Raw genomic sequence first — 115343 nt, forward strand, 5'->3', positions numbered from 1 at the left:
AACATATTTCAAATTCAAAATTAAAAATTCGAGGTGTTGTTTATGTCTTCAAGAGGTGAAAAAATTCTCTCATTACTAAAAGAAAGGATAAGTAGACAACAATGGGAAAGCTGGTTCATTGATTTCACAGTTAAATCGGTTATAGAAAACCATGTGATATTTGAAGTGGGAAATATGTTTATTAAAGGTTATATCGAGAAGAAGTTCGACAAGATAATAAGAAAGGTTCTATATGAAGTTTTGGGTCCGAATTCTACCTATGAAATAGTATACGCTCAGGTACAGAAAGATGAGGTCGCAAATAACGATAATGGTGCGCTTGTAAGAAAAAGGCCCGTTCTTATTACACCTGTGAGTTCCAGATATACTTTTAGCAATTTTGTTGTTGAAGAATTCAACCAGCTTGCTTACACTATCCTTCTTGAGTCAGCTAAGAAACTTGGAACCTTCAACCCTATATTTATTTACAGTAAAGCTGGTATGGGAAAAACACACTTGGTACAAGCTTTCGGAAATTATTTGCTTGAAAACGATCCAGATATTAGATTTGCTTATTTGACAAGTGAAGCCTTTATGAACGAATTAATCGCAAAGCTTAAAGCAGGTACAGTGGAAGAGTTTAGAGAGAAGTACAGAAAGAAAGTAGATGTATTGGTAATAGATGATATCCAATTTCTTGCTGGAAAGAAAGGTGTACAGATAGAACTTTTCCACACTTTCAATACTTTGTATGAAGCAGGAAAACAGATAATAGTTTGTTCTGACAGATCACCAAAAGAACTTAAAGATTTTCAAGATAGGGTAATTTCAAGGTTCCAGATGGGCGTCGTTGTTGAGATAAAAAACCCGTCGGTTGAAGCAATGTACCGTATAGCAAAGAAAATCGTCGAAGATGAAAAAGCCGATATTTCTGATGATATATTAAATTACGTAGCGAAACATTTTAAAGGAAGTATAAGAATTCTCAAAGGGGCTATAATTAAACTAATTGCATATAAGAGCATGTACAAGGATTTAGATGTTGCAACAGCAAGATTAATACTAAAAGATTTTTTAACTGAAGAGGAAGAAAATCATGAACAGAATGATATAATAAGTATCGTGGCTAGGTATTTTAAACTTTCTAAAGAAGATTTGCTGTCGAATAAGAAGAGTAAAAATATTGTAGTCGCAAGGCATCTAGCGATGTACATTTTAAGTACAAAATTTCAAATGTCATCAAGAAAAATCGCTACTTTACTTAAAAAAAGTCACCCTACAGTATTAAATGGTATAAAGGCTACAGAGAACAGGCTAGAAAACGATCCAGAAATTCGACAAATTTTAAAACTAATAGAAGATAATTTAGCACAAATGGTAGGTAAAGCATTATCTTAAGCCAGCATCCCATATTGTCTTATCTACAATATTATGGTATAATATCAAGGAACTTAAATGAGGAGGTGCTAAGAGATGAAAGTTAGAGTTGACGAAGCAACATGCATTGGTTGTGGAGTTTGTGAAAACCTTTGTCCAGATGTTTTCAAACTCGGCGATGATATGAAAGCAAAGGTACTTCAACCAGAGACAGATCTTGATTGCGCAAAAGATGCTGCAGATAGCTGCCCAACAGCAGCAATAACAGTTGAAGAGTAAGTTAGTATTAAGTTTAAACTTTTTCAAAATTAGATTAGGATAAAAGGGGGCAATGCCCCCTTTTTGTTTGAGTTTAGTTGAAATAGTAAGATTTATAATTTGTCATGTTTTGATGTTAATGATTAAATGTTTAAAATAGTAATATAGGTTGAATTACGCCTTAATTTAACCTATTGTGCCTATTTTCTCAGTATTTTTTTGATTTATTCTTGTGAAATGTTTATTTGATTTATTTTTGTGTGATATAATATAATTACAATGCTTCAGTTATTTTATTTAAAAAAATAGAGTCACAATACAAATCATAAAATCGATAAAATAGAAAAGGAAGGTGCAAAACGTGATAAAAGAAAAGAGCGTTACAAAGAGAACTCTTACTTTTATTTTTCTAATTCTGATGGTTTTATTTGTTTACGCTTTGGATCTTAAAAAGTCGGAAGATTATTACTTATCTTATTTTGAAACTTCTTCGAGTTTTGGCTCATATGTTAGAGAACTCATAAAAAACGATTTACCAATTTACAGGTTTTTAAAGATTCATATGGTTGGTTCATCTGAAAAAACTGAAACGACAAAAAAGACAGGTGACTATTTGTTAAGTATAAAACCATTTGATGGAACGAATTCTGATGAAGAAAGACTTGCAAGAGCTATTTACTTGGCCTACTGGGAAGCGAAGTTAAACCATAGAAAAATGGATGTTGAGATTGTTAAAAATTCACCTATTTTCAACGAATTTTTCTCCGAATACCAATTTAGAGTCTCAGATGCTTTCAGAAATTACGCTCAAGATTTAGTTGCATACCTTTTTGGTTTAGATGTTCCCGGTTTGCCTTCGGAACTTGTGCCTGAAGAAATTAAAAATTTAAAGAAAAATTTGATAAACAATTACAGTTATGAACCTGTCTACAATGGAGAGGAAAAAGAAGCAATTTCGATATTGCTTTCTAAATCGGAAGTTGTTAAAGGACTACAAGAAATTATAATCGATGCTCAAAAGAGTACAAATGACTTTGAACCTGAAACGTTGATTATGAGAACAAGCGCAACAGTGTTTAGAAGCGCTTTTTCGTATATAGCAGGATTGAAAAACGAGATAGCTCAAAAATTTGTTGATATAACACCTAAAGAAAGAAATTTTGCATGGATAAGATGGTTAGTCTATTTAGTATTGTTTGCTGTAGGTTATTTTGTTTTAAAGAATATGAGTTTGGTTTTTGCTTTGTTCTTAGCTTCAGAAACTGTTTATATAGGTTCATTCATGGATATTCAATCTTTAGTTGATGGAAAGATATACGGTATTGTTTTCGCTATTGCTGTAATCTTTTCAGTAATTTACTTCTTTACCAGAAAGAAATATTTATACTCTCTTATATCACTGTTAACTATAATTGCTCTTTTCTTACCATCATTCGGAACCCCAGATCTTGTTATGAAAAATTCATTCTCAAATTCTCCTTTCTATTCAGCCCTTGTTGATGATATTATAAACGATCAACTTGGTAAGCTTAAAATTAACGCAAAAGACTATAATACTTTGACAAACGAATCGATACAAGCTTTTTCGAATTTAATATCGGAATTAGAAGAAGATGGAAATGTATCAGAAGAATGTTTTGAACCTGAAAAATTTGACAAGAGAATTGAATATGTGAGTAACCTTTTAAGTAAGCACAAAGATAAGAAGAAGGAAATTGATGATTTCGTGTACTTTGAAAAGAGCAGAATGAAGAAAGTCGAAAAGATAAAATTATCAACGCAAAAACTATTGGTGAAGATGGCTTCTGTATCTTCCGAGAATTTCAAAAATGATTTGATTAGTTTTGTTAATTCTAATTTTAGTGAAAATACAGCGAAAGAATTTTCAGAGAAGATAAACTCAACAAAAGAAATTTCCGTTGTTCCATTACCTGGATACAAGATTCAAAACTATCTGGCTGCAACAATTTTGTTAGCTCTCTCTTTATTCTTAGTGGCTTTAAACTTTAAAGAGGCTTTTATACCTTTAATTGGAAGTATCGCGGTTTCTGTGCTAAGCTTATTAAAGAATCAAATACTGTTTGTTCAAGTTGGTGTACCATCGATAACAATTTACATTAGCTGGACAATTCCATATGTTTTAATTTTGTCGCTCGTTTTTGGATTTATTTGGTTTAACTCTACAAACACCTTTAGAAGGAGGGAGAAAGTATGAAAAGGTTTTTAGCAGTTGCGTTGTTAGCACTCTTGTTAACATTCGGTTTTTCGTTCAAGGCTATTATGGTTACCGACACAGGTGGTCTTGGCGATAAGTCATTTAACGATGGTACATGGGCTGGCGTTCAAAGAGCGGCAAAAGAACTTGGTGTTGAAGCAAAAGTTATCATGTCGCAAGAACAGTCAGACTACATACCAAACCTTACTAAAGCAGCAGAAGAAGTTTCAAAGGAAAAAGACGGCGGTATCGTTTTTGCAGTCGGCTTCATGATGCAAGATGCTCTTGAAAAAGTAGCGAAGCAATATCCTTCTGTCTATTTCGCAGGTATTGATATTGAATTTGGTAAGGAACTTCCAAACGTTATTAATTTCCTCTTTAAAGAACAAGAATCAGCATTCCTTGTTGGTTACGTTGCTGCAGCAATGACAAGGACAGGAAAAGTTGGATTTATAGGCGGTATTCCAATTCCACCAGTTGAAAGATTCAGATACGGTTATGAAGCAGGTATAAAGGCATATCAAGACCTCCATGGTAAAAAAATTACGGTTATTAAAGGCTACACAAACGAGTTTAGTGATCCAAAGAAAGGTAAAGACCTTGCTAATTCTCAATTTTCACAAGGTGCAGATATTATATTTGCTGCAGCTGGTGCTTGTGGTAACGGCGTTATAGAAGCAGCAAAGGAAAGAAGCGAAAAACTTGCCGGTAAAGGTTTAGATAATATTAAGAAATATGCCCTTTCTGGTAAGGCACTTTACTATGCGATAGGTGTCGATGTTGATCAAGATTACATGGCCCCCGGTGTAGTTCTCACAAGCGCTATGAAAGGTGTTGATACAGCGGGTTATTATGGAGTAACTTGGGCATTCAAAGGACAATTCAAAGGTGGATTGAAGACTCTTGGACTCAAAGAAAATGGTGTTAGAATGTCTGAAATGAAATACACAAAAGACATTATAGATAAACTTGCTCCAAATGTACTTAAAGAGCTTGAGTACCTTAAAGGTCTTATAATCGAAGGTAAGATTACAGTTCCAGACTCAGAAGACGCACTTAAGGCGTTTACAGTAAAAGGAGTAAAACTTCCAAAATAATTCTTGTTAAAGTTTTTCCATTATTTCATAAACTTTGCGGGGGCTCTCGCCCCCGGTTTTAATAAATTATTAATAAATTATTTTTGTTTAATTTGTTTAATCGGTAGTCAATGGCCTTTTAGAAATTTTCACTTACTTTCTATAGGTCATTGAGTGCTGATTAATTTATCTGATTTAACATATGATAATACTACGGAGGTGGACATTTAGTGAATTCAAAAGTTCATGACATGGTGAAAAGCGAAGAGTACGCTGTAGAGATGATCGATATTACAAAGAGGTTTCCGGGAGTTTTGGCAAACGATAAGGTTACCATACGTATAAAAAAAGGTGAGGTTCATGCTATTGTCGGTGAGAACGGTGCTGGAAAGAGTACATTGATGAATCAACTCTACGGTCTATACCATCCAGATAGTGGAGAAATAAGAATTTTTGGCGAAAAAAAGGTATTTGCTGGACCAAGAGATGCGATAAAAGCAGGTATAGGTATGGTCCACCAACACTTTATGCTTGTTGATACATTAACTGTTGCAGAGAACGTTGTTCTTGGAAGTGAGCCAAATAAAGGGCTGAATTTTGACCTTCAAAAGGCAAGGAAAGAAGTTAGAGAGTTATCGGAAAAATATGGGCTTTATGTTGATGTTGACGCAAAAATAGAGGATATACCAGTTGGTATGCAGCAGAGGGTTGAGATTATAAAAACATTGTACCGTGGTGCGAATATAATTATTTTGGACGAACCTACCGCTGTTTTGACACCGCAAGAAGTTGAGGAACTATTTGTTATTATGAGAAATCTTCAAAATGCTGGAAAGACTATTTTATTTATTTCACATAAATTAAATGAAGTTATGGAAATAAGCGATAGGATAACAGTCATGCGTGGTGGTAAGGTAACGGCTGAGTTAATTACTAAAGAAACAAACGAAAGGGAAATTGCAAGAGCGATGGTCGGAAGAGACGTTGTACTCAAACTTGATAAATCTCCTCACAGTCCAAAAGAAGTGATTTTTGAGGTTAAAGACCTTTGGGTTAAAGACAACAGACACTTAGATGCTGTTAAAGGTGTTACATTTAACGTAAGGCGTGGTGAGATTGTTGGAATTGCTGGTGTTGCTGGTAACGGTCAAACAGAACTTGTGGAAGCAATTACAGGTTTAAGGAGAGTAGAAAAGGGGCAATTAATCTTTGAAGGTAAAGATGTTACCAACGCTCATCCAAGGCAGTTAAGAGATATGGGCATGACACATATAGCCGAAGATAGGTTAAAACACGCTCTTATAAAACCTTTCCCTGCTTATTATAATGCAATATTAGGAAGACATATAAAGAAACCATTTGCTAGAGGTGTGTTTTTAAATCACAAAGAGATAAAAAGGTATACAATGGAACTTATGGAAGAATTTGATGTAAGGCCTAGAATAATAGAACATCTTGGAGGTAATTTTTCAGGAGGTAACCAACAGAAACTTGTTGTTGGCAGAGAGATAAAAGCTGGGCCAAAATTTATGGTCGTCGCCCAACCAACAAGGGGACTTGATGTTGGAGCGATTGAGTTCATTCATAGACAGATTTTAAAAATGAGAGAGCACGATGTTGGGATATTGTTAATTTCTATGGAGTTGGAAGAAATATTCTCATTGAGCGATAGAATTTTAGTGATGTACGAAGGACAGATAATGGGCGAGGTTAAACCTCAGGAAACGACTATAGAAGAAGTTGGTCTTATGATGGCCGGTAAAAGATTAGAAGAAATAAGAGGTGGTAAAAAATGAAGAAATTTATCGAAAATATTGCTGTACCTTTGATTTCTGTTTTGATTGCTTTAATTATCTCTGCTTTTATTATCCTTGCGATAGGTAAGAATCCTATACTTGCTTACGGTAAATTGCTTAACGGTGCTTTTGGAAGTAAGCAAGCGATAATTGATACACTTATAAAAACGACTCCTTTGATACTCACAGGTTTGGCGGTCGGGTTTGGATTTAGAGCAGGTGTTTTTAACATCGGTGCTGAAGGTCAAATGGCTATGGGTGCTCTTGTTGCTGCAAGTGTCGCAAGTAATTTTGGAGGTCTTCCACCAGCTGTTGCAATTCCACTTACTATGCTTATAGGTATGGCCGCTGGTGCCGGTTGGGCTGCGATAGCTGGTTTTCTTAAAGCCAAAACAGGAGCTCATGAGGTTGTTACAACTATTATGTTGAACTGGACAACCACTTATATTGCTTCATTTATGGTTACAGGTCCGCTTGCAACGGGTTCTGGAACGCCTAAGAGCCCTGAAATATCTACTTCAGCTCAATTGCCAATTTTGATGAAGGTTGGAGCTATGGAACTTAGTTCTGGAATAATAATATCAATTCTTGCAGCTATATTTATGTACGTTTTCCTTAATAAAACGACAGTTGGTTACGAAATAAAAGCTGTGGGATTCAATCCTTACGCTGCAGAATATGGTGGTATTAGTGTTGCAAAAAATGTTGTATTAGCGATGGCCATAAGTGGTGCGCTTGCTGGATTAGCAGGTGTTACTGAATTAATGGGAGTGCATCACAGGTTTTTAGGTGAGCTTTCTGGTGGTAAAGGTTTTGATGGTATCAGTATAGCGTTGATAGGTCAGAATAATCCAATTGGAATAATCTTTGCTGCGTTATTAATTGGTGCTCTTAGAACAGGTAGTAACGAGATGCAATTCATGGGAGTTTCAAAGTATATAGTTATAATTGTTCAAGCTATTGTTATTTTCCTTGTAGCAGCTGATAGAATTGTACGCACTATTTATCTTAGAAAGAAGGTGAAAGCATGAGAGTCTTAGAAGCTATTTTATCGATATTTATAAATCCACAATTTTATAAAATAGCACTAACAACTGCTACTCCTCTCATGTTTGCTTCTTTAGGTGGAGTATTTAGTGAAATTACCGGCGTTGTTAATATAGCACTTGAAGGAATAATTTTGATGGGAGCATTTACTTCTGTTGTCTTTACGTATTTAACTGGTAATGTTTGGTTTGGAGTTTTAATGGCGATTGTAAGCGGTATTTTGCTTGCTCTTCTCCATGCTTGGGGAAGTATAAAGTGGGCTGGTAACCAGGTTGTTTTAGGTACGGCTATTATACTTCTTTCACAAGGTTTAACAGGTTTTTTGATGGAACCCATTTTTGGTCAACCTGGTCAAACCGACTTTGTTGGAAAAATTGATGAGATAACGATTCCTGGTCTTGTAAATGTCCCATTTATTGGACAGATAATAGGTGAAATTAGTCCATTTGTTTACATCGCGTTTGGATGTGTTATTTTCGGTTGGTGGCTCATTTTTAAGACAAAACTTGGTCTGAGAATGAGGGCAGTTGGTGAAAATCCGGAAGCAGCTGATACTCTTGGTGTTAATGTTTTTGCAATCAGATATTTTGGTGTTATTATGAGTGGTGTCTTTGCTTCGCTTGCAGGTGTGTATCTAAGCGTTGGAGAAATTGGTCAATTTAAAGAATTGATGTCTGGTGGAAGAGGTTTTATAGGACTTGCTGCTATGATTATCGGTAAATGGAATCCAATAGGCGCGATGTTCGCCAGCTTATTCTTTGGATTTTTTGGAGCGTTTTCAAATCAACTCCAGAGTTTACAGCAGATAACAGTAGCCTCAAACGTCAAATCATTGTTTGATACTATACCATTCATACTTACAATTGTGGTTGTCGCTGGTTTTGTTGGAAAATCAAGAGCTCCAGCAGCAGATGGTGTACCTTACGAAAAGCACGATTAAAAATTATAAAAATTATAAAAATTATAGTTGTCAGGAAGTGGTTTCATGTTAAAGAAAATAGATGTTTCTACTTCAAAACGTGTAGAATTTCTAGACATTACTCCGATAGTTTCTAACATAGTTTCTGAATCTAATGTAAAGGAAGGCATATGTTTAGTCTATGTTCCACATACAACTTGTGGGTTGACTATAAATGAACATGCTGATCCTTCAGTCGTCAGTGATATAATTAACCATGTAAATAAACTTGTTCCATACAACTCAGATTACAAACACTTAGAAGGTAACTCCGATGCGCATATAAAAGCTTCGATTTTTGGAAGCAGTCTATCTATTATAATTTCAAATGGTAAATTGTTGCTTGGTACGTGGCAAGGGATATTTTTGTGTGAGTTTGATGGTCCAAGAAAGCGCAGTGTTTACATTAAAATCTTGGAGGGGTAAGACTGAATTTACTTATAGTATCTCTTCCTGGTAGTGACAAAGGGATAATTTTAAAAATATTAAAAGAAGATTTTGGATATGACGTTATTGATGTTGAAAAAATCCTCGAAGTTGAAACAAAAAAGGATTTGTGTTCCCTTGTTAAATATAACGGGATTGAAAAAATTGCAAAAATGGAACAAAAGATAATAGATAGATTTGGAAAGTTTTCTGGTAAAATAATATTTAGTTGTGGTATCATTGAAATGGTAGAACCAAAAAATTTTTTGATTGTGTATATAAAAACGCCTAAAGAAAAATTTATCAAAAAGTTTAGAAAATACATGGCAAGTAAGGGTATAGAAGAATACTACGCAAGGTTTCACAAATACTTTAGTTCACACTCTGATTTGGTTATATCTACTGAGCACAAGATGAAATTCGAAATATGTTCTATAATAAGTGATTTTTTCAAAAAAAGATTATCTTATAACCAAAATACTTGATTTTTCTATATGTTTTATGATATAATAACAAGGAAACCTGTATTCATCGTATTCTTGATTTTTATATATCAAAAGTGCTATTATATAAGTGGATTTTTACTACACTTTTTAAAAGGAGGGGGACTTTATGAACAAAAAACTACTTGTTAACGCGGTAGCAGAAAAGACACAACTTAAGAAAAAAGATGTAAAAGCCGTTGTTGATGCAGTTTTTGAAACTATTGCTGAAGCCCTTGAAAAAGGCGAAAAGGTTCAACTTGTTGATTTTGGTACGTTTGAAGTTAAGAAGATGGCAGGCAGAACAGGTGTCAATCCAAGAACGAAATCAAAGATTAAGATTCCTTCAAGAAAGGTTCCAAAATTCAGACCAGGGAAAGTTCTTAAGTCAAAAGTTAACAAGTAAGAATATTTAAAAAAATCAAGGCCGGGGTTTATCCCCGGCTTTTAATTAATTACAAAAATCAACAAATTTTAAAAGTATCAACCTTCCATATCATTGACAATTTCAACTAAATAATTATACAATTCTAAATCAAATTTTCCTTTTTCTACATCTTGTTTTATTATTTCAAAAACTTTTTCTTTTGTCCAAGCTTCTTTGTAAGATCTTTTTGTGGAAAGCGCATCGTAAACATCTACAATTCCTATGATTCTTCCAAAGAGAGATATCTCTCCATTCTTTTTTCCATAAGGATATCCACTGCCATCTAATCTTTCGTGATGTTCTAAAGCACCACTAAGTATTTCTTTATCAACATATTTAATTTGAGACAAGATTTCAGCACCGTAAATTGTGTGATTCTTGATTATTTGGTATTCTTCGTCCGTCAGTTTTCCTGGTTTTAATAGTATACTATCTGGTATTCCTATTTTTCCAACATCGTGTAATATAGCGGAAAATTCAAGTTTTTCAAGAAGTTCTTGGCTAATGCCTAATTTTCTGCCTATTTCAACCGAATACATTGACACATTTTGAGAATGTGTGTGTGTATAATTATCTCTTTTATCAATAGCGGTAGCTATTGCAAGCAATAATTTTTTGAAATTACTTGAGAATCTTTCATAATTCCATGTACTCAAGAGTTTTCTACCGATTATTTTTGCGAACAAATCGACAATTTTTGCGTCTTCTTCCATGAAGCCACCTTTCTTATTAAGAACTTCAATAACACCTATCTTTTGATTTTCTACCCATATTGGTGCACCAACGATGTTCTCTGTTTTAAATTTTGCAGCTTTATCTACTCCTTTAAAATGAACGGGATTTTTTTCAAGATCGTTAAATATCAATGCTTTACTTTCTTTAAAAATAGTTCCAGCTATTGATTCCATAGGAACTGGAATGCTTTCTATTTTTCCGCTAGCCTTGCCTACTGTCACAAGGAATTTCAAGTGATCTTCTTCATAAATCAATATCGAAGCTGCGTCGGCGTCAACAATAGTGCAAATTTCATTTTGAATATCTTTTAATAATTCATTTAGCCTTAAATTGCTATTCAGCTTTGCTGCAATATAAACAACTTGGTCTCGTACATTCGACGGATTTACAACAATTCCTTGTTTTAAAAGTTTATGTATTTTCGAAAGTAATTCATTAGAATATCCACCGAGTACATAAAAATCTATATCGCCTATTTTTACAAGTAATTTCGTTTTTCTTCCAAATAACCTATTATTAATAACATACCCACTTAGCCAAGTCGGTCCTTCAATTTTTTTGTGCATAGATACACCTCACAATTTTTACCAGCTTGTTTCACTCCCTATGTACACACTTTGGATCCATTGTTTAGCTATAGCATCCCAGTTGTATACAATTCCAGCTACAAGATTTTTTTCCATAATTGGATAAGTTATTCTAAGAAATGCTATTGTATCTGAATCGGCGAACTGACCTTCAGCAAACGGAGTCGAATCATAGTAATAACCATATATAAACAATCCAGCCATAGCTCCAACTTGTGGAATACTTATTCTCAGCTCTCCAAGCAAATCCATATCACCTAAGAAATCACCTAGTAAATAGAATCTTCCCATTGCGTATTGTGTATCAAAATTAAATCCAGCAAGATATCCAAATAATATTTCTTCATTTGAAAGTGTATTAAGTTGGTTCTTCAATTTTTGGAATGTGTATATTCTACCAAAATGGGAAGGTCTAAATCCATTCCATGTGCCGTATACTCCGGCGATAACGTCAAATATTGATAATCTTCCGGAAAGTCCTCCAAATAAACCGAGTCCAAATTTTGAGTAATCGCTTAAAAACTGTGATGCGGTTTCAACACCTAAATACAATCCACCTGAAAGTGGGTATCTCAAGTAAACAGACGCGGAAAGATTTATTGGCGTTGCTTCGTTTAAAACATTATTTGTTGCAACGGAAGTATCGTAAAGTACACCGACACCTAAATCCATACCACCTAAGATGGATTTCATTTCTAACTCACCAGCAAAAACACTATCTGATTGTACAAATTCAAATGGCCAGAGTTTGGTTAGTTCGAATGGAAGATGAGCCATTAAACCGAATGTTCCTAAAAAAGCTTTTGTATCAAATGATTTTGAATATGGTTTATAATAGTCTCTAACAGAAAATCCCATTCCAATCGATATTTGTGGCATGTTGCCATATCTCAAGTAAAAATTACCTAGATTAAGAGCTACTGAGTTGATAGTTATCATATTGATTATGTTCGTACTTGGCTCAGTTGATGGAATACCGTAATACAACGTGCCACCAACTTCTGTGGCATATGCTGTTAATCCTATACCTAATGTAACAGGCCCTATTGTAAATTCTGGTGAAATTGTATAAACGATGTATTTTTGTCCGTCTTTAGAAGCTGTTTCAACACCTAATTGTGGAATATACGCTTGCATAGGTTGTGTTGGTTGGGAAGGTTTTTCTATAGTTGGTTCTGGTAATTTTTGCTCAGGAATTTCTTTTGGTAATTCTGGAATACTTATTTCTTCTAATTCAGGTAGAGTTTCAAGCAATTCTTGAAATTCTGTATTTTCGAATAATTGATTTATGTCTTCAATAACCTGTCCAAATAATTCAAATGCTAATTGGCCTCCCTCGAATACTGGGATTACGAAGCTATCATCATAAAATGCAAGTACTTCGCCTTCCCACACTTTTAATTGTGCTTTATCTTCATAGTAATCAACTCCAAATTTTGTTCCCCTAACACCTGCTGTAACACTTCCAGCTCTAACTTCAAACGAAGATCCAGCAACCATCTTTTGAACTACGTTATATGTTCCACCTTTCTTAATAATTATTGAAACGAGAATTCTCCCATCTTTAGCTTTTCTCATCTTTTCGAAAAGAACTTGAGTATTTTCTGTTATCTTTGTCATAGAACCATCCGGGAATTTTACGATTACATATGCTTTGTCAAGGGTTAATATTTCATCTCCCTCTTGTAAGATGGTGTCTGACTTTATAGATTCCCAAACTTGTTTTCCCTCTTTTTTATACGCAACGCTACCCTTGAATGAGTCAATTGTTGCTTTCAATTTATCAGAAAATTCGCTTTCGTCTTTTTCAGTTACATTAATTGATATTTCTTGTGTGTATATTTTTTTATCTGCGGTTTCCGCTGAAAATGTTATTTTTACTTCTCCAGCTTTCTTTGGTGCTAAAAAGTTGAGCTCGGTTTTTCCATCGACTTTCAAACCTTTGGTAAGTATATCTGGCTTGTCGAAACCTCCTAAAGTTATCTTAGCTTTTAACGTGAATTGTTGCGGTTTTTCTGATTCATCGGTTAATGAAATTTTAAAAAGTATCTTTTCACCTTTGACAACACTATAAGAACTCGGCACAACTTCAAATGCTGCAATCGCAAGGATGGAAATTATCAACAACAAAAAAATTAATAAGCGCCTCATAACATCACCTCCAGTAAGATTATAGTTGAAACAATCGTTGTCAAATAATTTAAAATAATTGATTTTGATGGTTTTATGGTTACTAAGATTAGACATGCAAGAGCATATATAACAAATGCGTATATGTTTAAAATATAGAAAATAGGAGCTACCATTCTCATTAAATAACCCACGTAATCTCTTTTATATATACCATTTGACGTAATAAAGTGAACTAGTATGCTTAAAAAATATCCATTAAAAACCGCAACTGATAAGATCACGACGAAAAATCTCTCTAAAAACGGTTGAACGTCTTTACCAAGGTAAATAGCAGCTATTAGAAGAGTTGCGATATGAAATGATTGGTCGATAAGGTAATAATACCAAGTTTGACAAAAACGTTTTTTACATAAAAATTTTCCAATATCTATAAAAAAATGTGCTATTGAAAGTATTACAATAGCTCCAAATGATTTTAGTGTTAAATCTTCTCCAAAAATGAAAGAAAGTTGCGAAAGAAATACAATTACTATATGAAGCGTTAGTACACGTATATCTTTATTTTTTCTCATGGCGATGTAGCTATTTTGAAGTACGTAATCGCCTACAAGGTGACCTAGAAACAGATAAGGAAACAGGTATTTTATACTTTCCAGAGTTCTCACTCCTCATGTCTTAAAATATTTAGTGCTATATCGACATAATTTTCTGGATATTTATTTTTTAACAGTTCTTCTGTCCATTTTAGAAGGACTATACTTTCCGAAATTCCAATGATTAAAGCCAATGGTGGTATTTCATTTGGATTCAATTTTTTTGGACCAGTACCATCAATTACTTCGTGATGATAAAGACACACATCTATTAGTTCTTTTTGAACTTCAAGTTCTTTTAGAATTTCGTAACCATGGTCGACATGCCTTAGATAATCATTCCATTCATCGTTGCTGTAAATACCTAATCTTATCTTTTCAAATAATTCATCTCTTACACCAATAAGGCCCACATTTGCTGTTCTAAGTGCTATTAAACAAAATTCTTGATCTATATTTTCATATTTGGCTAATTCAACAGCAATTTTTTCCATCGTAGACAATTCTTCTTCAGATAGTCTGGATCTTTTATTTAAAGCTATAAAGAGTGTGTTTAAAGCACTTCGTAATAATAATTCTAATCTTTGACCAAGAATAAAGCCTTCTATAACTGAAACAAAAGAATCGTAAAAGGCAAGTAAACCTAAAACTTCATTTAAAGTGAATTCTCCGGTTATAGTTATTTGACCGAGATTTCCAGAGTTTTTGCTTAATATTGGTATTTCTAATTTGTTTTTAGTTAATTTGAAATTCTGGCCTTCTTCAGAGTAATTTAATTCAATATTTTTTCCATATCGTTTTTTAAAAAACTCTGCTATTTTATCTTTTGCTTGCTCAAAGTTGTATGTTTTGAGCAATTCATACAATAAATCAAAAATCTTTTCGTCAATTGCTATTCCAAACTCCATTGCAAATTCGTACACATCATCTTGTTTTGGTATTTGACCCGAAATTTCAAATTCATCATTTTCTAAATCAAAGAAATAGTAGGTATCATTTAGAATTTTTTCCAATTAAATACCCCCTCAAGTATTTAATTTTTCGCTTATAAGCTTGTACAGATTAAGTTGCATACTTTTACCTTTTACTAAGTAGCTACCAACATATTCAAAGATAAAATTATTTGTTCTGCTTACGATTTCTTCTGAAACGATTATCTCGGCATCTATTTCCCTAGTTAAATGTTCTATTCTTGATGCCGTATTCACTGTATCGCCAATGCATGTGTAATCCATCCTAAATGGTGCACCTATATTTCCAACGATAGCAGGACCATAGTGTATCCCTATACCACTATCAAGGTCTAATCCAAGTTCCTCGTCAAGTTTTTTTAGTTCTTTTCGCATATCAAGAGCACATTTCAAAGCTCGATCGATATCATCTTCATAAGAAATTGGAGCACCGAAAATAGCCATAATGGCATCTCCTATGAATTTATCAATTGTACCGTTATATTTGTAACGTATTATTTCACTCATCCTTGTTAGATAAACGTTCAGGAATGATACAACCTCCTCAGGTGATAATTTCTCCGACCTACTTGTAAAGCCTTTAATATCTGAGAAAAGTACAACAACGTTTCTTGTTTCTCCACCAAGTTTTAATTCACCCTGTTTTAATAAATTATCGGCAACGATATCCGGAACATAACGGTATAAAAATTCTTTCATCCTTCTTTTTTCTGCGTTTTCCTTAAGGAAATCGCCGAGAGTTTTCACACTGCCAACTAATAGTGTTGCAAAAAATGTATGAAATGTTGATATATATATCTTTTGTGAAAATATAATAAAAGATATTGAAATGAAAATAAATGGTATTAATAACAAAAAAGTATTGATTAACCTTTTATTGAATAAAGATAATAACGAAACTAAAAGCATTATAATGGCAAAAATAATCGAATTGTAAAAAGGTGAAATGGGTTTAATATATTCACCATTTATAATATTTTGAATAGCATTTGCATGTATAAAAACGCCTGCTTCGTCGTTTTGCAGTTGCTGTGTATCCAACAATAACAACTTTATCTTTAAAAGTCCCCTTTTCGAATTTTCCTCTAATTACGTCGTAGGATGGTATTTCTTTAAATATTTCCTTCCCTTTCCCGTAAAACCATATGTGCATGTATCCAGAATTATCAAATTTAATGTTCTTTTCTTTCATTATTACCTCTTTTTTGGAGAAATCTAAAATTAAATCAGTCGGATCTATTCCCAAATATAATGCAGCTGCTATTATATTCATATGTGGTAAAATTCCAGACGAAATTCCATTTTCCATAGACCATCCTTCAACAACAAGCAATGGCATTCTTCTGACTACACCATCAGCATCCAGACTACCAATCTCATATGTGGCACTGTAAGCAGCAACAGAAAATGGTTCATAAATTGGTCTTATCTTATATATTTTGAACGGGTTTAAAAGTGCAAACTCCTTGAAGTTTGTCATTTTATATGCGAAATCTAAATAATTTGTGTTCTCTTCTATTCTTTTTCTGAGTCTTTCATCGTATGACAAATATGTACCTTTCTCGTTGATTAAGTACGTGCCAAGTACAACATTTTGATACATTAATAAAGTGCTTGCAAAGTAACTGTCTGTTTCTTCTGCTCCCGGTTCTGTGAATGACACATCAAATGCCACAACTTTTGCCCCGTCTTCGAAAACTTTTTCTAAAAGTTTACCGTAAACTTCTCTATCCCACGGCCACGTGTCACCTTCGACTTCAAGAGCGCTGAGTGAATATTCATCTATACCAATAACAACTACATCTGGTTTTATGTTAATTCTGCCACGTAATTTATAGAATAAGTCCATTATTTTTAAATCGATAATTTCAACAAAATCTAATCTGAAGAAGATAGCCCAGATAAAAAACACTGTGATTACAATTATTAATAAATGTATTTTGCTCATAATACCCCCCTTGTTGATTCATTTGAATTTTAAAGAGTTTAAAATTCGATGTATAATAAAAAGGAGTTTCTAGTTATTTGACTATCCAAAATTGTATATCGTTCTATAAGAAAAATTTGTCAAAAATGTGTTATGGAGGTGTTTATTGTGAAATCGTACACAGAATATCTTTGGTTTAATACGCAAAAAAAGAAAGAGCTTGTTCATATTACACCAAAAATTGAGGGGATAGTTGAAAAAAGTGGTATAAAAGAGGGATTTTGTCTTGTTTCTGCTATGCACATTACTGCGGGAATAATTGTAAACGATAACGAGTCTGGACTCCATAAAGATATATGGAATTGGTTAGAAAAGCTTGCACCTGAAGGAGATTACTATCATCATATGACTGGTGAGACAAATGGGGACGCTCATCTGAAAAGAATACTCGTTCATCATCAAGTGATTATACCTATTACCAATGGGAAACTTGATTTAGGTCCTTGGGAAGAGGTATTCTATGCAGAATTCGATGGGCAGAGAAGAAAAAGGGTAGTTGTTAAAGTTATAGGAGAGTAATAAAATAATCATTTGGGGATGGAACTAATGGAAAGAATCTTAAAGTTTGTTCTGGATTCAGTTATTGAAGGGATTATTCTTGTTGACAAAGATGCAAAAGTAGTTTATGTAAATAACAACGCATGCAAGCTTTTAGGACTGAACCCGGATATAATCGGGCGACCTGTTGAAGAAGTTGTCAATAACACACGGTTACATATTGTTGTTCGTAACGGAATACCGGAAATAGATCAAGTCCAGTATACTGGTAATGCTATAATCATAACCTCGAGAATACCATTACGTGATGAGAATGGGAATATACTTGGTGCGGTTGCTGTGTTCAGAGATATAACAAGCATTAGAAAATTAGCAGAGGAAATTACAAACCTTAAAGAAATTGAAGCTCAGCTAAAGGCAATCATAGAATCAACAAATGATGCTATTAGTGTAGCTGATGAAAATGGAATTGTGCGCCTTGTTAATAAAGCTTATACAAGAATTACAGGTTTTTCTCCAGAGGAAGTAATTGGTAAACCAGCAACAGTAGATATAGCTGAAGGTGAAAGTATACACATGCTTATAGCTCGCACTAGGCAGCCTATATATAACGCAAGGTTGAAAGTCGGACCAGCGAAAAAAGAAGTTATAGTTAATGCCACTCCACTTTTCGTAAAAGGACAATTCAAAGGCAGTGTTGCAGTTGTGCATGATGTTTCTGAAATTCTACAACTGACAAATGAACTTGAAGAAGTAAAGAGATTAATTCGATATATGAAAGCTCAATATACTTTTGATGACATAATCGGTGATAGTAAATTAATTCAAATAGCTAAGGAACAAGCAAAGAAAGTTGCCCAAACACCTGCTACAGTTCTATTGAGAGGAGAAAGTGGAACGGGAAAAGAATTATTTGCCCACGCAATTCACAATTCGAGCCCAAGAAGATCAAAACCCTTTGTAAGTGTTAACTGTGCAACGATACCTGAATCGATACTTGAATCTGAACTTTTCGGATACGAAGAAGGAGCGTTTACCGGTGCACTGAGAGGTGGGAAAAAAGGACTAATTGAAGAAGCAGATGGTGGAACATTATTTCTTGATGAAGTTGGGAAATTGCCTCTACCTCTACAACCTAAATTGTTAAGATTTATAGAAACAAAAGAATTTGTACCAGTTGGAGGTAGAAATGTAAGAAAAGTAGATGTGAGAATAATCGCAGCTACAAATGTTGACTTAGAAAAAATGGTAAAGAACGGAGAATTTCTACCAGACCTTTATTTTAGATTAAATGTATTTCCTATATACCTTCCAGCTTTAAAAGATAGAAAAGAAGATATTCCGAAGCTTGCTTTACATATAGTCAAAAAACTTAATCAACAATACGGTCGCATGGTTGAAGGAATCAATCCAACAGTTCTTAAATACTTAGTAAATATGGACTGGCCTGGCAATGTTCGAGAACTTGAGAATTTCTTGGGAAGAGTTATGATAAATATGGGACCTGAGGAAAGAGTGATTGAACCAAAGCACTTGCCTGAAAATATTGAATTAAAGAGAACAAAGGCTAAAGAAGCAATTTCCATAGGTTCCCTGAAAGAGCTTATAGAAGATTATGAGAAAAAGATAATAGCAGAGGCACTTAAGAAGACAGGAGGTAACAAGGAAGAAACAGCAAAATTGTTGGATATAAGTATAAGAACATTGTATTATAAGATAGAAAAGTACGGTTTATAGAATTTGAAAAATCAAAAAAGGGGATGATGTACTTATGTGGATTTTCACGTTGATTGGAATTTTGTTTGTAGCTCTGCTTTTGGTTACATTCATTCCTATTTTAGCTCCAATATTTGTCTGGATACTTGGTATTTTAATTTTTGCTGTTATGTTGGCTCTAGCTTACGTTTTCTTTATAGCAATTGTCCCTGTAATAGCAATTGTTTTCCTTGTTTGGATTATCTATAGTGCTTTTAAAACTTGGCGAAGAAAGTAAAAAGTATATAATGTAAATTTTTTGTTAAAACCTTCCTTTCTGGTAGATATATCATTTTGCCTGCGCAGGTGAAAATTAGGTAAGATGGTATTCGATATTCCAGAAAGGAGGTTTTTTATTATGAAGAGATTATCAATAAGGTGGTTGATAGGTTATGATGAAAATAACAAACCGATTTACAGAAGACAAACAATCTCAGTAGACGATTTCTTCGACTTAGCTCATGCCCAAGCTTTTGTTAACATACTCGATAAGTACTCAAATTATACATGTGAAAGTGCACAACTTGTTACAACAGAGAATGTGGGTGATACATTATGAAAAGATTAACGCTTGTATACAGAAAATTAGAAAATGGGCAGATGAAGACTTACAGAATAAATATACCAGAACCTGTTGACAATATAAATGTGCAAGAACTTCAGCAAGATATGGAATATTTAAAAGCAATCAATGTTGTTCCTGATGGTTTTGAACCAGATGAAGCAAGAGTAACGGAAACAAATATCGAAGTTTTAATAAATCTAATAGAATAATACTCGGTTGGTGATTGGTTATGAAATGGCTTTGGGATATTTTAAAGCTTCTCATGATACTTGTTGAGCGACCTGGTGAAGGTGAGAAAAAGAAAAAAGAAGTTATTGAATTAATGGATGAACTTTACGATGAACTTAACATTCAAATACCAAGGGAAGTGTACCACTCTATAGTTAATGTTGCGATAGATTACCTTGCTTTGGTTTTATTTTAATCTGTTTTAAAATGAATTAAAAAATACCGGTAGCCTTTCTGGCTACCGGTATTTTTCTTTTTATTTCGATTTATTTTACTTCGAACCTCCAGACTGGTCCTTCCGTAACGCCACCATGTGGATCTTTTAGTGTTACATACCAATAATAAGTTCCTTTCTCATTTATGGTTATCGTTACGTTATTATTAGAAGAAATAATAGGTTCTACACTTTGGAGCAAACTTGTGGATGTGCTTACTCTAACTTCGTAAGTTAAATTATCACCATCCGGATCACTTGCATTCCAGCTAAGTGTCAGATTCCCGGTGCCTGTGATACTACCACCATCCTCAGGATTAGGATTACTTGGCCAATTTGGTGCTGTATTTTGCTTTGTGGTAAAACTCCAAGTATCGCTGTACGCGTAATTTCCGAATGAATCTTTTACCTCAACTCTCCAATAGTATGTTGTAACAGGCTTTAAACCTGATAAAGTATAAGTAAGTTCATCGGTTGTCTGGCCTGTAACTGTGGCAAAGAGAGTCATTTCATCTGCTCTTCCACAGTACACATAATAAACTAAATTCTCTTTAGGAGTTTCATTGTCTGAGCTTGCTTTCCAACGGAGTTGTATGTTGTTAAAGTTGATATTGGTCTGAGTGTTTGCTGGAGAAATAAGCAACGGGTTTGTCGGAGGCCTATCTTCGTTTGTTATTGTGAATTTCCAAATAGGACCTTCGACGGGATCGTTATATCCGTCTTTTACGATAACTTTCCAATAATATGTTGTTCCGAAATCAAACAACATAGTTGTAGAGTAAGTATTAACTTCCAAATCAGCCGCAACCAATTTCAAATCGCTTTCTGATTTTCCAATGTATAAATCGTATTTTAACTGGTCGCCATCTTCATCTGTTGCATTCCAAGAAAATCTTGGAATTCTATTGGGAAGATTGGTCGCGTTGTTCGCCGGATAGGGATTTGTTGGAGCTGTTGGCGGATTATTTTTATAAGTTTCAAATGAAAAAGTTTCACTTTTACTTGAACCGCCGTGTTTATCTAAGGCTTCTACATACCAAGTGTACCTTTGACCAATTTTAAAGAAACTTGCTAATTGGTTAAATTCCATTTCGTTATTATTATATGGGTACATCGTCCTATTTGTATTTCCGTCTGATATAACAAATCTATAGCTTACTACATCTTCATCAGGGTCAGTCGATGTAGTCCATTTGAATTTAAGAGAGTTGATTTTTGCAAGGTTAACTCTGTAATTATCTTTTGGTTCTATTAGTACTGGTTTTTGTGGAAGGGTGTTAACTTTTGTTCTAAAAGTAAATTGCTTTTCGAGCTTTTCACCATACGTATCTATAGCTTCTATGATAAGTGTGTAATCAGTAGATGGCACAAGGTCTGTTACCATATAATCAGTTACCGTTGAATTACTTAAAAGTGGTTGCCCTTTAGGTGTACCTGTTTTGAAAAGATACAGTGTATATCTTAAATCTTCGTAATCTTTATCAAACCCTTGCCAACTTAACATTAAATTGTTAAATTTAACATCTGTAGAATTTTCAAGGGGATTTTTTAGTTGAATGTTTTCTGGTGGCTCGTTTTGTTTCGTTTGAAAACTCGCCAGTGGTGATTCGACCGTACCTCCCCATTTATCTTTAGCTGTAACCTTCCAAGTGTATCTCATCTGTTGCTTTAGACTTTTAACAGTGCAAGCGTCTGTTGAAACATTTTGAGTAAAAACTGGTGTGTCTTTGCCCTCTTCATATACAGTAACTGTGAAAGTTAATTCATCATCGTTTGGATCGCTCGCTTTCCAAGTTAACGCAAGCGCACCAAACGGATGACCAGTTGTACCGTCTGGGCTTAGGGAAGAAATTGTTGGAGGAGAATTTTTTTCTGTTGTAAAGTTCCAGAGTGAGCTTGCCTTTGAGTCGTCACCACTTATTCTCACATACCACTTGTACTTTCTCTCTGGCTCTAAAAAACCTCTTGGAATTATTATTGTTACTTCCTCATTGACAGCTGTTGCAGTAGTTGTATAAACTTCTTTCCCACTCGAGTAATCTCTTATTATCAAATCATACTTTTGACCTGGAAGTGCTTTGAATTTAAATGACAAATTGTTGAAAGGCAGATTGATTGCACCATTTTGAGGTTCAAGCAAGGTTGGAGATATTTCTTTGGGTTTATTGATACACCCTTGAGTAGAAATCAATATTAAAAGAAATATGGCAAATAAATAAAAACTTTTAGCCCCCCTGAATTGCATATAATCACCTCTTTGACTATTTTTTGAATTATAATTTCGAGAATATTATAACACATAAATATTTCAATATGAAGAGATAAAAAATCGGTGGTAATTTTACCACCGATTATAATTTACCAAAATTTATTTATTAATAATCTTATAGGAGTATCACATTTTCATATTTACCTTTCGTTACGTTCTTTGTGTCAAAAATGAACGGCACATTTTTAGCTATATACTCGTAATCTATTCCTATAGTATGCCCAGACGTAATTACCGCACCGTCAATTGTCTTTAAGAATTCTTCTGTTAAATCAACTCTCTTGTAGTGTTTTCCATCGTGTGTAAATTCTGATACAAATGGGTCGTAGTAGAACACATTGGCTTTCTTCTTCTCAAGAATTTCTATAACTTTTAAGGCAGGGCTTTCTCTTAAATCGTCTATGTTGCCTTTGTAGGTGACACCTAATATAAGTATATTTGTCCCATTTAGGCATTTCTTTCGTTCATTCAATATATCTGAAAGTCTATCGACGACATAATATGGCATTCCATCAGAAATCTCGCCAGCCTGTTCTACCAACATCATGTGTAAATCATATTCTTTTGCCTTATAAACTAGGTAAAACGGGTCAATAGGAATACAATGCCCGCCTATACCAGGTCCAGGATAGAAAGGCATGTACCCAAAAGGTTTGGTAGCAGCGGCATCTATGACCTCCCAGATATTTATTCCCATTTTATTAGCTACCTTTGTCATTTCCTGAACAAGAGCTATATTTACAAGCCTGAACGTGTTTTCTAAAATTTTAGTCATCTCAGCGGCTTTTGGAGATGAAACAGGAAATACCCCAGCTTCAAGAACGCTTTCATACAATGCAACGGCATGTTTTGTACATTCAGGAGTCATACCACCAACAACTTTTGGCGTATTTCGTGTTTTGTACCTTGGATTACCAGGATCAACACGTTCAGGACTAAAAGCAAGATAAAAATCTTTACCTATTTTCAAACCGGTTTCTTCAAGTATTGGAAGTACAACTTCGTCCGTTGTTCCAGGATAAGTCGTACTTTCAAGTACAACAAGCTGCCCCTTTCTGAGCCTTTTTTTAATTTCATTTGCACTATTTATAATGTAACTTAAATCGGGTTGTTTGAATTTATCAAGTGGTGTTGGTACGCAGATACTTATGACATCGCAGTTTTTCAGTTCGTCAAAATCAGTTGTAGCTCTAAGTTTTCCTTCCGATACCAACTGTTTTAATTCGTTATCATCAACATCTCCTATGTAATTTTCACCACGATTTATCATATCAACCCTCTTTTGTTGGATGTCAAAACCAATAACCTTATAACCTGCTCTTGCTTTTTCAACCGCTAATGGCAAACCTACATATCCCATTCCAATAACACCAATTACAGCACTTTTACTTAAGATTTTTTCATACAAACTCATATAATTTTCACCTCCATTTGGTGTTAAGTTATTCATTCACTGAATGAATGATACCATATAATTTATCGGAAGTCAATTAAAAATCTTTAGTGGGGTAAAGTTAAAAAAAAATTAACAGAAAAAGTGAATTGGTATGGTATAATCATTCGATGATAATTGTAAAATTTAAATATTTTTGGGGAGGCTAAGAACTATGAAAAAAAGTTTACTTGCTTGTCTTGTGATACTTTTAGTTGTTAGTGTATTTGCGTACAAAGTGCGTGTTGGTGATACTATAGCCATTGAAGTTTTTAACCAACCATCGTTGAGTAGAACGGTTGAGGTTGCCAATGATGGTACAATCGCTTATCCATTTGCTGGGAATATTAAAGTAGAGGGTAAAACTGTTGATGAAATTAAAACCCTTATAGAACCTTATGTCAAGAATATTTTAAAAGATCCTATAATTACGGTTTATGTAGTGAGATACGCACCCATGAATATTTACATTCAAGGTGTTTTAAACAGGGTTTTTGATATTTCCCTTATACCAAATCTGACACTTTCAAAATTATTTTCATATCTTTCCATAGATAAAAATTCACCAATTGATTTTTCAAACATAACAGTTACGCGCGATGGAAAGTCTACAAAATTTGATATGATTCCGTATTTTTACGAAGGTAAGATTACGAACGATATTGTGCTGAGGGAAAGCGATATTATATACTTCCCCCCATTTAAGTATGATATGCCTATTCAAGTCACGGGAGCTTATACTCTATTAACACCTTACGAGCCAGGGATGACTTTAAAGTATCTTCTCATAAAGCTTGGAGTAATTGACAAAACAATAGCTAAAATAGAATCTTCAGTTCTTACAGTCGATGGCAAGTCACAGACGGTTAATCTTGAGGATGTAATTGCTGGAAAAGTTGATTATAAGCTTTCCGCTGGTGCTTCGTTGTATATACCTAAGAGGCAAGAGCGTTTTGTGTATGTCGTTGGGTTTGTTCCTTCAAGTGGGATTAAAACATTTTCTGTGGAAGAAGATATGAACCTTGCGCTTGCGCTTGCAAAGGCTGGAGGAATATCAAAAGAAAACGAAAAATGGGTGGAGAAGATAAGGATAACTTCCCCAAACGGTAAAGTAGAAGATTACCACCCAGCCATACTTTCCAATGCTTCTTTAGTTAAATTGGAAATAGGAAGTATAGTTGAGGTTATCAAATATCAAGAATTTAAAGTGTACCTTAAAGGAGATATTTCAACAGGAATTATTGTATTTCAACCAGATGAGTCAAAAACACTTGAAGTTTTACTTACAAAAATTGGTGGAATTAAGACATCAGAATATAAATGGATAGAATCAGTGAAAGTAAATAATAAAGCGGTCGATATATCAAAAGCTAGTGAGATTATATTAAATAACAACGATGTGGTCGAAATAAGGAGATATCCAGAGTTTAAGGTTTACTTGACTGGAGATTTTAAAACAGGGATAATTACATTTGAACCAGATGAACCAAAAACGCTGAGTGGACTTCTTACAAAAATAGGAGGAATACAAACTGACCAAATTAAGTGGATTCAATCTATAAAGATTAACGATAAAGAAGTCGACTTTAATAATCTTGATAAATACATACTTTCGAATAATGATGTAGTTAATATTAAAAAATATCCAGAATTTTATGTTTATGTTCAAGGTCTTGCAAATATAAAAGGTAAAGTTTACTTTGAACCACAAGAAGCGAAAACCTTAAAACTTCTTATTGCAAAAGTTGGTTTACCAAGCGAAGATGTTGAAAACGAAGGGAAAGCTATAATAAATAATAATCAAGAATTGAATTTGAAAGACGTGATTTACAACAATAAAGATTACGAACTTTCTCTGGGTGATATTATTCAAATTGTTTACGAACCATTTGTTGTGAATACAATAGGTACAAATGCTGGGGTTATTCAACTATCTTACAAAGAGCCTCGGACACTTGCGTATTTGGTTAAAAAGCTTGGAATTTCCCAACCTGAGAGTATAGATAGTATCACGTTGATACGTAATGGTAAAGAAATAAATTATTCTGTAAACGAAATAATATATGAGAAAGTCAACGTGCCACTTGAAAAATACGATACAGTTGTTGTAAAGCGTGCTGAAAATAACGCAGTTTATCTTACAGGAGATGTCTCAGCTTACGTAACATTTGACTATAATGAGCCAATAACAATACAAAAAATACTTGCAAAAGTTGGTTTGAACGATTTGAGAAGAATTGACAAGATAACTTTAGGAGACAAAGAAATAGATTTGAGAGAAAATAAAATTATTGATAAAGGTTCAATATTAAACGTTTCTTTGAAAAGACCGTTGTTTGTAACGGCGATGGGGTATATCAAAACAACGGGAAGAGTACAATTCGATTATTATGAAACTCCCGATTTGAAAACGCTCTTTGCTAAACTTGGCGGGCTTGTGATTGGACCTGAACTTTATTACACATCCGATAAAGTTGTTGTAATGCGTGATGGGAAAGTATTAGCACAATACGATGCTGAAAAAATTTACAAAGGAATTGAAAATGCAATGCTTGAGGATGGAGATTTTGTCTATGTAACTACCAAAGAACCGAATTATGTTTATGTATTCGGTAAAGGAGTGCAAAACGGTCTTGTTAAATTTAATGCGAGCGAAGAGTTTGATCTGAGAACACTCATTAGTAAAATCGGAGGTATAAAGGAAGGTATAAGCAATAAGATAAATATAATAGTAAACGGTGAGATAAAAACAATTCAATGGACAGAGTTAACGAATATTCAATTAGAAAATGGTGCAATACTGACATTCGATGTGGATAGAGAAAATTATATCTATCTAATAACAGCTGACGGCAAACCAAATATGATATACTCGGATAAAGCCATAACACTTTATGAATTACTTACAAAATTTGGTGTAAATAAGAATTATAGAAAATTGGAATTGCTAAGTGGTACAGAAAAAAGTACCATCGAACTTAAAGATATATCTCAGGCAAGAAGTTACAACATAAAACCAGGAGATGTTGTAAGAATTTTGGATACTCCAGAAAATTTTGCATATGTATTGGGTGAAGTCAACAAACCTGGTATAATACAACTTACCGAAAACACAACGGTATTGCAGGCGATAATTCAGGCAGGATACTTTGCTCAAAAAGCAGCACCAGCGAGTGTATGGCTTTACAAAGGTGGAGTGAATGGGAAACCTGTTAAAGTCAATTTGAGTGCAGCTATTTCAGGTGGCACACTAACGGACAATCCGATAGTTGAACCTGGTGATGTGATATACGTCCCATCAGACATATTCAAGAGCGCGCTTGAATGGATACCAATTATAAATAATCTTATAACTTTCTATAACAACGTTAGCGGATTATTTAAATAATAAATTATAAAAAAGATGATATTGGAGGTATGCAGCTATGAATTTCGAGGAATTTGAAAAGAACAACGAAGAGTTAAATTTGAAGGACATACTTATTATATTTAAAAGGAGATATAAATTAGGTGTTTTTATATTCTTGATTACAATTTTATTGAGCGCTGTTTATATATTTTTCATAGCTAAACCAGAATACGAAGTCTCGGCACTTATAAAAGTTTCAAGTGCTGGTAGTACTACTCAATTAAGTGGAACCGCCGCCTTGATTCTTGGAACATCCAACCCGCAGATTGCTGATGAACAATTTATAATGAAAAGTCGACCTGTTCTTTTTAGTGTTATCAAAGAGCAAAATTTGGTAGATTATTTTAGAAAAAAAGTTAAAAATCCGAAAAAAGCACAGAAAATAAATGAAGAGTATATTATCACTAAAATACTCGAAAAGAAAATACAAGTAGAAAATGAGAAAAATACATCACTGTTAAGAGTGTCGTTTACTTACACAGATAAAGAACTAGCTTGCAAGGTGTTGAATTCACTTATTGATAATTATTTGAAATTTACAAGACAGTTGAATAAAGATGAAAAATCGTACACAAAAGAAATTTTAGAAAAGAAAATTCCTCTATTGGAGGAGGAAATAAAGCAAATAAGCGATAAGATTCAGAAATTCAAGGAGGAAAAATCTATAGCTCCCACAGTTGAAGCCGAAGAAATGAGCAAAGGGTTAATAATTTTGTATAATGAATTGTTTGAAGCGGAAGGGAAGGTATTATCTTATGAAAAAACGATAAAATTAGTTGAGAATCAAATAAAACAAACAAAGGGGGTAATTTCAGAGTCTTCTTATACACCAGAAAGTAAAGTTATAACAGAACTCCGTGCTAAACTCATTGATTTAAATATTGAACTTTCGAGTTTGTTACAAACTTACAGTGAGTCCGCACCCGAAGTTCAAAGAGTAAAAGAAATGATTAGAAAGACAGAGGAAGCACTTGAGAAGGAAATAAAAGATAAATTAACAAACAAAATTGATAGCAGCGATCCCGTACTTTCAGAACTTTATTCTAACTTAGCGCAAGCACAACTGCAATACGAAATAAGTAAAGTGCAATATGAAGCTATCAAGAAAAAAATAGATGTTATTGAAACAAATTTAAAAAAATTTCCAGCATATGAACAAGAGTATATAAAATTGCAGAGAGATTACACGATTAAACAACAATTGTATTCTCAACTAGTACTTCAATACGAACAATATAAACTCTCCGAAGCAGGCTTGACATCTAAAATTCCAATCGTAGTTGAAGAACCAATTATACCGGAAAAACCTTCTAAGCCAGATAAAAAACTTGTCCTTGCAGTAAGTGGTGTCCTTGGGATTTTCTTAGGTATACTCGGTATCTTTCTAAGAGAGGCAAGTGACAAAGTGATAAGGGACGAAGAAGATATTAAAAGATTGTTGGCAATACAGCCTGTGATATTTACTAAGAATGAAATTACAATACTTTCAAAGTCAAATAATTCAAATTCAAAATCATTAAAAGAGCTTGCTGTAAAACTTTTTAACGAAAAGGAGCCTAAAATTGTTGGTTTCACAAATGTTTCGAACGTGGAAGTACAGTTGCCACTTAAATTTGCTGATTATATTTCAAATGCTATGTCAACAGTTTTGATAACAAAAGATAAGAAAGAAAATATATCATCATATCAAGTGCATGAAAGCTTGAGTATAATTAGTGAGCCCGCTTTAAAAGGTGTTTTAGTGGGCAAAACAGAAGAAGAATTTTCAAGAAATTTAAACAGTCTCAAGAAAGAATATGAATTTGTGGTTGTTGAATTACCCAATTACGATGATCCGAATATCTATACTGCAGCAAAACACGTAGATAAAATTGTTGTTTTAACAATCAAGGATAACACTAAAAAATATGAATTAATGGATTTAATTATGAAATTTGGAAAAATGGAAAAAGATTTAGTAATTGTTTTGGTAAAGTAAAACATAACCTTATAAAAAAGGCTTCGGTATTTTACCGAAGCCTTGTTTTTTATTTAAACTTTGATTAATTTTATTCATAATTCATTTCTATATACCTATTAGATGCATTCCATAACATATACTCATTTATTCCTAGATCTTTTAGTGCTTTAATTTGTTTTCTAATTTCACTTTCTCCGTAAGTTATATGTCCTTTAACCCACGTAGCTGTAAAAGCTTGAATCCAGGGGCGTATCTTTGCAGGAGACGGAAGGTATCTATTTCTAATTACACCACCTAACACAGAATTATATACAGTTTCATACGGATATGCGTCTGGAACTGGTAATTTGAAAGAACCATTCGCGTAATGGCTTGGATAAACCATTGGACAAATATAATCTACAACGTTCGATATAAGTTCCCATTGTTGGCCTATTCCAAGGTCATCAACAACATTTGGAACAAGTCCAAATATGTCTGCGGCTAGTGGTATATTGTAGCTTGAAAGCTCAATTTTTGATTTAAGCAAGAATTTATATATAGCTTCGAACATTGTTTCATTTCTTTGATTTCTCAAATCTACCTTGTTGCGAAGTTCCTTTGATATTTCCGGGAATCTAACGTAATCATATTGTATCTCGTCAAAACCTATTTCTGCTGCCTCTTTTGCCACTTCTATATTGTAATTCCATAACTCTCTATCGTAAGCTGAAGCCCATGGAATTTTGTAAATACCAGTGTATAATTCTCCTGTATCTTTATATATAATTGCCTTGTCTTTATGAGTACGAGCATAAGTAGGGTCTTTGAAACACACGATACGGGCTATCAAATAAATTCCCTCTGCCTTTAGTGTATTTATTATTTCTTTTAATTCTTCTTTTGAATATACGGCGAAATTGTTTGCTGCGGGTGCATGTTTATTCGCAGCTTCAGATTTAAATAACAACTGACCATCGTCACCTTTAACGTCAATTACAAAGGCATTAATATTATTTCTTTTCGCAAATCTTAAGTACTTTTCAAGTAAATTAGACTTTGTGGTTGCTGTAGAGTATGAAATGTAAATACCGCGCACATTTTTTACTCTACCATGTATTTTTTTAATAGGTTCAAACACTATATTGCTAGATGATGGTTTTATATAGCTTGAAATGTTTGTTATAAAAATACTTTTTACCCATCCTTGCTTTTCGGAAGATTCATCATCTGAATATACAATACGATTGTATGTTGTATCAGTAGCATTATATTTTTCAAGTACTTTTACGAAAGTTCCGTAACGAATTTTAGCTATCTCTTTTTTAGATTCTGGTGAATCAAATAAACTAACATTTCCAGCGTTTATAAATCCCAATTGATTAAGTGATGATATTGTCAAATTATTGTTTTTTTCTGAATATGATAAAATCTTATTAGTTGTTTCTTGTTCTTCCAATTTTGGTTCCTCATTTTTATTCAGATTATTTTTTTCAACATTTGTAACTTTCGTATCCTCTTTACTGTTCAAATTAACAATATTTGCGTTGTTTAAATTTGTTGAAGGTGATGATTCCTCTGAAAGCTCAATTTTTATTAGATTATTATTTTTATTGTCGTTTTTGATAAAAGTATTTGTAGCCTCTGTGTTAGTATTATTAGCATCATCGATAGGAACGGTTAATTGTTCAATTGTTGTTGCAGTTGCAGTTCTTATTTCTTCTTTTTCAAATTTGTTTTCTTTTTTATTTAGAGTTAAGTTTTCTTTTGATTCTTGATTTTTATTTTCGTTTATCTGCGCTTTCTTGGCAAAAGCTTTTTCCGAAAGAATATTGACTGCTATATATGAAAACAGGAGAGCAATTATTACAAGAGAAGTTACAAAAAGAATTATTGCAGTTTTTGCTATTTTTTCGGCATTTATTCTCTTCATGGTCAACTTTCCTTTCTTGCTAAGTTGGTAATTTCTATTGACGATTTTGTACCACTTTTTTTCCTGTTTTTCTTGGTTGGTCTTTTTGAACAAAATAAAAAATTCCCCCCTTTTAAGTTTAGGCTCTTTGTCAAGTAGTGGGGTGGGTATTCTGAATGCCCACCTTTTTAGCTTTTTCAAGCATACATTAAATGTTATTAATGTATATTATAGGCAATCAAATCTAAAAAAACTAATACCACTTTTGCCCACTCATATAGTGGGTTTTTAAATATTCAACTTTTTCAACTTATCTACCACAACTGTACAAAATCCTCTTCCTGAATCTTTCAAAATTCCTGTATCCAAATCCATTCCTCTTTAGTACCTTTATTTTGTTGTTAAAACCTTCTGTCATACTATTAGTATACGGAACATCAAATGCATTTACTATCTCCGAAAACCAGCTCCTAAAAACCTTTACACATCTCATAAATTCAGAAAGTCCACTTTGCTCTGCTCTCTCTATCCACTTTTTTAATACGAGTCTTGCTTCTTCAGAATTACTGCTCTTTAACACTCTCTTAAATTCTTCTTTGAGTTGATGGGCTTTCCTCAAATCTTGACTATACCAAAACATTACTTCTAATTCTTCTCTTTACTCAGGCTCAAGTTCTTCATAATTCTTCAATAATAACTTCCTACTCCTCTTAAAATATCTCCTCAAATTACTTCCTAATTCCTTTTGTACCCTTTTCCTCACATTTTCTAAAGCCCAATAAACGTATCGGGTAAAATGAAATTTGTCTATCACTATTTTAGCGTTTTTAAAATATGTTTTTGCTACCTCTACAAATGGTCTCCACATATCACAGATAAAATATTTTACTTTATCTCTACCTTTCAGCCTCTTAAAATACTCAATTAAAATATTTTGCTTTCTATCTTTCAAAATCTCGATTATTTGCCCTTTTACAGGATCTACAAATATACATTGATATTTTGCTCCACCTGCATTGCCTTTAAACTCGTCTACACATATTGCTTCAGAAGAAAACTCATCTACAGTTTGACCTGGATTTACTTTATCAAACAATCTCATAACTGTTGTCACTGAAACATTTGTGTGTTTTGCTATCTCTTTCATACTTGTTAAACTTCCAAGTTGACTTATAATATATGCTGCAAGTCTATTTGTCATCCTTTGAGATTTGCCTAAAAAACTTATGTGTTCAAAAAACTTCTTCCCACATGCTTTGCAGACATATCTTCTCTTTCTTATAATCAAATATGTTTTCTTGCCCATTATAGGTACGTCTTTTACCTTCTGTGTGTGATAATCATGTACCTTACTTGTAATATTACCACATTTAGGACATTTGTGGGGCTTTTGTACCTGACTTATGTGAAGTTCTATTTCACTTTCATTCTCATTCATTTGGTGAAGAATAATATCTTTCGATTTTAAAAGTTCAGTGATATAATTAGATTTGAGCACTTATTCTGGATGCCTCCTTTCTTTTTGAGTGTTTTTTTGTCATAAAACAGTTTTTATTATAGCAGGCATTCAGAATAAGTGCTATATTTTTTCCTTTTTACCCACCCCAATATTTATTATAGAGCCTAAGTTTATTAAACTAAGCCAAGAAATTATAACATAATTATTTATTGAATGGAAGATATTTTGATGTTTGAAATTCAAAAAAGAAAAAATAGTTGACTTTTTTCATACAGGGGTGTATAATAAATCAACCGCCAAGATTACGGCGGAAAGAAACAAAGAAACTTAGATTTTAGGAGGCGTTTTACATGAAAGGTACAGTTAAGTGGTTTGATGCAAAGAAAGGTTACGGTTTTATCACGAAAGAAGACGGCGAGGACATTTTTGTTCACTACAGCGCTATTCAAGCAGAAGGTTACAAAACACTTAAAGAGGGCGACAAGGTAGAATTTGAAGTTCAAAACGGTCAAAAAGGTCCTCAAGCAGCCAATGTTAAAGTTATAAAGTGAGCCTTGGTCGATAATAATTCAGCCCCCATTATGGGGGCTTTATTTTATTACTATTCTTTTGTTTAGTTATTCGCTTTTAGTCTCTGTAGTTGTTTTTTTGCTATCAGTTATATAGAACCCGCTTCCTTTAAAGACTATTCCTACCCTACTTATTGCTTTTGACATAGAATGTCCACATTTGGTACATGTTATATTTGGCGAGTCGTTTATACCATGAAGGTGTACTTCTTCGTTCCCACATTTTTGACAAACATATCTGTACATTGGCATATATACACACCTCCTTAATTTCTCGATTTTGTTAACCAAAGGTATTGATAAATTTCAAAAATCATATTATCTTCTTAAATAGGGGACACCCCCCAATATACTCTCAATAAGGAGGTATCCCGACATGACTAATGTCCAACTCAAATGCCCTCATTGTGGCTCTTCTAACTTCATCAAAAACGGTCATGATAAGTTCAAAAACCAAATCTTCTTTTGCAAAGACTGCAAGCGTTACTTTAAACTTTCTTTCACCAAAAAACACAAACTTTTCTCTTTCCCTTACCCTCGTTGTGTTCATTGTAACCATGTCATGGAAATTTACAAAATCCGCCGTTATTTCGTTCGTTTCAGATGCAGAAAGTGCAACTTCAAAACTTCTGTTCCACTTTCTCTTCCTCAGCCTGTGCCTTTCAACTTTCATCCTTTCAAATTCTTCCGTTTCCCTATCTATATCATTCTCAAAGCTTTCATCTTGTACTTCAAATACAACCTTTCTCTTCGTGCTATTAAAGCTTGCTTGAATATCAATGTCTCTCATGTCGCTATTTACAAATGGATTATCAAGTTATCTTCTGTTATTTCGCTTTTTGAGTTTGAGAATGTATTTAAAGTTCACGGTGATGAAACAGTTATTGTATTTCGAGACAAAAAGTACTATGTGTGGCTATTAGTTGAGCATGGTACGAATTTAATAGTAGCTTGGCATGTATCAAGATATCGTGATATGTCACAAGTTAAGATATTGTTAGATAAATACTTTAGTCAAAGAAAACAAAACACACAAATAGAGTTAATAACCGATGGACTAAAAGCGTACGAGATAGCAGTAAAACTAAATTTTGATAATGTTGAGCACAGAGAAGTAAGACTAGGTAAAAACAACGAATGTGAATCGAAATTTTCGTTATTTAAGATGTTTGTTAGAGCGAAAAGGAGCTTCAAGAAATTTAGCAACATACGGTACTATGTAAATGGTTTTTGTGTAGTAAGGAACCTATGCAAGTTATATGAGAACGAAAATGAGATGATTACAGCTTTAGCTTCCATCATCACTACTAGTTAACAGCATCAATTTCTCCAAGTTTAATTATTTCTTCTATCAAATTATAACAATAAGTGCTTATATTTTCAAGATTATTCTTAGTTAAATATTGTTTAAAATAAAGAAATTAGTGAAACAAATTATAAAACCTAGAATATCAAAATATTGTTGTTTGGTTCTTTCCATTAGTTTTTGAAACATAAAGTGCGTCGTCTGCTCTCTTTAAAAAGGTTTCAATTGTATCTTCTGGTTTTAATTGTGTTACGCCAAGACTTATTGTAACTGTGTACGGTTTTGATTTAAATTCTTCCTGAACTTTATTTCTGATTCTTTCTGCTATCGAATATGCAGCATTTATATCTGCTTCTGGAAGAAGAATCAATATTTCTTCTCCACCCATTCGGATTGGGAAGTCGCTTAATCTTATGTTTTTTAGAATAATTTCTCCTATTTTCTTTAATACTTCATCTCCTTCAGCATGTCCGTAAGTATCATTTATCTTTTTGAAATTATCAGCATCTATTGAAATTGCAGATAGAGGTATCTTGTCAGCTTTGCTTGAAACGTATAACCTTTCGATTTGAGAATTGAACACATAACGTGTTAAAAGTCCTGTTAGAGTGTCTTTTTCCAAAAGCTTTCTAACTTCTTCATTTAGCATTCGCAAACTTGCGTTTTTACTTTCAAGTTCTTTAAGATAAATATTAATTTGTTCTTTCTGCTCCAAGTAATGTTTTATAGCTCGTGATAATTCACCAATTTCATCTTTTTGGTAAACGTATCTTTCTATAACATCAGGTGTATTGTTTTGGATTGCGTATTCGATTTTTTGAAGAGGTGTCACAACTGTGTCTGTTACAAAATATGCTGACATATAAAGTAAGAAAATAAATAGGAGTATAAACATAATTGTAAATATAGATAGATTTATAAAAGTCACTTTGAAAGCTTCTGATGGTTTTTGAGCTACAATGTATCCTATGATTTTATTCTGTGAGTTTTTCAATGGTTTTGAGTAAGTCAAAGTTATTCCGAATGGTTTTAAAGTTTTTTTTGGATCAGTTTCAAAAGTAATTTTTGATGCTGTTAATCTTTCCAACTCTAATAGTCTTTCAATGTTTATGAACCTTCCTAAAAGTATTGTACCAATTCTTCGTTTTTGTGTTTCACTATCTTTTTTTAATATAGGATATGCGTAATACTCAAATGGGAATAGTAAACTTTCTGAAAGTTCATATGAGTGAACAAAATCATTATTTTTCTGAAAATTCAGAGTTAATAAGAAGCTATGTAGAATTTTGTTTTCACAGTTTATATAAACCGATTTTTCATTTGAGTAAATAGCTACGAAATCTACATCTTGACTTAAGATAAGAGATTTAAATATATTATCTAGCTGTTTTTGGTCATTTTCCATTGTTATAAAACTAATTATTTTTTCATTCTTAGAATACTCTTCTGCTAAAATTTCAAGTTTTTCTGAATTTAGTTGAATTATAGAATCGATGGTAGAAGAGTAAAAGTGATTATCAATTTCGACACTTCTTTTCAAATTTCTTAAGGTAATGAAACTAAATAAAATCAGGACGAAAAAGAATATAATCAAAGAACTAGTAAAGATTCTTTTAATTCTTTGGTTTATAAGTATTCTTTCTTCTTTCATCTGATTTTTCCCCCTGAATAATCTTTGAAGATGAATTTTTACATTAGAAATTATATCATTTGACTTGACAACTTACAAAGTTTATTTTAAAATATCAAGCGAAGTGTTGAAAGATTATAATTCTAAACAAACTTTAGAATCACAGCTAATTAAAGTTCCGGCGTAGCTCAACCGGCAGAGCGGGTGGCTGTTAACCACTAGGTTGGGGGTTCGAGTCCCTCCGCCGGAGCCAATAAGTAAATGAAAATGTAGTGCTTAGCACTCCATTTATTTTTCAACATGTAATTTTTTAAGCTCTAAAAGTTTTTCGAGGTTTTCTCCTTTTATTTTCTTTAAATCTCCTTCATTTGGAACAAGGGAAATAGAAATTGGCCCGTGAGATATTCTTTTTAATTCTAATACGTTATGACCTATGGAACTAAAAAGTCTTTTTATCTCGTGTTTTTTCCCTTTTATTAATTCTACTCTTACAATTGAATATTCAGAACTTTTCTCAATTATTTTAAAATGTTCTAACTTTAAGAATTCTCCTTTATCATATATACCTTTTTTCAATTTTACTAATTCCTCAGCGCTAACAACACTTTTGACTTTAACAATGTATTCTTTTTTTACTCTATATTTTGCGTTTGTGAGAATGTCTATTAATTCGCCATCGTTTGTTAGGATTAACACACCAGTTGCATCTTTATCAAGTCTTCCTGCGGGTTTCAAAGGTGTTTTAATATGTTTAATAAGTTCTCCTATAGTCTTTTTTTGCTTTGGGTCGAATAGAGTCGTCACGTAATCTTTTGGTTTATGGAGAACATAATACTCAAATTGATTTGGTTTTAAAATTTTTCCGTCTACCAAAACATTATCATCCTCGTTTACTTCAAACCAGGGTTCATCTACAGTTTTACCGTTCACGATCACTCTTTTTGATGTTATGTATTCATCGGCTTTTCTTCTTGCAAAACCACACAACTGTAAGTACTTTTGTAGTTTAATATTCTCATCTCCTTTCAATGATATTTTATCATGAAAAAATACTGAAAGTGTTGAAAAAATATATTTAGAATTCAAAATTAATTTGAAAGTTTTATAGCAAGGAGGAAGAATATGATTAGAAAACTTGCAAAAGATTTCTTATTTTGGATGCTATTTTTAATGTATTTGATAAGTTACAATATTTACTCAAAATTTGGTATCTATGTATTTAAAATTATCGGTCTTTTATCTATAGGAGGTCTTGTTGGATACATTACGAATGTGCTTGCAATCTGGATGCTATTTAATCCAAAAAGGAAAATTTTAGGATTTCAGGGAGTGATACCTAAAAAGAGAGATGAAATCGCAGAAAGTGCTTCAAAGATAATTGAAGATGAATTTATAAATCCAAAATCATTAAGAGAGTTTATAGAAAAAAACAAAGAAGATTTTGTGAATTCGATAATTGCTTTTTTAAATTCTAAGGATATTGTTATTCCACCAATAAAAAGTCTAACGAATAATATGAATTTAGAAAAGGAAATTACAGATTTTGTACTTGATAAAATTAACGAAGAGAAATTATGGAATCTGATAAAAGAGAGAAAACTTTCAGATACAAATATTAATCTTTCAGAAATTATCATCAACAATATTGACAATTTTTTAGATGATTCATTAAAGGAAAAAATTAAAAATTTATTGCTTTCTAAGGTAAAAATCCTTTTCATTCCAGTTGGTTCATTTTTTGAACCGTTAACAGATAGATTCTTTGACGAATTAAAAAACGATATTCAACGAAGAGGAGAAATTTACAATAACCTAAAACAAATGATTGAGCAAAACTTATACAACAAAAAAATTCAAGAAATTATTACATTTGATCAATTTGAAGAAATTGTACAAAAAGTTAAACTTGGTGTTTTCAATATCACTTCAGAAAAGCTTAAGGAATTGTTGGAAAAAGAAATTAACATAAAAAGTTTGTTTAGTTATTTTGGCTTAGACATAAATAAAACTTTGATTTATCTTATCGAAAAATACGAAAATCAGATAATTGATTCATTCGAGAAGTTCTTTGAAAAGATATCTTTCAAAGAGATAATAAGAGAGAAAATACAAAGTTACACATTAGAAGAGATGGAAGAAGTTACATTAAAACTTGCAAAAAGAGAATTGAGATACGTAGAAATATTTGGAATACCTTTAGGAATGCTTATCAGCATTTTCCAGATAATTTTTTAAGGTTTGAAACTAAATATAACGAGTATTGACATTTTCTCGTGTTGTGATATATTCTATATCGATATATAAGTTCTGAATATGTTTTAAATAAATATGTTCTTGACAAAAAAGAAAAATATGTTATAATAAATAATGGATTCAGCAAGTTCCGGCGTAGCTCAACCGGCAGAGCGGGTGGCTGTTAACCACTAGGTTGGGGGTTCGAGTCCCTCCGCCGGAGCCAATAGAATAAAAAATAAAAGAGCGGTTTTCAAACCGCTCTTTTTGTTTATATAACTAATTATATCATACTTCCTTCACTGAACATGGAAATATCCTCGCCCGTAAGTTTTTCTGAGAGTTTTCTTAAGTGTTCTTTTTCTTCTTTTATGATTTCTTCAACAGGTTTTGGATCTGGAACGATTAACCTTAGTTCGTTATAGTAAATGATAGAATCTTTCTCAACCTCGATAGCTTTTCTAATTGCTGCAACAAGAGTTTCCGGCATTTGCTCATTTTCGATTTCTGGGAATATGAAAGCTTTAGCATAGGTTTCCGCATATCCTGAAACTTCTTCATTTTGCCATGTTGCAAAATTAGAATCGTTTTCGTATTTTTTCATGATTTCTTCAAACCTTTTTGCATGGTCTCTTTCTTGGTTAGCTAATTCTTGAAACAATGTTTTTAAATTTCCCGAAGCTTTTTCAGCGAGCTTTGAATAATAAGAGTAACCTGTGCTTTCAACCTTTACCGCTATTGAGAGTAATTCCTTACCTGTCATGTTTGCACCTCCTCAAAATATGGAGATAATGTTAACTAAAAGTATTGAAACTTTCCAAAAACCGCATTATCCTTATAAAGAGGGGACACCCCCCAACCAACTCTCGACAAAGGAGGTATCCCGATATGAACAACTCAACGCTCTCTTGTCCAAAATGCGGTTCCACCAGCTTATACAAAAACGGTCATGACAAATACGGTAACCAACAATTCCTTTGCAAACTCTGCCATCATTCTTTCAAACTCTCCCATTCTCAAAAACGCAAAAACTTCCCTTTCCCTTATCCCAAATGCACTTCTTGTGGTAAATCTATGCAAATTTACAAAGTCCGTCGCTCTTTCGTTGTCTTCCGTTGTAGAGCTTGTCGTACCAAAGATAGAGTACCTTTTAACCTCCCCGAACCAGTCACCCTTATTCCTGAGAAATTTAAATATTTCCGCTTCCCTATCTTTTTCGTCTTAAAGGCTTTTGTTTTGTATATGAAACACAATATGTCTTATCGCTCTCTTGCTCATTCTCTTAATATCAAAGTATCTCATGTCACCATATACAAATGGGTTATTAAATTGTGTACTTTATTCTCTGTACTTTTTCCAACATTTACCATCGAAAATGTTTTCTCAGTTCATGCTGATGAAACTGTTCTTGTGTTCAAAGAACAAAAGTACTATGTTTGGCTATTAGTTGATCACGAAACTAACTTAATTCTTTGTTGGCATGTCTCAAAGTATCGTGATATGGGACAAGTCAAAGTATTGCTCGAGAAGTTCTTTGGTAATTCAAAACCTAGAAACATTGAACTTATTACTGATGGACTTGGTGCATATGAAAGTGCAGTAAAGCTGTTGTTCAGAAATATCAATCACGTAGTGGTACCGCTCGGTAAAAACAATCAATGTGAATCTAAGTTTTCATTGTTGAAAGACTTTTTCCGACTCAAGCGAGGGCTGAAGAATACGAAGAACTTAGCGAAATATATTCAAGGATTTTGTGTAGTGAAGAATCTTTGGAAAACGCACAATGGCAATATCAATCGCATTCTTTCACAATTACACTCTTTCATCACTACAAGTTAACACTATCAATATGGATGATGTGAAAAATTACACATAATATGAATACATAATTTATTATATCATATTCTAATATATTTTTTCCAATTTTTCATTTGAATATGTGGTTTATCAGGAAAATTTTTCCAACGACCCCCCCATTCAAGACCAAATGTTTCAGCAATTTTTCCACATTTTTCCCATATCTTGTCGTTATTCCAGACAACTTTTCCGTTTATTATAGGAACAAAATCAAATGCCAATCCATAACAATGTGGAGAGTTTTTTAAGTAAGTGACTATTTTGTTTTCTGATTGGGTTATTGGTTTCAATTTTGCTCTCTTTCGTGCTTCGTTGACAACTTCTAAAGGTGCTCTCCCCTGGAGATAGAGTGCATACTGCTCTTCTTTCGTTCGTAGAGTATTGTATATTTTTACCTGGATGCCTTGTCTTTGACATTCCGAAAGAAATTTGTAAACTAATTTTTTAAATGATGTTTCAAGTTTTTCTAAATTGTTTTCCATGTTATCACCCCTGTAATAATATATCTACAGCATTTGTGTGATATAATAAAATAAAATTCTATTTTTCTTATTTAATCCTAAGCTGGGGAGGGAATTTTGATGGAACATTACGGTTGGTTAAGCTTATTACCGCCAGTATTAACAGTAGTACTTGCTCTTTTAACGAAAGAAGTTGTATTTTCACTTTTTACTGGTGTTTTTGTTGGTTATCTCATAGTTAACAACTGGAATCCTATAACAGCTCTTATTGGTGCAACAGATGGTATTGCGAATTCCTTAAACGATAGTTGGAATATAAGAATAGTTTTGTTCTGTGCCTTGCTTGGTGCATTTGTTGGTTTGATGCAAGCAACAGGTGCGGCAAATGCTTTTGGACGTTGGATGGCTTCAAAAGTTAAGAGTAGAGTTGGAACGCTTATCATTACGTGGTTATTTGGTATTTTTATATTTATCGATGATTATTTCAATTCACTTACTATTGGTACAGTTATGAGACCTGTGACTGATGAACAAAAAATTTCACGTGCGAAACTTGCGTATATCCTTGATTCAACAGCGGCACCTGTGAGTGTTCTCGCACCAATTTCAAGTTGGGTTGTTACAATTATGAGTATTATTAAAAGTTCTGATGGCTTTAGCAAACTTGGCGTCAGTTAATTTACATTTTTCATTATGCTTATACCAATTAATCTCTATGCGATTTTAGCGATATTAATGGTTCTACAGACAACTTTGAGAAAAGATTTTGGACCAATGTATCTGAGTGAGGAAAGAGCAATTAAAGGGTTAGGTTTATATAATGAGAAGTATGGACAACCAACTGGAGAGATTAAAGAAGGAATCGTTGTTAAAGAAAGAGCAAAGGCGATAGATATGATCCTTCCTATTTTAGTTTTAGTTGGTCTTGCGGTGATTTTCTTCCCTATAACAACATATCTTGGCGCAATTGATGGAGAGAATATTCATAACTTTAAAGAGGCTGTTCAATCAATGACTTTAAAAGAAGCATTTAACAACAAGGATGCATCAAAAGCTTTATTTTATGCCTCTCTTTTTACAATTGTCTTTTCTTCCATTTACTTTATGATTAGAGGACTTTTGACAATTCAAAAGGTTGGAGAAGCTATTATAGTTGGTATAAAATCTATGGTTCCTGCATTGGTTATTCTTACGCTTGCTTGGACAATTGGTAGTGTTATTAAGACACCAGCAACGGAAGGTGGATTGGGCCTTTCAAAATTCCTTGCAGAAGTTGTTACTGAGGGTGGTTTTCCAATGTGGGCTTTGCCTGTTACTGTATTTCTTATATCAGCTGCTATATCTTTCTCTACAGGCACAAGTTGGGGGACGTTCTCTATAATGATTCCAATTACATTCCCAATTGCTATAGCCTTGGCTGAAAAGACAGGTGCAAGTCTTATGAACACTGCATTAGTCTCAATAGGTGCAGCAATAGGTGGGGCAATATTTGGTGACCATTGTTCTCCAATTTCTGATACAACAATTCTCTCTTCAACGGGAGCTTCTTGCCCACACCTTGAACATGTGGCAACACAAATTCCTTACGCTGTATTTGTAATGCTTGTCTCTGCTGTTGGATATCTCGTCGCTGGTATTTTTGATAACGTTATAGCTGGTCTTATTTCATCTCTCGTAGTCTTCTTCATAGCTTACGAAATAGTTTCTAAATATTGGAAACCAAAAGAAATTAAATAAATAGATTTTATAATGTAAAAGAGCCTCGGGATTCTCCGAGGCTCTTTTGCATTTATATATACATTTATATATCGTCTTGGACATCTAAATAATAGTCTATTATTTCACTTGGAGAGAAAAATATTGAAGATTCTCTTATAAAATTATCGGTAGAATCACTTGCATGTATAAGATTTTTTGTTACTGTTAATGCGAATTCTCCCCTTATGGAACCTGCTTCTGCTTTTAATGGATCGGTGGCCCCAACAATGTGCCTCACAAGTTCCAGACATCTTGGGGCTTCAAGTATAACGGCGACTATAGGACCGCTGAGCATAAATTCTAATAATTCATCGTAAAATTGTTTTCCTTTATGTGGTTCGTAAAGTTTTTCAGCTTGCTCACGGGTCATTTTAAGAAATTTTAAACCTACGATTTTTATCCCTCTTTGTTCAAACCTTTTCAATATTTCACCGACAAGCCCACGTCTAACAGCGTTAGGTTTAAGAATTACAAAAGTTCTTTCCAAGATACCACCTCCAGATTTTTGTAGTTTGTTGAAAGAGCACTAAGTACTTCTCCCATCTCATCTTTCGGATATCTTGTCATGACGAATGTCTTATCTGATTTTGTTTCTGAATCTATGAAGTTTACATATTTTGCAAGCATAACATCACCAAGTTCTTCCGGAAAAACAAGCTCTCCACATTTTTCATTTTTTGGAACTTCTGGTCCACCAATTAATTGGTTGAGATTAAATTGGTATTTTTTGGAAAATAAAGACAACATAGCGGCTTGTATGCCGAAAACAACTTTTGGATGATTTGGAAAATGTTTTTCAAGAATTTTCGAGATGAGAAATACATCCTCGGCTTTTGAATGTTCAATAATAGTTCTGTATTCTTCGATTACTCCCATAAAAATTTTGTAGTTTTCTCCCTTCCTTCTTATAGGTAAAATTGCCCCTGTACCGCTTATGTTATTTTCTTCAACTTTAACAACAATGTATTCGTAATTCTCAATTCTTTCGATATTGTAGAAAAATTTCATCAGAACTCTCCTCCACCTAATAGTTTTAAATAAACCTCTGAGGCAAACGTAGGATCAATCTCGTTAATTTTTGAGAGTATCTCGCGTTGAGTTTCTGAGTCTATTGTTTTTAATATGTCAACAATTTCATCAACTGTGATTGAGTGTTCTCTAATTTTTTTATAAATATCATCATATTTATTCGTACTTGCAGTTTGTTCATTCTGAGTTATACCTTGATTCTGATTTTCAGATAGTTGGCTTTCCAAATTTGTTGTTGTGTCTAGTGTTGTAGTTGGATTTAAGATTTGTTCTGTTGAATTATCCTGTTTTTTTACAGCTTCCCGAATAGTTTTATTAATCGGAAGTGATATTTGAATGGTTCCTATTTCTGTATTTTCAGCTATTTTACGCCATATTGGTGCAACGTCTCCTCCACCCGTAAGGTTTTTACCATCTTTTGTTAACAAGAAGAGGTATCTTCCATCTCCACCAACAAACCAAGCGTTCTTTTCAGCTGTACCAGTTTTCCCATATATTTTTCTTCCTGGTATGTTTGCAGATCTACCTGTTCCCATTGTTACGACTTTTTCCATAAGTTGAAGAGTTAAAATAGACGCTTCAACTGGTGTGCGTTCCTCAAAACCTTTTGGTGGTTTAACTACATTGAGTATTTCCGGCGTGTAAGAGTAATAATTTATCCCGTCTTTATCTCTCACGAATTCAATTAACTTTGGTCTTAAAACCACGCCTCCATTGAATATAACTTCAAAACCTTTTGCAACATCTACGAGTGATGTTTCGATAGTCCCAAGAGATATAGTTGCGTCATTAGGATAGTAACCGTCAATCATTAAAGTATTTTTTAGAAAATTCTTGACATTGTTTTGACCTAGTTGCATAAATAGATTTACAGAAGGAACGTTTCGAGAATATATAAGTGCGTTTTCAAGAGTTACAACGTTCCAGAATTGCTTATCGAAGTTTTGAGGATTCCACAGTCCTATGGTAATTGGTTTATCTTCCAAAATATCGTTCTTATTCCATCCACCCATAAAAGCAAGATAATAATAAAGTGGCTTTATAACCGAACCAATCTGTCTTCTACCAGAAAGTATTCCAAGGCCGTAAGCTGCTCTGATTTTTCCTGTTGTATGTTCAATTATGAGCCCTGCCATGTTGGATTTGTCTAAATTTTTTTCAAGTAGTTTTTGTAGTCTCCAATCAATAGTTGTTCTAACTCTAAAACCGTTTCTTAGACTTCCAAGATCGAAATTTAATTCTTTTAACTCGAGTACAACCATCCAAAATAATTCTTCATCAAATGTGTTTTTAAATGTACCAACGTATTGAATACTTTCTTTTCCTATCTTGTTCGAAGAACTATTGTATTCTTCTTCGGAAATGACACCAGCATTAAACATTTTTTTAAGAACGATCTTAGTGAATTCTTCGTTCAATTTTGGTTTTGTTGGATTCGCATTTTCAGGAGATCTAAGCGTAGCTACGAGCATTGCTACTTCAAGGGGATTAAGTTCGTTAAGTGTTTTACCAAAGTAGTATTTAGCTGCCGCAGGAAATCCGTAAATGCCATTTCCAAGGTAAACTGAATTGATATACATTTCCAATATTTCTTCTTTAGAATAGTTTTGCTCTAACCAAAATGCGATAAGAGCTTCCTTTATTTTCCTTTTCCACGTTCTTTCTGTTGAAAGATAAATTGTTCTTGCAAGTTGTTGAGTTATAGTACTTCCACCTTGTATTTCGTCGGTTGTAAGTATAACGAAGAATGAACGAATTATACCTTTTATATCTACTCCACTGTGAGAATAAAACCTCTTATCTTCAGAAGCTATTATAGAGTCTTTCAAGAGAGCTGGAATATCAGCAAAATCAATCCAAATAGTCTTTGGGGTGTATAAAGGTGTACCGTCTGCGTATTCTACAACCAAACTTGCCGGAATTTTGTTAACGGGTTTTTCTAAATTTTTTGTGTAACTTGTATATATGTTTGCCAAGAAAATAAAAACTAATATTCCTACAGTTATGGTAGTTACTAAGAAGACTAACAATTTCTTCAAAGTGATCCCTCCAAAGTTAAGAAGTATTTTTTCCATTTAATACCGTCTATATTATGTTCTTTTCCAGAATATCCACCGATACCTCTACTACCAATAACTCTATGACACGGAATATACAATGGAAGAGGATTAGATGCCATAGCATATCCCACAACACGTAGGTTAGTTTTGCATGCTTTTGCAATTTCTGAGTACGTTACTATTCTACCATAACTTACATTTCCTCTCAAATAATTCCATATTCGTGTAAACACAGGACCACTTGAATATTTGACTGGAAAATCTAAAATTTTTCTTTCTCTATTTAAATATTCTCTAATTTGCTTTGTAAATATGTTGTCACCACTTTCTGGAATGGACTCTTCTGTGAAACTTATTTTCTCGCAAATCTCTGAGTTAGTATAGACAAGAATACTACCGATTTCACATCTAATAGAAAAAATTTCGTATTTATCCATGAATATACCTCCTTCAAATTGGTTGATTAATTTTTAGAAATAAGTTACAATATTAAATATAACACATTTGAGAGGTGTTGATATGAGTTTCGAACTTGAAAACTACTTAAAGAATGTTACCATAAAAGAGTCAAAAAATGAACGGGAAAGTTGGGATGAATATTTTAAAAGACTTGCAAAAGTTATTGCTGAGCGCTCTACATGCGTTCATAGAAAAGTTGGAGCATTGATTGTCAAGGATAAAAGAATTCTCGCAACGGGTTACAACCAACCACCTTCTGGATTTCCGCATTGCGATGAAATAGGATGCATAAGGGATGATTTAAGTATTCCATCTGGAAAAAATCAAGAGATTTGTTATGGTCTACATGCCGAACAAAATGCACTTATACAGGCAGCGAAATTTGGTATCTCTACAGATGGAGCAACCATATACGTTACTCATAAACCGTGTTCTGTATGCGCAAGATTGATAATTAACGCTGGCATAAAAAAAGTTGTTTATATAGAAGGATATCCAGATCCACTTACGGATTTTTTCTTTAAAACATGTGGAATAGAATTAGTTGGAGGTGATCAAATTGAAAAGGGATAAATTAGCTCAGTATCTTAGGAGTGACAGATGGCCGACTGTTTGGTGTCCAGGATGTGGCAATGGAATTATCTTAAAGAGCTTTATAGACGCATTTGATCAAACGGGAATGAAAACAGAGGAAACAGCTGTAATATCCGGTATTGGTTGTTCGTCTAGGTCAACGGGATATTTAGATTTTAATACTATGCATACACTACATGGTAGAGCTATAGCCTTTGCAACGGGGGTTTCCCTTGCAAAGCCAGATTTTAAAGTTGTAGTTATGGGTGGAGATGGAGATATTACGGCGATAGGTGGTAATCATTTCATTCATGCTTGTAGGAGAAATATAAATTTAACGATAATAATTTACAATAATATGATATATGGTATGACGGGTGGGCAACATTCACCAACCACACCTGGCGGAAAAATCGCAGGTACCATGCCTTTTGGAAATGTTGAAGAGCAGTTTGATATTGTGAAACTTGCCCTTTCCGCTGGTGCAACTTACGTTGCAAGGTCAACAGTTTATCACTATCCACTTACTGTAAAATACATAAAAGAAGCTCTTTTACACAAGGGCGTTTCGGTAGTTGAAGTTATGAGTAACTGTCATACTTACTACGGTAGATATAACGGTTTAAGAGAACCATGGCAAATGATGGATTTCTTCAAAGAAAACACCATTATGAAGGAAAAAGCAGAAAAGATGTCAGAGGAAGAATTGAAAGGAAAGATAGTAATAGGGGTATTTAGAAAAGATGAATCGAAACCAGACTTTTACACTAGATATAGGATGACGTATGCAAGGAGTGATAAAAAATGATTAGACCTTTTTCAATAAGAATAGCAGGTATAGGTGGACAAGGTAATTTACTTGCAGGATATATACTTTCAGAAGCTTTCGTTTTGATGGAAAAATACGTGATCCAAACGCAAAATTACAGTGAGCAGGTACGTGGGGGCCCAAGTTATTGTGATGTATTAGTTTCAGATGAACAAATTCTTTACCCAAAAGCTGTACTGTTTGACTCTTTGATAATAATGCACCCTTCAATGGTAAGCCATGGTAAATATGTTGCAACTAATGGTATAATAATATACGATAGCACTAATATCCAAAATTTACCAAATGAAATAAAAAGGATAACACGAAGGATAATAGAGATACCAGCAAGTAAACTTGCAATTGAAAAATACGGAAATGCTATGGTTTCAAATATGATTTTGCTTGGAGCATTTGTTAAGAGTACAGGCTTAGTTGATTTTGAAACACTTTTTGAAGCTGTAAGAGAGGAAGTTAATCCAAAGTATTTTGACATGAATGTGGAGGCGATAAAACTTGGCGCATCTCTCACCGACAAAATATTCAAACCAAGACTTGAAAGAAAACGAAAAAGAACAATTGGGTTCGAATAATTTAGCCCAGTCATTTTCCCATGCTATTGAAGGTATAGTTGAATCTATAATATATGAAAGGAACCTCAGAATTCACTTTTTTATAGGTCTTTTAGTTCTTGCAATTACTTTCTTTCTTCCGGTTGAAAAAGAAGATTTACTATGGATAATATTTGCAGTATTTTTTGTAATTTGGTCTGAGTTGGTAAATACCATAATTGAGAATTTGATGAACCTTTACAGTAGAGAATTTCATCCGGTCATAAAAATAATAAAAGATGTCAGTGCAGGGGTTGTCCTGTGGGCAGCTATATTTTCAATTACAGTTGGTATTATAGTGATTGGTGGTTTGATTTTCAACTGGAGTTTGGAAGTTGGGAAAATTTTTGCTATAATATCACTAGCTGCGTTTCCTGTACTTAGTATAAAGGTGGTGAGAAATTGGAAAACACGAAAATCAAAGTTATGATAGTTGATGATTCGCCTTTTATGAGGATGATATTGAAGGACTTATTAGATCAACAACCTGACATACAAGTTGTTGCAGTTGCAAAGGATGGAATGGAGGCAGTAGAATTAGCCTTAAAATATAAACCTGATGTTATTACTATGGATGTTGAAATGCCAAAATTAAATGGTATAGAGGCTTTGAAAGAAATAATGAAGAGGTCACCTACAAGAGTGATAATGGTTAGTAGTCTTACGGAAGAAGGAGCAGAAATAACACTTTTAGCTTTGGAGCTTGGTGCAGTTGATTTTGTAACAAAGCCCTCTGGAAGTGTTTCAATGGACTTTAGAAAAATTGGACCAGAATTGGTGGAAAAAATTCGTTCTGCGATGAAAATAGATTTGTCACACATATTACTTAAGAAGAAACCAGTTGCTGGATTAAAGTTGAAATCCATGGTTTCAAGTAAGATAGTAGTAATTGGCTCATCCACAGGTGGACCGCGTTCGCTTGATTTGGTTATTCCGCCTTTGCCAAAGGAATTTCCTGCACCTATACTAATTGTTCAGCATATGCCACCTGGTTTTACAAAGTCGTTAGCGCAAAGATTGGATAGAATATCTAATCTTTCCGTGAAAGAAGCTGAAGAAGGTGACGAGATTAAACCTGGTTGGGTGTACATAGCGCCTGGGGATTACCATATGGGGATTAAACATCAAGATAGAAAAAGTATAATCTATCTTGATAAAAGAACCGAAAAGATAAATAATGTCAGGCCTTCTGTTGATTATACACTTGATAAAGTGGCTGAAATTTACAAAGAGAAAACAATCGCCGTTATTCTTACCGGAATGGGACGAGATGGGGCTAAGGGAGCTTTTAAAGTAAAGTTTTTCAAAGGAAATGTTATAGCGGAAAGTCAAGAAACATGTGTTGTGTACGGTATGCCAAAAGCCGTAGTTGATGAAGGATATGCCGACTTTGTTCTTCCAGCTGATAAAATTCCAGAAAAACTTGTTGAAATTGTATGATTATTGATTAATTGATTATTACAATTAATATTATTAAGGAGGGATTTCAGATGAAAAGACTTATTCTCGCATTTTTTTCCTTTGTGTTAATTGTCTCACTATCATTTGGTGCTACTTTCAAAGATGTTCCGGTTAACCACTGGGCAGCTGAAGCAGTTGACCAAATGAGTAAGTTGGGTGTAATCACAGGTATGCCTGATGGTACTTTCCAAGGTAATCAGTCGGTTACAAGATACCAGCTTGCACTCTCACTCTATAGACTATACGGTGTGCTTAACGACAGAATTAGCAGTGTTGAGAAAAAAATTCCAACAACAACGTCTACAACAAATAAAACACAAACAACTGAGATTCCAGCGAACCTTGATACTCAGTTAAAATCTTTATCAGGCCAAATTCTCTCGCTTGCGAATAAAGATAAAACTATTGATAGTAGGCTTGATATTTTAACTCAAAACTTAGAAGCATTAAATAAGGATTTGGATAGCGTAAAAACTGATGTATCTGGCTTAAAATCATTGTACGATGCTTTAGTACAAAAGGTAACAGAATTAAGAACACTTGTTGCAGTTACACCAACTGGTCAAAGTTTAAATACAATTGCTCAAGATGTAAGTAACGTGAAAAATAATATCACCAATTTGCAAACAAATTTGAAAGGTTTATCTGATAACTTTGCAACTTTAAGCTCAAAAGTGGATAGTTTAGATTCGAAAGTTTCGAATGTTGATAGTAAATTAAATACTGTTTTAGTACTTCCAGATAGGATAAAAGCAGTCGAAGACAATTTAAAAAACTTTGTTCAGACGGAAGTAGCAAACAATGCTAAATTAAATGACGAAATAGTAAAGTTGAATACTAAAATCCAGGAAATTCAAAACGTAAATAAAGATATCACAGCATTGAGTGAAAGGTTAAATGCTGTGGAATCAAATGTAGCAAGCTTATCTAAGGCAATAACAACCGAAACGACAAATCTTAAAAATAAAGATGCGGAAATTGATAAAAACATAAATGCACTAAAAGATGAGTTGACCAATTTAAAAGGCGATCTTGAGATTAATAAAGGTGATTTGGCTGAGTTAACAGCAGTTAAATTACCTAAGTTGGAAGAAGAACTAAAATCAAAAGCTGATGAAAAAGCCGTTTCGGAACTTAATGAAAAAGTATCACAAATTGGGAATAAGCTGTCCAACATAGAGGTTAGTGTTATTAATGTCGAAAACAAGCTAAGTAGTTCAATAACACAAGTTAATAGCAAAGTTTCTGAAATTGATGGAAAAACTCTGAAAAATCAAGAAGAAATAAACAAATTAAAAGCTGAAAATGAAGATTTGAAAAAGAAATTACAACAGACTTCTTCAAACAATTTACCAACATTCTCACTTGTTTTAGGTTTAATTGGTGTAGTACTTGGAGCGGCTGCGTTATTTATTGCATTAAATAATGGACAATAACAAATGGATTTTATAGAAACTTTTTTAAATGTGAATTAACAAAAAGCTGGTCTTCGGACCAGCTTTTTGTAGCGAAAAAATGTGGAGGTGTTTACAGTGTCTTTTTTTATGCCAACGAAAGTTTTATATGGTAAGGATACCGTCCTAAAAAATCGTGAACTAATAAGGAATTTAGGAGAGAATTTTTTGATAATTACAGGGAAAAGTTCACGTAGAAATGGAAGTTTGGAAGATCTATTGGATGTATTGGAAGGTAAAAATGTGCAGATATACGATGAAACTCCGGAAAATCCACCTACCGATATAATTAAACCTATCGCTCAAAAATATTACGATGTTGATGTGGTAATTGGACTTGGTGGAGGCAGTCCGATGGATGCTGCAAAAGCAGTTGCGGTTCTGATTGAAAATCCTCATTTGAGTGCAGAGGATTTATACGATAAGACGAAATACAGCAGAGCCAAAACAATAGTCTGTATACCGACGACGGCAGGGACTGGTAGTGAAGTTACTCAGTATTCCGTTTTAACTTTTAATGGTAAGAAGCGTGGTTTTTCTCATGACTGTGTATTCCCAAAAGTATCATTTGTTGATTACAAGTACACGATGACCTTAGGAAAGAATTTAACAATATCAACTGCACTTGATGCTTTGTCTCACGCTATGGAAGGTTATATATCTCTTAAATCTACACCATTTAGTGATACGTTAGCAATAGAGAGTATGAAAATAATAAAGGAATATCTTCCAAAACTTTTAGATGACCCAGAAAACGAATTTTACCGTGAAAGAATTATGTTTGCCTCCACTCTTGCAGGAATGGTTATTGCCCAAACAGGTACAACGATTGCACATGCGCTTGGTTATAATCTTACAACTGATAAGGATGTAAAACATGGATTAGCTACGGCGGTATTTTTACCTTTTGAGCTTAGAGAAGCTAGTAAGTTTGTAAAGGAAAAAGTTGATACAGTTCTTAAGATTTTTGATGGTTCACTGTATGAATTTTTTGCTCTTATCGGTTTGAGATTAGATATTAATGTATCTGATGAAGAAATCAATAAATGGGCAAATATTGCATCAACTGCCTCACATATAGCGTCCACACCTGGAAATTACGATTTGGAAAGGATAAAGCTGGCTTACGAAGAAATGAGAGAAAAGTTTGTATTTTAATTGATAAATATGGAATGCAATAAATTACAAAAGCCCCACAAAAATTCATGTGGGGCTTTTGTAACTATGATAAAGTTTTCTTTATTAATGTATTCCTTTTCTTGTTTTCCAACCGTGCATTGCAAGTGCAAATGCGATAACTGCATATGCAACAAATTCTCTGAAAAATTCACCAATCTGTGGTTGACCAAATAATCTGTTTCCAGCACTCGGTGCGACTATGAAGAGTGTGTGGAAAAGGATAACACCAATTATTGCGTTCCATATATTCGCTTTTCTTGTACTTGCACCACCGACTAGGAGCGCGGCAATCGAGAAGAGACCTATTTGCTCATGACTGTTGTATGTATTTATTGTTCCTATATCTTGTAAGTATATTATCTGACCTATTGCTGCAAGAACTGTTGATATTATTATTGCAGTAATTCTTGTCTTATCAACATTGATTCCAGCAGTTTGAGCAACGTGCATATCCTGACCAACTGCCTTAAAATCCTGACCAAGCTTAGTTTTAAGTAAAAATGTAATTAATAAGCATAGTCCAACAATTATGAATAAAGGAATCATGTAAACGTTTATGAATTTTATGCTTACTATCCATATGTTGTTAAGTGCTCCATCAACGACTCCGTAGAGGTCGACTGTATTTCTAAGTCCAACACCTTGTGGTAAAAGGAATGCTTTTTTCGAATAAGGTATAAGCGAACCAATGAAGAAAAGGAAAATCAATTGATAAACACCGTTTGCAAAAAATCCGAGAATCATAGAAGTAATCATTTCTCTTCCCTTTGCCCTATTAAGTGTTCGTCCAACGAGCCAACCTAATCCTATGGAAAGTACACTAGCCATAAGCATCGCAAGTAATATACCTTTGATACCTGTTATTCCCCAATCAACTACGAAAAATAACGAAGCTTGAGCGGCCATTGCTCCAAGTACGATTGCAAAGTTCAAACCAAGTCCTGCAACAACTGGTATTATCAAAGCTAATACTAAGAATGTATTTCGACTTATCCTTCTAACAATCTCTGATAGTAAAAATAATATTGGGATTTTTGCGACGATTACTGCACCAAGCGTTAAAATAAAAAACGCAATAGGAACTATATTGCTTAAGAGTATATTTTTAAGACTAATTTTTCTATTCATGTTAGTTCGCCTCCTTTGGGGAACGTGTGAGTGCATAGAGTATCATTCCATTACTCACGATTAGTCTCATAACTTCAGTTACGTCGCCCCGTGTAACTTGGCTTAAAACAGGCAATGAGACTGTTAGAAGGGTTTGGAATACAATAGTACCTATAACAACATTAGTAATTGTAGCCCTCTTTATCGATGCACCACCAATCAATATTGATGCAACTGCTGGAAAAGTCATAAAGAGTGGTGCTTGATAGAGTTGTAGAAATCCATAGCTTTGTGCATATACAAGAATTCCTACACCGCCTAAAATTGTTGAAAGTATCACAGCGTTTCGTCTGGCCTTTTTAGGGTTAACACCTGAGCTAATTCCATAAAGTTCATTTTGACCTGTTAAATCAATCGCTAATCCTTGACGTGTTTTGAAATACAAGCTTACTATGAAACAACTTGCCGCAAAGAAGAGTATAAGCCCCGTTGGGAAGTAAAAATCTTTACCTATTTGGAATCTTAGAAAGTTGTTGAGTATCTTATCAAAGTAATTCTGCAATGTTAGTGTATATCTTAATCCTTTTCCACCTATTGCCCATATCATTTCTGGATTAGTGAATGGCAAAATAAGCCACATAATTGACATGAATGCTACTATTGAATAACCAACGTAAGTTTCAACCATCATTTCCTGACCACGAACTTTATCGAGTAACCATGCGTAGATATAACCTAAGAGTAAATTGAATGCCACTGAAAGTACTAATGCAACTAAGAATCCCCAAAATCCCGTTATTTGCAATTGCATTACAATTAATCCACCTAAGAGACCACCTATAATTCCGACTGGTAAACCAAAGTTTGGACCTATTCCCGCTCTTATAGTTGGTAGCATTGCAAGCACTAACACACCATTCATACCGACTCTAACAATCGAATCGCTGAGGAGTGAAGTTATAGACATCTTTGTTCCAGCTGCAAGGATGAATAGACCTATGAGAAATAAAATTATTACTAAGGTAGGTATATCTGTCTTCTTTATTAACTCTATGATTTTATTCATTGGACCTCACCTCTTGTAATTCTCCTGCCATAGCAAGACCAAATTCTGTATCAGATGCATCAGGTGGAAGAATTGCAGCAAGTTTACCTTCACAAACGATGGCAATTCTATCACATATGGACTTCAATTCTGCCAATTCACTCGAAGTAAGAACTATAGTTATTCCATGCTCTCTATTTAATTTCACAAGGTAATCAAGCACAAGTTTCTTTGCACCAACATCTATTCCCCTCGTTGGTTCTGAAACGAATAGCAGAGAAGGGTTAAGTGTAAAAGCGCGCGCAAGGCATACTTTCTGTTGGTTGCCGCCGCTCAACCTTCTCACAGGTTGCGTAGGTCCCTTGCACCGGATATCAAGTTCCGAAATTAACTTGAGAGCGTGTGCACGTATCTTTTTCCTGTCATAAATTTTTATCCCAAAAAGATTCTTGACGAAATCACCAAATGCTTCTATAGCCGTTGCAACGATGTTCATTTCAATTGATTCATCAAGAAGCAAACCTACTCCCCTTCTGTCTTCTGAAACATAAACTATACCATTTTTCAAAGCAAATAGTGGAGAATTCAGTTGGTAATCTTTTCCTTTGTATTTTACATCACCATCTGCAGGATACATACCGAATATACCATTTGCAATTCCGAGCTTACCTTGACCTGCAAGACCTCCAATACCAAGAATTTCTCCTTCTCTTATATTTATTGAAAAGTCTTTTACTTCCTCACCAGGCATGGAGACACGCAAATGCTTTATTGACATAATTATCTTTTCATCGGTAACTTCAAACTTTCTTGGCGGTAATTCAATCTTTTCTATCTTTCTTCCAACCATCTTTTCAGCTATTTGAGCAACTGTGAAATCTTCTTTAGCACCTTCAGCAACTACACTACCATCTCGCAAAATAACTATCTTATTCGCTACTTCAAGAATTTCATGTAGCCTATGGGATATGAATATAATGGCAATACCTTTATTTGCTAATATCTTTATTGCATTCAAAAGTGTTTCGGCCTCACTTTCAGTAAGAACAGCTGTTGGTTCATCTAGTACAAGAACTTTCAGAAATTCCTTATCAATTTCTCTTGCAATTTCAACAAATTGCTTGTGAGCAACAGGTAATCCGGATACTGGGAGCATTTCATCGATTGTATGCATTCCTATTGTATCTAAGGCTTTGCGAGCGTCTTTTCTCATGGATTGAATATCCAGTGTTTCAAGCTTTTTTCCAAAAACTTTACTTATGATGTTTGGTTTTGTAATTTCGCGGTTCAGCTTTATATTTTCTGTAACGCTAAAACCTGGAAGAAGCATAAATTCTTGGTGAACCATACCTATACCAAGATTCATAGCAGTTATAGGTGAGTCAATTTCAACTTTTTTCCCGTTGAAGTAAATTTCACCTTCGAATCCTCCGGTGGAATGTATAACAGGCATTCCGAAAAGTATATTCATTAATGTCGATTTTCCAGCGCCGTTTTCACCAACAAGCCCTAATATTTCACCAGGTTTGAGACTTATCGATACATTTTTAAGAACTTGGTTTCCGTAGTAAAACTTACTTATATTTCTCATCTCAAGGACATAACTTGTGCTTTCGCTCATATTTTTCAACCCTCCTTATGGTTTATAGCCAAAAAATTTAAATGAAAGGTGCCGGCGGTGCCGACACCTAAAAGCTTAATTCTTCTTTATGTTTGATGTATTTAGAATTTGTCAACTCCAAAAATAACTGATTTGTGGATAAACATATAGTAATTTTTGTATTGATCGAGGGTTCTAACTTGCAATTCTGCTTTCGGATATTTTGTTTTCGCCGTCTCTGTAACAACGAGTTTTATACCATTAATATTTGTTGGACTAAGTTTCTTTTGGACAATTTTTGCAGCAATTTCAACGCCAGCTTCAACAAAGAGCATGTTCATTGGAACTGGCCAAGTTGCGAACCTTCCCGCGCCACCCATTTCTATGATTTTTTGGTTCACTACCCTAAGAATGTATGTCATATCACCTTTTTTATCTTCTGGTATTGAAATACCCAATGAACCTGGGAATCCATGTGTTGGTGATGGACAGCATGGTTCGAGATAATATCCACCATGTTTGAGTATTGCTTTTTGAAGAGGTTCTTGCATACCACAGTTTGTTGAGAAGAAACCTGTTTTTGGCCCGTATTTTGCAAGTTGTCTTGGAACGTCCTCAAGGATAAATTGTTGTGCGCCTGTTAAACCTTGTTCACCAAGTGGGTCTGGTGCAGATACAAATACGAAATTAATTCCCATTTCTTTTGCTGTCTTTTCCATGATATCTTTTCTTTGTGCAAGAAGTTGATAGCTCATGTGTCTCGGGAACGAGTAGTGAATTATTGTTTGGACACCCATCTTCTTTGCGAGTTCAACTATTGTCTTACCACGGCCAGGTGTATCAACTTCGAGGATAACGTCAGCTGCTGAAGAAATAACTGCTGGATCTTCGTGTGGAACAGCAGCAACAAAAACTATATCTTTTCTCATCTCTTTAACTCTTCTAATTGCCGCTGTTGTACCTGGAACTGCTTGACATATGACAATTGCTTTGACTTGTGGGTCGTATGCAAGTTCAACTATTCTTGCAATAGTTGTTTCTTGTTCTTGCATGAATTTGTCTGGATATGTCACATGGATAATCTCTTTACCATATTTCTTTACAACAGCTTCTGCACCACGGTATTCATCTTCACCCTGAGATACTGTACCCGTTACAACACCTATCTTGAAACCAAGAGCTGCAAAGATACTTGACAGCATGAAAACTGCAAGTAATACAACTAGTAACCTTTTCATCATAACCCCTCCTTCTTAAGTGATGGTAAAGCGAAAGTAATACATCTATATTATACGCAAGTTCGTACCAATTTTGGAAAAGTTCCACCAAAAATAGGACTTTAATTTCCTAAAGTATTTTAGCTATTAATTTTTGACAACATCAAAAAATACGATAAATAATATCTATTTTTTACATTGTAAATTTTTATGATATAATTAATTGTAGACAAAATCCATTTTTGTATGATATAATAAGGTAAACCTAATTAATTGTAAATTCATATTAATTAAGGAGTGAGTCTTTTGAAAGCATTGGGTGATATGCTGATACAAAGAGAGCCTTTTTCAGAAATTGTTATAGGCAATACTGCAATTGTTCGTGCCATGGTGGAAAGTGGCGTTAAAGTTGTTACAAGCTATCCTGGTTCTCCTACTCCAGAGATTGCAGAAGCTATAAATTCTATCAAGAAAGAAGAGAGACCGTTTTATTTTGAATTTTCAACAAATGAGAAGGTAGCTCTTGAAGTTGCTTTCGGTGCATCGATAAATGGTTACACATCATGTGTATTTTTCAAAAGTGTTGGTATGAACGTTGTTGCAGATTCTTTTGTCCAACTAAGTATGATGGAACTTCCAGGTGGGATGGTAATTGTTATAGGGGATGACCCGGGTGCAAATAGTTCACAAAATGAGCAAGATAATAGACATTATGCAAGGTTATCTTATACACCGATACTTGAACCTAAAGACGCTCAGGAAGTTTATGAGATGTTTTTAAAGGCTGTCGAATATTCTAAGAAGTTACGTTCACCAGTAATTTTGAGATTAACAACTCACACGGCCCATTTTAAGCAAAAAGTACACTTTGGAAGTTACGTTCCTTCGGATTTAGGATTACCCATTTTCAATGTTAAGAAAAATGGTCCATATATTCCAATAGCTAACAACGTACCCGTGATGAAGCGTAAAGCTTTAGAAAAATTAAGCGAATGGGGAAAAATTTCCGAAGAGTTTGCCCATACGTCAAAAAACAACTCTAAGCGAGGGGTTATAACTGCTGGGCTCCCCTATCTTTCACTTTTAGATGTACTTGGTGATAATGTCGAAAAAGTTGATATTTTAAGGCTTGGTATGGTTTATCCTCTGCCAAGAAAAGCTATAATTGAATTTCTAAAATCACACGAGGAAGTTAAGATTTTAGAAGAGCTTGATGATTTTATTGAACAGTACGTTAAATCAATAGCTTACGAAGAGGGTATAAATACGAAAATAATCGGGAAGATTGATTTAGACGATTGGATTGGTGAATATACACCCGAAAAGGTGAAAATCGTTCTGAAAAAAGTATGGCCTGATTTGGTTTACGAACCTCACAAAAAAGTTGGAAACATCCGCGTTATACAAAGACCACCACAACTTTGTCCAGGATGCGGGCACAGACCGGTTTTTTATGTACTTTCTAAAATCCTTTCAAAGGATGACATATCCGTTGCAGACATAGGATGCCATACATTAGGATTTTTGGAACCGTACGAAGTTGGTCAGGTTTTATTATCGATGGGACATTCCACAGGTACAGCCTCAGGTCTGAGTTTGTTCAACAAAACGAGAAAGGTTGTTGCGTTTTTGGGTGATTCGACATTCTTCCACGCAGGCCTCCCTGGAATAATCAATGCCGTTTTCAACAACCATAATTTCACACTTGTGGTTATGGAAAATGGCACAACAGCTATGACAGGTCATCAAGACCATCCTGGGAGGAAAATAAGAATAAGAAATTTATTGGAAGCTATGGGAGTGAAGCATATCTGGGAAGTTGATACATATCAAATCGATAAGTTGGAAGAAGTTTTGAAGCAAGCGTTAGATACCCCTGAGTTCAATGTTGTTATAGCTAAACACCCATGTATGCTCAAGTTTACAAGAGAGAGAAGAAGGAAGGGAATCGTTAAAGTACCACAGATGAGTGTAACGAACAAATGCACGCTTGCAAGTGTGTGTATTACAAAATTTGCCTGTCCATCTTTCCAGAGAGATTTAGAAGGAAGGATATACGTCAATAAGGATCTTTGTATAGGCGATGGTTCGTGTATTGGCGTATGCCCAAGTGGCGCTCTTGAATTCGAGAAATTTGAAAAAGCGGATAATACCGAAAGTGCAGGTGATTTAAAATGACCCAAACAATAAAGGAAATTAAAACATTTAGCGTGTTTATGGTTGGTGTTGGCGGGCAAGGTATAGGAACATTAAGTGAAGTTCTTATAAGGGCTGTTGATTACAGTGGACAAAGGTGTATTGGTGTCGACACACATGGTTTAGCCCAACGAGGTGGTGTTGTTTCATCGCATTTGAAGATAGGAAATGTTAATTCACCTTTGGTTATCCCAGGTGAGGTTGATCTTGTTATAGCACTTGAACGTCACGAGGCTATGAGGGGGCTAAGTTATCTTAGGCCCGGAGATGTACTTGTATACTACGATACATCGTGGCAACCATTGCCCGTCAGACTTGGAAGAGAAAAAGAAGTACAAAATGTGGAAATTGATAATTTTGCAAAGGAAAATAATATAAATGTTTTTAGAGTATTTTACAATCTTCCAGATGTAAGAATGCAAAATACAGCTGTTCTTGCGACTATTGCAAAATACAGTTTAATTCCACAAGTTAGGCCAGAACATTATCTGAAAGCAATGGAAGATTTAATGAATGAGAAAGTATACGCTTTAAATAAAGAAGTATTTGAGAAGATATTGTCTGAATGATTCGCATAGTAGAAGTTGGTTAGAAATTTAGGAGGTGTTTTTAAATGCAAGAAATAAGGAAAAATGAAGTATCGATAGTTCTTAGTGGCGCAGCTGGTCAAGGAATTCAAGCGGTTGAGCATATTTTGACAAGGGTTGCGAAAGACTCTGGCTTTTACGTATTTGCAACAAAAGAATACATGTCAAGGGTTAGAGGTGGAAATAATTCAACTGAGATAAGGATATCAGAAAAACCAGTTTATGCTTATGTTGATAGAATCGATATCCTTGTTCCATTAAATGATAATGCACTTGATAGGCTTAGAAAAAGGATAACAAAGGATACAATCATTCTTGGAAATCCAAAATACGTATCTAAAGAAGAAAATTCTATCAGTGTAAAGTTTGAAGAAATTGCAGAGAGTTTTGGAAACAAGATTTACGAGAATTCAGTTGCGATAGGTGTGCTCTCAGGAATTATAGGCGCAGATGAGGAAGCTTTGGTAAAGCATATATCTGAGTATTTTAAGAAAAAATCAGAAGAAGTTATCAAGGCAAATGTCAACGCAGCTCTGAAAGGTTATGAAATTGGTAAAGAACTTGATTTGAGAATAGAAATAAAATCAGATCAAAGAGTAAAAAATCAAATACTAATGAATGGTTCAGAAGCCGTTGCTAAAGGTGCAATTGCTGGCGGGTGTAATTTTATCTCATCTTATCCCATGTCACCTGCCACTACAGTTTTTACGGAATTATCAAGATTATCTCCCCAGTATGGTATATTAGTTGATCAAGCAGAAGACGAGATAGCGGCAGCTAATATGGCAATTGCCGCATGGTATGCAGGAGCACGTGCGATGGTTTCAACGTCTGGTGGAGGATTTGCATTAATGACTGAGGCTATCAGCCTTTCTGGGATGATAGAAACGCCTATCGTAGTCCATCTAGGGCAAAGACCAGGACCAGCGACTGGACTCCCAACGAGAACAGAACAAGGAGACTTAAATCTTGTACTATACGCAGGGCATGGAGACTTTCCAAGGATAATTTACGCACCGGGAAATTTATGTGAAGCCTACCAATTATCTGCTAAGGCATTCAATGTTGCCGATAAATATCAGGTACCAGTTTTTGTTCTTACTGACGAGTACTTCTTAGACTCATTTTACAATGTACAGGATATGCCTGAAGTGAAGGTTGAGAGGTATATCGTAAAAACAGATGAAAACTACAGGCGTTATGAAATAACAGAAGATGGTATCTCGCCTCGTGGAATCCCAGGATACGGGAAAGGTCTAGTTAGGGTTGATAGTGATGAGCATGATGAGTATGGTCATATAACAGAAAGTGAAGAAGTGAGAATTAAGATGGTTGATAAGAGACTTAGAAAGTTGAACAAGATATTGGACGATTTTGTCGAACCAAAACTGTTCGGAGATACAAATTACGAATATTTAGTCGTATCTTGGGGTTCAACGCAGCATATAATAAAGGAAGCTGTTGAAAAATTAGGAAATGAAAAGATTGCAGTACTCCATTTCTCACAAGTTTATCCAATCGCTCCACATGTTAAAGGATACTTCGAAAAGGCGAAAAAGGTTATATTCGTCGAGCAAAACGCTACAGGTCAATTTGCTAATCTTTTGAAATTGGAACTTGGGGTAGATACTTCAAATAGAATATTGAAATACAGTGGATACGTATTTTCTGTCGAAGAATTGGTTGAAAAAATTGGAAAGCAATTGATGTAAAAAGCGTTATCACGGAGCTAAAAGGAAGTTAGAAAGTTAGAAGGAGGATGATTGAAATGTTTGAAACAAAAATTTACGATATACCAGATGCGGATATAGCTTGGTGTCCAGGATGTGGAAATTTTGGAATTATAAATGAACTTAAAACTGCACTTGCACAACTTGAGATAGAACCTACGAGAATTGTTGTTGTCTCTGGTATTGGTCAAGCCGCGAAAATGCCACAGTATGTTAAGGCTCATATGTTCAATGGTTTGCACGGAAGGTCACTTCCAGCAGCAGTTGCTATAAAAATGGTCAATCCGGATTTGGTAGTCATCGCAGAGAGCGGAGATGGATGTACGTATGGTGAAGGTGGTAATCACTTTATACATACGATAAGAAAAAATCCAAATATAACTAATATTGTACACGATAACCAGATATATGGTTTAACGAAAGGTCAAGCCTCACCGACGACTGCACGTGGTCAGGTGACAACACTCCAATTTGAAGGTACATACGTTGACCCATTTAATCCCATAGCAGTTGCAGTGGCTTTAGACGCGTCTTTTGTTGCACGAAGTTTTTCTGGGAATTTTAATTTGACAGTTGAACTAATAAAAATGGCGATACAACACAAAGGGTACGCACTTGTAGATATACTCCAACCGTGTGTTACGTTTAATAAAGTCAATACTTATCAATGGTACAGAGAAAATACATATTTACTGCCGGATAATTACGATCCAACAGACAGAGATGCTGCGTTCAAAATAGCTACGGATACAAGTAAATTAGCGCTTGGCGTTATATACAAAAATCCGAATAAACCTGTTTTTGAAGAACAATTAGCACCTTACAAAAATGATAAGACACCGGTAGCTTATAGGGGGGTTGAATTATGAGTAACATGGTGAAAGTTGATAGCAATTACAAAACAGTGCCCGAATTTGTCCTAAAAGATGAGGATGGAAATGAATTTTCCTCAGTGAATCTTCTTGGTAAATACACCGTTGTGTATTTCTATCCAAAAGCGGATACCCCTGGTTGTACAATGGAAGGTATCGATTTTACACATCTAATAGATGAGTTTGAGGGAAACGTTATTGGTATATCGCCAGATAGCTGCAATGCGATTTCTAAATTCAAATCTAAGAGAGGGTTAAAGGTAAAATTGCTATCCGACCCGGATAAAAAAGTTGCTGAGCAATTTGGTGTTGTTAAAGATGGTAAATTAATACGCTCAACCTTCATTATTGACCCATGGGGAAGAATCAGGCGAGAATGGATTAAAGTTAGTGTTCAAGGTCATGCGAAAGAAGTTTTAGAAGAGTATAAGAAATTAGTTGAAGAGGACAAAAAGATTTCAGACAATATAAAAGTTAGGCGGGCATTTAGAGGTATAAGACCTCTTCCGCTGAGTGATGAAGATTTGAAAAAACTTGTTGAGGCGGCGCATCTTGCGCCTTCTTGTATGAATAAACAACCATGGAGATTTGTAATAGTGAGAACTCAAGAAAAACTTCAACAAATTCATAGTGCATTAAGCGAAGGAAATTATTGGATGAAACATGCACCTGCGTTAATAGTGGTATATACTAAGAATGATTTTGGTTGCCAGTTAAGTGATGGAAGAAATTACGCACTTTTTGATACAGGTATGGCCGTAGGATTTTTACTCGCTCAAGCAACGCAAATGGGTTTAGTTGCACACCCGGTAGCTGGATACGACCCGTTGAAAGTCAAGGAAATTTTAGGAATAGATGGTATAGTTATAACCATAATCGCAGTTGGATACTGGGGAAATTTTGAGATGCTTAACGAAAAACATACTCAAGCGGAACAAAGTGAAAGAAACAGACAGCCTTTAGAAAATATTTTAAAAATAATATAAACTCACCCTCCACTCACCCTGCAACTCCGAGCATTTAGTATTTTCCGCCCGAAAGGGCGGTTTTTTATTCTTTCAATCTCTATAGACGGTAACAAGATAAAATTCTCGACCAGACCATCTGACTATCGCTGACAATTTTCCATTTGTTATCCTTATATTTCCATTCTTTTGAAAGATTACCTGTGAATCTTTTGACTCTAAAAGCTCTTTTAGCTCCTCGAAGTTTATTTGCCTTTCTAACATTCTTTCAAACGAATGTGGTGTTAGAAGCAAATCTTTGTCTAGTAACTTTATATGTATAATCAATATATACCAATAGGCAACAACGTACCTGTAATGAAGCGAAGAGCTTTAGAAAAATTAAGCGAGTGGGGAAAGATTTCCGAAGAGTTTGTTTATATGTCAAAAAAACACTCCAATCGGGGGATTATAACTGCTGGGCTCCCTTATCTTTCACTTTTAGATGTACTTGGTGATAGCGTTGAAAAAGTAGATGTTTTAAGACTTGGTATGGTTTATCCTTTGCCAAGAAAAGCTGTAATTGAATTTCTAAAATCACACGAAGAAGTTAAGATTTTAGAAGAGCTTGATGGTTTTATTGAGCAATACGTTAAATCAATGGCCTACGAAGAGGGCATAAATACAAAAATAATTGGGAAGATAGATTTAGAAGATTGGATTGGTGAATATACACCTGAGAAGGTGAGAGATGTTCTGAAAAAAGTGTGGCCTGATTTAGTTTACGAATTTCCCAAAAAAGTTGGAAACATCCGCGTTATACAAAGGCCACCACAACTTTGTCCAGGATGCGGACACAGACCAGTTTTTTATGTACTTTATTTGCACTACATAGGATAGGGGGGTTGTAAAATTTCCTGTCAAAATATTAACAAATTCAGAGTAATCATTTGATTTGGATTCAAACGGTATGAAATCCTCAAGCTTTTTCCGGAGTTTGTTTATTTCCTTCATTCAATATAACTTCCAGTACAACTTCACTCAACGTTTGGCGGGTATCTGAAGTCGCCAAAGGCGATTTGGGTGAGGGCTGAAAGACCAGAACCAGATACCCGCTTTTCATCGGAAGGACTTTTGGAAAAATTTCTTTGCTGTTGATATTCCCATATTTACTGCGGTATCAAATGTTATTACATCCACAGGATATAGGAGCTTATCACATTCCATCTTTTTCCAAAAATTTTCTCTGTATATTTCTTTTGCTTTTTTAAGGTTAAATTCTTTATGTCAAGATTTGGAAAGCTTTTTTTGCTTATTCCATATTTTGTCTCTCCCCAGGATCATCTTTATCATTTGTATATAATCTTCCCATTTCAATACAAAGGAAAATGCCTTTTCAAAGTTTTCTTTCATATCTTCTTTCCTTTCCTCATTTACCAAAGTTTTATTAAAATAACTCCAATTCCTTCATTGTTTTGTAAATTGTAAATCCCAATACCAAAAGGAATAAGAGAAAAATATATTTTAATCTTTTTTGGATCATCATTTAAAACCTCCTGAAGTTTTTCTATATCTCCTGAAAAAGATAAAAAAATAACTATCTTTTTCGTCAAAAAAGATTAATTCTTCATTTTTAAATTTTATCTTGAAAATTCCTAAATTCATTTTTTTGTGGCTTGCGCTCGGCTACTTTTTAACAGCCTCGCACAAGCCACCTTGAATTATTCACACCTTTACAGGGATAATAAATTTTGTAATATCTTTAATTATGGATTACATACTTTACAGGGTCTGTATCCTGAGTCAATGGCTTCTTCCCTCGTTTTAAAATATACTTTATTTTCCTCGTCCATTTCTTTTACATATCTACACGAAGAATTGTGAAAGACTTTTGTCTTAACATTTCCCACGTAAGGTGCTTTTTCCGCAAAAACCTTTTTATAATCTACTTTTATTCCATTTATATAGATTATGCACTTAGACAAAAAGTCTATCTTGTTTATCTTTTCTTTAACGTAGTCATAAATAGCTCCTATAGGGACTTTAACTATCAATGAATAATCCTCAGGAATTTGGACGTAAACATTTAGCATAATCTCAAGGGGATAGTTTGCAGAAACAAAAGCATCGCATAATTTATCCAAGAATAGATCCAAATTTTCTTCAGAAAAGACACTTTCAAATCCGCCTATTAATATTATTATTATACCTTCTGGTTCCACAAAAGAGGCCAAACTGTATAATGCTCCATTTTGAGAGAAAGTATATGTTTTTCTTATTAATTCTTTTCTTTCTTCAAGATCTTTTCTTATCCTTTTAATTTCTTCAGAAGCAAGGTTTGTATGTTCTAATTCCTCTTTACTTTCTTCTTGAACAACTTCTATGCCCCACAGTCCTTTGTTTTTCTCTCTTGCTTCTTTTTGAAACTTAACAAAATAGTCTACATATTTTACATTAGGAGGGATAGTCATTGTTTGAGCATAACCATTAAGGAGTACCATGGCATTAAACATTTTATTCCTTATTTCTTCTTCACTTATTTCCTTGGGCTGTGTAAGCCATGCATAAGCAAGCACTCTTTCATATTTATCAAGATATTCAACATCAAATTCTAAAAATACTTCTTTATTCAAAAGTATACTTTTAGCAAAATCAGAGGCTTCAGTTCCAAAAGGTTCAACTGTTGTAGTACTTTCTGGACAATTTACTCCTATAAGTCTTATCTTTTCAGTTTTATTTCCAATTTGAGCTTCAAAAGTATCTCCATCAATTACTCTAATTACTTTCGCTGGAGTTAATTTAGGGAGCTCCTGTGCAAAAATTAAAGAAGAAAGAAAAGGACCGGCCCGTCTAAAACTACTGGAGTAACATTGATACCCTTTCTTTCTTTACTGTTAAATTCGTTCTTAAGCATGCAGCTAATTTCTAGAATTTGTTTTTCAAGTGAGCAATTGTCTTCAACAAATGCTCTGTATCTTTCAGAATCATATTTCTCAGAAACAATAATACTTTCGAGTGCCTCATCAAGAGTATTGAACAACAAATCATTTGGCCATTGTTCTTTCGCTCCTCGGTAATTCAAAATCACAGCTTTTATACCTCGTGCTAAGGCTTCACCTATGTTGTAGCCAAAACTTTCATGTATACTTGTTGATATGACATAGTTCTTATCTTCCAGAAATTTGTCTACGTTATTAATCCAACCATGCAAAACAACGTTTTCATTCAGTTTGAGCTCTTTAATAGCATGTTCAAAGTACACCTTGTATCGCAAATCCTGAAAATCTCCTGCTATGTGAAGCTTATACCTATTGTCTATTTCTTTCAATTTCGCAATCAACTGAATCCACATGGTAGGATCTTTTTTATAATTAATATGGGCAACAACCGCTAGATTGTACCCAGGAATATGCGATAAAAATTTAAATTTCTCTAAATTCACACCATTACTTATAACTATCTCATCCAATTCTTTAGTATCTACCGAAGGATGCAATTCGTGAAACAGTTCCTTAATGTGTTTAGCGACAAAGATTAGAGTATGAATTTTAGACCAATTTATTTGTTCAGGAAGATTAGTGAAAACCTCATAACTGTGAAGTCTACATATCACTTTTTTACTTTCAATCTCTGGCACCTGTTTGGTTACAAACACCGCCATCTCATTCGCCCATTCAATCCAGACTATATCAGCCCACTTTACCGCTTCGTCTATTGTCTTTCCATCCGTAGTTACGACAAGCTTGGTATCGTACACAAAAGATAATGTCTCAACAATATCCTTCAAAAAATTGTCCAATTCCGGTAGGCATAAAAAGGCTATTTTCGTATCCTTTTTCTCTTTTTTGTACATTTCTAAAAACTTCTTTTTCATTTCTTCATTGTCTGTAATCTGTGCTGCTTTCGAATAATATTTTAAGGCCATAGGGATATTTCCTTGGTTGAATTGCGTATCACCAAGTAAGTCGTAGACTGCCCAATCTTTATCATGAATTCTCATCAAGTATCTCCAGGCCTCTTTGTCATTTCCAAACTGTTTCAGGACATACCCATAGTTAAATAGTAAATCAGAATCTATGGGATTATATTTAAGTCCCTTTTCAAATGCTTCTTTTGCTTCATTTAGTTTTCCCTGGTTGAAGTATATCATCCCAAGAAAGTTATGCTTTTTTGGATCATCATCTTCAAGCTTATCAATCATTTCAAAAGCTTTTAAATAATTACCCGACTCTATTAGTTTTAGAATTTGATCATTCATACTGTAACCTCCCTCGCTTCTTTCAAATATATTTTTCCCCAAGTGGTTCTCTTTATCCTACATTCCATGAACGTTTCATATCTCCAGCAGTCTAAATATATATCCGGGGCAAAACCCCCATCCTACTTTTGGAGGTGAGAGTATGAGAGTTAAAGGAAGTTATTTCCACGGAATTTTAGTTTTAGCTTTTGTTATCACGGTTTTGGTTTCTTGTATACCCCTAACACCGGCTGAAAATCCTAAGGAAGTTGTTATCCAAACATCGCGACATGGGCATATTACGAATGCAACTTTGGTTTTCGTAAGGGACGGTTTAAATGGCACTTGGAATAAGTTGACTGGAACAGGCGGTGTTTATAAATTCACCGTCAACGATCCAAGTGGTCTTTATTCCGTGGCTGTTGCTGAACCAAGTGATACTTATTCAGCAACAAAGGTGTTTTTTATACATTACAAGCTCTTGGAAACGAATTTTGTACCGGTGGATGTTGGAAATGCAACCGACGAAGATGAAGCGACGCTGACAATCAACCTGCCAAGTGATTTTGCTACAAATACGCAACTCGGAATATTCTTCTTGATTGAACACCGCTTTCCATCGATTGACGATGTTAGTGGCAACAAAGTCGCGGTCGCTGAACATCTGCCAAAAGGCAAAGGTGATTTGGTAATTTATTATCCATCATTGTGGTCTGAAGAAGGCGTTCAGAAAGTTGCTATATTAAGAAATTTCGAGTTATACACCGATAAAACAATTAACTTGAGCACATCTGATTTTAAAGATAGTGAAAGAATAAATCGTTTTGAAGACATTTTCTTAGACTGGTTGGTAGGTGGAAAGACTGCTGCATTTGGTGTAGCTTCACATGACCAGGACCACAAAATTCCAAGTTCGTTGAAGAACGATACAGATTTGTACGTGTTTGATTACTTCAATTGGAAAGAAGGATTCACATATTCAGAATATAGAAAAGCATATCCAACAACTACGCCATTTGCTACAAGTTCTATCACTCCTGCCGAACTTCCTGAAACATTGGTAGCAACAGAGGTAATGGATGGAACACTGAAAGCAACAATTACTCCGTACAATCCAGGTCTGTCAGGAATGTCTGATATTCTGTATTTGTTCCGTGTTACCTCGTATTATGAGCTTTCTGAAGGGGGTTACCCAAATCTAGATACAGACTACTATGTTAAAATATCAAAGGGCTACTTACAAGCTTTAGAAAACGATGTTTACACATTCCCTGTAATCAGCTCAACTGAATTTCAACCTTACAACATTGACCTTGATGCAAACATAATCGCAGGAGATGAAGACGTCATTTCAGCAAATATGACATTGAAGGATTTCTTCGTTCCAAAGGATGGATTAAAGATATTGAAGTGGTTCTACGCTGTTTTCTAATTTCTAAGAAAAACAAACAGGGGCATTTCACAAATGCCCCTGTTTTATTTCTTCTACCCTTTGTTATTTTCTTTTATTATATTCCCTTATCCCTTCCCCAAGTATCCTCACGGCGTCTGCGAGCTTTTCGGCTTCAAGTACGTACGCTATCCTTATTTCACTCATTCCTGCTCCTGGCGTTGCGTAGAATCCGCTGAGCGGTGATACCATCGTCGTTTTTCCGTCAACGTTGAATTCTTTGAGCATCCAGATTATAAAGTCTTCCGCATTGTCAACTGGAAGCTTTGCAGAGAGGTAGAACGCTCCCTCAGGTTTGTGTACAACTACCCCAGGGATTTCTTTCATCGCTTCGTATGTTGCGTCTCTTCTTTTTTGGTATTCATCCCTCACTGAATTTGTGTATTCCTCGCCAAGTGTAAGCAATCCAATAGCACCGAATTGTGTTGTCTCCGCTGGACAAAGCCTTGCCTGTGCAAATTTGAGAGCGCTTTTGTAAAATTCTTTGTTCTTGGTTACCAACGTTCCTATCCTTGCGCCGCAGGCGCTGTACCTTTTCGATATACTGTCAACCATTATCGTCTGTTCTTCGATTCCTTCGAAATGAAATACTGATATGTGTTTCCTGCCGTCGAATGTGAATTCCCTGTACACTTCGTCCGAGATTATCACAAGATTATGCTTCTTTGCGAATTCAACAATTTGCTTCATCTCTTCGTAGGTGTAGACTGTGCCCGTTGGATTCGACGGGTTTGAGAAGAGAATAGCTTTCGTTTTTGGGCTGACAACCTTTTCAAATTCACTCATCGGCGGCAGTCGATAGCCGTCTTCAGTGTGGGCAGTCACGGGAACAAGTTTGACATTTAGATAGGAAGCAAATCCAAGGTAATTTGCGTAGAATGGTTCTATTGTGATAACCTCATCACCTGGGTCGCATACGACACCAAGAGCAAACATTATCGCTTCGCTTCCACCGTTTGTTACCATTATTTCGTCGGCGCTCACGTGTATGTTATGCCTTGCGTAGTATTTTGAAAAAGCTTCCCTGAGTTCTAAAAGACCCTGAGAATGAGTGTATGCAACGACTTCTGGTTTGTATTTATCGATATATTCGTACCACACGCTTGGAGTCTTTATATCCGGCTGTCCTATGTTGAGATAGTAAATATTTATACCTCTTTTTTTAGCTTCGTCTGCGTACGGGACCAATCTTCTTATTGGACTTGCGGGTGTTTCAACTGCCCTTTTTGATACCATTTCTCTTGCCTCCTCTTCAAAGAAATATTTTTGATTAGCCTCCTGAAATACGTTTTTTCTTATTTTTTCAAAAAATTCTTACTTCCCTTTCTTTTCCAAAAGAGTTTATCTAAAATCTTAATAATTTTAATTTTTTATCTTTAATGAATTAATTCATTATTTTTATGTCGCTTTATTCCTTCTTAGATTATTTTTTTTAACTACTTCCCCACCATTTTCCCTCAAACTAACCCTCTTATGCCCACCTGGTTTGTTCCACACTCTCACATTCCTTCGTCCTATTTGAGCGGTTAAACCCCCTGTTTTTGGAGAATAATTAAGCGAGTCTCATTTTTTCACAACCACCACTCTGTTAATTGCGCCTTTCCTACTTTCTTGCTCGTTTAATAGTTCATCATATTCGCTCGGTGTCATATATCCTAATGATCCGTGCGGCCTTATCTCTTGGTAGAAGTATATGTATGCTTTGTATGCATTGTATACGTCTTCTATGTACTCAAATTCATTCATTTGTACGAATTCTCTCTCTACTACTGAATGATGTGACTCTATGTATGCTTGGCTGTTTGGATTGTTCTTGTATCCAAATTCATGCTCTATTCCCATTTCTTCCAGGTATCCTTCCGTTGCTTTTGATTTGAATTGTGGCCCATTGTCTGTCCTTATCGTCAGTTTCTTCGTATCTACTTTCCTGTATTCTATCGCTCTTTCTATGCATTCTATGAAGTTCTTCGATTTGCTCTTCTGTCCCAAATGTGTCCCTACTATCGTTTTGTCTCTCACGTCTATTATGTCAAGCATCGGTACGTATCCGTCTTTCTTTGTCGGTATGAATTTAATGTCTGCTTCCCAATATCTATTTGTCTCTCCTATTTCATGATCCTTTGGCCTTTTCTTTGGATGTTTTGCATGTTTCTTGTACTTACGTATTAGTCCGAGTTCTTTCCTCATTCTGTATATTTTCTTGTGATTTACTATTATTCCGTATCTTCTCTTCAGTACTTTCGAGAGCTTCTTGTCTCCAAGTGTCTTGATGTAGTATTCTGGATCATTACAGTTCTCATTCTCGTATATCGTAACTAAAAGTCCCTCTATTTCTTCGTCGCTGATTGTTTCCCCTGTTACCTTTGTTGAGTAGCCTTTGCATCTTCTTTTGCTCTTTCCCTTTATCCAATCTATTGAAAAGAACGTTCGTGTTGTTGCGTAAAATGTGCTTGAACTCATTTGAAACTTCCCTAAAAGATATCTTAGGCATACTCCAATTCTCTTGTACTTCAAACTTATTAACAATTCTCCAACATTTGTCGATTTTACTTTTGTTGATTCTCTTTCTTGCTGTTTGTTTTTTTTAATAACTCTATTTGGTCTAATGCTATCCTCAATTGTACTTCCTTCTCGAGCAGTATCTTCTCGTAGTATTCAAGTTTCCGTTTCAAGGCAATTGTGTCGTTCGGATTGGTTGAATCGTCTCTCCGAACACCTGCCGATTCAAAGATGAATGGCGGTATCTTTGAATAATCTGATATGATTGATCCCGGCCTTCCTCTGCTGACATTGAATACTGAATCATCGTATCCTGATTCCTTGTAATTCTTCAACCATCTGAAGAATATGCTGGGAGAGATTGAATATTTCTCACAAATCTGCGCTTGTGACTTATCACCGTTAAGATATTCCTTGACGACAGTAAGTTTGAACTCTGGAGAATACTCTTTCCTGCTCTGCATACGACTCACCCCTCTAAGATGAATTTTATCACTCTCCTAATTTCCCTCCAAATCCTTCATGGGGTGAATATGTTGAGGTATGGTGAGTTTGCTTATTCTCGTATCCTGGTTACTTTCCTAATGGAGGTGACCGGCTTTCTCACCTATACATATACTCTCTCCGGTTCATATCTTGTCTTGCTTTTCACTAACTTGAATATTATCCTTATCATTTTCAATCCTATTGCTATCAATGCTTGTGTCTCTTTTAATGGATTTTTTTCTCTTTTCCTCAGTTTTAAATATTTTTCCATTATTTCACGGTTATGTCTTATCACCGTTTTTGCCATCAAGTATATTATTTTCCTCAGTAACGGCCGCCCTCTTTTTGTTATCCGCGTTTTTCCTTTGTGTTCTCCAGAACTTTCTTCGTACAGGTTCAATCCAGCTAATTTCCTTATTTGTTTCCAGCTTTTAAACCTGCTTAACCCTCCTGTCTCTCCTAATATCGTGGCTGTCATTACCGTTCCTATCCCTGGCACACTTTCTATATATTCCCCTTCTTCTGTTTCTTCTATCATTTTTTTCATCTCTTCTTCTAGCTCTTGAATTTGTCTTGTTAATAGCTCTATTTCTTCCAATAGCATCCTTAATTTCATTTTCGCACTTTTTTGCCCTGCTCTTACTCCTACCGATTCTCTCGCTGCTTCGTATATCTTCCGCGCCCTACTTTTCCAGTCTTTCCCCTTTGTCGATTCTTTCAATACACTTTCTATTTCTTCTACTCCAACTCTTAATATCTCTTCCGGAAATGGATAGGTCTTTAATAATTTCATCGAACCTTCCGAAAATATGTTTTTGTATATCTTCTCATACTCAGGAAAGTATTCGTCTATTATAGCTATTACAATATTTTTTGAATTTTTTCTCTTACTTACTAATTGTTCCCTTGTCGTGGTTAATACTTTTAACTCACTATACACATCATTTGATAAATGCATATCGAAATATCTTCCATCTTTGATTAATTTGGCTATTAATCCTGCATCTTTCTTGTCATTTTTACTAGGTGAGTTATCATCAAATTCTTTGCTTTTCTTCACATGATATGGATTTACTCCAACAAGATAATTTACTTGCTCGTTAGATTTCATTTGCCAAGCTAAAACCTTCCAATAATGCCCTGATGGTTCCATGCCTAAGATTACGTTGTTTAACCCTTCCTTTTGCTTAATAATTCTTATTTTTTCCTCTAACATTTTAATACCATCTATGGTATTATTAATCTTGAAAGGGCTAATCAAATCAATTCCACGATAATCAGTCATCCTAACCCAATGATTTCTTTTAGCAACATCAATACCGACAATTAGAGTGTCTTGAGAAATTCTTGAAACTTTTGGATTAACATACTTTTGTTCCATGGTATCGCCTCCTGATTTTAGTGTGATGGGGTAATTATATATTATCAGGAGGCGATACTTTTTTCAAAATCTATTTTTCCTTACAGGAATGCTTTCCTAATCTCATAAACTCTCATTCCCCCTATTATTAACTTACTAAAATCTCTTTTTTCTAAATCACTTCTAATCTCTTTAACGCTCATCTGTGCAAAACCTAAAGAAATTAGAAATGTTAAGATGATCGCTATTGCTAAGCCGATATTAATGATTTTTTTAAGTATAATTTACTCTTTCCTAAAATGAGGCTAAAAATTATACAAATCTTTTTCTTTCCTTAAAATTATATCACATTTTTAATTTTCTTTTCTATATTTCTCCATAAAAATTACAGGTATTATTCTTTTTTCTTTTTCAAATTCATTCCTCAGCTTGCAAGTGAAAAAGTCTCTGTCGTAGCCTGCTTGCTCTACCTTTTTCATGAATTCATCCACTATCTCTTTGAACTCTTTATACTATTCTTCAAGATTAAAAAGCTCAATTATCTCTTTTGCCTTTACTTCCATGATCACCAGTTTTGCTCTCTCTTTCTTTTGTCAAGAGATACTACAAGAACTGACTTTGAAAGTCCAACTACTCTTGAATATATCCTTTCTCCTATTTTTTCCTTTATGTCATTTAGTTTTAAATTTGAAGTGATTATTGTGGCAAGTTTATTTCTGTAGCGATAGTCTAAAAGCTGGACTATCTGCCCTTGTACCCATTCAGTGTATCTTTCTGCTCCAAGAGCATCCACAAGTAAAATTGGTATTCTTGCAATTTCATTTATGGGATATATCTCTATATCTTCGCTTGAGTAAAAATCTCTTATCTTTATGTATAAATTTTGGGACAAATATGGCAAATGCATAATATTCGGGCTTTTGGTTTATTTCGTTTAGTATGGCAAAGGATAAATGGATTTTTCCTGATCCTGCTGATCCATAAAAGTAAATTCCATATCCCTTTTTGTAAAGCTCTTTTTTCAAGTACAGGTTTGCCATATTTATTTCTGGCTCAAGGCTTTCAGCTATTTCAATGTTTGAGAAGTTTTTTTATAGGGAATTTCAATTATGAATTCTTTTAGTCTTTCCTTTGTTCTTATGCAGTAATACATTTTGAAAGGGTCATATGTGGGGTATATCTTCTTTCGACCTTTATTAGGTTTGGCACGATTCCATGAATGATTTTGGTTGCCAATTAAGCGATGGAAGAAATTACGCACTTTTTGATACAGGTACGGCTGTTGGATTTTTACTCGCTCAAGCGACGCAAATGGGTTTAGTTGCACACCCGGTAGCTGGATACGACCCGTTGAAAGTCAAGGAAATTTTAGAAATAGATGGTATAGTTATAACCATAATCGCAGTTGGATACTGGGGAAATTTTGAGATGCTTAACGAAAAACATACTCAAGCTGAACAAAGTGAAAGAAACAGACAGCCTTTAGAAAATATTTTAAAGTTTGAATAATATAAATAATATAAACTCACCCTCCACTCACCCTGCAACTCCGAGCATTTAGTATTTTCCGCCCGAAAGGGCGGTTTTTTATTCTTTCAATCTCTATAGACGGTAACAAGATAAAATTCTCGACCGGACCATCTGACTATCGCTGACAATTTTCCATTTGTTATCCTTATGTTTCCATTCTTTTGAAAGATTACCTGTGAATCTTTTGACTCTAAAAGCTCTTTTAGCTCCTCAAAGTTTATTTGCCTTTCTAACATTCTTTCAAACGAATGTGGTGTTAAAAGCAAATCTTTGTCTAGTAATTCTATATGTATAATCAATTCAGTAGACCTCCTTAAAAAAGTCTTTCGTTTCTTCTGTTTTGTTGTGATATAATTATAAAGATATTATTCATTGATGCTTATTTGGGAGGATAAGAATGAGAACAAAGGAACAATTCTTTAAATTTATTTCGATCATTAGATTCTCTTTTATATATTATTTTATAGCATTTTTAGCATTTTTGCTTTTAGTTATAATTATGAGATATTCGATATCAGTCCAAGGTTACAAGATTCAAGATTGGACAATGATACGTGAGAACAATGTTGGTAGTATAGAAATTAAGCAAATAAAAGTTCCGTATTACGAGATATTAAGAAAGCCAACAACAGCAATATTTTTCTCGAAACTTGAAAAAAATTATTTTGGTGATAAGGTTTATTATCTTTATTTACCACAGGTTGATGGAAGTTATTTGGCGGTTTACTCAAATAACAGGTTAATTGGAAGTTATGGGTTTTCTGAGAGTCGTAATGGGCATTTTTGGTACCAACCTTTTCTTTTTCAAATCCCGTTAGATACAAGTGAGATAGCAATAGAGATTTCCGGCGTCTATGAAATAGGTATAGACTTTGTACCTACTATTATACCTGAGAATGAGAAGTATAAATATTTGATTTCATACTTAATGACAAATATACTTTTATTGACAAGTATTGGACTTGCTATGACATTATCTATCATATTGTACCTTATCTCCCGCAGCCTTTTGAAAGAGAAAAAAAGTGCATACCTTCATTTATCAATGTCAAGTTTGCTAGGAGCAATTTGGATGCTTGATCTTCTTCCAATACCAACTACGGGAAGTTATACGATAATACTTATACTTAGAAAGATATTTGTTTCATCTGCTTATTTGGCTTTCGCTGCTTTGATTTACGGAATTTTTAAGCTATTTAGTGGAAAGATATCCATTGGTGCAAAGATATTCATTTTTATTAATTTCCTATCGGCAGCAATATTGTTGTTGTCTCCAAGTCATTATTTTTTAAAAACGTTTACAAATAACATCGCTGTTATGTTGTTTTTAAATGCAATATATCTAGTTATAGTAATTTTCAAAACATATTCACCTGCACAAATTGCTTTTTCATTTTTCTTTGCTTTAACAGTTATCCATGATGGTTTTGTAATGTTTCTTTCAAGAAATCAAAAATTACTGTCTATGTATGGCATCATAGCTCTATTCGGTGGTTTTGCGTACAGTCTTGTTAACGAGTACAGAGATATGGTTGTTGGTATTTCTTTAGCACATATGAAAAGTATTACAGATAGTCTGACAGGTGCGTATACAAGGGGCGCACTTTCGGAGATTAAAATTTCTGAAAACGATGCTCTGGCCTATATAGATTTAAATAGATTCAAACAGATTAACGATAATTATGGGCACGATGTTGGTGATCAGATACTCAAATTGTTAGTTAATACTTTAAGGTCGGTTATAAGAAAATCTGATTCGATAGTTCGAATGGGTGGAGATGAGTTTTTGGTTGTTTTAAAAGATTGCCCTGTTGAAAAAGCGAAGGAAATAATGGACAATGCAAAAGAGAAGTTTAACTCATCTCACAAATTGAAACCAGATTTCTCTTACGGTGTTGTCTCAGGTTCCTCAAATTTACAAGAGGCATTATTTAAAGCAGATAAATTGATGTATGAGATGAAAGATAATTTTTACAAAAAAATAGAAAATAAAGATATATGAATCATTATAGAGATTAAGTAAGATTTTCGATTTTTTTCAAATTTATCTTGACAAATATGGGAGTTTTTTTGTATAATTTATCCAAAAGATTTAACACTTTTTGATAGGGAGTATTGAAGGTATGGAATTAAAAAGTCAAGCAGACCTTTTAAACAATAATTTCAGCAAAATGAATAAGAAAGCTAAACGCAGCTGCCCGCTGGAAGGTGGTCAGCTTGCGTTTGGCATGGAATAAATAAACGCAAGTAAATCACCTAAAGCGGGCTACAGTTAAATCTGTAGCCCGCTTTTTTTATAGATTTCATAAATTTTACAATTTAGGTTTAAAGGGAGGTTGGAGTTATGTTGAAGGTAGGTATTGTTGGTGCAACAGGTGCGGTTGGTAGAAACATGGTGGAAGTTTTGGAGAATTCCAAAGTGGAAATTTCAGAGATTAGGTTATTTGCTTCTGAAAGATCGTCTGGGCAGGTTATGAAATTTAGGGGTATGGAAGTTTTAGTTGAAAGGCTTACTCCAGATGCTATGAAAGAAGGCTTTGATTATTTACTATTTTCCGCTGGTTCAGATGTTTCGAAAGAATTCGCACCTATTGCGGCTGAAGCTGGGACAGTAGTTATCGATAATTCTTCGGCATTTAGGATGGTACCTGAGATTCCATTGGTTGTTCCTGAAATCAACGGTCATTTATTGAAAAATTACCAGGGAATAGTTGCAAATCCGAATTGTTCAACTATCCAGATGGTCCTGGCACTTTACAGAGTACACGATAGATACCAACTCCACGAGATTTTTGTTTCTACGTACCAAGCAGTTTCAGGTGCAGGGTATAAGGCTATAAGAGAATACGAAGAACAACTTGCTGGTAGTAACCGTTATTCTGTTTTTGCGAGACAAATTGCGCATAATGTTATCCCACTTATTGGGAGTATAGTAGACGATATAACTCAAGAAGAATGGAAGATGATAAATGAAACTAAAAAGATTTTAAACTCTCGTTCTGTGAATGTTTATCCTACAACGGTTAGAGTGCCTGTTAGGATAGGTCATTCTGAAAGTATTATTGCCAGAACCCTCTTTCCAATCATGTCAAAAGAAGATTTAATCGATACTATTTCAAGTGGTGAAGATGTCGTTGTTCACGAAGACATAGTTACACCAATCGAGGTTGAAAAGGATGATTACGTGCATGTAAGTAGAATAAGATTATTCGATGCTCATACATTTGGTGTATGGGTTGTCGCTGATAATCTTCGCGTTGGTGCTGCGACAAATGCCGTTAGAATTATGGAAAAGCATATTGAATTGAATAAAATATCCGTCAAGTCAGGCGAGTGATTTTGATGGATAAAAAATTAAAAATTTACAAGTACAACGCTAACGGTAACACGTTTATATTAATAGATTGTCTGGATAACACTCTAGATGATTCTGAAAAGTCTGAAATAGTACTCAAAAGTGTTGAAAATCGTGATGGGGCGATATTCGTTGAAAGGAATAACAATTTGTTTCATATGGATTATTTCAACAGAGATGGTAAAAGGGCGGCATTTTGCGGTAACGGTGCAAGAACGTTTGTTAATTATTTGAAGGAATACTATGGTTTAAGTGGAGAAGTTTTATTTTCAACAACTTCAGGGATGTTAAAGGCATTAGTTGATGAGGATGTATCTGTTCAAATGCCCAATCCAAAATATGTAAAACAAATATCTTACGAAAGTTTTCAAGGAGCTCTTATCGAAACAGGTGTTCCACACATCGTGATACGAGTTGAAAATGTAGATTTTATAGATATTGAAAATGTGGCACCTGAAATTCGAAGGATTTTTGATGCAAATGTTAATTTTTACGATGTAGTTCAAGAGAAATTTCTTAGGGTAAGAACTTTTGAACGCGGTGTAGAGCGCGAGACAAAATCTTGTGGTTCTGGAATTACTTCAACGTCGTTTTATTATAAGTATTACATTTTAAAAGATGGTAAACAGCCTGATGAAATCAAAGTTTTGTCACTTGGTGGTGTGTTGCATGTTTTGTTTAAAGAGAATGAGGTTTATCTTGAAGGGAGGGTCGAACATGAGTGAAAATGGATTAAAGATTCGTGGTTTTGATATGTTTACAGGCGTAGGCACAGCAATTGTGACACCGTTTAGTAATGGTGAGGTTGATTATGGTTCGTACGAAAAGTTAGTCCGATGGCAGATTGAATCGGGGGTTAAAGCTATCGTTGTTGCAGGGACAACCGGTGAAGGAGTAACATTGACTGTTGAGGAACGTGAAAAACTTGTGGCTTTGACAAAGCAAATCTGTGAGGGAAAAGCGCAAGTTATAGTTGGTACGGGAACAAACGATACTCGTAAGACGTTAGAACTTTCCTTGAGTGCTGAGAAATCGGGAGCAGATGCACTGTTAATTGTTACACCGTATTACAACAAACCAACACAGGAGGGGTTATACGCACATTATAAATACTTATCTGAACGTTTATCTAAGCCAATAATAATTTACAATGTTCCAAGTAGAACAGGTGTAAACATCTCACCCGAGACGGTTGCAAGACTCGCAAGTGACTGTAAAAACATAGTGGCGATAAAAGAGGCAAACACTGATGTCAATCAAGCCGATGAAATATACAGACTAACCAATGGTGATTTTTACATATACTCTGGGAATGATGATAGAGCTTTTCATATGATATGCGCCGGTGCAAAAGGTGTTATTTCAGTGGCTTCAAACATTATTCCAGAACAGATGGTAGAATTAGCAAATAAAACTCTTCAAAATGACGTTGTCACAGCTAGGAATATTCATTTCAAATACTTAGAACTTATGAAGGTTCTCTTCGTAGAGACTAATCCAATTCCGGTAAAAGCTGCTTTAAATTTGCTTGGAATAATTAAAAATGAACTCAGATTACCACTTGTTCCAGCAAAACAATCAACTGTAGAGCTTTTGGAAAAAGTTATGAAGAAAGTTGGTGTATTATCATGAAATACGGAGTTATTGGTGCCAACGGGAAGATGGGAAGAGAGATAATAGATTATTTTTCAAGTATAGGTGATGAGCTGGTCATGAAAATAGATATTGGTTTAGAAGAAATAGTAGATAGACCAGATGTAATAATAGATTTTTCAAATAGGTCAGCGCTTGATAAAACTATTGAACTATGCCAGAAATTTTCATGCCCACTTGTGATAGGTACAACTGCTTTAACAGGCGAAGATTTCGATAGGTTAAGAGAGTTATCAAATATTGTTCCTGTCGTTCAAAGTTATAACTTTTCGCAAGGTATAGCTATTTTGAAATCTATTTTGGAAAGTTTTGGTAAATACTTTTCAGATTGGGATGGTGCTATAGTCGAGATTCATCACAATCAAAAGAAAGACGCACCTTCAGGAACAGCGATAATGCTAAAGAACTCTCTGAGTCGTGAAATACCTATAAGCTCTCTAAGAATAGGTGGTGTTTTTGGTGAACATGTAGTTATATTTTCAAACGCTGGAGAAGTTATAGAAATAAAGCACACAGCTTTATCAAGGAGGGCATTTTCTTTAGGTGTTAGAAAAGCAGCATTGTTTGCCTTGGAAAAAAATAAGGGTTTTTATTCATACTCAGATGTTTTAAATGAATTTTAGACAAAAAATGGGGGAATGAATATGGCTGATATATCCAATAAGAAGGTAAGTGAATTAACCAGTGAAGAGATAATACAACTCATAGCTAACAGTAAGAAGAAAACCATAGTTAGAGTTTACGTAAGTGGTAACTTAAAGGCTTTGGATATTCGTGATTTCGAAGGATACGGTAAAGAATTTGAGTTTGTTGGTGGTCAAGATTTTGGTGTGCTTTTTGGAAATTACGAATATATAAAAGAAATACTCCGAAACAATTCAATCACTTCTTTTAAAGTTGAATACATAGCACATAATTCGGCTATACCACTTTCCGATATTTCAAAATTTAACGCTCGAATAGAGCCTGGCGCGATAATTCGTGAATATGTTGAAATAGGTAATAACGCAGTTATTATGATGGGTGCGGTAATTAATTTGGGAGCTATCATTGGTGAAGGTACAATGATTGACATGAATACTGTTATTGGTGCAAGAGCAAGGATTGGAAAATATTGTCACATTGGTGCTGGGAGTGTTATCGCCGGGGTTGTTGAACCACCAAGTGCTCAACCAGTGATTATAGAAGATAACGTTGTAATAGGTGCAAATGCGGTCATTTTAGAAGGTGTAAGGGTTGGTGAACACTCCGTTGTTGCGGCTGGTGCGGTCGTTGTTGAAGATGTTCCACCTTACACGGTGGTTGCGGGTGTTCCAGCAAAAGTAATTAAAAAAGTTGATGAAAAAACTATAAGTAAAACACAGCTCATCGAAGAATTAAGAAAATTGAGGTGAGGAATAGTGAGGGTAGTTGTACAAAAATATGGAGGTTCTTCGGTTGCTGATACGGATAGAATAAAGAATGTTGCTAATAGAATTGCCAAAAAAGTTCAAGAAGGGTACAAAGTTGTGTCAGTTATTTCAGCTATGGGGAAGACAACAGACCAGCTTATAAACCTTGCCAAATCACTTTCGCAAAGGCCTGATGAAAGAGAATTAGATATGCTCCTTGTAACTGGTGAACAAGTTTCGTGTGCCCTTGTTGCAATTACTTTAAAAGATATTGGTATAAACGCAATATCACTAAACGCATTCCAAGCGAAGATATTAACCACAAAACACCATACAAACGCAAGGATAATGGATATAAGTGTTTCTCATTTAAGAGAATATTTGAAAGAATACGACGTAATTGTTGTTACCGGATTTCAGGGGGTTACAGAAGATGGTCACTTCACAACACTCGGTCGCGGTGGATCGGATACTTCTGCAGTTGCTCTAGCTGCGAAATTAAAGTGCGATTGTGAGATTTACAGTGATGTTGTTGGTGTCTATTCGTGTGACCCAAGGTTATATCCGAATGCAAAGAAATGGGATTATATAACCTATGATGATATGCTTGAACTTGCCGCGACTGGCGCAAAAGTCCTTCACTCAAGGTCTGTTGAAATAGCAAAAAAGTATAATGTAAAAATTTACTGTGCTTCTTCATTTTCACAGGAGGAGGGAACGTGGGTGGTTGACAGATTACCAGAATGGCTTGAAGAGCCTGTTGTAACGGGTGTAAGTTTGGATAGAAATCAGATGAAAGTTTCAATTATGGATTTACCAAACGAAGCCACGGTTATCGCCGATATATTCAAAAGAGTTGCCGATAAAGGCATAAATGTAGATATGATTTCACTTGTTAAGAACGGTTCATCAACACATGTTTCTTTTACGGTTGTGCCCGATGGTGTTGGAAAGATTGAAGAGCTATTGAACGAAACACTTTCGGTCTATGGTGCGAAGTATCATTTTTACGGACAATTTGCAAAGATAACGGTTGTTGGTACTGGTATGAGGTCAAGTTACGGTGTTGCATCAAAACTTTTGGAAGTATTGCAAAGTGAGCAAGTAGAACCAGAATTAATAACGACATCCGAGATAAAGATATCAGTTCTTGTTCCGGAAGATAAAGCTGAGATGCTCGTTAAAAAAATCTGTGAGGCGTTTGAATTGTAAAATTTAACATAAAATGACAGGGAGTGAGTTACGTGAGCTATATCGCCAATACTTACAATCGCTATCCGATGAAAATATCACGAGGAAAAGGCATATACCTTTGGGATGATAGAGGGAATCAATACATCGACACATTTATGGGCATTGGTGTTCTGCTCTTTGGACATAACCATGAGAAGGTAATAGATGCAATGAAACGTAAAATGGAAAGGTATGTCCATTTATCAAACTTTTTCTTAGACGAAGATGCGGAGTTTATCGCTGAAAGATTAGTAAAAGAGACCAAAAAAGATGGAAGAGTTTTTTTCACAAATTCTGGAGCAGAGAGTACAGAATGTGCTTTAAAAATTATAAGAAAAGTTCGTAAAAGTGGGAAAATAGTTTCATTTGATAAGAATTTTCACGGTAGGACGATGAAAGCTTTGAGTGTAACAGGTTTCCCGAACATAAGAGAACAGTTTGTCAATGACCAAGATGTTGTATTCTTGCCATATGATAATGATACCGTTACCAATTTTTTTGAAAGAGAAAGTGACATCGCAGCGGTATTTGTAGAAGTTATTCACGGTAGCGGAGGTCTTGATGTGATACCTAACGATATTTTAAATATCATATCTCGATACAAAAAAGAGAAAGGATTTATACTTGTAGTAGACGAAGTCCAGAGCGGTTTAGGAAGAACTGGGAAATTCTATGCATACCAGCATTTTGACGTAGAACCGGATATCGTAACTTTGGCAAAGGGAATTGGTGGTGGGGTACCTTTAGGTGCATGTATTATGCTTGGTGAGTACGCGGATGTACTAAATAAAGGTGAACACGGTTCGACGTTTGCACCTAACCCTGTAGCTTTAGCTGGCGGAAGAGCTGTACTTGAGATGATTGATGAAAAGTTATTGGCACATGTTGAAAAAATGGGAGAGTTATTCGAAGAAAAATTCAAAAGTTTAAGTTTTGTTAGCTCAGTGAAAGGAATGGGACTTATGAGAGGTATTTCATTAGCCAAAAACAATGTATTAAAAGCGGAGGTATTTTTAGAACATGGACTTTTAGTAAATATACTTGGAAATGGGACTATAAGATTTCTATTACCATTGAATATAAATGAGGAAGAAATTGAAGAAGTATCTTTAAAATTCAAAAAAGCCTTATCGCAATTACAATAGCAAGTACGGTTATATTGGATAATAAAAACACAGTATCTGAAATGTTCCATTTGAGTGAGTAATAGTGCGTTCGTTTACCAAGACCATATTTTCTTGCTTGAAGTGCAAGAGAAAGCTCCTCTGCTTTCCTTAAAGATGAAACGAGCAACGGAATTATTATGCTTGTAACAGCAGAGAGTTTGTTTCTTATACCCTTTTCAGAATACTTAGCACCTCTTGAAAGTTGTGCTTTAATTATTCGATCAGTTTCGTCTAATAGTACAGGGATAAATCTTATCGATATAGCTAACATCATACCAAAATCTTCGCGAGCTTCTTCTTTGACCTTTACATATTTTAACATTTCGACAATGCCTCTCGCTGTTAAAAGTGGTGGTGTTGTGTAAGTCAACATTGAGGCAAATAAAAATACCAATACTAATCTTAAAATTATATACAACGCGGAAACAACACCACCTTCAAAATATTGGACTAACCCTGCGAAAAGTATTAAAAACCACATACTTTTCAAACTTCTTAAATAAGCTATTGGCTTTATTTTTGAAAGGTACATCAATATAATGAAAAGCGATACAGGAATTATATATTCAATTAAATTACTCACAAGCATAACTAAAGTAATTTGAATTATCACACTTATCAATTTTGCCCGTGGATCTATTTTATGAATCACAGAATCTTTTGGAATATATTTTCCAATGGTAATGTTCAAAAAAACACCTCCGATTTTTTTCAAGATTTTGTTAACCAAAGGTATTGATAAATTTCAAAAACCATATTATCTTCTTAAATAGGGGACACCCCCCAATATACTCTCAATAAGGAGGTATCCCGATATGGTTAATGTCCAACTCAAATGCCCTCATTGTGGCTCTTCTAACTTCATCAAAAACGGTCATGATAAGTTCAAAAACCAAATCTTCTTTTGCAAAGACTGCAAGCGTTACTTTAAACTTTCTTTTACCAAAAAACACAAACTCTTCTCTTTCCCTTACCCTCGTTGTGTTCATTGTAACCATGTCATGGAAATTTACAAAATCCGCCGTTATTTCGTTCGTTTCAGATGCAGAAAGTGCAACTTCAAAACTTCTGTTCCGCTTTCTCTTCCTCAGCCTGTACCTTTCAACTTTCATCCCTTCAAATTCTTTCGTTTCCCTATCTATATCATTCTCAAAGCTTTCATCTTGTACTTCAAATACAACCTTTCTCTTCGTGCTATTAAAGCTTGCTTGAATATCAATGTCTCTCATGTTGCTATTTACAAATGGATTATCAAGTTATCTTCTGTTATTTCGCTTTTTGAGTTTGAGAATGTATTTAAAGTTCACGGTGATGAAACAGTTATTGTATTTCGAGACAAAAAGTACTATGTGTGGCTATTAGTTGAGCATGGTACGAATTTAATAGTAGCTTGGCATGTATCAAGATATCGTGATATGTCACAAGTTAAGATATTGTTAGATAAATACTTTAGTCAAAGAAAACAAAACACACAAATAGAGTTAATAACCGATGGACTAAAAGCGTACGAGATAGCAGTGAAACTAAATTTTGATAATGTTGAGCACAGAGAAGTAAGACTAGGTAAAAACAACGAATGTGAATCGAAATTTTCGTTATTTAAGATGTTTGTTAGAGCGAAAAGGAGCTTCAAGAAATTTAGCAACATACGGTACTATGTAAATGGTTTTTGTGTAGTAAGGAACCTATGCAAGTTATATGAGAACGAAAATGAGATGATTACAGCTTTAGCTTCCATCATCACTACTAGTTAACAGCATCTTTTTCAAAAAAACTTTTACCGAATACTAATTTTCATTTTTTCGCTAAATAGCTTTTCGAAAATTGATAATATTCATTTATAACATCAGAATAATTTCTAAAAAATTTAATTGTGTATTCGTTGTATCTATCCTTACGGCCGTTGTATGCTGAAATTGCCATTGTAATATCCCATTTGTGGACGTTTTTAAGTGTTAAGTATAAATACCTGTATGCAATTTTCAATTGCCAATCCGGATATCTTATTAACTCCGAATGTGAACTTAAGCTCTTTCTAAAAATTCTCACGTCTTCATAAAAATTTGCAACATAGAAAAGAGCATTTTCGTGTATTTGGAAATACCCAACGGCTTTACCGTTGTCACCGAATGTGTTGACAAAGCCGGTTTCCGTGAGACCAAAAGCGAGTGCCAAAAGGGGATCAAGATTTGGTATTATCTTTGTTTCTTCTTCCAAGGTTTTAGCCATGACTATCGCGTGTTGTTCTGGAACTTTTCGGCTTTTTAGGAATTGATAAGTAAAATCGTACAAAATTCCAGAAAAAACAATTTGCGATAGAAAAACCGCAAGAATTATGATTGTTAACTTTTTCATAATTCACCTCCTAAATAATTCTACGATTCAATGGTTAAAATTTAAATGTGAACTTCTATTTCACATCCTTCAATACAACGTAATTTTTCACGTGCAATTCCTTTGTTTATGGCTATTTCTACATACCCTGTGCTATCTTCGTGCACTAAAAGTTCGCCTTCATCAACATCCGCATACGTTTCAACGACAGGAATTTGATATGTTTTATTTCCTATTTTTAGATTTACGGAATCTTTTTCAGCTATCCAGGAGAATGGTATGTTAGTTTCAACGTTTCCAAATCTGTCAAAATACGCAATTTCACCGTGTATTACATTGTTTGATTTATGGGCTTTCCTATATGGTATCGTTGCGTAATTAGGTAATCTTGTGCCTAGTTCGTTAAAAATACCTTTTGTTATATACGCAGCAGCAGGAGAGAATATATCTCTTCCATGGAATGTTTTCGAGCTTCCAAGATGATATTTTTTATTAACCAAATCGATTATGCTTTTCGGTTGGTAACGTTCAAGTACGAGTGTCAAAACTCCGTTATCAGGAGCCACGAAATAATATTTGTCGGTTTCCACTGCAATTGCTTTTCTGGCTGTTCCAACACCGTAGTCGACGACTACTAAAAAAACACTCTTTTCGGGGAACCAATCTGCACTTCTATCTAAAATATACATAGCTTCTCTAACGTTGTACGGCGTAATTGAGTGAGTTAAATCAACTATTTCATCATTTGTTATACTTCTCATTACTCCTTTGCATATACCAACATAATGAGAACTGCCCCAATCAGTCATGAATACTATCATTTATGTCCCCCCTTACAGGAATGCTTAGTTAATGAATGCTTACCTGAGATAATTCTATTAGCCATTTTACCATAAAATCAACCAAAAATGGAATAACCTCATCCGATGGGAGGAACTTGGGATTATGTAATCCGTATTGGATATCGTTAGTTCTCACTCCTGCCCAGAACATCAGTGATGGATATTTCATGGTGAAAAATCCAAAATCCTCCCCTGTGTATTTCATACCACAATCTATAAAGTTTAATCCAGATTTCGACACGAAATCGCGGAATTTCTCAACAAGTTTGCTATTGTTTACGACAGGTGGATATAAGCTCCCTTTTTCTATCGTTCCATTATATTTTTGTGCATTTTGTGATATCTTTTCAAATGTTTGAAGGACTATTTCAAGTGTCTCGCCCCTAATGGAGCCTTGAACTTCTGAGTAATCTGCAACGGCGTTTCTTACATTTCCAGCAAACATTTTTCCAAAACCAGTCAAAACTCTTTTTCCATATTCGTTGGTATCGATGTTTGAATGATAAAACTCATGTAGGAATTCTACAGCATGTTTTAACGCATCTATTCCTCTATGTTTTTGAGCAATATGTGCAGATAAACCTTTGAATTTTGCCGTAATTTCCATAGCACATGCGAACAGTGTACCTTCAGTTGAAGCGAACTCCCCAAGCTTGTACTCATCAGTTACATGGAGTGCTGTTGCGTATTTTACTTTGTATTTTTCTCGCATCTCATCGATAACGTACTTTGCGCCACCTATTGTTTCTTCAGCAGGTTGAAAGACAAATACATAATTGCCTGGAATATCTTTTTCAACTATCTCCTTTATAACTCCATACATAATCGCCATGTGTATATCATGACCACATGCATGCATATTTCCATTTGTTGATGAAAACTCACATCCTGTTTCTTCAACTAGTGGAAGTGCGTCCATGTCAGCTCTGTACAATATCGAAGGTTTGGTTTTATCTTTCTCTATGTGGAGAATTAATCCCGTCTTTGCTATGATAATAGGTCTTAACCCCAAAGATTCAAGAGACTGTATCAAGATGTTTTGTGTTTTATATTCATTAAAAGCTAATTCGGGATTGCTATGAAGCTTATGTCTGAGTTCGATAGGTGATATTGCCATAAAATATTCTCTCCTTTTTCTCTAGTTTCTTGATAATATACTTGATGATATAAAATTATACCAAAATTTTAAAAAAAGTTCACCCTTTCGGGTGAACGAACTTATAAGGTGAGGTTACGCGGATTTCGTTTTTGCATTTTGAATTATTTTTAAACTTTTAAATCGATTTGTCTCACAGTACCAACTTGCCCATCTTCCGTCAAGTATATTCCTGTACTCCTTACGACGTAGTTCTCATAGTCAAATGGCGTAGTAACGTTCCCAAGGAATATAGCACCAACATTCAAATCAAGCAAACCAATGAGTTTTTCTTTACCATTTTCATCCGTTGTCCATATTTTGAGTTTTAAGAATTCCAAATCATCTTCATCGATCCAATTATCTTTGTCACTATCAAGCTTTGAAAGTTCTGAAAATCCGTCACCGGATATAGGTCCTAAGAGTTCTGTTGCGTCGTCAACTTTTCCGTTATTATTTTTATCGTAAACAAGTAATCCTATGCCACCGCCTATGTAGAATTTATCTTTTTCACCATCGAAATTCAAATCAAGCTCAACTATTTTTTCATTTCCTGTTTTGGATTTTAAATCTATTACAAGTGGATCAACGACTTTTCCCGATGTTTTTTGATAAGAATAAGATAACTGAAATTCTTTTAATTCAATCGAAAAGTCTATAGTTCTTCCGTCTTTTGTTTTGACACTTCCCAACGCTGAGAAATTAGAATATTGTATGTCGAGGTTTTCTTCTTCATTTTCAAACTCAACAACATCCTGTCCAGCTTGTTTATTAATTTGAATTTCGTAACTTGAACCTGGGAGATATATTTTTATCTTCTTTCCTGTTAATTTTTCGAGCATAGCTTTGATGATTTTTATCTTCTGCAAGGTTTTATCGTCTATTTGAGGCTTTTTTTCGTTTATTACAATTTCTATTTTGTCTGGTGTTCTGTATTTTCTAAAAGAAGATGAAACTTTTGAATAATTTAGTGAGAAATTTGTAGCTTCTAATTTAGCTTCATATTCGGCTATTCTCATCATTTCACCTCCTGATGTATAACTCAGATTGACAATCTATTCTTATCAAACTTATTATCGTCCATATTATGAACTCTTTCAGTTAAATTTTTGGAATTAAATATTTTGTGATAAAATAAGTATAAACTCGCGAAAAAATTTGTAATTCAAAATAGATAAAGGGGGAATTTAAGGTATGAAAAAATTTACTTTGGTTTTGATAATGACGGCTTTAAGTGTTTTTGCTTATTATGTAACGTTTATTGTTGAAGTCCCAGAATACACGCCAGAAGATGCAAAATTGTACATTGCGGGTAATTTCAATGGTTGGAATCCATCGGATAACAATTACGTTTTGAAACGCGAAAGCAACATCTTCAAAGGTACATTTGAGTTAAGCGGAAAAATCGAGTACAAAGTAACGCGGGGTTCATGGGAAAATGTTGAGAAGGGTGAAAAGGGTGAAGAAATACCGAATAGGGTTATTTTGGTAGATAAGGATATGGAAGTTAAAATAAAAGTTTACCATTGGAGGGATTTTGTGGAAAAGCAAAGTGCAGGATTAAAGTCAACTTATACGGGAAATATAAAACTTATAAAAGATTTTTATTCACCTGAACTTGGTAATAAACGCAATATAATTATCTACTTACCACCTAACTATGAAAGTTCAAATGACAGATACCCTGTTTTGTATATGCACGATGGTCAGAATATTTTTGATGCATCTACTTCGTTCAGTGGTATCGAGTGGTCTGCTGATGAGACCGCAGAGAAGTTAATTAATGAAGGGGTTATAAAGCCAATCATAATAGTTGGTATTTATAATGCAGGTTCAGAAAGGATAAACGAATATTCACCGTGGATTGATAAAAATTACGGTGGTGGAAAAGGTGAACTTTACGCACAATTTATAGTAAACACCCTTAAGCCTTTTATAGACAACAATTTTAGAACGTTATCAGACAGGGAAAATACCGCAATCCTTGGGTCTTCAATGGGTGGTTTGATTTCTCTATATATCGGTTTAAAATACAATAATGTATTTTCAAAAATTGGTGTTATGAGCCCATCATTTTGGTTTTCCGACAGAAAAGTATTTGAATTTATTAATTCTACAGAAGTTCCGAATGAAACGATAATATACATGGACATTGGAACAATGGAAGGTTCAAATCCTGATGTTTATGTAAACGATACAAGAAATATGTATAAATTGCTTCAAAAAAAGAGTAATGTGGAAGTCCTTTACATGGAAGATAGAGGTGCTATACATTCGGAAAGTGCTTGGGCAAAGAGATTTCCAGAAGTTTTAGTTTATTTTTTCGGTAATTGATAAAACTTAATTATAAGGGGTGAGCGCTGTGAAACTCATAAAAAGTTACGAGAAAGTTATTGTTTTTGGTTTTGTGTTTTCAATACTGTTGATGACACAAGCGGTTATATTCGCATGGAGTGGTCACGAAGTTTACACGTATTTTTTGGCAAAATCGTTAAATGCACCTCTTGATAAATTGGTTGAGATAACTCCATACTCTTACAAAGAAACGAGGTTATACAACACGAAATATTATTACACAGATGACTTTGCTGGACAAAGGAAATTTTTTGACCCATTAAACATAAGCGAATTTCCAGAAGACAAACCACCGGTGGATGGAAAAATACCTGCTTTCCAAATATTAAGCATTTATGCTCAATTCCCTGATTTTGGAATGGATGAGGGGCTCAACTTATCTCCTATGCAGGCATTGATTGGTAATAGCCAAGGAGTAAGACACATGCGATACAAACTTGGAATTATTGAAGCATTCGAAGGGGATAAATCGTTCTTGTACTTTGTTGATATGTCAAAAAAGGCATTTGAAAAAAGAGATGAATACTGGGGGTACAGGTTCTTATCTTATGCGTTGCATTACATTGAAGATTTATTCCAACCTTATCATGAAAGTCCTGGCACGTTTTGGGAGGTTTTAACATCACTTTTCGACAAAAAAGTTATGAAGATGCTTAACAATGCGCATTATACATACGATAACTATTTGGTATATTTGCTAGTGTACTCAAAAAACAGAGAAGAAGTTGTAAAGATAATAGAAAAAACCCCTGCTAGGTATGTTTCAAAGAATTACGAAAAATTAATAAACGAAGTCATGATGTACAGCTATTCCAAATTCCCGCAAGTGCATAGTGAGCTGAAAAAAGCTTTTGGAGACATGCTTTACGAGAGAATTCCGGAGATAGAAGATTTCAAAAAACTTGAAGAAGAAGGAAAGCTTGATAAATTATATTCTGTGACAAAGGACATAATAGTTGTTATGACTGGTACTATAAAAGGATTTTTGGAAGAATATCTTAAGAGCTATCAAAAATAAGCATTCAAAAATTTTTATATGAAAAGCTCTTTAAAGTGAATAAATTTCAATGAATCGTGGAATTTTTTAAATTCCACGGTTTTTTTAAAAGTGTTTATAATTGATGTAGGTAATCATAAAAATTTATCACGAAATTAACTTGGAGGTGTTAGCATGTGGGAATTTGTTAAGCAGACTGACCCAGAAATCTACGAAGTTATAATGAAAGAATGGGAGAGGCAGGAATATGGTTTAGAACTTATTGCATCTGAAAATTTTGTTTCGCCCGCGGTAATGGAAGCCATGGGGAGTGTATTAACGAATAAGTACGCAGAGGGATATCCAAAGAAGAGGTATTACGGTGGCTGTGAATGGGTTGACGTTGCAGAAAATTTGGCACGCGAAAGAGCTAAAAAATTATTCAATGCAAAATATGCAAATGTCCAACCACATTCAGGTTCACAAGCAAATATGGGAGCTTATTTCGCACTTGCTGAACCAGGAAGTACGTTGATGGGTATGTCGCTTAGCCACGGTGGGCACCTTACGCACGGTGCAAGTGTGAATTTCTCAGGACAAATTTACAAAGTCGTTCAGTACGGTGTCAATCCACAGACTGAAACCATCGATTACGATGAAGTGAGAAAACTTGCTTTGGAGCATAAGCCAAAAATTATCGTTGCCGGTGGTAGTGCTTACTCAAGAATTATCGATTTCAAAAAATTTAGGGAAATAGCAGATGAAGTTGGTGCATATCTTGTTGTTGATATGGCACATTTTGCAGGTCTTGTGGCAGCAGGAATATATCCAAATCCACTTGAATATGCGCACGTTGTGACGAGTACAACACATAAGACGTTAAGGGGACCTCGTGGTGGATTGATACTTACAAATGATGAGGAAATATATAAGGCGATAAATAAAGCAATATTCCCAGGTATACAAGGTGGACCTTTAATGCACGTAATAGCTGCTAAAGCTGTTTGCTTCAAAGAAGCACTCTCTGATGAATTTAAAGCTTATCAAAATCAAATTGTTAAGAACGCTAAAGCGCTTGCTAAAGCCCTCGAAAATAGAGGATTAAGAATTGTTTCTGGAGGTACTGATACACACTTGATGCTTGTTGATTTGAATCCTCTCAATGTTACAGGTAAAGCAGCTGAAACAGCACTTGGATACTGTCATATTACAGTTAACAAAAACACAATTCCAAATGAAACAAGGTCACCATTTGTGGCAAGTGGAATTAGACTTGGAACACCAGCGCTCACGACACGAGGTATGAAAGAAGAACAGATGGAAGAAATTGCTGATCTCATCGTTACGGTGTTGAAAAATGTTAAGGATGAGGAAGGAAATGTCGATGAGGAAGTTGCTAAGAGAGTATCAGATAGGGTTATAGAGCTTTGTAAACAATTCCCATTGTACGTAGGAAAAATATAAGTTTAAGGGGAGGTTTCGTATATGATTGTTCGACCTTTTAAAGCATTAAGACCCACAAAAGATATGGTAAGTAAAATAGCTGCCAAACCATACGACGTTGTTACGGAAGAACAAGCAAGGGAAGTTGCAAAGAACAATCCATACACGTTTTACAAAGTCTCAAGACCTGAGATAAACTTTGAGCACTCTGCAGATACACACGACCCAAAAGTTTTAGAAACAGGAAGAAAACACCTTGAGTGGCTTAAAGAACAAGGCTTTATGTTTGTTGAAGATAAACCAGCATTTTATATCTATCAGCAGCAATGGAGAGACCATGTCCAGACTGGTATATTTGCGACTTTTTCTGTAGATGAATATATTGAAAACAAAATTAAAAAGCACGAATTGACAAGAAAAGATAAAGAAGATGAAAGAGCACTCCATGTAAAGGTTGTAAAGGCACATACAGGACCTGTCTTCTTAATGTACAAATCCCAACCTGAAATAGATCATCTTATAATGAAACACGCAACAGGTGAACCAGAATATGATTACACTGATGAATCAGGTGTACGACACATTGTTTGGGTATTAAAAGATGAAAATGAAATAAATAAAATCGCGGAAGCCTTCAAAAATGTGGAAGCTTTTTATATTGCAGACGGTCACCACAGGGCTGCTGCAGCGGTAAGAGCGGCTATAGATTTCAGAAACGAAAACCCGAATTATACTGGCGAGGAAGAGTTCAATTACTTCTTAGCAGCGCTATTTCCACATAACCAATTAAAGATATTAGATTACAACCGTGTAGTGAAGGATTTAAACGGAAATAGTGAAGAGGAATTCATCAAAAAAGTATCCGAAAAATTTGATGTAACACCAATTGATGGAGTTTACAAACCCGAGTCAAAGCATACAATTGGAATGTATTTAAACAAAAAATGGTACAAATTAGTCCCGAAAACTGGTACTTACGATGAAAATGATGTTATTGCATCTCTTGACGTATCGATATTACAAAATAACTTACTCGCACCAATTCTTGGAATTGAAAATCCAAGAACAGATAAGAGAATAGATTTTGTAGGTGGAATTCTTGGAATCGAAGAGTTAATAAGGTTAGTTGATAGTGGCTCATTTAAAGTTGCGTTTGCAATGTATCCAACGTCTATAGATGACTTACTTAAGGTATCTGATGAAGGAAAGATAATGCCACCTAAATCTACTTGGTTTGAGCCGAAATTGAAGAGCGGAATTGTTGTGCATCTCATATAATCTTACAATATCAATGAAAAGAGGGAGGACTCAGTCTCTCCCTCTTTTCATTTGTCTTAGCGTTTTTATAATTGCTTTTGCGCGCTTCATACCAACGCCATCAACTTTTTGTAAGTTATTTGCATCGGTTTTAACGATGTTAGATAGAGAATGAAATGATTTTACAAGATTTTGTGAAATATTGATTGGTATGTGAATTTCTCTTCTTAATACCCTGTATCCTCTCGGGTTAACAAATGTTTCAGATACTTGTTGCTGATTATTTAAATCATATCCAAGCGCTTTTGCGATATGTAATAATCTATGCTCTAATTTTGTAATGCTTTCCAATACATTTTTAGCTTCTTCTTCACTTAAATCCCTTTTTGAATAATCCATTATCATCAAAGTTAGTATCTCATTCAAATCTTTCAACACTTCGCGAAGCCTTAAAGAAGAAAGCCTTCCTTCGTTACCGAGCTCAATTATATTGACAGATATATTATTCGATATAACCTTTATTTCTATTCCTCTCATCAATGTTTCACATACAAAATCCAATGGGACGTTACCTTCAACTTCTAATTTGTCTAAAGTTAATAGGTTTTTGTCAAATTCTTCCCTAAATCTCTCTAAAGCATTTATTGTTTGACCGACTTTGGTTAGAACGAAATTTATATTTTCAAACACATATTTTTTGTCTTTGTAGTATAGTGTGACGACATTTCTTCTTTTTGAAACAGCTAAGACCATAATTCCAAGTTGTTTTGCGATTCTTTCAGCTGTCCTGTGGCGTGTACCTGTTTCGTTTGTTGGTATAGATGAATCTGGTATTACGTGTACGTTGGCTGCAATTATTCTGCTAATCGATTCATCAATTATTATAGCTCCATCCATTTTTGAAAGTTCGTATAGTTTTTCAGGTGTGAATGGGCAATCTATTTTAAAACCAATTTGAAAAATACCGGGCTTATTTTTCATATCTTCTTCGTTTATAAACACAATTAATGCACCTGTTTGTGCTTGCATAATATCATCTAATGCCTTTCTCAATCTTGTTCCTGGAGATACCATACGTATTTTTTCCATTAATTCTTGGTCAAGAACGTCTGCCACTTGTTATCACTTCCTTGAACAAAAATTTCAAAATTGTTCATTTATATTATACACGAAAATTAGAAATTATGTTATAATGAATTAGTGAGTTATTTCGATTAGAATTTAGCATTAGCTTAGGAGGCAAGGCTATGTATGTAGTAGGTATAGATCTTGGTGGTACATTTTTCAAAGTAGGTCTTGTTGATGCTGAGAGTGGTAAGATATTAAGAAAATTGGAACGTGAAACAAAGGTTAACGAAGGTGGAGATAGTGTTATCCAAAGGATGGCGGAAGCGGTAGAAGAAATTACCGAAGGCATTGAATATATTGGGGTTGGTATTGGTTCACCAGGTTCAATAGATCACGATAAAGGGATAGTAAGGTTTTCGCCGAATTTCCCAGGGTGGGTAAATTTTGAACTTGGGGGTTTACTTTCAAATAAATTAAATAAACCTGTATTCGTTGAAAACGATGCTAATGCATTTGTGCTTGGTGAAAAATGGTTTGGTGCGGGCAAAGGTTATAATCATATAGTTGCGCTTACACTTGGTACAGGTGTCGGTGGTGGTGTCATATCCCATGGAATGCTTATAACAGGTCACAACGGTATAGGTACAGAATTAGGGCATGTTATAATAGAACCAAATGGTCCACAATGTGGATGTGGTAATTACGGATGTCTCGAAGCACTCGCAAGTGCAACCGCTATCAGAAGGATGGCTTTAGAAGGACAGAAAAAATTTCCAGAATCTGTTATTTTTCAATCAGAAAATGTCGACGCCAAATCTGTTTTTGAAGCAGCGAAGATGGGAGATGGCTTGGGAAAAGCTATAGTCGATAGAGTTGTGAACGCACTTTCAATTGGCATTGCCAATTTTATACATATATTCAACCCTGAAATCATTGTTGTTGGTGGAGGAGTTTCCAGGGCGGGAGATATTTTATTTGAGCCTATAAGGGAAAAAGTGCAACATTTAGTTATGCCATCTTTTAAGGGAACTTACAAAATTGTTCAAAGTCCATTGGTAGAAGAAGCCGGCATTCTTGGTGCAGCATCGGTTATTTTGCAGAATGTAAATAAACCAAAATAACATAGTTTAAAAGTAGCCTATTATAAAAAACGGAGGTGTCTTCTATTATGAAAAGGTATTTGTTTCCAGTTTTGTTTTTGGTTTTAACTATTTTAGCTGTTGTGGTTAGTACGGCTGCTGATTCAAAGTCAGGTCCTAAGCTTGCCTATATCGATCCAAACAAAGTGCTTCAAAGTTACGATAAGTGGATTAATTTCCAAAAACAGATGCAAGATGAAATAGCGAAATACCAAGCAGAACTCGACAAAATAAAGGATGCAAATCAAAAACAACAAAAATATTTGGAATATCAGCAAACGATAAACAACAAAATAGCTCAAACACAACAACAAATTGAGGCAGAGATACTTCAAAAAGTAAAAGAATACGCAGAAGTAATGGGTTATGATTTCATTTTCAATAGCACAACGATGGCGTACGGAAGTCAAACATACAACATCACAGATGCGTTTATAAAATACCTAAAAACAGCAAAGAAATAAAGTATTTTAATTTGCTGAAATAATTTAATAGCAGATATGGACGGTACTATGGAAAGTAAGATAATCTGTGAAAATATATTCAAAAAATTTGGTAGAAAAGTGGTTTTAAAAAATGTAAATATAGAGGCTAAATCTGGAGAGGTAGTTGGCTTGCTCGGTCCAAACGGATCGGGCAAGACCACTTTATTTAATATAATTCTTGGTGTTGTTATACCTAGCAAAGGCAAAGTTCTTTTCAATGATAGGGACATAACAAATATGCCTATTCATAAGAGAGCTCGCTTTGGAATCACTTATTTACAACAAGAAACATCGGTCTTTCGAGAACTGAAAGTTGAAGATAATGTAAAACTTGTACTTGAATTTCAGAAATTGAAAAAAAGGGAGAGAGAAATTTTAATAAACGATGTTTTAGATGAGTTTGGAATTCAAGATTTACGAAAGCAATATGCTTTTTCACTTTCTGGTGGTGAAAAGAGAAGGTTAGAGTTAGCAAGAATGATGATACTTAGACCACAGTTTGTTTTATTAGATGAACCTTTTATAGGTATCGACCCGAAGACGGTTAAGGAAATTCAGAAAATAGTGATTGGATTAAAAGAAAAAGGTATAGGTGTAATTATTACAGATCATTCGGTTGAAGCACTTAAGCCAATTGTCGATAGACTTTACGTAATTCATAAAGGTGAGGTACTTGCTTCAGGTTTACCTGGAGAAGTTTTTGAAAATGAACAAGTAAAGAAAGTTTACCTTGGAGATTAAATTTGGAAATAATCTTGGAGAGAGGATATTAAAAATGCAGATAATTGTTCTTTTTAAAAAGAAAGGACTTTTAAGACACCTTTCGGCGGTTGAAACATCCAATACAATATTGAGGACATTGAACCGTGCAGGATTAGATATGGAATTTTCTGAAGGATTTCACCCTTTGCCAAAGGTTTCTTTTCTTGATTCGACACCAACTGGTATGGTTGATCTTGCTTTGTATGTAAGCGTTAAAATAAAAAAATTGCCTAATGGTGGCATAGCTGAGATAAAGGATAAAATAAAGCAAAATTTGCCTTATGGCCTCGAAATACATAGGATTTTTCAAAGTGAAGTGAACCTTAACAAAATGGTCAACGGGTATGAGTACATTGCTTTTTTTAAAAAAGAACCCGATTTCTCAAAATCATTTACCAAACATTCAGGTAAAACTTTCATACCACGTGAATTAATGAAAAGTCTAGAGGTTTCTTTGAAAAAAAATATGTTTGTGGTAAAATATACTGTTGATAGAAGTAATATTTTCAATCCGTATTTGTTAGAAGAGACATATTTGGCGATTAGAACGAAAGCTTTGATAAATGATGAAGATGTTTCTAACATACTGGAGGGACAATAGTATGAAAGTACTTGTTGTTGATGATTCGGATGTTCTAAGAAAAATAACAGTGTATAACCTCAGAAAATTGGGAATGGAGGTAGAGGAGGCTATTGATGGAATAGATGGGTTAGAAAAAATGCGTACTTGGCATCCAGATGTCGTTATACTGGATATAATGATGCCAAGAATGGATGGTTTTACAGTTCTTAAAGAAATGAAAAAGGATGAATCGATAAAGGACATACCTGTAATCGTTCTTACAGCAAAAGGTGGACAAAATGATGAACAAATAGCTCTTTCGCTTGGTGCAAAACAAGTTATGACAAAGCCGTTTAGCCCTACTCAGCTGATTGAGGAGGTTAAAAACGTTGTTGGAAAATGAATTAAATGAGACGTTTGGTAAAATTGTTCAGACTTGTAAAAAAATAGCTGAAAATTTTGATATAGAGCTTGGAGATATAAATGATTTTGAAACATTAAATACGAAGTTAAATGAACTTTCTGAGTATATAAGTAAATGGGTGTATGACCAACGATCGAATTACGATGCTTTGCAACAACTTATAGATGCACAGTTAGAAGAATTAACAGCCGCATATGAAGGTTTATCTGCGCTTTTTGAGATAAATAAGATCATATCTTCAGTTGACGAACCTTGGATGATTTTAAAAAGCGTTCTTAAGCTTCTAAAAAATGCGGTAAGTTATTCTTTTGGTATTATTAAATTAGAAATAAACAATAATATTTATACGGAATATTACGGTTTAGACCAGGAAAAGTGTGAAAATATAATTGGACTATTTGAGGAAAAATACCTGCAAAATGAGGAAACAGTCTTTGTTGATTATGAAAAGGATATCGGTGGTTATATACTTATTCCACTTGTTTCGGAACTTGGAAGATATGGTTACTTTGGACTTTCAAATATAGGTTCAAAACGTACATTTACAGCTGGTGACAAAAAAATTGCTGAAGCAGTTGCGCAACAGATATTAACCGCAGTCAGTCGATACATAATATTGCAGCGTGAAATAGAGAAGAAAAGATTGGAAGAACAGTTACAAATCGCAAGAAGTATCCAGCAAGGATTACTTCCAAGCAAATTTCCTGTTAGCGAGAATTTTGACATAGGCGCAAAAAGTGTTTCTGCAGTCCAAGTTGGTGGAGATTATTACGATGTGATTCAAGGGAATGATGGTTCGATTATTTGCTGTGTGGCTGATGTTTCTGGTAAAGGTTTACCTGCAGCACTTATAATGTCTTCTTTTAGAAGTATGTTTAGGATTTCTGGAAAGGTATCAAACGACTTGAGAATGTTAGCCTCTCAATTTGATGCAATGATATATTCTGATTTTGAAACAGGAAGGTTTATAACAGCTATTATATTTAAAGTTTTTCCAGATGGCTCTGTAGAAATAATTAATGCAGGGCACGATCCCTTATATATAATTAGAGATAACAAAATAATCAAAATAGAATCTACCGGGACACCTTTTGGAATACTTGGTGATGGAATATACGAAGTTAAAAAATTACAAGCACAAAAGGGTGATGTCTTTATAGCGTTTACTGATGGTGTTGTTGAAGCTAGGAACATTAAAAACGAAGAATTTGGCTTTGATAGATTGGATGAACTTGTTTTAAGAACAAGATATTTAAGAGCGACAGATATAGTTGATAAGATTATGAATGCTGTTTTTGAATTCTCGCAAGGTACTATGCAACATGATGATACAACTGTTCTTGTTTTAAAATTCGAATAAAAATTATTTTCTAAAAATATAAAAATAAGTCGGAGGTGCGTTTATGATTGAAGTAGGTGATCTTGAAAAAGGCATGTATATTAAATACGAAGGAGATATTTACAGGGTCGTTGATGTAAACAAACATTTTAGAGCCAGAGGTTCTGGATTGATTAGAACAAAACTCAAGAGTCTTTCAACAGGTTTAATTAGAGACGCGAACTTTGCAAGTGGAGAAAAAGTTGAAGAAGCCGAGCTTTCTTTTAGAAAAGCAGAATATCTTTACAACGATGGAGAAAACTACTATTTCATGGACTTGCAAACATACGAACAATACGCAATTCCAGAGAGTGAAGTTGATGAAGCAAAATACTATCTGATTGAAAACACACAAGTTGACCTTGTGATGCATGATGAGAAACCCATAGGAATCAATCTCCCAACAACAGTTGTACTTGAAGTTATCGAAACTGAACCCAATTTTAAGGGAGATACAGTTTCTGGTGGTGGAAAACCAGCTGTACTTCAAACAGGTTTGAAAATCTCTGTGCCTTTCTTTATTAATGTTGGTGATAAAATTAAGGTCGACACAAGAACAGGGGAGTACATCGAAAGAGCGTAATGAATCACAAAGAAAGAGGGGATAAAAATGGGAAACATAACAGTTGCCGATAACGTTATAGTTGAGATAGCATATAGAGCTCTCTGTTCTGTTTATAATGTACCTCTGGAAGATAAGGAATTTAAAAAGCAGAAAAAAAACATTACTGTTGAAAGAACACCTCAGGATAATGTTATAATAAACGTCAAATTAGAAGTTCCATATGGTGAGAATATTTTAGAATTTTCTAAAAGTGTTATGAAAGCTATATCTGAGAATGTTTCCCAAATGACAGATAAAATTGTGGAAGCGGTCAATGTTTCTGTTTTAAATGTATTTGAAAAAAGTGAAGAGAATAATTAAATTTTTAAATTAGAATTTTTCTCAAGACAGGAGTGAAAAAAATTTGGTATCAAAGAGAAGAGTACTACGGGAAATGGTAGTAAAATTGTTTTTTCAACGTGAATTTAGACATAACGAATTTGAAGAGATTTTTAGTGAGACTTTAAATAAAATACGCGATAATACTATTAAAGCAGATTTCAAGCGTTATGTTGAAGGTGTTTTTCATAATTTATCGACGATTGACAATATTATCTCTAATCATTTGATAAATTGGAGTTTCGATAGATTATCTTATTTGGAGAGAAATGTACTGAGAGTAGGTACTTACGAATTAATTTACGAAGAAAACATTCCGATTGAAGTAACAATAAACGAAATGATTGAAATAGCAAAAAAGTATGGTTCTGAAGAAAGTGGAAAGTTTGTTAACGGAATTTTGGATAGAATAGCAAAAGAACACGCTCCAAAAGAAAAGTTTAATCTTTAGTTTATATTCTTTCATTTTTTATTTTGTTGTTTGTTGTTTGTCTTTGCTGTATCTCAAGGGGTGGGGGGTTCTCTTGAATTATATTGAATTACTTGTCGTACTTTTGATTGCCGGAATAATATTTTCCGTTGCTATCGATAGTCTTACGCAAGTTTTGTTTCATTTTAAAAGTGTGCTAAAATACAACAGTGAAACAATTTCTACTTTTCATATTCTTAATTACATAAGATTTGATTATGTAAATCATGCTACAGAAAGCCCTAATTTAAGTGTTGGGACTGTCTTAGGTTCACAACAATTTTTACGCTTTAGCGAATTTATCGAAGGCGATAAAAAAATAGTTAGATACAGAGTTGTTGGACCAACGCAAGGAAAATTTGCCTTGTATAGAGAAGTTTATCAAAGTTATGGCAAATCAACAATTTTGCTTAATAGAAGAGATTTCACTTTAGAAAAAGCTATATCTTTTTCCTTAAGTCCTGATGGAAGATTTATACATATAAATAATGATTTATACGGATGTGTGAAAATTCCATCAAATCCTCCAAACGTAAGAATTAGCGGAATCATCGTAATTAAAGAAAAATAAAAGTTTAATCCAGAGAGGTAGAATTATTATGAAAGTAAATAAATTGAAGAATTTGCTCAGACCTAATCATACAAACGTAATGGGAATAATAAATGTTACGCCAGATTCTTTTTATGCTAACAGTAGAGTTAACGAGCTTGAATTGCTCAATAGAGTTGAGCAGATGATAAAGGATGGCGTGGAAATAATAGATATCGGTGGGGAAAGCACAAGACCGGGGGCCGATCCTGTTCCATTGGAAGAAGAAATTAAAAGGGTTGTACCCGCTGTAAAGATGATAAGAAAACACTTCGATATACCGATATCGGTTGATACATATAAAGCAGAAGTTGCGAAATTGTCACTTGAAGAGGGAGCAGATATAATAAACGATATTAGTGCTTTAAGAATGGATGAACGAATGATTAATATTGTATCTTATTACAAATGCCCCATAATTATAATGCACATGAAAGGCACACCAAAAACTATGCAACAAAATCCTCAGTATGATAATGTTGTAGGTGAAATTATTGATTTCTTTAAAGAAAGAATAGAATACTTGAAAAGTTGTGGGATTGAAGAAATAATTATAGATCCAGGTATCGGTTTTGGAAAAACATTGCAGCACAATCTTGAAATATTAAATAAAATCGACGAATTTCGAGTTCTAGGCCAACCGATATTAATTGGTGCAAGCAGAAAATCAATGATTGGAATGATTTTAGATAAACCACCTGAAGAAAGGCTTAATGGTACATTAGCGATAACAGCTTATTGCACATTACATAATGTTGAGATAGTTAGAGTCCACGATGTTAGAGAAAACGTTGAAGTGGTAAAAGTAATAGAAGCTATAAAAGGGGTTAAACAATGAGCAAAAAAATTTCTAAAAAAGAGTCTGAAATAAAATCGATTAGGTTAGATAAGTTCCTTTCGAATGCTCACATTGGAACGAGAAATGAAGTAAAAAAGATTATAAAAGAGGGCAGAGTAAGTGTTAACTTTGAAATTATAAGAAATCCCGATTTTCACGTAAAACTTGACGATATAATTGAATTAGATGGTAATAGAATAGAACCACATAAGAACGTTTATATAATATTTCATAAACCTTCCGGATTCGTTTCTACCACGTCCGATAGAGAACCAAGCGTGCTTAATTTAATTGACCATCCTTATCTAAATGAACTGCACATAGCCGGAAGACTTGATAAAGATGTTGAGGGCTTGCTTATCTTAACAAACGATGGTGAATTTACACACAATTTAATTTCACCAAAGAAACATATAGAAAAAGAATATTGGATATATACAAAAGAAAACGTTGAAGTTACGCAAAACATGGTTAAGATGGTCTCAGAAGGTATAGAACTAGAGAAAGGTACAAAAACTTTGCCAGGTAAGATAAGAAAAGTTTCTGAAAAAATAATTTCTCTAACTATTGTGGAAGGTAAATATCATCAGGTAAAGAAAATGTGTATATCTTTAGGCATTGAGTGGGAAAAAATCGTTCGTGTTAGAATTGGTAACTTGACACTTGAAGGTTTGGAAAAAGGTAAGTGGAAAGAACTCTCCAAAGAAGAGATTTCAAAATTTATATTTGGATAAATAATGAAACATAAAAAGAGTCAGGACTTTTAAAATCCTGACTCTTTTATTTTAAAAAGATAAAATTTTAATATTCAACATTTTCTAATTTTAAATATCTCTTTATTTCACCTTTTTCAAAGAACACTTCTATAGTATGCTTTTCAACTGAAGAATTACTTTCAAATGCAACAATCCAAGATGATTCAATGTATTCAATTATACCAAGTGCTGACAAATCAACGTTACCGGAATAATCAGTATATTGGATTAATCCACCGGTAGTTGTTGATAATTCACGAACATCATCAGGACTTGAAAAGTCTGAGGTATCTGGGAAATACCGCCAAGATGGTACAAGTACGCTATGGAGAGTAAAGTATCCTTTCAAAAGTGGCTTCAAATCATTTTTTGAATAGTGTGCATAGTCAGAATAATCATCTGGATAATGTGCAGGTGCATCTGTTATCAAAATCATGAATTTTTGAGCGTCTGATCTCCAAGTTAATTCTTTAGCTGCAACGTATATGGCGTCATATGGATTCTCCGGTCCATCTCCTCCACCACTTGCATATAATTTGTATTCAACATATTCTTTCGCATTTGCTGGTGTTGTAAGATTAAGATATGGTGGATCAAGTTCAGGTATAGTATCTGATGGAGGGTTCACATAGTCACCAAATGGAATAATTGCGATTTGAACGTCCATTCCACTTTCAGAGAGCGTATTTGCAAAGTCAATAATACTGTTTTTAAGACCATCTATAGCATTCTCCATACTTCCTGTCACATCTAATATGACTGCTATATCAATCTTTTTAGCTATGGAAGATTCTTTGTAAAGCATGAAACCTTGTTCTTTATTGTCTTCAAAAACTCTCAGATTGGCTGCTGAAATCTCTGAGATATCTGGTAAAGATATACGAAACTTAACATATTCAGGTACAGCTATTGGTAGCAATGAAGGATTTAAATCTATGCTACCGTATATTTCACCTTCAGAATAAGTTGCAATAGAAGGTTTTGTCGTGCCTATAGGATCCGGCGGTATTATACTTGGTGCTGTTGATATATTTGAGCAGCTGTATAAAAATATTATTAAAAGTACTGCAAGTAAAATACCATTTAAGATTTTCTTCATGTCAGCTCACCTCCTAAAATCCAATGCCTATGCCAGCCGTTACAGCATAGATGCCAAGTGTTTGGAAAGAAGTAGTTAAAGTTGTCATACCTTCGATGAAGAAAACTATTCCACTGCCAAATCTAAGCCCCACTTTTGCATGGAAAAGTTCGTAAGAATAGATTGCAAAATCCGTTTTGACGATATCAAAAATAATAATTGGTGCGGTTCCTGCATAGATTAAAGTTGTTCCTATCGGTATGCCAATGTACAGATATGGGTCTAGCTCTACAAACTGAATCTGTGTGAAATCAAGTTCTTGTACCTGTTCAAAAGTTGACAAAGGATAGTAAGCTTCCAACATTAGAGAGATTCCGGCTGAAAGTGTACCAACCCTTGCACCTATGTACGGTCTGTTCTTTCCACTCAGTTCCATACCACCTAACACTGATAGTTCAAAGCTCATTGCTAAAACAAATCCCAAGATCAAAAAACTAAGCACAAGTATCTTTTTCATATTTTCACCTCCAGTGTGACTCATAGATATATGTTTGACACTGTATGTAACTTCTTAGTTCATTTTTGTTTATGAATATTTAACTTCGTTTATTTCTTTTTTTTACATTAAGATATGTTAAGTAAAAAAAACAGGTTCCTGACAAAAGTCAGGAACCTGTTTTTGGGTATTTTGAATATTTATTCAATTTTAATTTCCAATGCAGGTTTCTCTTCCTTTTTCTTTGGCATTTCTAATGTAAGGACACCGTCGTTGTATTTTGCCGAAATGTTTTTAACATCTACGTAATCTGGTATGATGAATGCCCTTTCGAATTTTCCAAAGCTTCTTTCAACGATTCTGTAGTTTCTACCTTTTTCGTCTCTTTCTGTTTTCTTTTCACCAGATATCTTAAGAACTCCATCTTCTACTGTAACTTTTAATTCATCCTTTTTGACGCCTGGTAGTTCTAATTCTAAAACTACTTTATCTTCTGTTTCATATGCATCTACACGTGGATAGAACTCGAAGTCAGTTTTCAATGGTCTCATAAATTCGTTGAAAAGTCTGTCAACTTCTTTTTGTAATTCCATAAATGGTTCGAAGAAGTAATCCCTTCTTGCTAACATAATCCCACCTCCACAATCTTTTTGTTTTTTTTAATTTAAATTCTATTTATCAATATTCTTTGGTAGAGCTTCTGGTTTAATACTTTTTTCAATTTCCGATTATATTATACTTTTTTATCACTCAATTGTCAAGAGTGATAAAATTAAATTTGATTTTTGATTAGATAATTTTATGAAAAGTAATTCAAATAAATAAATTTTAATTTTACTAAAAATTTTATCAGTTGTAACTTAATAATGATAATAAGATGAAAACTGTTTTTGAACAAAAAAGCAGGTGCTATAATGAATAAGCACCTGCTTTTTTGTTTTGTTATTTAGCTTTTTACCCAGCTATTTCTTTTATTAATCTTTCGACTAGTAACATTCCAACTCTTTCTTGCGCTTCGAATGTTGATGCTCCAACGTGTGGTGTTGCAACAACATTTGGAAGGGAAAGAAGTTTTTGTCTAAGTTCGTCTGTTGGTGGCTCGACTTCGAATACGTCTAAACCCGCTGCGTAGATTTTCCCGCTTAAGAGAGCTTCGTAAAGTGCTGATTCGTCTACTATTCCTCCTCTAGCAGCGTTGATTATGATTACTCCATCTTTCATCTTTGAAATTGTGTCTTTGTTAATTAAGTTTTTTGTTTCTGGAGTAAGTGGTACGTGAATTGTTATGTAATCACTATTGGAAATTAATGTGTCGAGGTCAACAAGTTTTACGTTCATATCAGTTTCTTTTACGATAGGATCGTATGCTAATACATTCATATCAAAGGCGAGCAATCTTTTTGCAACTTCTCTTCCAATGTTTCCAAAACCAATTATACCAACTGTTCTTTTGTATAGCTCATGACCTTCAAGTTCTTTCTTTGTCCATTTACCGTTCTTCAAGTCTATTGTTCCCCTTGCGATATGTCTTGAACATGCAATCATCAACCCTATCGTGAGTTCTGCAACAGAAATACTGTTTGCACCTGGTGTGTTGATTACTTTTATTCCTTTGGCTTCAGCTACTTTGACATCAATGTTATCAAGACCTGTACCTGCTCTTCCTATTATTTTCAATTTTGTTCCAGCTTCGATTATATCCGCTGTAACTTTTGTGGCACTCCTTACAACAAGAATTTCGATTTCTGGCATAAGCTTTATAAGTTCTTCTTTTTCGTAGTGTTGAGATGTTAATTGAATATTAGGCAAAGACGCAAGTTTTTCTGTTGCTTGTTTGTCAAGAGGATCGTTTATATGTACTCTCATATTATTTCACCAACCCTTTGAAGAGAACTTCTTCAGCGGCTAGGACTCCTTTTCCTATCTCGACTTTGTAACCAAGTTCACTAAGTGCGAATTCCAAGGCTGTTATACCTGTGATTATGTCGAATGGTGTAACGTATCCAAGGTGTGAAATCCTGAATAATTCATCTTTCATTGGTTCTTGACCTGCGGCTATTGTAACGCCGTATTTGTCCCTCATCAATTTCGTAATTTTACTTGCTGGAATACCTTCTGGTGAATTAACAGCGGTAAGGACATTACCTGGTCTTTCGGAGAAGAATGTTAATCCAAGAGCTTTAACGGCTGCTCTTGTCGCTTCACCGTATAGAGCGTGCCTTGCCCAAACGTTTTCAATGCCTTCTTCTTTAAGCATTTTAACGGCTTTGTTAAGCATGTAGATTAAGTTTACTGCTGTTGTCCATGGATTGTCTGGTGAGCTCTTCTTGTATTTCCTCAAGTCGAAATAGTATCTGCTGTTTGTACATTTTTCTACCTTGGCATATGCTTTGTCGTTGATAGCTATGAAAGCCAATCCTGGAGGGAGCATCCAACCTTTTTGAGCGCCTGAGACAACTACGTCAACTCCCCATTCATCCATTTTCAATGGTTCAGCTAGCAATCCACTGACAGCGTCTGTTACTAATATAACATCTGTGCCTTTTGTTAACTTCGCGATATTTTCAAGGTCAATAACTGTACCTGTTGATGTTTCACTGTACGTTGTAAAGACAACTTTTGCATCTGGGTTTTCTTTCATTGCTTTTTCAATCATCTCTGGTGTTACTGCTTTACCCCATGGGAGTTTAATTTCCACTGGTACGATACCGTAAGCCTTTGCAATTTCAACCCATCTTTCACCGAATTTACCGGCACTAACGATGATAGCCTTTTCGCCAGGATTTACGAGGTTTACCATCGCGGTTTCAAGTGCACCGGTTCCAGATGCGGTTAATACATAAACAGGATACTGTGTTTGAAAAACATATTTTGTTAATTCAAGAGTCTCTTCCAATATTTTTACAAACTGTGGTGTTCTGTGATGAATTGTTTCTTTTGCACCTTCAAGGAGTATTTCGTGTGGTACCGGTGTTGGTCCTGGAGCAAGCAATAAGTTTTTCTTAACCATGTTTTAAACCTCCCCTTGTTGTAATATAGAAATGGCAATATCAAGTGTAATAGTACCAATTACCATTTACACTTATTTTTTATCAATTGTCAAACCTGTTTAACGGTGGAATTTAGTTTTTAATTATAACTTTATGAAGTTTTTTAAATTTAGCTTGTATTTTTTTCAATTATATTATTCAAAAAGCTTGAAAAATGAATATGTAATCACAAACATCAATCAATATTAGTGTTTGCAAAATTTTTCATGCAAAAAAATGCATAAATTTTATTGTAACTTTTTGAATAAAGCCTTATTTTCAAAATTTATTGAATGTTTTTTAAATTAGATAATATGGCATAAATTTGCTAACAACTTTATGGACAAACTCAAAAAAGCAAATCAAAAATTCTATAAAAAGCAGGGGAGTGGTTAAAGATGGATTTAGAAAGCAAACTTTCAGAAATAGGTAAAAACTTGAGATCCTCACTTATTAGGGAACTTTTAAAGTATGCTTCAGTACCAGGTTCTATATCTTTTGGCGGTGGAGTTCCCGATCCAGAAACGTTCCCAAGACACGAACTTGCTGAAATTGCCAAAGAAGTTATCGAAAAAGATTATAAATATACGTTACAATACAACACAACTGAAGGTGATGATGAACTTGCCAAACAAATGGTAAAACTCCTTGAAAAAGCGTATGGAATAACCGGAATTGAACGTGAAAATTTGCTTTTTACCACGGGTTCGCAACAAGCTCTTGACCTGATTGCAAGAATTTTCTTAGACAAAGATAGTATATGTATAGCCGAATTTCCTGTTTACCTTGGTGCTGCAAGTGCATTTAGAATTAATTTCCCAAAATTCGAAACTATACCTTTACAAGATGATGGTATGGATGTCGATTATCTCGAAAAGAAGTTGAAGGAGCTAGATGAAAAAGGGTTGGTAAACCAAGTGAAGTTTATTTACACAGTCCCTACCTTCCATAATCCCGCCGGCGTGACGATGAGCTTAGAGAAGAGGAAGAGATTAATAGAACTTGCGGAGAAATACGATATATTGATTCTAGAAGATGATCCTTATGGAATGCTTAGGTTTGAAGGTGAAAATTTGCCATCACTTTACAAATTGGCAGGTCCGGATAGAGTTGTTCTTTTAAACACATTTAGCAAAATTCTTACACCAGGTCTCAGATTGGGAATAATCATTGGACGTGCTGATATTGTTAGAAAAGCAACCTTGGCAAAGCAAGCTGCAGATCTTTGTAGTCCAAGTTTGAATCAAAGAATTGCCGCAAGGTATTTAGAAAGATACGATTTATTCGAGCAGTTAAAACCTGGTATTGAACTTTACAGAAAAAAGAAGAATACCATGATTAAAGCTCTCGAAGAGAATTTCTCAGATATCCCAGGTGCAAAATGGGTCAATCCACAAGGTGGATTGTTTGTGTGGATGACTCTTCCTGAAGGTTTCGATACTATGGATATGTTCGAAATAGCAAAAGAAAAGAAGATATACTACATACCCGGTCAAGCATTTACCGTTGATGATAGTGTATCCACTTCTATGAGGTTATCTTTCTGCTTACCACCTGAAGAAAAGATCATTGAAGGTGTGAAAAGACTCAAAGAGGTTGTTGTAGAATACGGGAAGAAAAAGGGGTTGATTTGATATGAAGATTCTCGTTATAAACCCAGGCGCCACAAGCACAAAAGTCGCTATTTTTGAGGACAAAAACAAATTAGTCCAAGAAAACCTTCAGCATTCCGTCGAAGAGCTTGAAAGATTCCCAACAGTAATGGACCAAAAAAAATTAAGAGAAGAAGCTATAATCAAGTTTTTAGAAAAGAATAATCTCAAGGTAGAAGATTTAGATGCTATCGCAGCGCGCGGAGGGATACTTCCACCAGTCGAGAGTGGGACTTACAGAGTAGACGAAAAAATGGTTGATTATCTTTTAAACAAAACAAAAGTCCAACATGCTTCGAATCTCGCAGCTGTTATAGGATACGAACTTGCAAAAAAATGCAAAAAAGAAATTCCAGTTTACATAACCGATCCAGTAAGTGTAGATGAGATGATTCCAGAGGCAAGGCTTTCCGGAATTAAAGATATTGAAAGAAAAAGCTTATCACATATTTCAAATATGAGGGCAGTTGGCATAAGGATTGCTGAAGAACTTGGAAAGAGATTCGATGAGTTGAACATGGTAATTGCACATCTCGGGAGTGGAATTTCCGTTGCACCATTTGAGAAAGGAAGAATGATAGATGTTAATAACGCAAACGATGAGGGACCATTTAGTGTAGAGAGAACCGGAGAATTGCCGGTTGGGGATATTGTAAAGCTTTGCTATTCTGGGAAACATACTAAAGAAGAAATAAAAAAGATGTTCATCGGACATGGTGGATTGGTTTCTTACCTTGGTACAAACGATTTGAGAGAAGCGTTTAAAATGGCTGAAACTGATAAAAAAGCGATGGAAGTTATCGAGGCTATGGCTTATCAAATTGCCCAAGAAGTTGGCGCGATGTGTGTAGCTTTGAAAGGTAAAGTAGATGCAATTGTTTTTACCGGTGGAATGGCTTACAGTGAAAAATTTATAAATATGATAAAAGATTACATCTACAAATTTGCCCCAATTTTCATTGTACCTGGTGAGATGGAAATGGAAGCTCTCGCTTATGGCGCCTTAAGAGTATTAACAGGTGAAGAGAAAGAAAAGGTATGGGGTGATGAAAAATGACAAAATTATTTGAATTGCTTGAAAAAGCAAAAAATAACGGTAAAAAAATCGTTGCGGTCGCGGCTGCGGATGATGATGTTGTTTTAAGAGCCGTAGAAATGGCAAGGAACGAGGGAATAGTTGATGGAATTCTTTTCGGGGATACTCAAAAGATAATAGCTGCTGCTGAAAAAGCTAGAGTCGATTTGAAAAATTACGAAATAATCGATTCTAAGAATCCCGCTGACGATGCAGTGAAGGCAGTTGTTGATAAGAGAGCACACTTTGTTATGAAAGGGAATATCAAAACAGGTGACTTAATGAAGGCTGTTTTGAAAGATGAATATAATCTTAAGACAGGTAGAACCATGTCACTTGTTAGTATATTCGAAACACCTCTTTACCATAAGTTGTTAATAGTAACGGATGCAGGTATGACAATTGCGCCAGATCTTGATCAAAAAGTTCACCTTATTGAAAATGCCGTCCTTGTTGCAAGAAAAGCTGTTGGTGTTGAAAAACCTAAAGTAGCTATATTGGGTGCTATAGAAGTTGTGAATCCAAAGATGGAGGCAACCGTTCATGCCGCATTACTTGCCAAAATGAACGATAGAGGCCAGATAAAGGGTTGCATTATCGATGGACCATTTGCTTTAGATAACGCTGTGTCTAAAGAAGCTGCCGAACATAAGGGAATTGTAAGTCCTGTGGCTGGAGATGCGGATATTCTTGTCATGCCTGATATAGAAGCTGGTAACATTTTCTACAAAGCAATGGTTTTTCTTGCCGGTTCAAAGGTTGCTTCTGCGATTATTGGTGCAAAATGCCCAGTTGCGTTAACGTCAAGGGCAGATAGCGATGAAACAAAATTGTTGTCTCTAGCACTTACATGTTTAATGACAGAATAAAAGGATAAATTAAAGGTGGTGAATAATGTGAAGATTTTGACTATAAATCCAGGTTCAACAAGTACGAAAGTTGCGATTTTTGAAGATGAAGAGATGATGGCTTCTAAAACTCTCAGACATTCTGCAGAAGAACTTGCACCATACGCAAAACTAACCGATCAATTTGAATTCAGAGCAACAATTGTTGAGAAATTTTTGAACGAAATTGGTGTTAAACCAACTGAGCTTTCAGCTGTTGTAGGGCGTGGAGGGCTTCTTGACCCAATACCCGGAGGTACCTATAAGGTGACAGAGGATATGCTTGAAATTCTTAGAGATGCAAAAAACGGTGAACATGCATCAAATCTTGGTGCATTAATTGCCTATGAATTTACTAAAAAATACGACATACCTTCTTTTATAGTTGATCCAGTGGTTGTGGATGAACTTGAACCTTTGGCAAGATATACTGGTCATCCGATGTTTAAGAGAAGATCTATTTTCCACGCTTTAAATCAGAAAGCAACCGCAAGGAATGCTGCTGCACAACTTGGAAAGAAGTACGAAGATGTAAATTTAATAGTTGTTCACATGGGCGGTGGAATTTCAATAGGTGCGCATAGAAAAGGGAAAGTTGTTAATGTGAACAACGCGCTTGATGGTGATGGGCCGTTTACACCTGAAAGAAGTGGTACTCTACCGTTAACTCAATTAATTGATTTATGCTTCAGTGGAAAGTACACTCTTGACCAAATGAAAAAGAAAATTAAAGGTGCTGGTGGAATGGTAGATTATTTAGGCACAAACGATGGTTTGACCGTGCAAAATATGATTAGAGAAGGAAACAAGGAAGCAGAGCTTGTTTACAAAGCGATGGCATATCAGATAGCCAAATGGATAGGAAAGATGGCGGCGGTATTAAAGGGAGATGTGGATGCTATAGTCCTTACAGGCGGTCTTGCATACGATAAAGACTATATGGTTAAATGGCTTACTGAATATGCTGGATTTATTGCACCGATTTTAGTCTTTCCTGGTGGAGATGAAGAGAAGGCTCTCGCATTGGGAGCACTTAGGGTTTTAAGGGGTCAAGAGGAAGCAAAGATATATTGGGAGAATAAATTGAATGTCTAAAAATTCAAAAATTAAGAATAAGGTGAAAAATATGGAAAATAAAATAGCAAAAAACTATGCTTTTATTGGACTTTTTGGAAGTGGAAAAACGGAAGTAGCTATAAACTGGGCATTGAAATTGAAGGATGAATACGAAAAAGTTGCGATAATCGATGGTGACATAATCTCTCCATATTTTAGAACAAGAGACGTAGCTGAAGATTTGGAAAAAATGGGATTAGTCACTGTGTATCCAAAAGGCGCTTTGAGAAATGCGGATTTACCCATAATAACTGGTGGAGCGATTGGTTACCTTGTTAATCAAGAGTATAAAACAGTTATCGATGTTGGTGGTGAAGAAAACGGTATAGTTGTCCTTGGTTATTTGAAGCCGTATCTTGGTAATGCAGAAATTAGTATGGTGGTTAACATAGCAAGGCCATTTTCATCAACCGTCGATGGAATTATAAAAGCTTACGAGCAGTTGAGAAGAGTAGCAAGAATAGAAGTTGATTATCTTATAAACAACGCAAATCTTTCATATGAAACAACCCCAGAGTTGATTAAAAAAGGAGAAGAAATAGTAAGTAAAGTGTCAGAGATAATAGAGGTGCCAGTGAAATTTACCGTTGTGCCTGAATTTTTAAACGTAGACGACTTAAAATATCCCATTTTCAAAATCAAAAGATTTATGAAAATGGAAAATTATTGATTCGATATTAATTCGGAATTATTTCATGAAGTTTTATAAAACTTGTTTGTTAGAAGGAGGAGATAAGATGCCAAAAGTAAAAGGTAAGATTGAGATTGACCAAGAAAGGTGTAAAGGTTGCGGACTTTGTATCAGCGTATGCCCTATGAAAGTTATTGATTTTTCTGAAGGTTTTAATTCAAAAGGTTACCATCCCGCTGAAGCCAAGTACGTTGATAAGTGTATTGCTTGTGGTTTTTGTTATAACATGTGTCCAGATACTTGTATAACTGTTTACAGAGAAGTAGAAAGCGCATAAATGGGGAGGGAAAATAGATGTCAGAAAGAGTGTTAGTAAAAGGTACTGAAGCGATAGGAGAAGCAGCTATCAGAGCTGGTTGTAGGTTGTTTTTTGGTTATCCAATCACACCGCAAAATGAATTACCAGAATATATGTCAAAAAGATTGCCTGAAGTTAATGGAACGTTCCTTCAATCTGAAAGTGAAGTTTCTGCCGTGAATATGGTTTACGGTGCTGCATGTACGGGCACAAGGATTATGACTTCTACGTCTTCTCCAGGTTTCAGTCTTATGCAAGAAGGTGTTTCTTACATGGCTTGTGCTGAATTACCGGCTGTTTTTGTTAATGTCGTTCGTGGTGGACCAGGTTTGGGTGACATACAACCATCGCAAGGTGATTATTGGCAGGCAACAAAAGGAGGCGGGCACGGAGATTACAAATTGATAGTACTTGCCCCTTCGACCGTCCAAGAGGCAGTAGATCTAACGGTTTTAGCTTTTGATTTAGCAGATAAGTACAGAAACCCCGTATTAATCATTGCAGATGGTGTTATTGGGCAGATGATGGAGCCAGTTACATTCCCAGAATTTAGAGATTTAAGTACATTACCTTCACATGAAGACTGGGCGTTAACTGGTGCAAATGGTAGAGAAAAACATATTGTTGTATCGTTTGACATAGATCCATACGTTCTTGAAAAGATGAATTTGAGATTGGTGGAAAAATACAAAGTTATTGAAAAAACAGAAAAAAGATGGGAAGAATATAAATTAGAAGATGCGGATATAGTTATAACTGCGTTTGGTACAGTCGCAAGAATTGCCAAGAGTGTTGTTGAACAAGCAAGAAAAGAAGGTATAAAAGTTGGCTTGTTCAGACCAATAACCTTATGGCCATTCCCATACGAAAGACTCGAAGAAATTGCAAAAGGCAAGAAGTTAGTATTCGATGTTGAGATGAATATGGGACAGATGCTTGAAGATGTAAAAATGGCAGTTAAAGACCATGCGCCAGTTGAATACTACGGAAGACTTGGCGGAGTTGTACCTACTCCAGAAGAAATACTTGAAGTTTTGAAATCGAAAATCGGGAGGTAATAAATATGGCATTCCAAGTTATATATAAGAAACCAGAGAGTCTCACTCAAAGGGAATTTACATACTGTCCAGGTTGTACACACGGAATTATCCATAGACTTGTCGCTGAAGTTATAGATGAACTTGGTATTAGAGAAAAAACGATAGCAGTTGCCCCTATTGGTTGTTCTGTTTTTGCTTACCAATTTTTTTACACTGACGCAACCGTTGCTGCACACGGTAGAGCTCCGGCAGTTGCAACTGGTATTAAACGTGCAAGACCAGATCTCTATGTATTCACATACCAAGGTGACGGTGATCTTGCTGCGATTGGTACAGCTGAAATTGTTCATGCCGCAAACAGAGGTGAAAAAATAACAACAATATTTGTTAACAAC

At 34.6% G+C, this 115343-nt stretch carries 115 protein-coding genes, 2 tRNA genes and 2 pseudogenes (1 of these 119 running past the window's edge); 74 read left to right on the top strand and 45 right to left on the bottom strand.

Features of this window, described 5'->3' with window-relative positions:
- Nucleotides 1–42: 42 nt before the first annotated feature.
- The 10 genes from dnaA (at nucleotide 43) to FNOD_RS00060 (ending at nucleotide 10020) form a co-directional block, all read left to right on the top strand.
- Complete coding sequence (gene dnaA / locus FNOD_RS00015; protein WP_011993197.1) at nucleotides 43–1377, top strand: chromosomal replication initiator protein DnaA; 1335 nt, start codon at nucleotides 43–45, stop codon at nucleotides 1375–1377.
- Nucleotides 1378–1452: 75 nt separating this feature from the next.
- Entirely contained in the window at nucleotides 1453–1635 is a 183-nt protein-coding gene (locus FNOD_RS00020; protein WP_011993198.1) for a ferredoxin, read from the top strand.
- A 340-nt stretch (nucleotides 1636–1975) separates the two neighbouring features.
- Complete coding sequence (locus FNOD_RS00025) at nucleotides 1976–3829, top strand: hypothetical protein (protein WP_011993199.1); 1854 nt, start codon at nucleotides 1976–1978, stop codon at nucleotides 3827–3829.
- Nucleotides 3826–4926: a BMP family lipoprotein gene (locus FNOD_RS00030; RefSeq protein ID WP_011993200.1), complete on the top strand. Its 1101-nt coding sequence runs from the start codon at nucleotides 3826–3828 to the stop codon at nucleotides 4924–4926. The genes FNOD_RS00025 and FNOD_RS00030 overlap by 4 nt, the downstream gene beginning before the upstream one ends.
- Before the next feature lie 230 nt (nucleotides 4927–5156).
- Nucleotides 5157–6701 (top strand): ABC transporter ATP-binding protein, encoded by a 1545-nt coding sequence (locus FNOD_RS00035; protein WP_041256990.1) that lies wholly within the window; start codon nucleotides 5157–5159, stop codon nucleotides 6699–6701.
- Entirely contained in the window at nucleotides 6698–7732 is a 1035-nt protein-coding gene (locus FNOD_RS00040; RefSeq protein WP_011993202.1) for an ABC transporter permease, read from the top strand. Before FNOD_RS00035 ends, FNOD_RS00040 begins: the two co-directional genes overlap by 4 nt.
- Nucleotides 7729–8688 (top strand): ABC transporter permease, encoded by a 960-nt coding sequence (locus FNOD_RS00045; RefSeq protein WP_011993203.1) that lies wholly within the window; start codon nucleotides 7729–7731, stop codon nucleotides 8686–8688. Before FNOD_RS00040 ends, FNOD_RS00045 begins: the two co-directional genes overlap by 4 nt.
- 45 nt (nucleotides 8689–8733) lie before the next feature.
- Nucleotides 8734–9132: a secondary thiamine-phosphate synthase enzyme YjbQ gene (locus FNOD_RS00050; protein WP_011993204.1), complete on the top strand. Its 399-nt coding sequence runs from the start codon at nucleotides 8734–8736 to the stop codon at nucleotides 9130–9132.
- 173 nt (nucleotides 9133–9305) lie between these two features.
- A complete protein-coding gene (locus FNOD_RS09780; protein WP_238374592.1) occupies nucleotides 9306–9617 on the top strand; it encodes a hypothetical protein in 312 nt (103 codons plus the stop codon).
- A gap of 127 nt (nucleotides 9618–9744) precedes the next feature.
- Nucleotides 9745–10020 carry an HU family DNA-binding protein gene (locus tag FNOD_RS00060; protein ID WP_011993206.1) on the top strand — a complete coding sequence of 92 codons (276 nt, stop codon included), beginning with the start codon at nucleotides 9745–9747 and terminating at the stop codon, nucleotides 10018–10020.
- Nucleotides 10021–10097: 77 nt separating this feature from the next.
- On the opposite strand, the gene FNOD_RS00065 is transcribed toward FNOD_RS00060, so the two are convergent.
- The 6 genes from FNOD_RS00065 to FNOD_RS09790 are packed head-to-tail and all read right to left on the bottom strand — an operon-like array spanning nucleotide 10098 to nucleotide 17008.
- Entirely contained in the window at nucleotides 10098–11342 is a 1245-nt protein-coding gene (locus FNOD_RS00065) for an HD domain-containing phosphohydrolase (RefSeq protein WP_011993207.1), read from the bottom strand.
- Between the two features lie 18 nt (nucleotides 11343–11360).
- A complete protein-coding gene (locus tag FNOD_RS00070; RefSeq protein ID WP_011993208.1) occupies nucleotides 11361–13514 on the bottom strand; it encodes a FecR family protein in 2154 nt (717 codons plus the stop codon).
- Entirely contained in the window at nucleotides 13511–14161 is a 651-nt protein-coding gene (locus FNOD_RS00075; protein WP_011993209.1) for a DUF3307 domain-containing protein, read from the bottom strand. The genes FNOD_RS00070 and FNOD_RS00075 overlap by 4 nt, the downstream gene beginning before the upstream one ends.
- Nucleotides 14158–15102 carry an HD-GYP domain-containing protein gene (locus FNOD_RS00080; protein ID WP_011993210.1) on the bottom strand — a complete coding sequence of 315 codons (945 nt, stop codon included), beginning with the start codon at nucleotides 15100–15102 and terminating at the stop codon, nucleotides 14158–14160. The genes FNOD_RS00075 and FNOD_RS00080 overlap by 4 nt, the downstream gene beginning before the upstream one ends.
- 12 nt (nucleotides 15103–15114) lie before the next feature.
- Entirely contained in the window at nucleotides 15115–16110 is a 996-nt protein-coding gene (locus FNOD_RS09785) for an adenylate/guanylate cyclase domain-containing protein (protein WP_238374593.1), read from the bottom strand.
- Complete coding sequence (locus tag FNOD_RS09790; RefSeq protein WP_011993212.1) at nucleotides 16022–17008, bottom strand: CHASE2 domain-containing protein; 987 nt, start codon at nucleotides 17006–17008, stop codon at nucleotides 16022–16024. The genes FNOD_RS09785 and FNOD_RS09790 overlap by 89 nt, the downstream gene beginning before the upstream one ends.
- Nucleotides 17009–17155: 147 nt before the next feature.
- Between FNOD_RS09790 and FNOD_RS00095 the strand changes: the two genes are divergently transcribed.
- From FNOD_RS00095 to FNOD_RS00120, 6 genes are all read left to right on the top strand, one after another.
- Nucleotides 17156–17566, top strand: coding sequence for a secondary thiamine-phosphate synthase enzyme YjbQ (locus FNOD_RS00095; RefSeq protein WP_011993213.1), 411 nt, complete (start codon nucleotides 17156–17158; stop codon nucleotides 17564–17566).
- Between the two features lie 27 nt (nucleotides 17567–17593).
- Nucleotides 17594–19282 carry a sigma-54 interaction domain-containing protein gene (locus FNOD_RS00100; protein ID WP_011993214.1) on the top strand — a complete coding sequence of 563 codons (1689 nt, stop codon included), beginning with the start codon at nucleotides 17594–17596 and terminating at the stop codon, nucleotides 19280–19282.
- Between the two features lie 34 nt (nucleotides 19283–19316).
- On the top strand, nucleotides 19317–19538 hold the full coding sequence (locus FNOD_RS00105) for a hypothetical protein (RefSeq protein WP_041256717.1): 222 nt from the start codon (nucleotides 19317–19319) through the stop codon (nucleotides 19536–19538).
- 120 nt (nucleotides 19539–19658) lie between these two features.
- Nucleotides 19659–19859 carry a DUF1659 domain-containing protein gene (locus tag FNOD_RS00110; protein ID WP_041256718.1) on the top strand — a complete coding sequence of 67 codons (201 nt, stop codon included), beginning with the start codon at nucleotides 19659–19661 and terminating at the stop codon, nucleotides 19857–19859.
- Complete coding sequence (locus FNOD_RS00115) at nucleotides 19856–20074, top strand: DUF2922 domain-containing protein (protein WP_011993216.1); 219 nt, start codon at nucleotides 19856–19858, stop codon at nucleotides 20072–20074. Before FNOD_RS00110 ends, FNOD_RS00115 begins: the two co-directional genes overlap by 4 nt.
- 20 nt (nucleotides 20075–20094) lie before the next feature.
- Nucleotides 20095–20289 (top strand): hypothetical protein, encoded by a 195-nt coding sequence (locus tag FNOD_RS00120; protein ID WP_011993217.1) that lies wholly within the window; start codon nucleotides 20095–20097, stop codon nucleotides 20287–20289.
- Between the two features lie 70 nt (nucleotides 20290–20359).
- Here the strand turns inward: FNOD_RS00120 and FNOD_RS00125 are convergent, their stop codons facing one another.
- Together FNOD_RS00125 and FNOD_RS00130 are read right to left on the bottom strand one after the other, a co-directional pair.
- On the bottom strand, nucleotides 20360–22552 hold the full coding sequence (locus tag FNOD_RS00125; RefSeq protein WP_011993218.1) for a fibronectin type III domain-containing protein: 2193 nt from the start codon (nucleotides 22550–22552) through the stop codon (nucleotides 20360–20362).
- A 139-nt stretch (nucleotides 22553–22691) separates the two neighbouring features.
- Nucleotides 22692–23990, bottom strand: a complete 1299-nt coding sequence (locus FNOD_RS00130; protein WP_011993219.1) for a nucleotide sugar dehydrogenase — start codon at nucleotides 23988–23990, stop codon at nucleotides 22692–22694.
- Between the two features lie 193 nt (nucleotides 23991–24183).
- Between FNOD_RS00130 and FNOD_RS00135 the strand changes: the two genes are divergently transcribed.
- Both FNOD_RS00135 and FNOD_RS00140 read left to right on the top strand, forming a co-directional pair.
- Nucleotides 24184–27396: a polysaccharide biosynthesis/export family protein gene (locus tag FNOD_RS00135; protein WP_011993220.1), complete on the top strand. Its 3213-nt coding sequence runs from the start codon at nucleotides 24184–24186 to the stop codon at nucleotides 27394–27396.
- 37 nt (nucleotides 27397–27433) lie between these two features.
- Nucleotides 27434–29395 carry a GumC family protein gene (locus FNOD_RS00140; protein ID WP_011993221.1) on the top strand — a complete coding sequence of 654 codons (1962 nt, stop codon included), beginning with the start codon at nucleotides 27434–27436 and terminating at the stop codon, nucleotides 29393–29395.
- A gap of 70 nt (nucleotides 29396–29465) precedes the next feature.
- Here the strand turns inward: FNOD_RS00140 and FNOD_RS09310 are convergent, their stop codons facing one another.
- Entirely contained in the window at nucleotides 29466–31382 is a 1917-nt protein-coding gene (locus FNOD_RS09310) for a putative glycoside hydrolase (protein ID WP_049750976.1), read from the bottom strand.
- A gap of 196 nt (nucleotides 31383–31578) precedes the next feature.
- Nucleotides 31579–32766: pseudogene (locus FNOD_RS00155) on the bottom strand (ISL3 family transposase).
- A 311-nt stretch (nucleotides 32767–33077) separates the two neighbouring features.
- Here FNOD_RS00155 and FNOD_RS00160 point away from each other — a divergent pair.
- Nucleotides 33078–33278 carry a cold shock domain-containing protein gene (locus tag FNOD_RS00160; protein ID WP_011993223.1) on the top strand — a complete coding sequence of 67 codons (201 nt, stop codon included), beginning with the start codon at nucleotides 33078–33080 and terminating at the stop codon, nucleotides 33276–33278.
- A gap of 66 nt (nucleotides 33279–33344) precedes the next feature.
- Here FNOD_RS00160 and FNOD_RS00165 read toward each other — a convergent pair whose 3' ends face one another.
- A complete protein-coding gene (locus FNOD_RS00165) occupies nucleotides 33345–33548 on the bottom strand; it encodes an FmdB family zinc ribbon protein (RefSeq protein ID WP_011993224.1) in 204 nt (67 codons plus the stop codon).
- 124 nt (nucleotides 33549–33672) lie between these two features.
- Here FNOD_RS00165 and FNOD_RS09625 point away from each other — a divergent pair, with 124 nt between their 5' ends.
- Entirely contained in the window at nucleotides 33673–34611 is a 939-nt protein-coding gene (locus tag FNOD_RS09625) for a DDE-type integrase/transposase/recombinase (protein ID WP_011993225.1), read from the top strand.
- 136 nt (nucleotides 34612–34747) lie between these two features.
- Here the strand turns inward: FNOD_RS09625 and FNOD_RS09315 are convergent, their stop codons facing one another.
- Nucleotides 34748–36253: a sensor domain-containing diguanylate cyclase gene (locus FNOD_RS09315; protein ID WP_011993226.1), complete on the bottom strand. Its 1506-nt coding sequence runs from the start codon at nucleotides 36251–36253 to the stop codon at nucleotides 34748–34750.
- Between the two features lie 156 nt (nucleotides 36254–36409).
- Between FNOD_RS09315 and FNOD_RS00180 the strand changes: the two genes are divergently transcribed.
- Nucleotides 36410–36485, top strand: a tRNA-Asn gene (locus FNOD_RS00180).
- A 35-nt stretch (nucleotides 36486–36520) separates the two neighbouring features.
- Here the strand turns inward: FNOD_RS00180 and FNOD_RS00185 are convergent.
- Complete coding sequence (locus FNOD_RS00185) at nucleotides 36521–37261, bottom strand: pseudouridine synthase (protein WP_041256719.1); 741 nt, start codon at nucleotides 37259–37261, stop codon at nucleotides 36521–36523.
- A 93-nt stretch (nucleotides 37262–37354) separates the two neighbouring features.
- Between FNOD_RS00185 and FNOD_RS00190 the strand changes: the two genes are divergently transcribed.
- Together FNOD_RS00190 and FNOD_RS00195 are read left to right on the top strand one after the other, a co-directional pair.
- Nucleotides 37355–38467: a DUF445 family protein gene (locus tag FNOD_RS00190; RefSeq protein WP_011993228.1), complete on the top strand. Its 1113-nt coding sequence runs from the start codon at nucleotides 37355–37357 to the stop codon at nucleotides 38465–38467.
- Between the two features lie 147 nt (nucleotides 38468–38614).
- Nucleotides 38615–38690, top strand: a tRNA-Asn gene (locus FNOD_RS00195).
- Between the two features lie 57 nt (nucleotides 38691–38747).
- On the opposite strand, the gene FNOD_RS00200 is transcribed toward FNOD_RS00195, so the two are convergent.
- The gene (locus tag FNOD_RS00200) at nucleotides 38748–39227 is read right to left on the bottom strand and encodes a ferritin-like domain-containing protein (RefSeq protein WP_011993229.1); all 480 of its coding nucleotides are present in this window, start codon (nucleotides 39225–39227) and stop codon (nucleotides 38748–38750) included.
- Between the two features lie 125 nt (nucleotides 39228–39352).
- On the opposite strand from FNOD_RS00200, the gene FNOD_RS09630 reads away from it, so the two are divergent.
- Nucleotides 39353–40303: a DDE-type integrase/transposase/recombinase gene (locus FNOD_RS09630; RefSeq protein WP_011993230.1), complete on the top strand. Its 951-nt coding sequence runs from the start codon at nucleotides 39353–39355 to the stop codon at nucleotides 40301–40303.
- Nucleotides 40304–40362: 59 nt separating this feature from the next.
- Here FNOD_RS09630 and FNOD_RS00210 read toward each other — a convergent pair whose 3' ends face one another.
- Nucleotides 40363–40803 carry a M15 family metallopeptidase gene (locus FNOD_RS00210; RefSeq protein ID WP_011993231.1) on the bottom strand — a complete coding sequence of 147 codons (441 nt, stop codon included), beginning with the start codon at nucleotides 40801–40803 and terminating at the stop codon, nucleotides 40363–40365.
- Nucleotides 40804–40902: 99 nt separating this feature from the next.
- Between FNOD_RS00210 and FNOD_RS09745 the strand changes: the two genes are divergently transcribed.
- Both FNOD_RS09745 and FNOD_RS09750 read left to right on the top strand, forming a co-directional pair.
- Nucleotides 40903–41460, top strand: coding sequence for a Na+/H+ antiporter NhaC family protein (locus FNOD_RS09745; protein WP_202965504.1), 558 nt, complete (start codon nucleotides 40903–40905; stop codon nucleotides 41458–41460).
- A gap of 15 nt (nucleotides 41461–41475) precedes the next feature.
- Nucleotides 41476–42519, top strand: a complete 1044-nt coding sequence (locus FNOD_RS09750; RefSeq protein ID WP_202965505.1) for a Na+/H+ antiporter NhaC family protein — start codon at nucleotides 41476–41478, stop codon at nucleotides 42517–42519.
- Nucleotides 42520–42583: 64 nt separating this feature from the next.
- Here the strand turns inward: FNOD_RS09750 and ndk are convergent, their stop codons facing one another.
- Genes ndk through FNOD_RS00235 form a run of 4 tightly spaced genes read right to left on the bottom strand, consistent with a single transcriptional unit; the run spans nucleotide 42584 to nucleotide 46066 of the window.
- Nucleotides 42584–43027 carry a nucleoside-diphosphate kinase gene (gene ndk, locus FNOD_RS00220; protein ID WP_011993232.1) on the bottom strand — a complete coding sequence of 148 codons (444 nt, stop codon included), beginning with the start codon at nucleotides 43025–43027 and terminating at the stop codon, nucleotides 42584–42586.
- Nucleotides 43009–43548 carry a hypothetical protein gene (locus FNOD_RS00225; protein WP_011993233.1) on the bottom strand — a complete coding sequence of 180 codons (540 nt, stop codon included), beginning with the start codon at nucleotides 43546–43548 and terminating at the stop codon, nucleotides 43009–43011. The genes ndk and FNOD_RS00225 overlap by 19 nt, the downstream gene beginning before the upstream one ends.
- Entirely contained in the window at nucleotides 43548–45608 is a 2061-nt protein-coding gene (locus tag FNOD_RS00230) for a transglycosylase domain-containing protein (protein WP_011993234.1), read from the bottom strand. The genes FNOD_RS00225 and FNOD_RS00230 overlap by 1 nt, the downstream gene beginning before the upstream one ends.
- Complete coding sequence (locus tag FNOD_RS00235) at nucleotides 45605–46066, bottom strand: methylated-DNA--[protein]-cysteine S-methyltransferase (RefSeq protein ID WP_011993235.1); 462 nt, start codon at nucleotides 46064–46066, stop codon at nucleotides 45605–45607. The genes FNOD_RS00230 and FNOD_RS00235 overlap by 4 nt, the downstream gene beginning before the upstream one ends.
- An 82-nt stretch (nucleotides 46067–46148) precedes the next feature.
- Here FNOD_RS00235 and FNOD_RS00240 point away from each other — a divergent pair, with 82 nt between their 5' ends.
- The 7 genes from FNOD_RS00240 to FNOD_RS00270 all read left to right on the top strand — a co-directional run bounded on the left by FNOD_RS00240 (nucleotide 46149) and on the right by FNOD_RS00270 (nucleotide 52153).
- On the top strand, nucleotides 46149–46661 hold the full coding sequence (locus FNOD_RS00240) for a deoxycytidylate deaminase (RefSeq protein ID WP_011993236.1): 513 nt from the start codon (nucleotides 46149–46151) through the stop codon (nucleotides 46659–46661).
- Nucleotides 46648–47469 carry a 2-oxoacid:ferredoxin oxidoreductase subunit beta gene (locus FNOD_RS00245; RefSeq protein WP_011993237.1) on the top strand — a complete coding sequence of 274 codons (822 nt, stop codon included), beginning with the start codon at nucleotides 46648–46650 and terminating at the stop codon, nucleotides 47467–47469. Before FNOD_RS00240 ends, FNOD_RS00245 begins: the two co-directional genes overlap by 14 nt.
- Nucleotides 47466–48062: a 2-oxoacid:acceptor oxidoreductase family protein gene (locus FNOD_RS00250; RefSeq protein WP_011993238.1), complete on the top strand. Its 597-nt coding sequence runs from the start codon at nucleotides 47466–47468 to the stop codon at nucleotides 48060–48062. The genes FNOD_RS00245 and FNOD_RS00250 overlap by 4 nt, the downstream gene beginning before the upstream one ends.
- Nucleotides 47986–48510: a diacylglycerol kinase family protein gene (locus FNOD_RS00255; RefSeq protein WP_238374594.1), complete on the top strand. Its 525-nt coding sequence runs from the start codon at nucleotides 47986–47988 to the stop codon at nucleotides 48508–48510. Before FNOD_RS00250 ends, FNOD_RS00255 begins: the two co-directional genes overlap by 77 nt.
- Entirely contained in the window at nucleotides 48507–49520 is a 1014-nt protein-coding gene (locus FNOD_RS00260) for a protein-glutamate methylesterase/protein-glutamine glutaminase (protein ID WP_420794728.1), read from the top strand. Before FNOD_RS00255 ends, FNOD_RS00260 begins: the two co-directional genes overlap by 4 nt.
- Nucleotides 49521–49570: 50 nt before the next feature.
- A complete protein-coding gene (locus tag FNOD_RS09320; protein ID WP_011993241.1) occupies nucleotides 49571–50977 on the top strand; it encodes an S-layer homology domain-containing protein in 1407 nt (468 codons plus the stop codon).
- Nucleotides 50978–51073: 96 nt separating this feature from the next.
- On the top strand, nucleotides 51074–52153 hold the full coding sequence (locus FNOD_RS00270) for an iron-containing alcohol dehydrogenase family protein (RefSeq protein WP_011993242.1): 1080 nt from the start codon (nucleotides 51074–51076) through the stop codon (nucleotides 52151–52153).
- Between the two features lie 84 nt (nucleotides 52154–52237).
- On the opposite strand, the gene FNOD_RS00275 is transcribed toward FNOD_RS00270, so the two are convergent.
- The 4 genes from FNOD_RS00275 to FNOD_RS00290 all read right to left on the bottom strand — a co-directional run bounded on the left by FNOD_RS00275 (nucleotide 52238) and on the right by FNOD_RS00290 (nucleotide 57164).
- A complete protein-coding gene (locus FNOD_RS00275) occupies nucleotides 52238–53302 on the bottom strand; it encodes an ABC transporter permease subunit (RefSeq protein WP_011993243.1) in 1065 nt (354 codons plus the stop codon).
- A gap of 1 nt (nucleotide 53303) precedes the next feature.
- A complete protein-coding gene (locus FNOD_RS00280) occupies nucleotides 53304–54347 on the bottom strand; it encodes an ABC transporter permease subunit (protein ID WP_011993244.1) in 1044 nt (347 codons plus the stop codon).
- Complete coding sequence (locus FNOD_RS00285) at nucleotides 54340–55947, bottom strand: sugar ABC transporter ATP-binding protein (RefSeq protein WP_011993245.1); 1608 nt, start codon at nucleotides 55945–55947, stop codon at nucleotides 54340–54342. Before FNOD_RS00285 ends, FNOD_RS00280 begins: the two co-directional genes overlap by 8 nt.
- Nucleotides 55948–56048: 101 nt before the next feature.
- A complete protein-coding gene (locus FNOD_RS00290) occupies nucleotides 56049–57164 on the bottom strand; it encodes a DUF3798 domain-containing protein (protein ID WP_049750977.1) in 1116 nt (371 codons plus the stop codon).
- 276 nt (nucleotides 57165–57440) lie between these two features.
- Between FNOD_RS00290 and FNOD_RS00295 the strand changes: the two genes are divergently transcribed.
- Genes FNOD_RS00295 through FNOD_RS00315 form a run of 5 tightly spaced genes read left to right on the top strand, consistent with a single transcriptional unit; the run spans nucleotide 57441 to nucleotide 63514 of the window.
- A complete protein-coding gene (locus FNOD_RS00295) occupies nucleotides 57441–59321 on the top strand; it encodes a thiamine pyrophosphate-dependent enzyme (RefSeq protein ID WP_420794720.1) in 1881 nt (626 codons plus the stop codon).
- On the top strand, nucleotides 59318–59908 hold the full coding sequence (locus FNOD_RS00300) for a 2-oxoacid:acceptor oxidoreductase family protein (RefSeq protein WP_011993248.1): 591 nt from the start codon (nucleotides 59318–59320) through the stop codon (nucleotides 59906–59908). The genes FNOD_RS00295 and FNOD_RS00300 overlap by 4 nt, the downstream gene beginning before the upstream one ends.
- 44 nt (nucleotides 59909–59952) lie before the next feature.
- Nucleotides 59953–61638: a 2-oxoacid:acceptor oxidoreductase subunit alpha gene (locus FNOD_RS00305; protein ID WP_011993249.1), complete on the top strand. Its 1686-nt coding sequence runs from the start codon at nucleotides 59953–59955 to the stop codon at nucleotides 61636–61638.
- A gap of 56 nt (nucleotides 61639–61694) precedes the next feature.
- The gene (locus FNOD_RS00310; protein ID WP_011993250.1) at nucleotides 61695–62525 is read left to right on the top strand and encodes a thiamine pyrophosphate-dependent enzyme; all 831 of its coding nucleotides are present in this window, start codon (nucleotides 61695–61697) and stop codon (nucleotides 62523–62525) included.
- Entirely contained in the window at nucleotides 62522–63514 is a 993-nt protein-coding gene (locus FNOD_RS00315; RefSeq protein ID WP_011993251.1) for a redoxin domain-containing protein, read from the top strand. Before FNOD_RS00310 ends, FNOD_RS00315 begins: the two co-directional genes overlap by 4 nt.
- Before the next feature lie 72 nt (nucleotides 63515–63586).
- On the opposite strand, the gene FNOD_RS09480 is transcribed toward FNOD_RS00315, so the two are convergent.
- Nucleotides 63587–63820, bottom strand: coding sequence for a hypothetical protein (locus tag FNOD_RS09480; RefSeq protein WP_148202015.1), 234 nt, complete (start codon nucleotides 63818–63820; stop codon nucleotides 63587–63589).
- A 93-nt stretch (nucleotides 63821–63913) separates the two neighbouring features.
- Here FNOD_RS09480 and FNOD_RS00320 point away from each other — a divergent pair, with 93 nt between their 5' ends.
- Nucleotides 63914–64372: an indolepyruvate ferredoxin oxidoreductase subunit alpha gene (locus FNOD_RS00320; protein WP_187146490.1), complete on the top strand. Its 459-nt coding sequence runs from the start codon at nucleotides 63914–63916 to the stop codon at nucleotides 64370–64372.
- A 219-nt stretch (nucleotides 64373–64591) separates the two neighbouring features.
- Here the strand turns inward: FNOD_RS00320 and FNOD_RS09955 are convergent.
- The 3 genes and pseudogenes from FNOD_RS09955 to FNOD_RS00335 form a co-directional block, all read right to left on the bottom strand.
- Nucleotides 64592–64738: pseudogene (locus FNOD_RS09955) on the bottom strand (glycosyl hydrolase 108 family protein); the annotation flags it as partial.
- 500 nt (nucleotides 64739–65238) lie between these two features.
- Complete coding sequence (locus FNOD_RS09795; RefSeq protein WP_011993252.1) at nucleotides 65239–66294, bottom strand: thermonuclease family protein; 1056 nt, start codon at nucleotides 66292–66294, stop codon at nucleotides 65239–65241.
- Nucleotides 66294–67730 carry a glycosyltransferase gene (locus tag FNOD_RS00335; RefSeq protein WP_011993253.1) on the bottom strand — a complete coding sequence of 479 codons (1437 nt, stop codon included), beginning with the start codon at nucleotides 67728–67730 and terminating at the stop codon, nucleotides 66294–66296. Before FNOD_RS00335 ends, FNOD_RS09795 begins: the two co-directional genes overlap by 1 nt.
- A 142-nt stretch (nucleotides 67731–67872) precedes the next feature.
- Between FNOD_RS00335 and FNOD_RS00340 the strand changes: the two genes are divergently transcribed.
- The gene (locus tag FNOD_RS00340; RefSeq protein ID WP_011993254.1) at nucleotides 67873–69141 is read left to right on the top strand and encodes a hypothetical protein; all 1269 of its coding nucleotides are present in this window, start codon (nucleotides 67873–67875) and stop codon (nucleotides 69139–69141) included.
- A 63-nt stretch (nucleotides 69142–69204) separates the two neighbouring features.
- Here the strand turns inward: FNOD_RS00340 and FNOD_RS00345 are convergent, their stop codons facing one another.
- From FNOD_RS00345 to FNOD_RS00365, 6 genes are all read right to left on the bottom strand, one after another.
- Nucleotides 69205–70395, bottom strand: coding sequence for a pyridoxal phosphate-dependent aminotransferase (locus tag FNOD_RS00345; protein WP_011993255.1), 1191 nt, complete (start codon nucleotides 70393–70395; stop codon nucleotides 69205–69207).
- A gap of 327 nt (nucleotides 70396–70722) precedes the next feature.
- Entirely contained in the window at nucleotides 70723–71685 is a 963-nt protein-coding gene (locus tag FNOD_RS00350; RefSeq protein WP_337998404.1) for an IS3 family transposase, read from the bottom strand.
- Between the two features lie 20 nt (nucleotides 71686–71705).
- Entirely contained in the window at nucleotides 71706–72122 is a 417-nt protein-coding gene (locus FNOD_RS00355; protein ID WP_011993257.1) for a transposase, read from the bottom strand.
- 143 nt (nucleotides 72123–72265) lie between these two features.
- The gene (locus FNOD_RS00360; RefSeq protein ID WP_011993258.1) at nucleotides 72266–73525 is read right to left on the bottom strand and encodes an IS110 family RNA-guided transposase; all 1260 of its coding nucleotides are present in this window, start codon (nucleotides 73523–73525) and stop codon (nucleotides 72266–72268) included.
- A 332-nt stretch (nucleotides 73526–73857) separates the two neighbouring features.
- A complete protein-coding gene (locus FNOD_RS09905) occupies nucleotides 73858–73983 on the bottom strand; it encodes a hypothetical protein (RefSeq protein WP_274376819.1) in 126 nt (41 codons plus the stop codon).
- 86 nt (nucleotides 73984–74069) lie between these two features.
- Complete coding sequence (locus FNOD_RS00365) at nucleotides 74070–74396, bottom strand: P-loop NTPase family protein (protein ID WP_187146491.1); 327 nt, start codon at nucleotides 74394–74396, stop codon at nucleotides 74070–74072.
- A gap of 323 nt (nucleotides 74397–74719) precedes the next feature.
- On the opposite strand from FNOD_RS00365, the gene FNOD_RS00370 reads away from it, so the two are divergent.
- Complete coding sequence (locus FNOD_RS00370; RefSeq protein WP_049750979.1) at nucleotides 74720–75013, top strand: nitroreductase family protein; 294 nt, start codon at nucleotides 74720–74722, stop codon at nucleotides 75011–75013.
- Nucleotides 75014–75099: 86 nt separating this feature from the next.
- Here the strand turns inward: FNOD_RS00370 and FNOD_RS00375 are convergent, their stop codons facing one another.
- On the bottom strand, nucleotides 75100–75333 hold the full coding sequence (locus FNOD_RS00375) for a DUF4258 domain-containing protein (protein ID WP_041256734.1): 234 nt from the start codon (nucleotides 75331–75333) through the stop codon (nucleotides 75100–75102).
- Between the two features lie 98 nt (nucleotides 75334–75431).
- On the opposite strand from FNOD_RS00375, the gene FNOD_RS00380 reads away from it, so the two are divergent.
- The 8 genes from FNOD_RS00380 (at nucleotide 75432) to FNOD_RS00415 (ending at nucleotide 83811) form a co-directional block, all read left to right on the top strand.
- Nucleotides 75432–77036 carry a GGDEF domain-containing protein gene (locus FNOD_RS00380; RefSeq protein WP_011993259.1) on the top strand — a complete coding sequence of 535 codons (1605 nt, stop codon included), beginning with the start codon at nucleotides 75432–75434 and terminating at the stop codon, nucleotides 77034–77036.
- A gap of 342 nt (nucleotides 77037–77378) precedes the next feature.
- Nucleotides 77379–78371, top strand: a complete 993-nt coding sequence (locus FNOD_RS00385) for an aspartate-semialdehyde dehydrogenase (RefSeq protein ID WP_011993260.1) — start codon at nucleotides 77379–77381, stop codon at nucleotides 78369–78371.
- 5 nt (nucleotides 78372–78376) lie between these two features.
- Nucleotides 78377–79114 carry a diaminopimelate epimerase gene (gene dapF, locus FNOD_RS00390; protein WP_011993261.1) on the top strand — a complete coding sequence of 246 codons (738 nt, stop codon included), beginning with the start codon at nucleotides 78377–78379 and terminating at the stop codon, nucleotides 79112–79114.
- Nucleotides 79115–79142: 28 nt separating this feature from the next.
- On the top strand, nucleotides 79143–80021 hold the full coding sequence (gene dapA / locus FNOD_RS00395) for a 4-hydroxy-tetrahydrodipicolinate synthase (protein ID WP_041257010.1): 879 nt from the start codon (nucleotides 79143–79145) through the stop codon (nucleotides 80019–80021).
- Nucleotides 80018–80665, top strand: a complete 648-nt coding sequence (locus tag FNOD_RS00400; protein ID WP_011993263.1) for a 4-hydroxy-tetrahydrodipicolinate reductase — start codon at nucleotides 80018–80020, stop codon at nucleotides 80663–80665. Before dapA ends, FNOD_RS00400 begins: the two co-directional genes overlap by 4 nt.
- A 21-nt stretch (nucleotides 80666–80686) precedes the next feature.
- Nucleotides 80687–81436: a 2,3,4,5-tetrahydropyridine-2,6-dicarboxylate N-acetyltransferase gene (gene dapD, locus FNOD_RS00405; RefSeq protein ID WP_011993264.1), complete on the top strand. Its 750-nt coding sequence runs from the start codon at nucleotides 80687–80689 to the stop codon at nucleotides 81434–81436.
- A gap of 6 nt (nucleotides 81437–81442) precedes the next feature.
- On the top strand, nucleotides 81443–82645 hold the full coding sequence (locus FNOD_RS00410) for an aspartate kinase (RefSeq protein WP_011993265.1): 1203 nt from the start codon (nucleotides 81443–81445) through the stop codon (nucleotides 82643–82645).
- 32 nt (nucleotides 82646–82677) lie between these two features.
- The gene (locus tag FNOD_RS00415) at nucleotides 82678–83811 is read left to right on the top strand and encodes an aspartate aminotransferase family protein (RefSeq protein ID WP_011993266.1); all 1134 of its coding nucleotides are present in this window, start codon (nucleotides 82678–82680) and stop codon (nucleotides 83809–83811) included.
- Here FNOD_RS00415 and FNOD_RS00420 read toward each other — a convergent pair.
- Nucleotides 83783–84523, bottom strand: a complete 741-nt coding sequence (locus FNOD_RS00420) for an energy-coupling factor transporter transmembrane component T family protein (RefSeq protein ID WP_011993267.1) — start codon at nucleotides 84521–84523, stop codon at nucleotides 83783–83785. The genes FNOD_RS00415 and FNOD_RS00420 overlap by 29 nt on opposite strands.
- Before the next feature lie 124 nt (nucleotides 84524–84647).
- Here FNOD_RS00420 and FNOD_RS09635 point away from each other — a divergent pair, with 124 nt between their 5' ends.
- Nucleotides 84648–85586 (top strand): DDE-type integrase/transposase/recombinase, encoded by a 939-nt coding sequence (locus FNOD_RS09635; protein ID WP_011993268.1) that lies wholly within the window; start codon nucleotides 84648–84650, stop codon nucleotides 85584–85586.
- Nucleotides 85587–85626: 40 nt separating this feature from the next.
- Here the strand turns inward: FNOD_RS09635 and FNOD_RS00430 are convergent, their stop codons facing one another.
- The 4 genes from FNOD_RS00430 to FNOD_RS00445 form a co-directional block, all read right to left on the bottom strand.
- The gene (locus FNOD_RS00430; RefSeq protein ID WP_011993269.1) at nucleotides 85627–86187 is read right to left on the bottom strand and encodes a hypothetical protein; all 561 of its coding nucleotides are present in this window, start codon (nucleotides 86185–86187) and stop codon (nucleotides 85627–85629) included.
- Between the two features lie 41 nt (nucleotides 86188–86228).
- Nucleotides 86229–86987: an SAM hydrolase/SAM-dependent halogenase family protein gene (locus FNOD_RS00435; protein WP_011993270.1), complete on the bottom strand. Its 759-nt coding sequence runs from the start codon at nucleotides 86985–86987 to the stop codon at nucleotides 86229–86231.
- A gap of 28 nt (nucleotides 86988–87015) precedes the next feature.
- A complete protein-coding gene (locus tag FNOD_RS00440) occupies nucleotides 87016–88125 on the bottom strand; it encodes a M20 metallopeptidase family protein (RefSeq protein WP_011993271.1) in 1110 nt (369 codons plus the stop codon).
- A gap of 149 nt (nucleotides 88126–88274) precedes the next feature.
- Nucleotides 88275–89162, bottom strand: coding sequence for a hypothetical protein (locus FNOD_RS00445; RefSeq protein WP_011993272.1), 888 nt, complete (start codon nucleotides 89160–89162; stop codon nucleotides 88275–88277).
- 175 nt (nucleotides 89163–89337) lie between these two features.
- Between FNOD_RS00445 and FNOD_RS00450 the strand changes: the two genes are divergently transcribed.
- From FNOD_RS00450 to FNOD_RS00465, 4 genes are all read left to right on the top strand, one after another.
- On the top strand, nucleotides 89338–90477 hold the full coding sequence (locus FNOD_RS00450; RefSeq protein WP_011993273.1) for an alpha/beta hydrolase-fold protein: 1140 nt from the start codon (nucleotides 89338–89340) through the stop codon (nucleotides 90475–90477).
- Nucleotides 90478–90505: 28 nt separating this feature from the next.
- Nucleotides 90506–91516, top strand: coding sequence for a phospholipase C/P1 nuclease family protein (locus FNOD_RS00455; protein ID WP_011993274.1), 1011 nt, complete (start codon nucleotides 90506–90508; stop codon nucleotides 91514–91516).
- Between the two features lie 153 nt (nucleotides 91517–91669).
- Nucleotides 91670–92938, top strand: coding sequence for a serine hydroxymethyltransferase (glyA, locus tag FNOD_RS00460; protein WP_011993275.1), 1269 nt, complete (start codon nucleotides 91670–91672; stop codon nucleotides 92936–92938).
- Between the two features lie 21 nt (nucleotides 92939–92959).
- Nucleotides 92960–94195: a DUF1015 domain-containing protein gene (locus FNOD_RS00465; RefSeq protein WP_011993276.1), complete on the top strand. Its 1236-nt coding sequence runs from the start codon at nucleotides 92960–92962 to the stop codon at nucleotides 94193–94195.
- Nucleotides 94196–94225: 30 nt separating this feature from the next.
- On the opposite strand, the gene disA is transcribed toward FNOD_RS00465, so the two are convergent.
- Nucleotides 94226–95290, bottom strand: coding sequence for a DNA integrity scanning diadenylate cyclase DisA (disA, locus tag FNOD_RS00470; RefSeq protein WP_011993277.1), 1065 nt, complete (start codon nucleotides 95288–95290; stop codon nucleotides 94226–94228).
- A gap of 131 nt (nucleotides 95291–95421) precedes the next feature.
- On the opposite strand from disA, the gene FNOD_RS00475 reads away from it, so the two are divergent.
- The 12 genes from FNOD_RS00475 (at nucleotide 95422) to FNOD_RS00530 (ending at nucleotide 103565) form a co-directional block, all read left to right on the top strand.
- Nucleotides 95422–96363: an ROK family protein gene (locus FNOD_RS00475; protein ID WP_011993278.1), complete on the top strand. Its 942-nt coding sequence runs from the start codon at nucleotides 95422–95424 to the stop codon at nucleotides 96361–96363.
- Between the two features lie 47 nt (nucleotides 96364–96410).
- Nucleotides 96411–96845 (top strand): OmpH/Skp family outer membrane protein, encoded by a 435-nt coding sequence (locus tag FNOD_RS00480; protein ID WP_011993279.1) that lies wholly within the window; start codon nucleotides 96411–96413, stop codon nucleotides 96843–96845.
- A gap of 36 nt (nucleotides 96846–96881) precedes the next feature.
- The gene (lptB, locus tag FNOD_RS00485) at nucleotides 96882–97607 is read left to right on the top strand and encodes an LPS export ABC transporter ATP-binding protein (RefSeq protein ID WP_011993280.1); all 726 of its coding nucleotides are present in this window, start codon (nucleotides 96882–96884) and stop codon (nucleotides 97605–97607) included.
- A gap of 34 nt (nucleotides 97608–97641) precedes the next feature.
- Entirely contained in the window at nucleotides 97642–98229 is a 588-nt protein-coding gene (locus tag FNOD_RS00490; protein WP_011993281.1) for a TIGR03936 family radical SAM-associated protein, read from the top strand.
- 1 nt (nucleotide 98230) lies between these two features.
- Nucleotides 98231–98593: a response regulator gene (locus FNOD_RS00495; protein ID WP_011993282.1), complete on the top strand. Its 363-nt coding sequence runs from the start codon at nucleotides 98231–98233 to the stop codon at nucleotides 98591–98593.
- Nucleotides 98580–99974, top strand: coding sequence for a GAF domain-containing SpoIIE family protein phosphatase (locus FNOD_RS00500; RefSeq protein ID WP_011993283.1), 1395 nt, complete (start codon nucleotides 98580–98582; stop codon nucleotides 99972–99974). Before FNOD_RS00495 ends, FNOD_RS00500 begins: the two co-directional genes overlap by 14 nt.
- Nucleotides 99975–100017: 43 nt before the next feature.
- Nucleotides 100018–100575 carry an elongation factor P gene (efp, locus tag FNOD_RS00505; RefSeq protein ID WP_011993284.1) on the top strand — a complete coding sequence of 186 codons (558 nt, stop codon included), beginning with the start codon at nucleotides 100018–100020 and terminating at the stop codon, nucleotides 100573–100575.
- Between the two features lie 27 nt (nucleotides 100576–100602).
- Nucleotides 100603–100917, top strand: coding sequence for an Asp23/Gls24 family envelope stress response protein (locus FNOD_RS00510; RefSeq protein ID WP_011993285.1), 315 nt, complete (start codon nucleotides 100603–100605; stop codon nucleotides 100915–100917).
- Nucleotides 100918–100960: 43 nt separating this feature from the next.
- The gene (gene nusB / locus FNOD_RS00515; RefSeq protein WP_011993286.1) at nucleotides 100961–101386 is read left to right on the top strand and encodes a transcription antitermination factor NusB; all 426 of its coding nucleotides are present in this window, start codon (nucleotides 100961–100963) and stop codon (nucleotides 101384–101386) included.
- Nucleotides 101387–101459: 73 nt separating this feature from the next.
- Complete coding sequence (locus FNOD_RS00520; protein ID WP_011993287.1) at nucleotides 101460–101975, top strand: pilus assembly FimT family protein; 516 nt, start codon at nucleotides 101460–101462, stop codon at nucleotides 101973–101975.
- 28 nt (nucleotides 101976–102003) lie between these two features.
- Entirely contained in the window at nucleotides 102004–102831 is an 828-nt protein-coding gene (folP, locus tag FNOD_RS00525; protein WP_011993288.1) for a dihydropteroate synthase, read from the top strand.
- Nucleotides 102828–103565: a pseudouridine synthase gene (locus FNOD_RS00530; protein ID WP_011993289.1), complete on the top strand. Its 738-nt coding sequence runs from the start codon at nucleotides 102828–102830 to the stop codon at nucleotides 103563–103565. Before folP ends, FNOD_RS00530 begins: the two co-directional genes overlap by 4 nt.
- A gap of 67 nt (nucleotides 103566–103632) precedes the next feature.
- Here FNOD_RS00530 and FNOD_RS00535 read toward each other — a convergent pair whose 3' ends face one another.
- The 5 genes from FNOD_RS00535 to FNOD_RS00555 all read right to left on the bottom strand — a co-directional run bounded on the left by FNOD_RS00535 (nucleotide 103633) and on the right by FNOD_RS00555 (nucleotide 108170).
- A complete protein-coding gene (locus FNOD_RS00535; protein WP_011993290.1) occupies nucleotides 103633–104685 on the bottom strand; it encodes a vWA domain-containing protein in 1053 nt (350 codons plus the stop codon).
- 13 nt (nucleotides 104686–104698) lie between these two features.
- Complete coding sequence (locus tag FNOD_RS00540) at nucleotides 104699–105181, bottom strand: hypothetical protein (RefSeq protein ID WP_011993291.1); 483 nt, start codon at nucleotides 105179–105181, stop codon at nucleotides 104699–104701.
- A 179-nt stretch (nucleotides 105182–105360) separates the two neighbouring features.
- Nucleotides 105361–105789 carry an Hsp20/alpha crystallin family protein gene (locus FNOD_RS00545; protein WP_011993292.1) on the bottom strand — a complete coding sequence of 143 codons (429 nt, stop codon included), beginning with the start codon at nucleotides 105787–105789 and terminating at the stop codon, nucleotides 105361–105363.
- A gap of 325 nt (nucleotides 105790–106114) precedes the next feature.
- Nucleotides 106115–107026, bottom strand: a complete 912-nt coding sequence (locus tag FNOD_RS00550) for a D-2-hydroxyacid dehydrogenase (protein WP_011993293.1) — start codon at nucleotides 107024–107026, stop codon at nucleotides 106115–106117.
- 1 nt (nucleotide 107027) lies between these two features.
- On the bottom strand, nucleotides 107028–108170 hold the full coding sequence (locus tag FNOD_RS00555; RefSeq protein ID WP_011993294.1) for a pyridoxal-phosphate-dependent aminotransferase family protein: 1143 nt from the start codon (nucleotides 108168–108170) through the stop codon (nucleotides 107028–107030).
- A gap of 417 nt (nucleotides 108171–108587) precedes the next feature.
- On the opposite strand from FNOD_RS00555, the gene FNOD_RS00560 reads away from it, so the two are divergent.
- From FNOD_RS00560 to FNOD_RS00595, 8 genes are all read left to right on the top strand, one after another.
- Nucleotides 108588–109823 carry an aminotransferase-like domain-containing protein gene (locus FNOD_RS00560; RefSeq protein WP_011993295.1) on the top strand — a complete coding sequence of 412 codons (1236 nt, stop codon included), beginning with the start codon at nucleotides 108588–108590 and terminating at the stop codon, nucleotides 109821–109823.
- A gap of 1 nt (nucleotide 109824) precedes the next feature.
- The gene (gene buk / locus FNOD_RS00565) at nucleotides 109825–110898 is read left to right on the top strand and encodes a butyrate kinase (RefSeq protein WP_011993296.1); all 1074 of its coding nucleotides are present in this window, start codon (nucleotides 109825–109827) and stop codon (nucleotides 110896–110898) included.
- Complete coding sequence (locus FNOD_RS00570; RefSeq protein ID WP_011993297.1) at nucleotides 110895–111785, top strand: bifunctional enoyl-CoA hydratase/phosphate acetyltransferase; 891 nt, start codon at nucleotides 110895–110897, stop codon at nucleotides 111783–111785. The genes buk (FNOD_RS00565) and FNOD_RS00570 overlap by 4 nt, the downstream gene beginning before the upstream one ends.
- A 27-nt stretch (nucleotides 111786–111812) precedes the next feature.
- Nucleotides 111813–112898: a butyrate kinase gene (buk, locus tag FNOD_RS00575; RefSeq protein WP_011993298.1), complete on the top strand. Its 1086-nt coding sequence runs from the start codon at nucleotides 111813–111815 to the stop codon at nucleotides 112896–112898.
- A gap of 31 nt (nucleotides 112899–112929) precedes the next feature.
- A complete protein-coding gene (locus FNOD_RS00580) occupies nucleotides 112930–113589 on the top strand; it encodes a cobalamin biosynthesis protein CobQ (RefSeq protein ID WP_238374595.1) in 660 nt (219 codons plus the stop codon).
- A 67-nt stretch (nucleotides 113590–113656) separates the two neighbouring features.
- Nucleotides 113657–113887: a 4Fe-4S dicluster domain-containing protein gene (locus tag FNOD_RS00585; RefSeq protein ID WP_011993300.1), complete on the top strand. Its 231-nt coding sequence runs from the start codon at nucleotides 113657–113659 to the stop codon at nucleotides 113885–113887.
- Between the two features lie 17 nt (nucleotides 113888–113904).
- Nucleotides 113905–114966, top strand: coding sequence for a 3-methyl-2-oxobutanoate dehydrogenase subunit VorB (locus FNOD_RS00590; protein WP_011993301.1), 1062 nt, complete (start codon nucleotides 113905–113907; stop codon nucleotides 114964–114966).
- A 5-nt stretch (nucleotides 114967–114971) separates the two neighbouring features.
- Nucleotides 114972–115343, top strand: partial view of a thiamine pyrophosphate-dependent enzyme gene (locus FNOD_RS00595; RefSeq protein WP_011993302.1) — the 5' end (the start) only. 384 nt of this gene lie beyond the right edge of the window; only the first 372 of its 756 coding nucleotides appear in the window; it begins with the start codon at nucleotides 114972–114974; its stop codon lies beyond the right edge, outside the window.

It is taken from the genome of Fervidobacterium nodosum Rt17-B1 (assembly GCF_000017545.1).
GTDB lineage: Bacteria > Thermotogota > Thermotogae > Thermotogales > Fervidobacteriaceae > Fervidobacterium > Fervidobacterium nodosum.

What these genes read in the sequence shown, in the direction of transcription:
- dnaA (WP_011993197.1), top strand. Translation starts at nt 43, where the DNA reads ATGTCTTCAAGAGGTGAAAAAATTCTCTCATTACTAAAAGAAAGGATA.
- FNOD_RS00020 (WP_011993198.1), top strand. Translation starts at nt 1,453, where the DNA reads ATGAAAGTTAGAGTTGACGAAGCAACATGCATTGGTTGTGGAGTTTGT.
- FNOD_RS00030 (WP_011993200.1), top strand. Translation starts at nt 3,826, where the DNA reads ATGAAAAGGTTTTTAGCAGTTGCGTTGTTAGCACTCTTGTTAACATTC.
- FNOD_RS00035 (WP_041256990.1), top strand. Translation starts at nt 5,157, where the DNA reads ATGGTGAAAAGCGAAGAGTACGCTGTAGAGATGATCGATATTACAAAG.
- FNOD_RS00040 (WP_011993202.1), top strand. Translation starts at nt 6,698, where the DNA reads ATGAAGAAATTTATCGAAAATATTGCTGTACCTTTGATTTCTGTTTTG.
- FNOD_RS00045 (WP_011993203.1), top strand. Translation starts at nt 7,729, where the DNA reads ATGAGAGTCTTAGAAGCTATTTTATCGATATTTATAAATCCACAATTT.
- FNOD_RS00050 (WP_011993204.1), top strand. Translation starts at nt 8,734, where the DNA reads ATGTTAAAGAAAATAGATGTTTCTACTTCAAAACGTGTAGAATTTCTA.
- FNOD_RS09780 (WP_238374592.1), top strand. Translation starts at nt 9,306, where the DNA reads ATGGAACAAAAGATAATAGATAGATTTGGAAAGTTTTCTGGTAAAATA.
- FNOD_RS00060 (WP_011993206.1), top strand. Translation starts at nt 9,745, where the DNA reads ATGAACAAAAAACTACTTGTTAACGCGGTAGCAGAAAAGACACAACTT.
- FNOD_RS00065 (WP_011993207.1), bottom strand. Translation starts at nt 11,342, where the DNA reads ATGCACAAAAAAATTGAAGGACCGACTTGGCTAAGTGGGTATGTTATT.
- FNOD_RS00070 (WP_011993208.1), bottom strand. Translation starts at nt 13,514, where the DNA reads ATGAGGCGCTTATTAATTTTTTTGTTGTTGATAATTTCCATCCTTGCG.
- FNOD_RS09790 (WP_011993212.1), bottom strand. Translation starts at nt 17,008, where the DNA reads ATGAGCAAAATACATTTATTAATAATTGTAATCACAGTGTTTTTTATC.
- FNOD_RS00100 (WP_011993214.1), top strand. Translation starts at nt 17,594, where the DNA reads ATGGAAAGAATCTTAAAGTTTGTTCTGGATTCAGTTATTGAAGGGATT.
- FNOD_RS00105 (WP_041256717.1), top strand. Translation starts at nt 19,317, where the DNA reads ATGTGGATTTTCACGTTGATTGGAATTTTGTTTGTAGCTCTGCTTTTG.
- FNOD_RS00110 (WP_041256718.1), top strand. Translation starts at nt 19,659, where the DNA reads ATGAAGAGATTATCAATAAGGTGGTTGATAGGTTATGATGAAAATAAC.
- FNOD_RS00115 (WP_011993216.1), top strand. Translation starts at nt 19,856, where the DNA reads ATGAAAAGATTAACGCTTGTATACAGAAAATTAGAAAATGGGCAGATG.
- FNOD_RS00120 (WP_011993217.1), top strand. Translation starts at nt 20,095, where the DNA reads ATGAAATGGCTTTGGGATATTTTAAAGCTTCTCATGATACTTGTTGAG.
- FNOD_RS00125 (WP_011993218.1), bottom strand. Translation starts at nt 22,552, where the DNA reads ATGCAATTCAGGGGGGCTAAAAGTTTTTATTTATTTGCCATATTTCTT.
- FNOD_RS00130 (WP_011993219.1), bottom strand. Translation starts at nt 23,990, where the DNA reads ATGAGTTTGTATGAAAAAATCTTAAGTAAAAGTGCTGTAATTGGTGTT.
- FNOD_RS00135 (WP_011993220.1), top strand. Translation starts at nt 24,184, where the DNA reads ATGAAAAAAAGTTTACTTGCTTGTCTTGTGATACTTTTAGTTGTTAGT.
- FNOD_RS00140 (WP_011993221.1), top strand. Translation starts at nt 27,434, where the DNA reads ATGAATTTCGAGGAATTTGAAAAGAACAACGAAGAGTTAAATTTGAAG.
- FNOD_RS00160 (WP_011993223.1), top strand. Translation starts at nt 33,078, where the DNA reads ATGAAAGGTACAGTTAAGTGGTTTGATGCAAAGAAAGGTTACGGTTTT.
- FNOD_RS00165 (WP_011993224.1), bottom strand. Translation starts at nt 33,548, where the DNA reads ATGCCAATGTACAGATATGTTTGTCAAAAATGTGGGAACGAAGAAGTA.
- FNOD_RS09625 (WP_011993225.1), top strand. Translation starts at nt 33,673, where the DNA reads ATGACTAATGTCCAACTCAAATGCCCTCATTGTGGCTCTTCTAACTTC.
- FNOD_RS09315 (WP_011993226.1), bottom strand. Translation starts at nt 36,253, where the DNA reads ATGAAAGAAGAAAGAATACTTATAAACCAAAGAATTAAAAGAATCTTT.
- FNOD_RS00190 (WP_011993228.1), top strand. Translation starts at nt 37,355, where the DNA reads ATGATTAGAAAACTTGCAAAAGATTTCTTATTTTGGATGCTATTTTTA.
- FNOD_RS00200 (WP_011993229.1), bottom strand. Translation starts at nt 39,227, where the DNA reads ATGACAGGTAAGGAATTACTCTCAATAGCGGTAAAGGTTGAAAGCACA.
- FNOD_RS09630 (WP_011993230.1), top strand. Translation starts at nt 39,353, where the DNA reads ATGAACAACTCAACGCTCTCTTGTCCAAAATGCGGTTCCACCAGCTTA.
- FNOD_RS00210 (WP_011993231.1), bottom strand. Translation starts at nt 40,803, where the DNA reads ATGGAAAACAATTTAGAAAAACTTGAAACATCATTTAAAAAATTAGTT.
- FNOD_RS09745 (WP_202965504.1), top strand. Translation starts at nt 40,903, where the DNA reads ATGGAACATTACGGTTGGTTAAGCTTATTACCGCCAGTATTAACAGTA.
- FNOD_RS09750 (WP_202965505.1), top strand. Translation starts at nt 41,476, where the DNA reads ATGCTTATACCAATTAATCTCTATGCGATTTTAGCGATATTAATGGTT.
- FNOD_RS00225 (WP_011993233.1), bottom strand. Translation starts at nt 43,548, where the DNA reads ATGAAATTTTTCTACAATATCGAAAGAATTGAGAATTACGAATACATT.
- FNOD_RS00235 (WP_011993235.1), bottom strand. Translation starts at nt 46,066, where the DNA reads ATGGATAAATACGAAATTTTTTCTATTAGATGTGAAATCGGTAGTATT.
- FNOD_RS00240 (WP_011993236.1), top strand. Translation starts at nt 46,149, where the DNA reads ATGAGTTTCGAACTTGAAAACTACTTAAAGAATGTTACCATAAAAGAG.
- FNOD_RS00250 (WP_011993238.1), top strand. Translation starts at nt 47,466, where the DNA reads ATGATTAGACCTTTTTCAATAAGAATAGCAGGTATAGGTGGACAAGGT.
- FNOD_RS00260 (WP_420794728.1), top strand. Translation starts at nt 48,507, where the DNA reads ATGATAGTTGATGATTCGCCTTTTATGAGGATGATATTGAAGGACTTA.
- FNOD_RS09320 (WP_011993241.1), top strand. Translation starts at nt 49,571, where the DNA reads ATGAAAAGACTTATTCTCGCATTTTTTTCCTTTGTGTTAATTGTCTCA.
- FNOD_RS00275 (WP_011993243.1), bottom strand. Translation starts at nt 53,302, where the DNA reads ATGAATAGAAAAATTAGTCTTAAAAATATACTCTTAAGCAATATAGTT.
- FNOD_RS00280 (WP_011993244.1), bottom strand. Translation starts at nt 54,347, where the DNA reads ATGAATAAAATCATAGAGTTAATAAAGAAGACAGATATACCTACCTTA.
- FNOD_RS00285 (WP_011993245.1), bottom strand. Translation starts at nt 55,947, where the DNA reads ATGAGCGAAAGCACAAGTTATGTCCTTGAGATGAGAAATATAAGTAAG.
- FNOD_RS00290 (WP_049750977.1), bottom strand. Translation starts at nt 57,164, where the DNA reads ATGAAAAGGTTACTAGTTGTATTACTTGCAGTTTTCATGCTGTCAAGT.
- FNOD_RS00300 (WP_011993248.1), top strand. Translation starts at nt 59,318, where the DNA reads ATGACCCAAACAATAAAGGAAATTAAAACATTTAGCGTGTTTATGGTT.
- FNOD_RS00305 (WP_011993249.1), top strand. Translation starts at nt 59,953, where the DNA reads ATGCAAGAAATAAGGAAAAATGAAGTATCGATAGTTCTTAGTGGCGCA.
- FNOD_RS00310 (WP_011993250.1), top strand. Translation starts at nt 61,695, where the DNA reads ATGTTTGAAACAAAAATTTACGATATACCAGATGCGGATATAGCTTGG.
- FNOD_RS00315 (WP_011993251.1), top strand. Translation starts at nt 62,522, where the DNA reads ATGAGTAACATGGTGAAAGTTGATAGCAATTACAAAACAGTGCCCGAA.
- FNOD_RS00320 (WP_187146490.1), top strand. Translation starts at nt 63,914, where the DNA reads ATGTCAAAAAAACACTCCAATCGGGGGATTATAACTGCTGGGCTCCCT.
- FNOD_RS00335 (WP_011993253.1), bottom strand. Translation starts at nt 67,730, where the DNA reads ATGAATGATCAAATTCTAAAACTAATAGAGTCGGGTAATTATTTAAAA.
- FNOD_RS00340 (WP_011993254.1), top strand. Translation starts at nt 67,873, where the DNA reads ATGAGAGTTAAAGGAAGTTATTTCCACGGAATTTTAGTTTTAGCTTTT.
- FNOD_RS00345 (WP_011993255.1), bottom strand. Translation starts at nt 70,395, where the DNA reads ATGGTATCAAAAAGGGCAGTTGAAACACCCGCAAGTCCAATAAGAAGA.
- FNOD_RS00355 (WP_011993257.1), bottom strand. Translation starts at nt 72,122, where the DNA reads ATGCAGAGCAGGAAAGAGTATTCTCCAGAGTTCAAACTTACTGTCGTC.
- FNOD_RS00360 (WP_011993258.1), bottom strand. Translation starts at nt 73,525, where the DNA reads ATGGAACAAAAGTATGTTAATCCAAAAGTTTCAAGAATTTCTCAAGAC.
- FNOD_RS09905 (WP_274376819.1), bottom strand. Translation starts at nt 73,983, where the DNA reads ATGAAAAAGGTAGAGCAAGCAGGCTACGACAGAGACTTTTTCACTTGC.
- FNOD_RS00370 (WP_049750979.1), top strand. Translation starts at nt 74,720, where the DNA reads ATGAATGATTTTGGTTGCCAATTAAGCGATGGAAGAAATTACGCACTT.
- FNOD_RS00380 (WP_011993259.1), top strand. Translation starts at nt 75,432, where the DNA reads ATGAGAACAAAGGAACAATTCTTTAAATTTATTTCGATCATTAGATTC.
- FNOD_RS00385 (WP_011993260.1), top strand. Translation starts at nt 77,379, where the DNA reads ATGTTGAAGGTAGGTATTGTTGGTGCAACAGGTGCGGTTGGTAGAAAC.
- dapF (WP_011993261.1), top strand. Translation starts at nt 78,377, where the DNA reads ATGGATAAAAAATTAAAAATTTACAAGTACAACGCTAACGGTAACACG.
- dapA (WP_041257010.1), top strand. Translation starts at nt 79,143, where the DNA reads ATGTTTACAGGCGTAGGCACAGCAATTGTGACACCGTTTAGTAATGGT.
- FNOD_RS00400 (WP_011993263.1), top strand. Translation starts at nt 80,018, where the DNA reads ATGAAATACGGAGTTATTGGTGCCAACGGGAAGATGGGAAGAGAGATA.
- dapD (WP_011993264.1), top strand. Translation starts at nt 80,687, where the DNA reads ATGGCTGATATATCCAATAAGAAGGTAAGTGAATTAACCAGTGAAGAG.
- FNOD_RS09635 (WP_011993268.1), top strand. Translation starts at nt 84,648, where the DNA reads ATGGTTAATGTCCAACTCAAATGCCCTCATTGTGGCTCTTCTAACTTC.
- FNOD_RS00430 (WP_011993269.1), bottom strand. Translation starts at nt 86,187, where the DNA reads ATGAAAAAGTTAACAATCATAATTCTTGCGGTTTTTCTATCGCAAATT.
- FNOD_RS00435 (WP_011993270.1), bottom strand. Translation starts at nt 86,987, where the DNA reads ATGATAGTATTCATGACTGATTGGGGCAGTTCTCATTATGTTGGTATA.
- FNOD_RS00440 (WP_011993271.1), bottom strand. Translation starts at nt 88,125, where the DNA reads ATGGCAATATCACCTATCGAACTCAGACATAAGCTTCATAGCAATCCC.
- FNOD_RS00445 (WP_011993272.1), bottom strand. Translation starts at nt 89,162, where the DNA reads ATGAGAATAGCCGAATATGAAGCTAAATTAGAAGCTACAAATTTCTCA.
- FNOD_RS00450 (WP_011993273.1), top strand. Translation starts at nt 89,338, where the DNA reads ATGAAAAAATTTACTTTGGTTTTGATAATGACGGCTTTAAGTGTTTTT.
- glyA (WP_011993275.1), top strand. Translation starts at nt 91,670, where the DNA reads ATGTGGGAATTTGTTAAGCAGACTGACCCAGAAATCTACGAAGTTATA.
- FNOD_RS00465 (WP_011993276.1), top strand. Translation starts at nt 92,960, where the DNA reads ATGATTGTTCGACCTTTTAAAGCATTAAGACCCACAAAAGATATGGTA.
- FNOD_RS00475 (WP_011993278.1), top strand. Translation starts at nt 95,422, where the DNA reads ATGTATGTAGTAGGTATAGATCTTGGTGGTACATTTTTCAAAGTAGGT.
- FNOD_RS00480 (WP_011993279.1), top strand. Translation starts at nt 96,411, where the DNA reads ATGAAAAGGTATTTGTTTCCAGTTTTGTTTTTGGTTTTAACTATTTTA.
- lptB (WP_011993280.1), top strand. Translation starts at nt 96,882, where the DNA reads ATGGACGGTACTATGGAAAGTAAGATAATCTGTGAAAATATATTCAAA.
- FNOD_RS00490 (WP_011993281.1), top strand. Translation starts at nt 97,642, where the DNA reads ATGCAGATAATTGTTCTTTTTAAAAAGAAAGGACTTTTAAGACACCTT.
- FNOD_RS00495 (WP_011993282.1), top strand. Translation starts at nt 98,231, where the DNA reads ATGAAAGTACTTGTTGTTGATGATTCGGATGTTCTAAGAAAAATAACA.
- efp (WP_011993284.1), top strand. Translation starts at nt 100,018, where the DNA reads ATGATTGAAGTAGGTGATCTTGAAAAAGGCATGTATATTAAATACGAA.
- FNOD_RS00510 (WP_011993285.1), top strand. Translation starts at nt 100,603, where the DNA reads ATGGGAAACATAACAGTTGCCGATAACGTTATAGTTGAGATAGCATAT.
- folP (WP_011993288.1), top strand. Translation starts at nt 102,004, where the DNA reads ATGAAAGTAAATAAATTGAAGAATTTGCTCAGACCTAATCATACAAAC.
- FNOD_RS00530 (WP_011993289.1), top strand. Translation starts at nt 102,828, where the DNA reads ATGAGCAAAAAAATTTCTAAAAAAGAGTCTGAAATAAAATCGATTAGG.
- FNOD_RS00535 (WP_011993290.1), bottom strand. Translation starts at nt 104,685, where the DNA reads ATGAAGAAAATCTTAAATGGTATTTTACTTGCAGTACTTTTAATAATA.
- FNOD_RS00540 (WP_011993291.1), bottom strand. Translation starts at nt 105,181, where the DNA reads ATGAAAAAGATACTTGTGCTTAGTTTTTTGATCTTGGGATTTGTTTTA.
- FNOD_RS00545 (WP_011993292.1), bottom strand. Translation starts at nt 105,789, where the DNA reads ATGTTAGCAAGAAGGGATTACTTCTTCGAACCATTTATGGAATTACAA.
- FNOD_RS00550 (WP_011993293.1), bottom strand. Translation starts at nt 107,026, where the DNA reads ATGAGAGTACATATAAACGATCCTCTTGACAAACAAGCAACAGAAAAA.
- FNOD_RS00555 (WP_011993294.1), bottom strand. Translation starts at nt 108,170, where the DNA reads ATGGTTAAGAAAAACTTATTGCTTGCTCCAGGACCAACACCGGTACCA.
- FNOD_RS00560 (WP_011993295.1), top strand. Translation starts at nt 108,588, where the DNA reads ATGGATTTAGAAAGCAAACTTTCAGAAATAGGTAAAAACTTGAGATCC.
- buk (WP_011993296.1), top strand. Translation starts at nt 109,825, where the DNA reads ATGAAGATTCTCGTTATAAACCCAGGCGCCACAAGCACAAAAGTCGCT.
- FNOD_RS00570 (WP_011993297.1), top strand. Translation starts at nt 110,895, where the DNA reads ATGACAAAATTATTTGAATTGCTTGAAAAAGCAAAAAATAACGGTAAA.
- FNOD_RS00580 (WP_238374595.1), top strand. Translation starts at nt 112,930, where the DNA reads ATGGAAAATAAAATAGCAAAAAACTATGCTTTTATTGGACTTTTTGGA.
- FNOD_RS00585 (WP_011993300.1), top strand. Translation starts at nt 113,657, where the DNA reads ATGCCAAAAGTAAAAGGTAAGATTGAGATTGACCAAGAAAGGTGTAAA.
- FNOD_RS00590 (WP_011993301.1), top strand. Translation starts at nt 113,905, where the DNA reads ATGTCAGAAAGAGTGTTAGTAAAAGGTACTGAAGCGATAGGAGAAGCA.